This is a genomic window from Aminobacter aganoensis (assembly GCF_014206975.1).
In the GTDB taxonomy this organism is placed as follows: domain Bacteria; phylum Pseudomonadota; class Alphaproteobacteria; order Rhizobiales; family Rhizobiaceae; genus Aminobacter; species Aminobacter aganoensis.
Window position 1 is genome coordinate 339,205 of record NZ_JACHOU010000001.1, and the last position, 110,762, is coordinate 449,966.

General features: G+C 64.1%; 111 protein-coding genes, 1 tRNA gene and 1 pseudogene (2 of these 113 only partly in view). 46 read left to right on the forward strand and 67 right to left on the reverse strand.

The annotated features are described in order from the left end of the window. The 3 genes from clpA to GGR00_RS01635 form a co-directional block, all read right to left on the reverse strand. Window positions 1-2,382, reverse strand: partial view of an ATP-dependent Clp protease ATP-binding subunit ClpA gene (gene clpA, locus GGR00_RS01625; protein WP_055977083.1) — the 5' portion only. The gene continues 90 nt to the left of window position 1, outside the view; 2,382 of the gene's 2,472 nt are visible here — the first part of the coding sequence; its start codon is at window positions 2,380-2,382; the stop codon falls past the left edge of the window. 8 nt (window positions 2,383-2,390) lie between these two features. Further along, window positions 2,391-2,720: an ATP-dependent Clp protease adapter ClpS gene (gene clpS, locus GGR00_RS01630; protein ID WP_055977693.1), complete on the reverse strand. Its 330-nt coding sequence runs from the start codon at window positions 2,718-2,720 to the stop codon at window positions 2,391-2,393. A gap of 275 nt (window positions 2,721-2,995) precedes the next feature. Continuing rightward, window positions 2,996-3,325, reverse strand: coding sequence for a phasin family protein (locus tag GGR00_RS01635; protein WP_055977092.1), 330 nt, complete (start codon window positions 3,323-3,325; stop codon window positions 2,996-2,998). A gap of 269 nt (window positions 3,326-3,594) precedes the next feature. Between GGR00_RS01635 and GGR00_RS01640 the strand changes: the two genes are divergently transcribed. After that, complete coding sequence (locus GGR00_RS01640; protein WP_184697412.1) at window positions 3,595-5,085, forward strand: serine hydrolase; 1,491 nt, start codon at window positions 3,595-3,597, stop codon at window positions 5,083-5,085. 43 nt (window positions 5,086-5,128) lie between these two features. On the opposite strand, the gene GGR00_RS01645 is transcribed toward GGR00_RS01640, so the two are convergent. The 5 genes from GGR00_RS01645 to GGR00_RS28495 all read right to left on the reverse strand — a co-directional run bounded on the left by GGR00_RS01645 (window position 5,129) and on the right by GGR00_RS28495 (window position 8,848). Next, complete coding sequence (locus GGR00_RS01645; RefSeq protein ID WP_184697415.1) at window positions 5,129-5,824, reverse strand: DnaJ domain-containing protein; 696 nt, start codon at window positions 5,822-5,824, stop codon at window positions 5,129-5,131. Next, on the reverse strand, window positions 5,821-6,552 hold the full coding sequence (locus GGR00_RS01650) for a vWA domain-containing protein (RefSeq protein ID WP_184697418.1): 732 nt from the start codon (window positions 6,550-6,552) through the stop codon (window positions 5,821-5,823). Before GGR00_RS01650 ends, GGR00_RS01645 begins: the two co-directional genes overlap by 4 nt. Before the next feature lie 66 nt (window positions 6,553-6,618). Then, complete coding sequence (locus GGR00_RS01655; protein WP_055977101.1) at window positions 6,619-7,056, reverse strand: DUF1489 family protein; 438 nt, start codon at window positions 7,054-7,056, stop codon at window positions 6,619-6,621. A 59-nt stretch (window positions 7,057-7,115) separates the two neighbouring features. Further along, window positions 7,116-8,519 carry an L-serine ammonia-lyase gene (locus GGR00_RS01660; protein WP_055977104.1) on the reverse strand — a complete coding sequence of 468 codons (1,404 nt, stop codon included), beginning with the start codon at window positions 8,517-8,519 and terminating at the stop codon, window positions 7,116-7,118. A 197-nt stretch (window positions 8,520-8,716) separates the two neighbouring features. Further along, the gene (locus tag GGR00_RS28495; protein WP_256371676.1) at window positions 8,717-8,848 is read right to left on the reverse strand and encodes a hypothetical protein; all 132 of its coding nucleotides are present in this window, start codon (window positions 8,846-8,848) and stop codon (window positions 8,717-8,719) included. Window positions 8,849-9,138: 290 nt separating this feature from the next. Here GGR00_RS28495 and GGR00_RS01665 point away from each other — a divergent pair, with 290 nt between their 5' ends. Next, entirely contained in the window at window positions 9,139-9,894 is a 756-nt protein-coding gene (locus tag GGR00_RS01665; RefSeq protein ID WP_055977696.1) for a DUF599 domain-containing protein, read from the forward strand. Here GGR00_RS01665 and GGR00_RS01670 read toward each other — a convergent pair. The 6 genes from GGR00_RS01670 to GGR00_RS01695 form a co-directional block, all read right to left on the reverse strand. Next, on the reverse strand, window positions 9,843-10,640 hold the full coding sequence (locus GGR00_RS01670; RefSeq protein WP_184697421.1) for a YdcF family protein: 798 nt from the start codon (window positions 10,638-10,640) through the stop codon (window positions 9,843-9,845). The genes GGR00_RS01665 and GGR00_RS01670 overlap by 52 nt on opposite strands. Before the next feature lie 42 nt (window positions 10,641-10,682). Next, complete coding sequence (locus GGR00_RS01675; protein WP_184697424.1) at window positions 10,683-11,369, reverse strand: YEATS-associated helix-containing protein; 687 nt, start codon at window positions 11,367-11,369, stop codon at window positions 10,683-10,685. 110 nt (window positions 11,370-11,479) lie between these two features. Then, entirely contained in the window at window positions 11,480-13,045 is a 1,566-nt protein-coding gene (locus GGR00_RS01680) for an amidase (RefSeq protein WP_184697427.1), read from the reverse strand. A 69-nt stretch (window positions 13,046-13,114) separates the two neighbouring features. After that, entirely contained in the window at window positions 13,115-13,402 is a 288-nt protein-coding gene (gene gatC, locus GGR00_RS01685) for an Asp-tRNA(Asn)/Glu-tRNA(Gln) amidotransferase subunit GatC (RefSeq protein ID WP_055977116.1), read from the reverse strand. A gap of 83 nt (window positions 13,403-13,485) precedes the next feature. Next, window positions 13,486-13,905, reverse strand: a complete 420-nt coding sequence (locus tag GGR00_RS01690; protein ID WP_055977119.1) for a hypothetical protein — start codon at window positions 13,903-13,905, stop codon at window positions 13,486-13,488. Window positions 13,906-13,932: 27 nt separating this feature from the next. Next, window positions 13,933-14,640 (reverse strand): metal-dependent hydrolase, encoded by a 708-nt coding sequence (locus tag GGR00_RS01695; RefSeq protein ID WP_184697430.1) that lies wholly within the window; start codon window positions 14,638-14,640, stop codon window positions 13,933-13,935. 132 nt (window positions 14,641-14,772) lie between these two features. Between GGR00_RS01695 and ruvX the strand changes: the two genes are divergently transcribed. After that, a complete protein-coding gene (gene ruvX, locus GGR00_RS01700) occupies window positions 14,773-15,258 on the forward strand; it encodes a Holliday junction resolvase RuvX (RefSeq protein WP_055977126.1) in 486 nt (161 codons plus the stop codon). On the opposite strand, the gene GGR00_RS01705 is transcribed toward ruvX, so the two are convergent. Together GGR00_RS01705 and GGR00_RS01710 are read right to left on the reverse strand one after the other, a co-directional pair. After that, a complete protein-coding gene (locus GGR00_RS01705) occupies window positions 15,225-15,536 on the reverse strand; it encodes a DUF6105 family protein (protein ID WP_055977699.1) in 312 nt (103 codons plus the stop codon). The two genes, ruvX and GGR00_RS01705, sit on opposite strands and share 34 nt — an antisense overlap. A 199-nt stretch (window positions 15,537-15,735) precedes the next feature. Next, window positions 15,736-17,364 (reverse strand): acyl-CoA dehydrogenase family protein, encoded by a 1,629-nt coding sequence (locus GGR00_RS01710; RefSeq protein ID WP_055977702.1) that lies wholly within the window; start codon window positions 17,362-17,364, stop codon window positions 15,736-15,738. A gap of 185 nt (window positions 17,365-17,549) precedes the next feature. Between GGR00_RS01710 and GGR00_RS01715 the strand changes: the two genes are divergently transcribed. The 4 genes from GGR00_RS01715 to dprA are packed head-to-tail and all read left to right on the forward strand — an operon-like array spanning window position 17,550 to window position 21,567. Further along, window positions 17,550-18,515 carry an aspartate carbamoyltransferase catalytic subunit gene (locus tag GGR00_RS01715; RefSeq protein ID WP_055977128.1) on the forward strand — a complete coding sequence of 322 codons (966 nt, stop codon included), beginning with the start codon at window positions 17,550-17,552 and terminating at the stop codon, window positions 18,513-18,515. Continuing rightward, window positions 18,512-19,798, forward strand: a complete 1,287-nt coding sequence (locus GGR00_RS01720) for a dihydroorotase (protein WP_184697433.1) — start codon at window positions 18,512-18,514, stop codon at window positions 19,796-19,798. The genes GGR00_RS01715 and GGR00_RS01720 overlap by 4 nt, the downstream gene beginning before the upstream one ends. 27 nt (window positions 19,799-19,825) lie before the next feature. Then, window positions 19,826-20,437: a glycerol-3-phosphate 1-O-acyltransferase PlsY gene (plsY, locus tag GGR00_RS01725; RefSeq protein WP_184697436.1), complete on the forward strand. Its 612-nt coding sequence runs from the start codon at window positions 19,826-19,828 to the stop codon at window positions 20,435-20,437. Further along, a complete protein-coding gene (gene dprA / locus GGR00_RS01730) occupies window positions 20,434-21,567 on the forward strand; it encodes a DNA-processing protein DprA (protein ID WP_184697439.1) in 1,134 nt (377 codons plus the stop codon). Before plsY ends, dprA begins: the two co-directional genes overlap by 4 nt. On the opposite strand, the gene GGR00_RS28575 is transcribed toward dprA, so the two are convergent. Next, window positions 21,529-21,978, reverse strand: a complete 450-nt coding sequence (locus GGR00_RS28575) for a hypothetical protein (RefSeq protein WP_343065506.1) — start codon at window positions 21,976-21,978, stop codon at window positions 21,529-21,531. The two genes, dprA and GGR00_RS28575, sit on opposite strands and share 39 nt — an antisense overlap. 46 nt (window positions 21,979-22,024) lie before the next feature. Here GGR00_RS28575 and topA point away from each other — a divergent pair, with 46 nt between their 5' ends. From topA to rpmG, 6 genes are all read left to right on the forward strand, one after another. Beyond that, window positions 22,025-24,637, forward strand: a complete 2,613-nt coding sequence (gene topA, locus GGR00_RS01740) for a type I DNA topoisomerase (RefSeq protein WP_184697442.1) — start codon at window positions 22,025-22,027, stop codon at window positions 24,635-24,637. A gap of 6 nt (window positions 24,638-24,643) precedes the next feature. Beyond that, window positions 24,644-26,962: a ribonuclease R gene (rnr, locus tag GGR00_RS01745; RefSeq protein WP_184697445.1), complete on the forward strand. Its 2,319-nt coding sequence runs from the start codon at window positions 24,644-24,646 to the stop codon at window positions 26,960-26,962. Between the two features lie 2 nt (window positions 26,963-26,964). Then, a complete protein-coding gene (locus GGR00_RS01750) occupies window positions 26,965-27,402 on the forward strand; it encodes a DUF983 domain-containing protein (protein WP_184697448.1) in 438 nt (145 codons plus the stop codon). Between the two features lie 73 nt (window positions 27,403-27,475). Then, window positions 27,476-28,216, forward strand: coding sequence for an NUDIX hydrolase (locus GGR00_RS01755; RefSeq protein WP_055977154.1), 741 nt, complete (start codon window positions 27,476-27,478; stop codon window positions 28,214-28,216). Window positions 28,217-28,226: 10 nt separating this feature from the next. Further along, the gene (locus tag GGR00_RS01760) at window positions 28,227-29,420 is read left to right on the forward strand and encodes an MFS transporter (protein WP_055977156.1); all 1,194 of its coding nucleotides are present in this window, start codon (window positions 28,227-28,229) and stop codon (window positions 29,418-29,420) included. A 103-nt stretch (window positions 29,421-29,523) separates the two neighbouring features. Then, window positions 29,524-29,691, forward strand: a complete 168-nt coding sequence (gene rpmG / locus GGR00_RS01765; RefSeq protein ID WP_019173400.1) for a 50S ribosomal protein L33 — start codon at window positions 29,524-29,526, stop codon at window positions 29,689-29,691. Between the two features lie 113 nt (window positions 29,692-29,804). On the opposite strand, the gene GGR00_RS01770 is transcribed toward rpmG, so the two are convergent. From GGR00_RS01770 to GGR00_RS01780, 3 genes are all read right to left on the reverse strand, one after another. Beyond that, window positions 29,805-30,533 carry an esterase/lipase family protein gene (locus GGR00_RS01770; protein ID WP_184697451.1) on the reverse strand — a complete coding sequence of 243 codons (729 nt, stop codon included), beginning with the start codon at window positions 30,531-30,533 and terminating at the stop codon, window positions 29,805-29,807. 367 nt (window positions 30,534-30,900) lie between these two features. Next, entirely contained in the window at window positions 30,901-32,274 is a 1,374-nt protein-coding gene (locus GGR00_RS01775) for a PleD family two-component system response regulator (protein ID WP_055977163.1), read from the reverse strand. A gap of 31 nt (window positions 32,275-32,305) precedes the next feature. Next, on the reverse strand, window positions 32,306-32,677 hold the full coding sequence (locus GGR00_RS01780) for a response regulator (protein WP_055977704.1): 372 nt from the start codon (window positions 32,675-32,677) through the stop codon (window positions 32,306-32,308). 214 nt (window positions 32,678-32,891) lie between these two features. Here GGR00_RS01780 and GGR00_RS01785 point away from each other — a divergent pair, with 214 nt between their 5' ends. Both GGR00_RS01785 and GGR00_RS01790 read left to right on the forward strand, forming a co-directional pair. Next, a complete protein-coding gene (locus tag GGR00_RS01785) occupies window positions 32,892-33,191 on the forward strand; it encodes a DUF3572 domain-containing protein (RefSeq protein WP_055977707.1) in 300 nt (99 codons plus the stop codon). Continuing rightward, window positions 33,188-33,841, forward strand: coding sequence for a hypothetical protein (locus tag GGR00_RS01790; RefSeq protein WP_055977170.1), 654 nt, complete (start codon window positions 33,188-33,190; stop codon window positions 33,839-33,841). The genes GGR00_RS01785 and GGR00_RS01790 overlap by 4 nt, the downstream gene beginning before the upstream one ends. A gap of 9 nt (window positions 33,842-33,850) precedes the next feature. Here the strand turns inward: GGR00_RS01790 and folK are convergent, their stop codons facing one another. The 3 genes from folK to folP are packed head-to-tail and all read right to left on the reverse strand — an operon-like array spanning window position 33,851 to window position 35,572. Continuing rightward, entirely contained in the window at window positions 33,851-34,375 is a 525-nt protein-coding gene (gene folK / locus GGR00_RS01795; protein WP_377864583.1) for a 2-amino-4-hydroxy-6-hydroxymethyldihydropteridine diphosphokinase, read from the reverse strand. Further along, complete coding sequence (gene folB, locus GGR00_RS01800; protein ID WP_055977176.1) at window positions 34,359-34,718, reverse strand: dihydroneopterin aldolase; 360 nt, start codon at window positions 34,716-34,718, stop codon at window positions 34,359-34,361. Before folB ends, folK begins: the two co-directional genes overlap by 17 nt. A 5-nt stretch (window positions 34,719-34,723) precedes the next feature. After that, window positions 34,724-35,572 (reverse strand): dihydropteroate synthase, encoded by an 849-nt coding sequence (gene folP, locus GGR00_RS01805; protein ID WP_055977179.1) that lies wholly within the window; start codon window positions 35,570-35,572, stop codon window positions 34,724-34,726. A 149-nt stretch (window positions 35,573-35,721) separates the two neighbouring features. On the opposite strand from folP, the gene GGR00_RS01810 reads away from it, so the two are divergent. Continuing rightward, a complete protein-coding gene (locus GGR00_RS01810; protein ID WP_055977181.1) occupies window positions 35,722-36,336 on the forward strand; it encodes a DUF922 domain-containing Zn-dependent protease in 615 nt (204 codons plus the stop codon). Between the two features lie 15 nt (window positions 36,337-36,351). On the opposite strand, the gene GGR00_RS01815 is transcribed toward GGR00_RS01810, so the two are convergent. From GGR00_RS01815 to GGR00_RS01825, 3 genes are all read right to left on the reverse strand, one after another. Next, a complete protein-coding gene (locus tag GGR00_RS01815; RefSeq protein ID WP_055977191.1) occupies window positions 36,352-37,380 on the reverse strand; it encodes an NAD(P)/FAD-dependent oxidoreductase in 1,029 nt (342 codons plus the stop codon). Window positions 37,381-37,465: 85 nt separating this feature from the next. Continuing rightward, window positions 37,466-37,786, reverse strand: a complete 321-nt coding sequence (locus GGR00_RS01820) for a 2Fe-2S iron-sulfur cluster-binding protein (RefSeq protein ID WP_055977193.1) — start codon at window positions 37,784-37,786, stop codon at window positions 37,466-37,468. 100 nt (window positions 37,787-37,886) lie between these two features. Then, window positions 37,887-38,261: an Hpt domain-containing protein gene (locus GGR00_RS01825; RefSeq protein ID WP_156381275.1), complete on the reverse strand. Its 375-nt coding sequence runs from the start codon at window positions 38,259-38,261 to the stop codon at window positions 37,887-37,889. Window positions 38,262-38,540: 279 nt separating this feature from the next. On the opposite strand from GGR00_RS01825, the gene GGR00_RS01830 reads away from it, so the two are divergent. After that, a complete protein-coding gene (locus GGR00_RS01830) occupies window positions 38,541-45,092 on the forward strand; it encodes a kinesin (RefSeq protein WP_184697454.1) in 6,552 nt (2,183 codons plus the stop codon). Window positions 45,093-45,330: 238 nt separating this feature from the next. On the opposite strand, the gene GGR00_RS01835 is transcribed toward GGR00_RS01830, so the two are convergent. The 4 genes from GGR00_RS01835 to GGR00_RS01850 form a co-directional block, all read right to left on the reverse strand. Next, window positions 45,331-45,930 carry an ABC-type transport auxiliary lipoprotein family protein gene (locus tag GGR00_RS01835; RefSeq protein ID WP_244487849.1) on the reverse strand — a complete coding sequence of 200 codons (600 nt, stop codon included), beginning with the start codon at window positions 45,928-45,930 and terminating at the stop codon, window positions 45,331-45,333. A gap of 80 nt (window positions 45,931-46,010) precedes the next feature. After that, window positions 46,011-47,384, reverse strand: coding sequence for an MlaD family protein (locus GGR00_RS01840; RefSeq protein WP_055977199.1), 1,374 nt, complete (start codon window positions 47,382-47,384; stop codon window positions 46,011-46,013). 14 nt (window positions 47,385-47,398) lie between these two features. After that, window positions 47,399-48,220: an ABC transporter ATP-binding protein gene (locus GGR00_RS01845; protein WP_184697457.1), complete on the reverse strand. Its 822-nt coding sequence runs from the start codon at window positions 48,218-48,220 to the stop codon at window positions 47,399-47,401. Window position 48,221: 1 nt separating this feature from the next. Beyond that, entirely contained in the window at window positions 48,222-49,409 is a 1,188-nt protein-coding gene (locus tag GGR00_RS01850; protein ID WP_055977205.1) for an MlaE family ABC transporter permease, read from the reverse strand. 77 nt (window positions 49,410-49,486) lie between these two features. On the opposite strand from GGR00_RS01850, the gene dgcA reads away from it, so the two are divergent. Continuing rightward, complete coding sequence (gene dgcA, locus GGR00_RS01855; RefSeq protein ID WP_184697460.1) at window positions 49,487-50,470, forward strand: N-acetyl-D-Glu racemase DgcA; 984 nt, start codon at window positions 49,487-49,489, stop codon at window positions 50,468-50,470. On the opposite strand, the gene GGR00_RS01860 is transcribed toward dgcA, so the two are convergent. Both GGR00_RS01860 and GGR00_RS01865 read right to left on the reverse strand, forming a co-directional pair. Continuing rightward, on the reverse strand, window positions 50,432-51,652 hold the full coding sequence (locus GGR00_RS01860; RefSeq protein ID WP_184697463.1) for an MFS transporter: 1,221 nt from the start codon (window positions 51,650-51,652) through the stop codon (window positions 50,432-50,434). The two genes, dgcA and GGR00_RS01860, sit on opposite strands and share 39 nt — an antisense overlap. Window positions 51,653-51,962: 310 nt before the next feature. Beyond that, window positions 51,963-52,781 (reverse strand): UDP-2,3-diacylglucosamine diphosphatase, encoded by an 819-nt coding sequence (locus GGR00_RS01865; RefSeq protein ID WP_184697466.1) that lies wholly within the window; start codon window positions 52,779-52,781, stop codon window positions 51,963-51,965. Between the two features lie 119 nt (window positions 52,782-52,900). On the opposite strand from GGR00_RS01865, the gene GGR00_RS01870 reads away from it, so the two are divergent. The 3 genes from GGR00_RS01870 to GGR00_RS01880 all read left to right on the forward strand — a co-directional run bounded on the left by GGR00_RS01870 (window position 52,901) and on the right by GGR00_RS01880 (window position 57,308). After that, window positions 52,901-53,680 (forward strand): SDR family oxidoreductase, encoded by a 780-nt coding sequence (locus GGR00_RS01870; protein WP_184697469.1) that lies wholly within the window; start codon window positions 52,901-52,903, stop codon window positions 53,678-53,680. A gap of 167 nt (window positions 53,681-53,847) precedes the next feature. Beyond that, the gene (locus GGR00_RS01875; RefSeq protein WP_184697473.1) at window positions 53,848-56,166 is read left to right on the forward strand and encodes an NADP-dependent malic enzyme; all 2,319 of its coding nucleotides are present in this window, start codon (window positions 53,848-53,850) and stop codon (window positions 56,164-56,166) included. A gap of 101 nt (window positions 56,167-56,267) precedes the next feature. Further along, window positions 56,268-57,308, forward strand: a complete 1,041-nt coding sequence (locus tag GGR00_RS01880; RefSeq protein WP_184697476.1) for a DUF2865 domain-containing protein — start codon at window positions 56,268-56,270, stop codon at window positions 57,306-57,308. Here the strand turns inward: GGR00_RS01880 and gltX are convergent. Together gltX and GGR00_RS01890 are read right to left on the reverse strand one after the other, a co-directional pair. Then, window positions 57,226-58,599 (reverse strand): glutamate--tRNA ligase, encoded by a 1,374-nt coding sequence (gene gltX, locus GGR00_RS01885; protein ID WP_184697479.1) that lies wholly within the window; start codon window positions 58,597-58,599, stop codon window positions 57,226-57,228. The genes GGR00_RS01880 and gltX overlap by 83 nt on opposite strands. 160 nt (window positions 58,600-58,759) lie before the next feature. Then, on the reverse strand, window positions 58,760-60,562 hold the full coding sequence (locus tag GGR00_RS01890; protein WP_055977231.1) for an ABC transporter ATP-binding protein: 1,803 nt from the start codon (window positions 60,560-60,562) through the stop codon (window positions 58,760-58,762). Window positions 60,563-60,904: 342 nt separating this feature from the next. On the opposite strand from GGR00_RS01890, the gene GGR00_RS01895 reads away from it, so the two are divergent. Genes GGR00_RS01895 through GGR00_RS01905 form a run of 3 tightly spaced genes read left to right on the forward strand, consistent with a single transcriptional unit; the run spans window position 60,905 to window position 62,255 of the window. Continuing rightward, a complete protein-coding gene (locus GGR00_RS01895; RefSeq protein WP_055977237.1) occupies window positions 60,905-61,219 on the forward strand; it encodes an ArsR/SmtB family transcription factor in 315 nt (104 codons plus the stop codon). Continuing rightward, window positions 61,216-61,599, forward strand: coding sequence for an SRPBCC family protein (locus GGR00_RS01900; protein ID WP_055977242.1), 384 nt, complete (start codon window positions 61,216-61,218; stop codon window positions 61,597-61,599). Before GGR00_RS01895 ends, GGR00_RS01900 begins: the two co-directional genes overlap by 4 nt. A gap of 35 nt (window positions 61,600-61,634) precedes the next feature. Continuing rightward, window positions 61,635-62,255, forward strand: coding sequence for an ATP-dependent Clp protease proteolytic subunit (locus GGR00_RS01905; protein WP_055977245.1), 621 nt, complete (start codon window positions 61,635-61,637; stop codon window positions 62,253-62,255). A gap of 10 nt (window positions 62,256-62,265) precedes the next feature. On the opposite strand, the gene GGR00_RS01910 is transcribed toward GGR00_RS01905, so the two are convergent. Genes GGR00_RS01910 through GGR00_RS01925 form a run of 4 tightly spaced genes read right to left on the reverse strand, consistent with a single transcriptional unit; the run spans window position 62,266 to window position 66,432 of the window. Beyond that, window positions 62,266-63,501: an MFS transporter gene (locus GGR00_RS01910; RefSeq protein WP_055977248.1), complete on the reverse strand. Its 1,236-nt coding sequence runs from the start codon at window positions 63,499-63,501 to the stop codon at window positions 62,266-62,268. A gap of 9 nt (window positions 63,502-63,510) precedes the next feature. Next, complete coding sequence (locus GGR00_RS01915) at window positions 63,511-63,930, reverse strand: GNAT family N-acetyltransferase (RefSeq protein WP_055977251.1); 420 nt, start codon at window positions 63,928-63,930, stop codon at window positions 63,511-63,513. 55 nt (window positions 63,931-63,985) lie between these two features. Beyond that, complete coding sequence (locus GGR00_RS01920; protein ID WP_055977255.1) at window positions 63,986-65,668, reverse strand: NAD+ synthase; 1,683 nt, start codon at window positions 65,666-65,668, stop codon at window positions 63,986-63,988. A 53-nt stretch (window positions 65,669-65,721) separates the two neighbouring features. Further along, complete coding sequence (locus tag GGR00_RS01925; RefSeq protein ID WP_055977258.1) at window positions 65,722-66,432, reverse strand: DNA-3-methyladenine glycosylase I; 711 nt, start codon at window positions 66,430-66,432, stop codon at window positions 65,722-65,724. A 99-nt stretch (window positions 66,433-66,531) separates the two neighbouring features. Between GGR00_RS01925 and GGR00_RS01930 the strand changes: the two genes are divergently transcribed. Then, window positions 66,532-67,095, forward strand: coding sequence for a DUF1003 domain-containing protein (locus GGR00_RS01930; RefSeq protein WP_184697481.1), 564 nt, complete (start codon window positions 66,532-66,534; stop codon window positions 67,093-67,095). Then, a complete protein-coding gene (locus tag GGR00_RS01935) occupies window positions 67,092-67,673 on the forward strand; it encodes a DedA family protein (RefSeq protein WP_184697484.1) in 582 nt (193 codons plus the stop codon). Before GGR00_RS01930 ends, GGR00_RS01935 begins: the two co-directional genes overlap by 4 nt. Before the next feature lie 2 nt (window positions 67,674-67,675). Here the strand turns inward: GGR00_RS01935 and GGR00_RS01940 are convergent, their stop codons facing one another. The 4 genes from GGR00_RS01940 to GGR00_RS01955 all read right to left on the reverse strand — a co-directional run bounded on the left by GGR00_RS01940 (window position 67,676) and on the right by GGR00_RS01955 (window position 70,035). Beyond that, window positions 67,676-68,263 (reverse strand): hemerythrin domain-containing protein, encoded by a 588-nt coding sequence (locus GGR00_RS01940; RefSeq protein WP_184697486.1) that lies wholly within the window; start codon window positions 68,261-68,263, stop codon window positions 67,676-67,678. 40 nt (window positions 68,264-68,303) lie between these two features. Next, the gene (locus GGR00_RS01945; protein WP_055977268.1) at window positions 68,304-68,663 is read right to left on the reverse strand and encodes a diacylglycerol kinase; all 360 of its coding nucleotides are present in this window, start codon (window positions 68,661-68,663) and stop codon (window positions 68,304-68,306) included. A 50-nt stretch (window positions 68,664-68,713) separates the two neighbouring features. Further along, window positions 68,714-69,511 carry a DODA-type extradiol aromatic ring-opening family dioxygenase gene (locus GGR00_RS01950; protein ID WP_184697489.1) on the reverse strand — a complete coding sequence of 266 codons (798 nt, stop codon included), beginning with the start codon at window positions 69,509-69,511 and terminating at the stop codon, window positions 68,714-68,716. A gap of 104 nt (window positions 69,512-69,615) precedes the next feature. Further along, complete coding sequence (locus GGR00_RS01955) at window positions 69,616-70,035, reverse strand: GFA family protein (protein WP_184697491.1); 420 nt, start codon at window positions 70,033-70,035, stop codon at window positions 69,616-69,618. A gap of 323 nt (window positions 70,036-70,358) precedes the next feature. On the opposite strand from GGR00_RS01955, the gene GGR00_RS01960 reads away from it, so the two are divergent. The 3 genes from GGR00_RS01960 (at window position 70,359) to GGR00_RS01970 (ending at window position 72,618) form a co-directional block, all read left to right on the forward strand. Then, window positions 70,359-71,429 carry a GGDEF domain-containing protein gene (locus GGR00_RS01960; protein ID WP_184697494.1) on the forward strand — a complete coding sequence of 357 codons (1,071 nt, stop codon included), beginning with the start codon at window positions 70,359-70,361 and terminating at the stop codon, window positions 71,427-71,429. Window positions 71,430-71,507: 78 nt separating this feature from the next. Next, window positions 71,508-71,888: an MbcA/ParS/Xre antitoxin family protein gene (locus GGR00_RS01965; RefSeq protein WP_055977717.1), complete on the forward strand. Its 381-nt coding sequence runs from the start codon at window positions 71,508-71,510 to the stop codon at window positions 71,886-71,888. Further along, entirely contained in the window at window positions 71,848-72,618 is a 771-nt protein-coding gene (locus tag GGR00_RS01970) for an RES family NAD+ phosphorylase (protein WP_184697497.1), read from the forward strand. Before GGR00_RS01965 ends, GGR00_RS01970 begins: the two co-directional genes overlap by 41 nt. Before the next feature lie 52 nt (window positions 72,619-72,670). On the opposite strand, the gene GGR00_RS01975 is transcribed toward GGR00_RS01970, so the two are convergent. The 4 genes from GGR00_RS01975 to rpiA all read right to left on the reverse strand — a co-directional run bounded on the left by GGR00_RS01975 (window position 72,671) and on the right by rpiA (window position 77,050). After that, the gene (locus GGR00_RS01975; RefSeq protein ID WP_055977280.1) at window positions 72,671-74,044 is read right to left on the reverse strand and encodes a class II 3-deoxy-7-phosphoheptulonate synthase; all 1,374 of its coding nucleotides are present in this window, start codon (window positions 74,042-74,044) and stop codon (window positions 72,671-72,673) included. Window positions 74,045-74,196: 152 nt separating this feature from the next. Continuing rightward, the gene (gene gor, locus GGR00_RS01980; RefSeq protein ID WP_184697500.1) at window positions 74,197-75,591 is read right to left on the reverse strand and encodes a glutathione-disulfide reductase; all 1,395 of its coding nucleotides are present in this window, start codon (window positions 75,589-75,591) and stop codon (window positions 74,197-74,199) included. A gap of 190 nt (window positions 75,592-75,781) precedes the next feature. Continuing rightward, window positions 75,782-76,333, reverse strand: a complete 552-nt coding sequence (locus tag GGR00_RS01985) for a DUF2059 domain-containing protein (protein ID WP_055977285.1) — start codon at window positions 76,331-76,333, stop codon at window positions 75,782-75,784. 18 nt (window positions 76,334-76,351) lie between these two features. Beyond that, entirely contained in the window at window positions 76,352-77,050 is a 699-nt protein-coding gene (gene rpiA, locus GGR00_RS01990) for a ribose-5-phosphate isomerase RpiA (protein ID WP_184697503.1), read from the reverse strand. A gap of 144 nt (window positions 77,051-77,194) precedes the next feature. Between rpiA and GGR00_RS01995 the strand changes: the two genes are divergently transcribed. Further along, window positions 77,195-77,881 (forward strand): phosphoglycolate phosphatase, encoded by a 687-nt coding sequence (locus GGR00_RS01995; RefSeq protein ID WP_184697508.1) that lies wholly within the window; start codon window positions 77,195-77,197, stop codon window positions 77,879-77,881. 67 nt (window positions 77,882-77,948) lie between these two features. Continuing rightward, window positions 77,949-78,023, forward strand: a tRNA-Val gene (locus GGR00_RS02000). 156 nt (window positions 78,024-78,179) lie between these two features. Here GGR00_RS02000 and GGR00_RS02005 read toward each other — a convergent pair. After that, window positions 78,180-80,045, reverse strand: a complete 1,866-nt coding sequence (locus tag GGR00_RS02005) for a L,D-transpeptidase family protein (RefSeq protein WP_184697511.1) — start codon at window positions 80,043-80,045, stop codon at window positions 78,180-78,182. Between the two features lie 256 nt (window positions 80,046-80,301). Between GGR00_RS02005 and GGR00_RS02010 the strand changes: the two genes are divergently transcribed. Continuing rightward, window positions 80,302-80,697, forward strand: a complete 396-nt coding sequence (locus GGR00_RS02010; RefSeq protein ID WP_184697513.1) for a rhodanese-like domain-containing protein — start codon at window positions 80,302-80,304, stop codon at window positions 80,695-80,697. A 29-nt stretch (window positions 80,698-80,726) separates the two neighbouring features. On the opposite strand, the gene GGR00_RS02015 is transcribed toward GGR00_RS02010, so the two are convergent. Continuing rightward, on the reverse strand, window positions 80,727-81,656 hold the full coding sequence (locus GGR00_RS02015) for an alpha/beta hydrolase (RefSeq protein WP_184697516.1): 930 nt from the start codon (window positions 81,654-81,656) through the stop codon (window positions 80,727-80,729). Window positions 81,657-81,703: 47 nt separating this feature from the next. On the opposite strand from GGR00_RS02015, the gene GGR00_RS02020 reads away from it, so the two are divergent. Next, window positions 81,704-82,153 carry a MarR family winged helix-turn-helix transcriptional regulator gene (locus tag GGR00_RS02020; RefSeq protein ID WP_055977299.1) on the forward strand — a complete coding sequence of 150 codons (450 nt, stop codon included), beginning with the start codon at window positions 81,704-81,706 and terminating at the stop codon, window positions 82,151-82,153. A 5-nt stretch (window positions 82,154-82,158) separates the two neighbouring features. On the opposite strand, the gene GGR00_RS02025 is transcribed toward GGR00_RS02020, so the two are convergent. From GGR00_RS02025 to GGR00_RS02035, 3 genes are all read right to left on the reverse strand, one after another. Continuing rightward, a complete protein-coding gene (locus GGR00_RS02025; protein ID WP_055977302.1) occupies window positions 82,159-83,043 on the reverse strand; it encodes a protein-methionine-sulfoxide reductase heme-binding subunit MsrQ in 885 nt (294 codons plus the stop codon). A 113-nt stretch (window positions 83,044-83,156) separates the two neighbouring features. Continuing rightward, window positions 83,157-83,768 (reverse strand): pyridoxamine 5'-phosphate oxidase family protein, encoded by a 612-nt coding sequence (locus GGR00_RS02030; RefSeq protein ID WP_184697519.1) that lies wholly within the window; start codon window positions 83,766-83,768, stop codon window positions 83,157-83,159. Window positions 83,769-83,827: 59 nt separating this feature from the next. Then, window positions 83,828-84,181, reverse strand: a complete 354-nt coding sequence (locus GGR00_RS02035; protein ID WP_210314936.1) for a gamma-butyrobetaine hydroxylase family protein — start codon at window positions 84,179-84,181, stop codon at window positions 83,828-83,830. 198 nt (window positions 84,182-84,379) lie between these two features. Between GGR00_RS02035 and moaA the strand changes: the two genes are divergently transcribed. The 10 genes from moaA to GGR00_RS02085 all read left to right on the forward strand — a co-directional run bounded on the left by moaA (window position 84,380) and on the right by GGR00_RS02085 (window position 92,341). After that, on the forward strand, window positions 84,380-85,375 hold the full coding sequence (gene moaA / locus GGR00_RS02040; RefSeq protein ID WP_184697522.1) for a GTP 3',8-cyclase MoaA: 996 nt from the start codon (window positions 84,380-84,382) through the stop codon (window positions 85,373-85,375). A 56-nt stretch (window positions 85,376-85,431) separates the two neighbouring features. After that, a complete protein-coding gene (locus GGR00_RS02045) occupies window positions 85,432-85,902 on the forward strand; it encodes a hypothetical protein (protein ID WP_184697525.1) in 471 nt (156 codons plus the stop codon). 91 nt (window positions 85,903-85,993) lie between these two features. Beyond that, complete coding sequence (locus tag GGR00_RS02050) at window positions 85,994-86,914, forward strand: DMT family transporter (protein ID WP_055977311.1); 921 nt, start codon at window positions 85,994-85,996, stop codon at window positions 86,912-86,914. A 4-nt stretch (window positions 86,915-86,918) separates the two neighbouring features. Then, on the forward strand, window positions 86,919-87,536 hold the full coding sequence (mobA, locus tag GGR00_RS02055; protein ID WP_184697528.1) for a molybdenum cofactor guanylyltransferase MobA: 618 nt from the start codon (window positions 86,919-86,921) through the stop codon (window positions 87,534-87,536). Beyond that, a complete protein-coding gene (mobB, locus tag GGR00_RS02060; protein ID WP_184697531.1) occupies window positions 87,536-88,048 on the forward strand; it encodes a molybdopterin-guanine dinucleotide biosynthesis protein B in 513 nt (170 codons plus the stop codon). Before mobA ends, mobB begins: the two co-directional genes overlap by 1 nt. A gap of 161 nt (window positions 88,049-88,209) precedes the next feature. Next, entirely contained in the window at window positions 88,210-88,989 is a 780-nt protein-coding gene (locus tag GGR00_RS02065; RefSeq protein WP_055977320.1) for an ABC transporter substrate-binding protein, read from the forward strand. Window positions 88,990-89,122: 133 nt separating this feature from the next. Then, complete coding sequence (locus GGR00_RS02070; protein ID WP_055977323.1) at window positions 89,123-89,836, forward strand: ABC transporter permease; 714 nt, start codon at window positions 89,123-89,125, stop codon at window positions 89,834-89,836. After that, the gene (locus tag GGR00_RS02075; RefSeq protein ID WP_184697534.1) at window positions 89,833-90,663 is read left to right on the forward strand and encodes an ABC transporter permease; all 831 of its coding nucleotides are present in this window, start codon (window positions 89,833-89,835) and stop codon (window positions 90,661-90,663) included. The genes GGR00_RS02070 and GGR00_RS02075 overlap by 4 nt, the downstream gene beginning before the upstream one ends. Window positions 90,664-90,760: 97 nt before the next feature. Beyond that, on the forward strand, window positions 90,761-91,630 hold the full coding sequence (locus GGR00_RS02080; RefSeq protein WP_184697537.1) for an NAD(P)-dependent oxidoreductase: 870 nt from the start codon (window positions 90,761-90,763) through the stop codon (window positions 91,628-91,630). Window positions 91,631-91,639: 9 nt separating this feature from the next. Further along, window positions 91,640-92,341, forward strand: a complete 702-nt coding sequence (locus GGR00_RS02085) for a DNA alkylation repair protein (RefSeq protein ID WP_184697540.1) — start codon at window positions 91,640-91,642, stop codon at window positions 92,339-92,341. Here the strand turns inward: GGR00_RS02085 and GGR00_RS02090 are convergent, their stop codons facing one another. The 4 genes from GGR00_RS02090 to GGR00_RS02105 all read right to left on the reverse strand — a co-directional run bounded on the left by GGR00_RS02090 (window position 92,342) and on the right by GGR00_RS02105 (window position 94,835). Beyond that, window positions 92,342-92,833: an Lrp/AsnC family transcriptional regulator gene (locus tag GGR00_RS02090; RefSeq protein ID WP_055977336.1), complete on the reverse strand. Its 492-nt coding sequence runs from the start codon at window positions 92,831-92,833 to the stop codon at window positions 92,342-92,344. It abuts the gene before it with no gap. Window positions 92,834-92,932: 99 nt separating this feature from the next. After that, complete coding sequence (locus tag GGR00_RS02095; protein WP_184697543.1) at window positions 92,933-93,559, reverse strand: uracil-DNA glycosylase family protein; 627 nt, start codon at window positions 93,557-93,559, stop codon at window positions 92,933-92,935. A gap of 2 nt (window positions 93,560-93,561) precedes the next feature. Next, window positions 93,562-94,173, reverse strand: coding sequence for a glutathione S-transferase (locus GGR00_RS02100; protein ID WP_184697546.1), 612 nt, complete (start codon window positions 94,171-94,173; stop codon window positions 93,562-93,564). Between the two features lie 44 nt (window positions 94,174-94,217). Continuing rightward, on the reverse strand, window positions 94,218-94,835 hold the full coding sequence (locus GGR00_RS02105; protein ID WP_184697549.1) for a thermonuclease family protein: 618 nt from the start codon (window positions 94,833-94,835) through the stop codon (window positions 94,218-94,220). 76 nt (window positions 94,836-94,911) lie between these two features. On the opposite strand from GGR00_RS02105, the gene GGR00_RS02110 reads away from it, so the two are divergent. After that, a complete protein-coding gene (locus GGR00_RS02110; protein WP_184697552.1) occupies window positions 94,912-96,429 on the forward strand; it encodes a sensor histidine kinase in 1,518 nt (505 codons plus the stop codon). Here the strand turns inward: GGR00_RS02110 and GGR00_RS02115 are convergent, their stop codons facing one another. Then, entirely contained in the window at window positions 96,430-97,425 is a 996-nt protein-coding gene (locus GGR00_RS02115; RefSeq protein WP_055977351.1) for a nicotinate-nucleotide--dimethylbenzimidazole phosphoribosyltransferase, read from the reverse strand. A gap of 230 nt (window positions 97,426-97,655) precedes the next feature. Here GGR00_RS02115 and GGR00_RS02120 point away from each other — a divergent pair, with 230 nt between their 5' ends. Together GGR00_RS02120 and GGR00_RS02125 are read left to right on the forward strand one after the other, a co-directional pair. Further along, window positions 97,656-97,886: a DUF1289 domain-containing protein gene (locus GGR00_RS02120; protein WP_055977355.1), complete on the forward strand. Its 231-nt coding sequence runs from the start codon at window positions 97,656-97,658 to the stop codon at window positions 97,884-97,886. Window positions 97,887-97,902: 16 nt separating this feature from the next. After that, a complete protein-coding gene (locus GGR00_RS02125; protein WP_055977358.1) occupies window positions 97,903-98,604 on the forward strand; it encodes a TIGR02281 family clan AA aspartic protease in 702 nt (233 codons plus the stop codon). A gap of 11 nt (window positions 98,605-98,615) precedes the next feature. Here the strand turns inward: GGR00_RS02125 and dusA are convergent, their stop codons facing one another. The 11 genes and pseudogenes from dusA to GGR00_RS02180 form a co-directional block, all read right to left on the reverse strand. After that, the gene (gene dusA, locus GGR00_RS02130; protein WP_184697553.1) at window positions 98,616-99,620 is read right to left on the reverse strand and encodes a tRNA dihydrouridine(20/20a) synthase DusA; all 1,005 of its coding nucleotides are present in this window, start codon (window positions 99,618-99,620) and stop codon (window positions 98,616-98,618) included. A 142-nt stretch (window positions 99,621-99,762) separates the two neighbouring features. Then, window positions 99,763-100,218 carry a YbaN family protein gene (locus GGR00_RS02135; RefSeq protein ID WP_082496368.1) on the reverse strand — a complete coding sequence of 152 codons (456 nt, stop codon included), beginning with the start codon at window positions 100,216-100,218 and terminating at the stop codon, window positions 99,763-99,765. Window positions 100,219-100,234: 16 nt separating this feature from the next. Beyond that, window positions 100,235-100,834 (reverse strand): biliverdin-producing heme oxygenase, encoded by a 600-nt coding sequence (locus GGR00_RS02140; RefSeq protein WP_184697557.1) that lies wholly within the window; start codon window positions 100,832-100,834, stop codon window positions 100,235-100,237. A gap of 37 nt (window positions 100,835-100,871) precedes the next feature. Then, on the reverse strand, window positions 100,872-103,340 hold the full coding sequence (locus tag GGR00_RS02145; protein ID WP_184697560.1) for a TonB-dependent receptor: 2,469 nt from the start codon (window positions 103,338-103,340) through the stop codon (window positions 100,872-100,874). Window positions 103,341-103,552: 212 nt separating this feature from the next. Beyond that, a complete protein-coding gene (locus GGR00_RS02150; protein WP_184697563.1) occupies window positions 103,553-104,557 on the reverse strand; it encodes a FecR family protein in 1,005 nt (334 codons plus the stop codon). Between the two features lie 84 nt (window positions 104,558-104,641). Next, window positions 104,642-105,127, reverse strand: coding sequence for a sigma-70 family RNA polymerase sigma factor (locus GGR00_RS02155; RefSeq protein WP_210309402.1), 486 nt, complete (start codon window positions 105,125-105,127; stop codon window positions 104,642-104,644). Window positions 105,128-105,317: 190 nt separating this feature from the next. Next, the gene (locus tag GGR00_RS02160) at window positions 105,318-106,460 is read right to left on the reverse strand and encodes an alpha-hydroxy acid oxidase (protein WP_184697569.1); all 1,143 of its coding nucleotides are present in this window, start codon (window positions 106,458-106,460) and stop codon (window positions 105,318-105,320) included. A 118-nt stretch (window positions 106,461-106,578) separates the two neighbouring features. Beyond that, window positions 106,579-106,927, reverse strand: a pseudogene (locus GGR00_RS02165) (VOC family protein). Window positions 106,928-106,995: 68 nt separating this feature from the next. Continuing rightward, the gene (locus tag GGR00_RS02170; protein ID WP_184697572.1) at window positions 106,996-107,793 is read right to left on the reverse strand and encodes an FAD binding domain-containing protein; all 798 of its coding nucleotides are present in this window, start codon (window positions 107,791-107,793) and stop codon (window positions 106,996-106,998) included. 110 nt (window positions 107,794-107,903) lie between these two features. Continuing rightward, the gene (locus tag GGR00_RS02175) at window positions 107,904-110,255 is read right to left on the reverse strand and encodes a xanthine dehydrogenase family protein molybdopterin-binding subunit (RefSeq protein ID WP_184697575.1); all 2,352 of its coding nucleotides are present in this window, start codon (window positions 110,253-110,255) and stop codon (window positions 107,904-107,906) included. Window positions 110,256-110,381: 126 nt separating this feature from the next. Beyond that, on the reverse strand, window positions 110,382-110,762 hold the 3' portion of the coding sequence (locus tag GGR00_RS02180; protein ID WP_184697578.1) for a (2Fe-2S)-binding protein. The gene runs 120 nt beyond the window's last position; only the last 381 of its 501 coding nucleotides appear in the window; the start codon falls outside the window, past its right edge; the stop codon is at window positions 110,382-110,384.

A 110,762-nucleotide genomic window follows, 5' to 3' on the forward strand; every position in this document is an offset into this window, starting at 1 on the left:
CTTGGCGACCGGCTTCTTGGCCGCCGCCTTCTTGAGCTTCGGACGGTCGGCCGGCTCTTCCTTCTTCGGCTTGACCGGCAGTTCGTCGGCCAGGGTCTCGAGCTTCAGGCCGGTCTCGCCGGTTTCCTTCTTCTCGACGGTGACACGCACCGTGCCGCCCTTCCTGAGTTTGCCGAACAGCACCTCGTCGGCCAGCGGCTTCTTGATGTGCTCCTGGATGACGCGGCCGAGCGGACGCGCACCCATGCGCTCGTCGTAGCCCTTCTCGGCCAGCCAGGCGATCGCCTCTTCCGACAGATCGAAGGTGACGCCACGCTCGGAGAGCTGCGTCTCCAGCTGCATGACGAACTTCTGCACGACCTGATGCACCACCGGCACTGGCAGCGAGCCGAACGGAATGATGGCATCGAGACGGTTGCGGAACTCCGGCGAGAACAGCCGGTTGATCGCTTCCATGTCGTCGCCCTCGCGCTTGGACGAGCCGAAGCCGATAGCGGCCCGGGCCATATCGGAGGCGCCCGCATTCGTGGTCATGATCAGGATCACATTGCGGAAGTCGATCTGCTTGCCGTTGTGGTCGGTCAGCTTGCCGTGGTCCATGACCTGCAACAGGATGTTGAACAGATCCGGATGGGCCTTCTCGACCTCGTCGAGCAACAGCACGCAGTGCGGATGCTGGTCGACGCCGTCGGTCAGCAGACCACCCTGGTCGAAGCCGACATAGCCGGGAGGCGCGCCAATCAGGCGGCTGACCGTGTGGCGTTCCATGTACTCCGACATGTCGAAGCGGATCAGTTCGACGCCGAGCGACAAAGCGAGCTGCTTTGCCACTTCGGTCTTGCCGACGCCGGTCGGGCCGGAGAACAGGTACGAGCCGATCGGCTTTTCCGGTTCGCGCAGGCCGGCACGGGCCAGCTTGATCGCCGAGGACAAGGCGGTGATCGCGGTGTCCTGACCATAGACCACGCGCTTGAGCTCGACCTCGAGGCCGGCCAGCACCTTCTCGTCGTCGGCCGAAACCGTCTTCGGCGGGATGCGGGCCATGGTGGCGATCGTCGCCTCGATCTCCTTGATGCCGATGGTCTTCTTGCGCTTGCCTTCCGGCAGGAGCATCTGCGACGCACCGGTCTCGTCGATCACGTCGATCGCCTTGTCGGGCAGCTTGCGGTCGTTGATGTAGCGCGCCGAAAGCTCCACCGCGGCCTTGATCGCCTCGTTGGTGAACTTCACCTTGTGGAAGTCCTCATAATAGGGCTTGAGGCCCTTCATGATCTCGATGGCGTCGTCGACAGTCGGCTCGTTGACGTCGATCTTCTGGAAGCGGCGGACGAGCGCCCTGTCCTTTTCGAAGAACTGGCGGAACTCCTTGTAGGTGGTCGAACCGATGCAGCGGATGGCACCCGACGACAGCGCCGGCTTGAGCAGGTTGGACGCATCCATCGCGCCGCCCGACGTCGCACCCGCACCGATGACGGTGTGTATCTCGTCGATGAACAGGACCGCGCCCGGATACTCCTCAAGCTCCTTGACGACCTGCTTCAGGCGCTCCTCGAAGTCGCCGCGATATCGCGTGCCGGCGAGCAGCGTGCCCATGTCGAGCGCAAAGATGGTGGCATCCTCGAGCACCTCAGGCACGTCACCTTCGACGATGCGCTTGGCAAGGCCCTCGGCGATGGCCGTCTTGCCCACGCCGGGATCGCCGACATAGAGCGGGTTGTTCTTCGAGCGGCGGCACAGCACCTGGATGGTGCGGTTGATTTCGGACTCGCGGCCGATCAGCGGGTCGATCTTGCCGGCGCGTGCCTTGGTGTTGAGATTGACGCAATAGGCCGTCAGGGCGTCCTGCTGCTTCTTGCCCTTGCCGGTCTCCTCGCCTGCCTCGCCGTTCGAGCCGTGCTGCTCCTCGTCCGCACCGCGCGGCGCACGGGTCTCGGTGGCGCCGGGCCGCTTGGCGATACCGTGCGAGATGTAGTTGACCGCGTCGTAACGGGTCATCTGCTGTTCCTGCAGGAAATAGGCGGCGTGGCTTTCGCGCTCGGCGAAGATGGCGACGAGCACGTTGGCGCCCGACACTTCCTCGCGGCCGGACGACTGCACATGGATCACCGCGCGCTGGATGACGCGCTGGAAACCGGCGGTCGGCTTGGAATCCTCGTCGTAACCGGTGACGAGATTGTCCAGTTCGGTATCGATATAGGTCAGTACGGTCTGCTTGAGCTCGTCGAGGTCGACGTTGCAGGCGCGCATGACGGCGGCCGCTTCGGTGTCGTCGATGAGGGCGAGCAGCAGATGCTCGAGCGTTGCATATTCGTGGTGACGCTCATTGGCGAGCGTCAGCGCCTGGTGCAGCGCCTTTTCGAGGCCTTGGGAGAAAGCCGGCATTCAATACCTCACTTCTTCTCCATCACGCATTGCAGCGGATGCTGATTCTGTCTGGCGAAATCCATGACCTGGGACACTTTGGTCTCGGCCACTTCGAAAGTGTAGATCCCGCATTCGCCGACGCCATGGTTATGGACATGCAACATGATGCGGGTAGCGGCCTCCCTGTCCTTCTGGAAGAAGCGTTCGAGCACATGCACGACGAATTCCATCGGGGTATAATCGTCGTTGAGGATAAGTACGCGATAGAGGCTCGGCCGTTTGGTCTTGGTCTTCGTACGGGTGATGACCGCCGTGCCTCGGCCTGGACCGTTGCCGCCCTCGTCACCGTTCTGCATCCGCGCCACGTCGAGCCGTGTGGCCTCCAAGCCGGTCGTCAATCTGGTTCTGCCCTTCATCAATTCCGACACACCTCGTCATGTAGGTGTCATCGGAAGGATTTTAAGCCCTTCTGACGTGCTGACAATATGGCGACCACGGCTAGCGGGCCCGATTTGCCAGAAACGTGAATTAGCGACGCAAAAGAAAAACAAAAAACCCGGCTGCGCGGACGCAACCGGGTCAATTCTGGCGGATCTTTCGACCAGCCTACCTGAAATCAGGTGTCAGCCTGTCACTTCGCCTTGGCGACGAGCGACTCAAACGGCTTGTAGGCGTCCTTGGCCAGTTCGGCATAAAGCTCGCCGAGCTTGGTCGCTTCTGCCACGAAGCCTTCATAGGCCTGCTTGGCATAGTCGGTCTGGATCTCGACGGCCTTCTCGAGCGACTTCACGCCGAGCAGCTTCTCAACGGTGGCTGCACCAGCTTCGAAGCTCTTCTTGGTATAGTCGGTCGTCTCGGTGGCGATCGCCTGCGCGCCCTTGGAGAGCGATGCGAAGCTCTTCAGGCCGGTGTCGACGAATTCCTTGCCGTATTTGCTGAAATCTTCATAGGTCTGGGTCATCGCTGCATCCTTTCGGGTTGGGAGCGCTGCGCTATGTGATTGTGCGATGCAGCCTAGATATTGTGCAACGCACAAAATGTCAACTGACCCAGCGTCATGTGCAGAGCGCGCCGCACAAACCCGATTCCCTAAAACTAGACTAAAGCCCGAGCAAAAGTGTGAACGAGCCGGTTACCATAAACGGATTGGTAACGCTGTAGCCCTACGTTGCATCGATACGGGGCAGGAACCTTTGCCGCCCCATGCAACAATAATTCAAGGGTGTAACAGTGCGTCAAGCGTTGCCGGGCAAAGTTCTGAAGTCGGCCATCTCCATCAAATCATTCATGGTTTTCACCCTCGCAGCAGCCATTGGCCTGTCGTCGGTGGCGCCCTCTTCCGCCGCGAAAGACAGCCGCTCCGCGGCCATCGTCATCGATGCCAACACTGGCGAGACGCTCTACTCGTCGAACGCGGATTCCCGTCGCTATCCGGCATCGCTGACCAAGATGATGACGCTTTACCTGACCTTCGAGGCCCTTTCGAAGGGCCGGATCAAGAAGGACAGCAGGGTCGTCTTCTCGAAGAACGCAGCTGCCGAACCGCCGACCAAGATCGGCGTCAAGGCTGGCGGTTCCATCAGCGTCGAAGCCGCCATCCTGTCGCTGATCACCCGCTCGGCCAATGACGCCTCGACGGCTCTTGGCGAGATGATCGGCGGCTCCGAGGAGAATTTTGCGCGGATGATGACCGCCAAGGCGCGCAGCCTCGGCATGAAGGGCACCGTTTTCCGCAACGCCAACGGCCTGCCGAACACCGCGCAGTTCACCACCGCGCGCGACATGGCCAAGCTCGGCATCGCGCTGCGCGAGCACTATCCGCAGTACTACGGCTACTTCTCGACCCGCAGCTTCGCTTTCGGCCGCCAGCGCATCGCCAATCACAATCGGCTTCTCGGCCGGGTGAAGGGCGTCGACGGCATCAAGACCGGCTACACCCGTGCGTCGGGCTTCAATCTCGTTTCCTCGGTCCAGGACGGCAACCGCAGCCTGGTCGCCGTGGTTCTTGGCGGCACCAGCGGCGCCAGCCGCGACAACAAGATGGCCGGCCTGATCAAGACCTACCTGCCGCAGGCCTCCAGGCGCGGCGGTGGCGACCTGATCGCCAAGACCGACACGCCGATGCCTGAAGTGACACTGGCCAAAGTTGCCCTTCCCAAGCGCGACATCCCGACACCAGATACCCGCCCTGTCGCCGAGACTGTCGAGGTGGCGGAAGCCATCACCGACGACGAAGTGGCCGTCGAGGAAGAAGTCGTCGTTGCAGCCGCGGTGCCGGCCCCCAAGCCGACCATCGGGCTTGCCAGCAAGCCCAAGATCGCCATGGCCTCGGCCGAGCGTTTCGGCGGCAACATCCCCTTCCAGATCCGCAAGCCGAAGGATCGCGCTCCAACCGCGGAAGCCATCGAGCAGGCCTATGCCGAGCCGGCTCCCGCCGTGGCTGCTCTCGACCAGATGAAGACCGCCTCGGTCCCCTCGGGTTGGGCCATCCAGGTCGCGTCCTCGCCGAGCGACGGCGAAGCCCGCGCGATCCTCGACAAGACCGCCAAGCGTGTGCCGCAGGTTCTTGCCGACGCGTCCGCCTACACCGTGCCCTTCGAGAAGGGCGGCGTGACCTATTTCCGTGCCCGTTTTGCCGGGTTCGAATCCAAGGATTCAGCCTGGAACGCCTGCAACGCCCTGAAGAAGAAGAAGATCGCCTGCTACGCCGTCGCGCAGTAGGCGCCCTGCCAACCTCCTGGAAAAGTAGTGTGTCGAAGGAGAGTTAGTGATGATCGGAGAGAAGGACGTCCTTGGCTTCGTTGATCCTCGCCGCGAGGAAAGACGAGCCACCCAGGTCGGGATGCAGGCGCTGAATCAGTCGTCGATGCGCCTTGCGGACATCCGCCGCGGCGGCCCCCGCTTCAAGACCAAGGACCTTGTAGGCCTCCTCCTTAGTCATGGCGCCAGAACCTGGCGGAACACGCAGCCCGTCGTCACCGTCAGGCTTCGGGTCTTCGCGCCAGGCGGGAAACCTGCCGTCAAGGTAGGTCTCAAGTAGCTGGAGGCTTTCCGGGTCGCCGGAAAGCTCCCTGCACAGCGCCTTGAGTTCGACCAGCCCCAGCGAGGCCAGCGATTTGCCTTCCTCGCGCCCGGCCAGCACCACGCCCTGCAAGCCGCCGCTGTCGTGATCCAGCTCCATTTCGAGAGCTGCCGTACGCACGGTCGAGCGTTTCCCCGGCGTCTTGCCGGCTGAACGCCCCCTGCCGCCAGCCGCATACCAGGCCAGTGCCGCCGAGATCAGGCCGCCACCGATGGCCGCGCGTCCGAGCAACAGCAAGACCACGCCGACGAGCCCCAGCACGACCGGCCCGGCCAGCTTCAGCGCCCGTGCGAGCTGACCCGCGTCGGCGCGCAGGAAGGCGGTGGCCACAAGGCCGGAAAAGATCAGGACAGCCGCGATGACGGCAAAAACTGTCATGGCGCCTTGCCGCTCTTCAAATGCTCGATCATCAGCATGTCCTCGGGACGCCCCCTCGCCTGCAGCGCCTTGATTCCACCGGTCGCAAAGACAGCGACGGCCGACAGCAGCTTCGACAAGGTCGCCGCCGCCTTGCTGTCGAAGCGGAACCAGGCCCCCTTGGACAGCCGGGCGATCTCCTTGAAGGCGCGTTCAGCCTCGGCGTCATGCCCCTCCTGGAAGACGAAAGCCGGCACGCCGTGCAGGCCCAGCCGACCGGCCTTCTCGGCCAGTTCGTCGATGTTCTCTTCCATCGCATCGCCGATATAGACCAGCGCATCGACCTTGGCGGTGGAGGTTTCCTTGAGCGCATGGGCCAGCACCTTGCCGACCTGCGTCTGGCCGCTGCGGCACTGGATCGAGGTCATCAGGCTCTTCAGCGAGCCCGTCTCGGCGACGAATTTCGATGCCCGGCATTCGCCAAGCCCGCGGAAATAGACCAGTTGCACGTTGAGCCTGCCGGTCTTGCCGACGGCATCGAACATCTGGCCCTGCAGTTCGCAGGCGAGATCCCAGGTCGGCTGCCGGCTCATCGTCGCATCGAGCGCAAGGATGAGCCGCCCGCCCGCCTTGCCCGGCGCGAGCGCGCGCGCCTGGCGAACAAACGCATCGATGGCTGCTGCGTCCGAACGGCGCTCTGCCGGCGGACGATTTGCGGACGTAACCGGGGGCTTGTTTTCGTCGCTCATCAGCAAAGAAGATGTGGCGGCGCGCGTTTGCTTGCAAGCCCGTCTTTGCGAGATGGCCGGAGCCGCCTAAAGCAGGCCGAGTTCCGCGAGCTCAAGCCGTAGCTTGGGTGGCATCTCGGCGAGTGCGGCATTGCCCTGGCCAAGATCCACCGGCGCCTCGGCGATCTTGAGGTAGCGCCAGCCCTGGAACGCGCGGCGCGGCTGCCAGTCGGTGCGCACGACGGTCGGCTCCAGGATGAGGTGGCAACGGCCGATGCCCTCGGCATCGGTGAAGGGACGGATTTCGAGCAGGCGCTGGCGGCACTGCACATTGCCCTTGATGACCCAATACAGCGACCCGCCATCGGTCAACTCGGCAGCGCGCGTCGGCACCATGCGCGTGGTGTGGAACTGCTCCACCGGCTCGCCGGCGCGGCGGCGCTCGTCGAGGCGGAAGGCGATCCATTCCTCGAGATCCTCGACGCTGTCGCAACCGACGCAGAGCTTGATCAGGTTCAGTGACATGGCCCGAAACTAGTGCCTCGTGCCGGCGCATTCAACGCCGGCAGGAGTTTTGCACAGGCTCAGCACTCGACGACGTTGACCGCGAGGCCGCCCAGGCTGGTTTCCTTGTACTTCTCGCTCATGTCCATGCCTGTCTGGCGCATCGTCTCGATGGCGGCATCGAGCGGCACGAAGTGCTTGCCGTCGCCCTTGATCGCCAGCGACGCCGCGGTGACCGCCTTGACCGCGCCAAGCGCATTGCGTTCGATGCACGGCACCTGGACGAGGCCGCCGACCGGGTCGCAGGTCATGCCGAGATGGTGCTCGAGCGCGATCTCGGCCGCGTTCTCCACCTGCTCGGGTGTCCCGCCCATGACCGCGCACAGCCCGGCAGCCGCCATGGCAGAGGCCGAGCCGACCTCGCCCTGGCAGCCGACCTCGGCGCCTGAGATCGAAGCATTGGTCTTGATGATGCCGCCGACGGCAGCCGCCGTCAGCAGGAAGTCGCGGATGCTGTCCTTGTCGGCCTCGACATGGAAATGCAGCCAGTAGCGCAGCACGGCGGGAAGCGTGCCCGCGGCACCGTTGGTAGGTGCCGTGACGACGCGGCCGCCCGCGGCGTTCTCCTCGTTGACGGCCATGGCATAGATCGACAGCCAGTCGTTGGCGAGCAGCGGGTTCGGCCGGTTCTGGCTCCACTGCTCCTGCAGCTTGTCGTGGAGCTGGCGAGCGCGGCGGCGGACCTTCAGCCCGCCCGGCATGATGCCGTCCTGCGACAGGCCACGGTCGATGCAGCGGCTCATCGCGTCCCAGACCGCATCCAGGCCGGCGTCGAGGTCGGCGCGCGGCATCTGGGTCTCTTCGTTGGCACGCTTCATCTCGGCGATTGAAAGCCCGCTGCGCGACGCCATGGCCAGCATGTCGACGGCATTGGCGAATGGATAAGGCACGCGCTTGCCCGCTGCGGGTGTCGCGCTCTTGGCCTTCATGCGCTGCAGTTCCTCCTCGGAGACGACGAAGCCGCCGCCGATCGAGTAATAGATGCGCTTGAGCAGCAGCCGATCGCCGCCGTCATAGGCATAGAAGGCCATGCCGTTGGCGTGGCCGAGCAGCGGCGTCTTCTTGTCGAGCACGAGGTCGACGGCCGGATCGAAGCGATAGGATGGATGTCCGGGCGGCGAGACGTGCTTGTCTCGACCGATCTGCTCGACGATGGCGTCGGAGGTATCAGGATCGACTGTGACGGGCGTAAGGCCGGTCAGGCCGAGAACGACGGCACGGTCGCTGCCGTGGCCGACGCCTGTATAGGCCAGCGAGCCATGCAGGCTGGCACCGACGCGGTCGACCTTGGCACCCGCCGGGCGCGGCCAGTCGCCGCCCAAGATCTCGTCGAGGAAGCGCGCGGCGGCCGTCATCGGCCCCATCGTGTGGGAACTCGACGGACCAATGCCGATCTTGAACAGGTCGAATACCGAAAGAAACAAATCTCACTCCCTGCGACGGCGGCTTCAGTCGCATATGTATACGATCATTCCGTCGTTTTCACGTCTGTCGCTAAGCGCGATCCGACGCTGTTTGCTCAGCGCGCGACATTTGGAAAAATGCCGAGCTTGCGCAAGGCCATAAACGCAAAAAGCGCGGCCATGCCGCGCTTTTTGTATCCAATCCTGAGGGTAAGGGATCAGCCGCCTGCCACGACTGCCGCCTTTTCGGCGCCACCGCTGACAAGCCAGGCAAGAAGGAGAAAAACCGCAAAGCCAACCACTGCCTTGGCCGTGAGGCCCCAGCAGGATTTCTGAACGCCGTCATCCATGATGTATCGCAAGACCCTTTTCGTTCGGCGAGCAGGCGGTACATCCGCCATTCCAGCTCTTTCCGAGTGGGACTGCTGGATACGACTTTGCCGGCGCGTTCGCAACTGCAAAAAATGGCCAAAGCGTGGCGAAATGCGCATACCAGCCATGCAGCCATCAATCCAATTTTAATCAAATCAGTAACTTATGCCAAATCAGCCATTCACGGATTTTAAACTCCTGTGGCGGCACCACGGCGAACAGGCGCCCTCGAATTCCTGCCTATCGCCATGCTAGCTTGAAGCCGATGATCGGCGATTCCTTCTCCATGACCGGCCCCCTGAGCGGCCTCGACATTGCGGCGCTGGCGTTCTTCCTCGCCGGCTGGATTTTCCATGCACTTGGCGCCGAGGGGCATATCGTCAGGCGCCTGTCGCTGACCCGCGCCATGAATGCCCAGCGAGCCGCCTGGATGGCAACGATGGCCCGGCGCGAGGTCAGGATCGTCGACACGTCGATCATGAACGGCCTGCAGCAAGGCACCGCCTTCTTTGCCTCGAGTTCGCTGATCGCCGTCGGCGGCTGCTTCGCCCTACTTGGCGCCTCCGACCGCGTGCTGGCCATACTGAGCGACGTGCCCCTGGCGGGCGCCACCGCGCGTCCCCTGTTCGAGATCAAGGTCATCGGCCTGATCATCATCCTGGCCTATTCGTTCTTCAAGTTCGGCTGGGCCTACAGGCTGTTCAACTACTGCTCGATCCTGATCGGCGCGGTGCCCCAGCTCGGCTCGCGCAGCGAACCGGACGCCGAGATCGAAACCGCGGTGTTGCGGGCGACGCGCATGAACCAGCTCGCCGGCAAGCATTTCAACGCCGGCCTGCGCGGTGTGTTCTTCTCGATCGGCTATCTCGGCTGGTTCATCGACCCGCGCGTGTTTTTCCTCACCACGGTCATTCTGCTCGGCGTGCTGATCCGACGCCAGTTCTTCTCCGAGGCGCGCAAGGCGGTCCTGGTTCAGGACTCCGGGCCTGGCAACGGGCTGTCGATCCGGCCGGACAGCCAATAGGCCACGAGCCCGATCCACTCGCGCACCGCCATCGTCGTGTTCTGGAGCGAATCGGCAGGGTTGTCGGTGAACAGGCCGACGCCCTCCTCGCCCGACGTGCGGTAGTCGACCGGCCAGGCAACGACGGAGAACTCCGCCTTGGCAAACAGCGCCATCGACCGCGGCATGTGGAATGCAGAGGTGACCAGCAGCCAGGTTTCGCCGGGCCTGGGCGTGACCAGTTCTTTCGAGAACAGTGCATTCTCGTAGGTGTTGCGCGAGCGGTTCTCGAGGATCAGCCGATCGCGTGAAACGCCGAGCGCCTCGAGCAGGCGTGGAGCCGTGTCGGCGTCGCCCTCGCCGTCCAGCATCAGTGCGCCGCTGCCGCCCGACACCACGATCCTGGCCGCGGGATAACGACGGGCCAATATGGCCGTCTCGACGAAGCGGTCGCCGCCGCTGTTGAGTTCGTAGCCGCCGCGCGCAAGGTTGATGGCACCCTCGAAACCACCGCCGAGCACAACGACACCGTCGACCTGTTCGGGAACCGGCGGGCGCGGAAACCGCTCTTCGAGCGGGTTGAGCATGAGTGCGCCAAGCGACGTCCAGGCAGCGGCTGCCAGGAGCAGTGCCGCAAACAGTGTCGCAGCACGAAACAGGCGCCGCCGGCCGAAGTAGCTGACGATCAGCCCGGCCAGCAGCAGAAGGATTGCAAGATTGAGCGGCTGGGCGAAGAACCAGAAGATCTTGGACAGATAGAAAAACAAATCGTATTGCCGCCTGTGCTGTGAGTCTCGACGGCAAATTTATTACATCGCGAGTTCGTAAAGAACGACCCCGGTCCTAGACGACATCAGCTGCGTCACGTGCCCTGCCTGCACCAGGGCGGCAAGAAGTTCCCTTACCCTCTCCTTGCTCATGCCGGTTTCCTTGGAGATTCCGGTGATCGTACGGCGCCGGTAAGCCATGTTGTTCAGCGACGCCACGATCTGCTTTTCGTCGGCCGACATCGGAGGCAGGTCCGCCGGCGGCTTGACTGCCTGGATCTTCGCGCCCGGCATGCCCTGGTCGCCGGCCTCGATCTGCTCGGAAATCAGCTCCAGATTGCTTTCGGCCTTTTCACCGACCTTCTCGATCTTCGATTCATTCTTCTTGGCGAGGTTCAGCGCCTTTTGCGCCAGGCTCTCGATGAAATTCGGGGCCGTCGCCCCGGCCAGGACACAGAAGCCGGCGACGATGAGGATCTTGCCGGCGACAGACGAAAGCGACTGCGCGGTCAGGATGTCGGTCATGATGTTGTTGTTGGCGATCGACAGGAACAGCGGAACCACCAGCGCCGCCGCCGCCCCGAGGACCAGCACCGACCAGACGGTGTTCAGATCCCAGGGCCGCCCGGCGATCTCGGTCTCTTTCGCCGACTCGAAATTGGCGGCGTATCTGGCGCAGCATCCCAGCCAGCCGGACGCGAGCATCGCAATGACCAAACCGAAGAGCATCGCAACCCCTCCCGAAATGCCATTCAGCATATCGGAAGTTGCGTAAAATTCAACAATCTACTTGCAGTTGCAAGACTATGGAGCCTGCCGTTCAGGCGCGGCCCATGCGTCTACCACCACTTCTCCGGCTGGAAGCGGCCAGCAGCCTGCTCGATGACGTTCGCCGTCTGGAACAGCGTTTCCTCGTCGAACGGCCGGCCGATGAGCTGCAAGCCGAGCGGCAGGCCATGACCGTCGAGGCCGGCGGGAACCGCAATGCCCGGCAGGCCGGCCATGTTGACCGTCACCGTGAAGATGTCGTTGAGGTACATCTTGACCGGATCGGCGGCCATGTCCTGGTCGGCGATGCCGAAGGCGGCCGACGGCGTTGCCGGTGTCAGGATAACGTCGACGCCGGCGGCGAAGGCCTGCTCGAAATCGCGCTTGATCAGCGTGCGCACCTTCTGCGCCTGCAGGTAGTAGGCGTCGTAGTAACCGGCCGACAGCACATAGGTGCCGATCATGATGCGGCGCTTGACCTCGCGGCCGAAACCGGCGGCGCGGGTGTTCTCGTACATCTCGATGATGTCCTTGCCCGGCACGCGCAGGCCATAGCGGACACCGTCATAGCGGGCGAGGTTCGACGACGCTTCGGCTGGCGCCACGATGTAATAGGCCGGCAGCGCGTATTTGGTGTGCGGCAGCGAGATGTCGACGATCTCGGCGCCGGCGTCCTTGAGCCAGGCAATGCCCTTCTGCCACAGCGCCTCGATGTCGTCGGGCATGCCGTCGACGCGGTATTCCCTGGGAATGCCGATCTTCATGCCCTTGACCGACTTGCCGATCGCCGCCTCGTAGTCCGGCACCGGCAGGTCGACGGAGGTGGTGTCCTTGGCATCGACCGAAGCCATCGACTTGAGCAGGATGGCGGCGTCGCGCACGTCGCGGGCGATCGGGCCGGCCTGGTCGAGCGACGAGGCGAAGGCAACCGTGCCCCAGCGCGAGACGCGGCCATAGGTCGGCTTGATGCCGACGGTGCCGGTGAAGGCCGCCGGCTGGCGGATCGAGCCGCCGGTGTCGGTGGCGGTGGCACCGGCGCACAGGAAGGCCGAAACCGCGGCAGCCGAGCCGCCGGACGAGCCGCCGGGCACCAGCTGCATGTTGTCGTAGCTGCGGCTTTCCTCGACGCCGCCGGGCTGGACAAATCCGCTGCCGCCATCGTGGAAGGTCGGCTTGACGGTGGTCTGCACGCGCGAACGCCGCCACGGATTGACCACCGGGCCGTAATAGGAGGTCTCGTTGGACGAGCCCATGGCGAACTCGTCCATGTTGAGCTTGCCGAGCATCACCGCGCCATCGGCCCAGAGATTGGCCGTGACGGTCGATTCGTAGCGCGGCTCGAAGCCGTCGAGCACATGGCTGCAGGCCTGGGTGTGCACGCCCTCGGTAGCGAACAGGTCCTTGATGCCGAGCGGGATGCCTTCGAGTGCACCGCCCTCGCCCCTGGCGAGCCTGGTGTCCGATGCCTTGGCCATGTCGCGCGCCTTGTCGGGCGTGGTGGCGACATAGGCATTGAAGGTCGGATTGGCCTGCTCGATGGCCGAGACATAGGCCTCCGTCAGTTCGGAGGCGGTGATCTCCTTGCCGCGCAGCTTCTCGCGCGCTTCGGCAATCGTCAGTCGGGTCAGATCGGTCATGGCGAAATCACTTCGGTGTCAGGCAGCCGAAAGCTGCTTTTGATGGAATGCGGAATGGACGGCCAGGGCCTACTCCACCACTTTCGGCACGAGGAAGAAATTCTCGTCGGTCGCCGGCGCATTGGCGACGATGTCGGCAGCCTTGTTGCCGTCGGTGACGGCGTCGACGCGCTTCTTCATCTCCATCGGCGTGACCGACGTCATCGGCTCGACGCCCGAGACGTCGACCTCGTTGAGTTGCTCGACAAAGCCGAGGATGGCGTTCAATTCGCCGGTCATGCGCTGAGCGTCGTCTTCGCTCACCGCGATGCGGGCGAGATGCGCGACGCGCTTGACGGTCTTGAGATCAACGGACATCGAAAAAACTCCGGAAAGCCGGGAAAATGGTCAGGTCGGGCTATAACGGCGCCGCGCGCGCGGCGCAACATCGATGATCGGGCTCACGGCATGGTGACGCCGTCGCACAGATAATAGGTGCCGGCATTGTTGGTCTGGCCGCCCTCGGCATCGACCGTGCGGACAGAGACGAGATCGAGTTGCGTCGGGCTGAGCTCGAGGATGGAAAGCGTGTCCGGGAACAGGTGGCCGGGCTCCTGGCAGAGCGCCGTCACCGCCCAAGCCGGCGCACGCGTGGCCCGCGTGACATTGAGGAACTCGCAATTGTACTCGACGCTTTCGATGCCTTGCGCAGACAGGATCAGGCCGCCGGCGTCGACCACCGTCTGAACCGAATCCTTCTTGGCCTGGGCGCAGAGTTCTTCGGACTGGAGATACACGCCCTTGATGAAGTCCTCGGCGCTTGCGTCGGAAATGCCGAGCCAGAGCAGGAAAACTGCCGTGGAACCTCGCCAGTGCCTCATGCTTCGTCCCTCCCTCCCGGAGATCGGTCAGATGTCAATCGCCATGCCGATTTTCGGCTGCACCACATCGACGCCCGAACCATCCATGCCGTCGACGAACTGTTGCGCCGTCTGGTCGATGATCGGGAAGGTACCGAAGTGGCACGGCACCACCGTCTCGAACTTGAAGAAGCGCCGGCAGGCGAGAGCCGCCACCGCGCCGCCCATGGTGAAGCGGTCGCCGACGGGCACGAGGCCGATCGCCGGCTGGTGCAGTTCGTTGATCAGCGCCATGTCGGAGAAGATGTCGGTATCGCCCATGTGGTAGAGCGTGCGTTCGCCGGCGAAATGCAGCACCAGCCCTCCGGGATTGCCCAGATAGACATTGGTGCCGCCGGGGCCGCCGGCCGAAGACGAATGTTGCGCGGCAACGAAGGTGGTGGTGAAACCGCCGCAGTCGACGGTACCGCCGATGTTGCCCGGATTGATCACCTTGTCGCTGACGCCCTTGCCGACGAGATACATGCAGATCTCGAAGTTGGCGACGAGCATGGCGCCGGTGTGGTTCAGGATGGCGGCGGCATCGCCAATATGGTCGTCATGGCCATGGGTCAGAAGCACATGGGTGACGCCTTCGGCCGCAGATTCCCACGACTTGCCCCAAGAGGGATTGCCGCTCAGGAACGGGTCGATCAGGATCGTGGCGCCTGCCACTTCGATGCGGAATGCCGAGTGTCCGTACCAGGTCAGTTTCATCGTTTCGGCGTTCCTCGCAATTTCGTTGGCCAAAGGATAGAACGCACCAAGCGCCTTTCAAAGGGCCGATACGCAAATTCAAGGTGTTAGCGCTTCCAGCACACGCTCGCCTCAAGTCAGAAGGAACGCCGCTTGGCCATCGCTACGATTGAACAACTGCCTGAGCTGCTGGCTGGTGGCAAGACGCTGGCCGGTCTTGACCTCGGCGACAAGACGATTGGCGTTGCCGTGTCCGATCGCGGCCTGTCGTTTTCGCATCCCCGCCCGGTGATCATCCGCAAGAAGTTCACGCTCGACATCGCAGCCTTGCTCGCCATGCTGGCCAAGGAAAACACCGGCGCGATCGTGATCGGACTGCCCATCAACATGGACGGCTCCGAGGGGCCCCGCGCCCAGAAATCGCGCGCCTTCGTGCGCAATGCGGCCAATCTGACCGCATTGCCGTTCGTGTTCTGGGACGAGCGGCTGTCGACGGTGGCGGCGGAGCGCGCGCTGATCGAGATGGACGTTTCGCGCAAGAAGCGCGACGGGCGGATCGATTCGGCCGCCGCCGCCTTTATCCTGCAAGGCGTATTGGACAGGCTTCAGACGCTGGGTGCCGATTCCGCCGAAGCATAGCGCGCCCGCAACGTCCTGACCTTTTCCGCGATCTGCTTGCGGCGCCGGAACGCCCAGATCGCCAGGATCAGCAGCGTGTCGATGACGAACGCCTTGGCCATCATCCACGGGATCGTCACCGGATCGACACCGAGGATCTCGCCGTAGAGTTCGAAGATGGCAAGGTTGAAGCGGCGCGACAGCATCCAGTAGCCGAAATGCATGTCGTAGATCGACAGGAAGTACCAGCCCCAGAAGAGCACCAGCGGCGCGGCCCAGAGGGCAAGGATGTAGCGCATCAGGCGTTCCTCCGCGCACATGGCGAGGTCGCGTCAATGTCTGGCAACTGGTTCAACAACACCCGCATCGGGATTCCCACTACTTTGCAAAAGACAGTGGGCTCTTCGATTGCGCGGCGCAACGTAAACCATTTGTTAAGGTTAACAGGCGCGAGGCGGCGCGACCCCGGTGCTGCCGTAAAACCGGCAGCACGGCGGGTCAGCCGACCTGTGGATAGAGCGTATCGATGATCAGCCGCGAATCGTGGCGGGCGTCGAGCATTCCATAAGTGCCGCGCCACTGCCCGGCGAGCCGGGTCTCGATGAAGGCATCGGCGATGCGCCCTGCCCCCATGCGGCGCAACTCGGCGGCCGCAGCCGAAATCGCCAGTTGTTCGGTCAGGATGCGCGCGGAGCCTTCGTCGGAGCTTGCGACCTGCATCGCCGCACGCAACACGCCCAGGATGCTCCGGCCGCCTGCGCCGAGATCGCGCTCGATGCTCGCCAGCACGTCGTCGAACAGTCCCGGCGCCCGGCCCAGCACGCGCAGCACGTCGAGCGCCATGACGTTGCCCGAGCCTTCCCAGATCGCGTTGACCGGCGCTTCGCGATAATAGCGCGCCAGCGGCGCCTCCTCGACATAGCCATTGCCGCCGAGGCATTCCATCGCCTCATAGAGGAGCGGCGGCGCGATCTTGCAGACCCAGTATTTGACGACCGGGGTCATGGCGCGTGCAAAGGCCGCCTCGCCGCGGTCGGAGGCCGCTTCGTCGAACGAGCGCGCGAGGCGGAAAGCAAGTGCCGTCGCCCCGGCGACATCGAGTGCCATGTCGGCCAGCACGCGCTGCATCAGCGGCTGGTCGACGAGATTGGCGCCGAACACCTGGCGGTGGCGGGTATGGTGGACCGCTTCCGCGAGCCCTGCCCGCATGATCGCCGACGACGCGACCGCACAATCGAGGCGCGTCAGCGTCACCATGTCCATGATCGTCTTGACGCCGCCGCCGGGTTCACCGACCAGATCGCCGAGGGCACCCTGGATCTCGACCTCGGACGAGGCATTGGAACGGTTGCCGAGCTTGTCCTTGAGCCGCTGGAACTGCAGCCCGTTGGCCGAACCGTCGCTCAGGATGCGCGGAACCAGAAAGCACGACAGCCCTTCCGGCGCTTGCGCCAGCATCAGGAAGGCGTCCGACATCGGCGCCGACATGAACCACTTGTGGCCGTTGAGACGATAGAAGCTGCCGCCGGCGCGTTCTGCCCTGGTGGTGTTGGCGCGCACGTCGGTACCGCCCTGCCGCTCGGTCATCCCCATGCCCAGCGTCAGCCCGGCCTTCTCGACAGGCGGCTTCTGCGCCTGGTCGTATTTGCGGGTGGTGACGCGCGGTGCCCATTCGCGGAACAGCTTCGGGCTCGCCATCAGCGCTGCCAGCGACGCGTTGGTCATCGTGATCGGGCACAGATGCCCGCATTCGAGTTGCGCGGTCAGGTAGAAGCGCGCGGCCCGAACCTGATGGCGCCGGCCGACTTCCGTGCCACCGTTCTCCCAGACGGACGAATGCAGCCCGCCCGCGACCGAGCGGCGCATCAACGCATGATAGGCCGGATGAAACTCGACCTGGTCGATGCGGCGGCCCTGGCGATCATGTGTCCTGAGCTTCGGCACCTCGCTGTTGGCGAGCCGCGCCAGGTCCTGCGCCTCATGGGTCAGCACGAAGCGGCCGAGGCCGTCGAGGTCGCGCCGGACCGGCTCGGAAAAGCTCTCTGCAATCTGGATCAGCAGCGGGTCGCCGCGCCAGGCATTGCTGCCCGTCAGCGGAGGGGGCTGGTTCGGCACGTCCTGCGTCACGCCTTGTCCTTCATCGGTGTGGGCGACGGGCACGAATCCGCAGCCATTGGCCGGCTTTATAGCCGAAATGCTTATCGATAGCTTATGGCCCAGCTTGCAGACGACGAAAATCCCGTGGGAGAACTTTCATGATCGAAATGCCGGCTTGCGGGCCACTTAAGCACAGCCTATAGCAGCGCCTTGAGATGACAGACCTTTCGTCCCTGCCGCCCTACCCGCACCGCCATCTTCTTGGCATCCGCGACCTTTCTCCATTTGACATCGAATTGCTGCTCGACCGGGCCGATGCCGCGGTGTCGATCTCGCGTCAGCCGGAGAAAAAGACGTCGAGGCTGCGCGGACGCACCCAGATCAACCTGTTCTACGAAGCCTCGACGCGCACGCAGTCGTCGTTCGAGCTCGCCGGCAAGCGCCTCGGCGCCGACGTCATGAACATGTCGGTGGCGAGCTCGTCCGTAAAGAAGGGCGAAACGCTGATCGACACGGCGATGACGCTGAATGCCATGCGGCCCGACATCCTGATCATCCGTCACCAGTCGGCGGGTGCCGCCGCTCTGCTCGCGCAGAAGGTCGGTTGCTCGGTGGTCAATGCCGGCGACGGTGCGCATGAGCACCCCACGCAGGCGCTGCTCGACGCCCTGACGATCCGCCGCGCCAAGGGCAGCATCGCCCGGCTGACGGTGGCGATCTGCGGCGACATCCTGCACTCGCGTGTTGCGCGCTCCAACATCCTGCTGCTCAACGCGCTCGGCGCGCGCGTCCGTGTCGTGGCACCTTCGACCCTGCTTCCCTCGGGCATCGCCCAGATGGGCGTCGAGGTGACGCAGTCGATGGCCGATGGCCTCAAGGATGCCGACGTCGTCATGATGCTGCGCCTGCAGCGCGAGCGCATGGCCGGCGCTTTCGTGCCCTCGGTGCGCGAATATTTCCGCTACTACGGCCTCGATGCCGAAAAGCTGAAGGCGGCCAAGCCCGACGCGCTGGTGATGCATCCCGGCCCGATGAACCGCGGCGTCGAGATCGCCTCGGAGATCGCCGACGGGCCGCAAAGCGTCATCCAGGAACAGGTGGAGATGGGCGTCGCCGTGCGCATGGCGGTGATGGAAGCGCTGCTCGACCCGCGCCGCAACCGCGATGGACAGAACGCATGAGCATCACGGTTTTCCAGCGCGCCCGCATCGTCGACCCCTCGCGCGGCATCGATGAGACCGGCTCGGTCATCGTCGACGGCAAGAAGATCGTCGCTGCCGGTGCCGACGCGCTCAACCAGGGCATTCCCGGCGGCGCCGAAGTCGTCGACTGTGCCGGCCAGACGATCATCCCCGGCCTGATCGACGGCCGTGTCTTCATCGGCGAACCCGGCGGCGAGCATCGCGAAACGATCGCCTCGGCAAGCGTTGCGGCGGCTGCCGGCGGCGTCACCTCGATCGTCATGATGCCCGACACCGATCCGGTGATCGACAACGTCGCCCTTGTCGAATTCGTGCTGCGCACGGCCAAGGAAACCGCATCCGTCAACGTCTTTCCTGCCGCTGCCATCACCAAGGGCCTTGAAGGCCACGAGATGACCGAGTTCGGCCTGCTGCGCGAAGCGGGCGCCGTCGCGTTCACCGACGGCCGCCACACCATCGCCAATTCGCTCATGATGCGCCGGGCGCTCACCTACGCCCGCGATTTCGATGCCGTGATTGCGCATGAGACGCAGGATGCCGATCTCGCCTCGTCCGGGGTGATGAACGAAGGGCTCTACGCCAGCTGGCTGGGATTGTCGGGCATCCCTCGCGAGGCCGAGACCATTCCGCTCGAACGCGACCTGGCGCTCGCACGCCTGACGCGCGGCCGCTACCACGCCGCCAAGATCTCGACCGCCATGGCAGCCAGCGCCGTTTCGCGCGCCAAGGCGGACGGCGCCAGGGTGACGGCGGGCGTTTCGATCAACAGCCTGTCGCTCAACGAAAACGACGTCGGCGAATACCGAACGTTCTTCCGGCTGGCGCCGCCGCTGCGCGCCGAGGAAGATCGCCTCGCCATGGTCGAGGCGCTGAAGGACGGCACCATCGACGTGATCGTGTCGTCGCATGATCCGCAGGACGTCGACACCAAGCGCCTGCCCTTCGCCGACGCCGCCGCCGGCGCCATCGGGCTGGAGACGCTGCTAGCCGTCGCCTTGCGCCTGCATCACAATGACGACGTCCCGCTGCTGCGCATCGTCGATACGCTTTCGACCGCTCCGGCACGGCTGTTCGGCCTGTCCGGTGGCACGCTGAAACCGGGTGCGGTTGCGGACCTGGCGCTCGTCGACCTCGGCGAGCCGTGGGTGGTGCGCGAGGCCGATATCCGCTCGCGTTCCAAGAACACTTGCTTCGAGGGCGCGCGCCTTCAGGGCAAGGTCTTGAAAACCTTGGTCGCCGGACGCACAGTGTTCTCGGCCTGACGGCCACGGGGGAGAAGAAATACCTTGATGCCGGATGACATTTTTCCGACGGCTCTACACGTGCTCGTTGCAGCCGCCGTATTCGGCTATCTCCTGGGCTCGATTCCGTTCGGGCTGTTGCTGACGCGCGCAGCCGGCCTGGGCGACGTGCGCAAGATCGGCTCGGGCAACATCGGCGCCACCAATGTGCTGCGCACGGGCAACAAGAAACTGGCCGCGGCAACCCTGCTGCTCGACGCGCTCAAGGGCACGGTGGCCGTGGTCATCGCCGCGCGCTGGAGCCACGACGCAGCGCTTGCCGCAGGCCTGGGCGCCTTCATCGGGCACCTCTACCCGATCTGGCTCGGCTTCAAGGGCGGCAAGGGCGTTGCCACCTATCTCGGCGTCCTGTTCGGCCTGTCGGGGCTCGGCGCCCTGGCCTTCGCCGTCACCTGGCTGCTTATCGCTTTCGTCAGCCGCTATTCGTCGCTTGCTGCCCTGACGGCAGCGGTTGTGGTGCCGATCGCGCTTTACATGACCGACATGCCCAAGGCGGCAGGCCTGCTGGCGCTGATGAGCGTCATCGTCTTCATCCGCCACCGCGCCAACATCTCGCGCCTGCTCGCCGGCACGGAATCGCGGATCGGATCCAAGGGATGAACCAACCCGCCGCCGGGCCGCATCTCAGCGACCGGCAGCGGCTCCACTGGCTGCGCCTGATCCGCACGCCGAATGTCGGCCCAGCCAGTTTTCGCGACCTGATCAACCGCTTCGGATCGGCCGAAACCGCAATCGAGATGCTGCCCGAGATCATGATGGCGGGCGGCGCCAACCGGCTGGTCAAGATACCTTCCCTCGCCGAGGCGGAAGCCGAAATGGCGTCGGCGCGCCGATGCGGCGCGCGTTTCGTGGCGCTCGGCGAGCCGGACTATCCCCAGATCCTCAAGCGCATAGACCATCCCCCGCCGCTGCTCGCGGTCAAGGGCACTGGCGCAGTGTTCGGCCTGCCGCCGGTGGCGATCGTCGGCGCGCGCAACGCTTCTCTCGCCGGCATCAAGATGGCGCGGACACTGGCAGCGGAACTCGGCCGCAACGGCTATGCGGTGATCTCAGGCCTGGCGCGCGGCATCGACACGGCGGCACATCAGGGCAGCATGGATACCGGAACGGTCGGCGTGCTGGCCGGCGGAATCGACCGCCCCTACCCGGCCGAGAACATCGGTCTTTGCGACGAGATCGCCGAGCGCGGTGCGGTCGTGTCGGAAATGCCGTTCGGCTGGGAACCGCGCGCCCAGGACTTTCCGCGCCGCAACCGCATCGTCGCGGGCCTGGCCCTCGGACTTGTGGTGGTGGAGGCGGCCAAGCGCTCGGGGTCGCTGATCAGCGCACGGCTGGCCGGCGACATGGGACGGCTGGTCTTTGCCGTGCCCGGCTCGCCGCTCGACCCGCGCGCCGCGGGCACCAATGGCCTGCTCAAGGACGGCGCGACGCTGGTGACCGAGGTCGACGACATTCTGCAGGCCCTGGCGCCGCTAATCGGAGGCCAGCCTTACATACATGTCGGCGCGGAGGAGCCGCCTGATTTCGGCGCCACGCCACCGCCAGCAGACGGCGACCGCGCCCAGGTGATCGAAGCGCTGGGTCCGGTGCCGGTCGAAGTCGACGAACTGATCCGCCACACCGGGCTTCACCCGGCACAAATCTTCATGATCCTGCTGGAATTGGACCTTGCCGGCCGGCTCGAACGGCACTCAGGCGGACGTGTTTCGCTTGTTGATCCCGAGGCCTGACGGCCGGTCTACGCGCCTCGCGTCTCCAGCCTCGACATAGGCCATCTCGATCAGGTAGGCGAGCATGCCGCAACGCTCGGCCTCCGCCATGACGCGCAGTTGCCCCAGCATCGACTGGATATAGTCCAGCGTTTCGGCTCGCCTTCGTGTTGGCGGCGGCTTGTGCATATGCTTGGCTTTCCCTTTGTCTTGCCGCCAGTGGCGAGCACAGGATTCGGCGCCGATTTCCATTTGAGAAACAGGCCCGACCGGCAATGGCAGAAGCGTAGCAAATCTACTAACAATTGCAATAGCGCCAATTAATATACCTTTGGTTGTATTGCCGGCGTCAGCCGGCGTTTTTGTCCCCGTCCCCTTGACCAGACTGAAAAGGGCGGCCATGTGACGTGCGAATTGAAAAATCTTCGCCACGCGCCGTAGTCGTTGTTTTGGCGCTTCACTGGATACTCAGCCACATATGGACGTCGTTGTCGTCGAGTCACCGAACAAGGTGAAAAGCATCAACAAGTACCTGGGACGGAACTACAAGGTTCTGGCCTCGTTCGGCCACGTCCGCGATCTGCCGGCCAAGGATGGCTCGGTCAAGCCGGACGACGACTTCGCCATGTCCTGGTCGGTCGATACAGCGTCGGCGAAGCGGCTCACCGAAATCGCCAAGGCGGTCAAGGAAGCCGATGGCCTGATCCTCGCAACCGATCCGGATCGCGAAGGAGAAGCCATAGCCTGGCACGTGCTCGAAGTCCTGAAGCAGAAGCGCGTCCTCAAGGACAAGACGATCAAGCGCGTCGCCTTCAACTCGATCACCAAGCAGGCCGTGCTCGAGGCGATCGCCAATCCGCGCGAGATCGATCCGCCGCTGGTGGACGCCTATCTGGCGCGCCGGGCGCTCGACTATCTCGTCGGCTTCACGCTTTCTCCGGTCCTTTGGCGCAAGCTGCCGGGCGCCCGTTCGGCCGGCCGCGTCCAGTCGGTGGCGCTGCGCTTCGTCTGCGACCGTGAGGCCGAGATCGAGCGTTTCGTGCGCGAGGAATACTGGCAGATCGCAGCCATTCTCGGCACGCCGCGCGCCGAGAATTTCGAGGCCAGGCTCACCGTCTACGACGGCAAGAAGCTGCAGAAGCTCGACATCTCCTCTCAGGCGATGGCCGACGACATCAAGGCGATGCTGGAGGGCGCAAGCTTCAAGGCGCTGTCGGTGGAAGCCAAGCCGACAAGGCGCAATCCTGGCCCGCCCTTCACCACCTCGACCTTGCAGCAGGCGGCATCCTCGAGCCTCGGCTTTTCCGCAAGCCGCACCATGCAGGTGGCCCAGCGCCTCTATGAAGGCATGGAGATCGGCGGCGAGACGGCAGGCCTGATCACCTATATGCGTACTGACGGCGTGCAGATGGCGCCCGAGGCGATCGAGGCGGCACGCGCCGCGATCGGCAAGGAGTTCGGTGCAAGGTACCTGCCCGAGAAGCCGCGCCAGTACACGACCAAGGCCAAGAACGCCCAGGAAGCGCACGAGGCCATCCGGCCAACCGATTTTTCGCGCACGCCGGCCGAAATGCGCAAGTTCCTCGATGCCGACCAGGCCCGTCTCTACGAGATCATCTGGAAGCGGGCGATTGCCAGCCAGATGCAGCCGGCCGAGATCGAGCGCACCACCGTCGAGATCGAGGCACGCAATGGCGCCAGGACCGCCGGCCTGCGCGCGGTTGGTTCGGTCACCCGGTTCGACGGCTTCATCGCCGCCTATACCGAGCAGAAGGACGAGGATTCAGAGGACGAGGAAAGCCGTCGCCTGCCCGAGATCCGTGCCGACGAGGCGCTCAAGCGCGAATCCGTCAACGCCAGCCACCACACCACCGAGCCTCCGCCCCGCTATTCCGAGGCGAGTTTCATCAAGAAGATGGAAGAGCTCGGCATTGGCCGTCCCTCGACCTATGTCGCGACGCTGAAGACGCTCGAAGAGCGCGACTACGTGAAGATCGAGAACAGGAAGCTCATCCCGGAACCGAAGGGTCGGCTCGTCACCGCCTTCATGGAAAGCTTCTTCGAGCACTATGTGGAGTATGACTTCACCGCCTCGCTGGAGGAAAAGCTCGACGAGGTTTCCGACGGCAAGCTCGCCTGGCGCGACGTGCTGCGCGATTTCTGGAAGGACTTTTCCGGCGCCGTCGACGACATCAAGGAACTGCGCGTCACCGAAGTGCTCGATGCGCTGAACGAGGAGCTCGCTCCGCTCGTCTTCCCCGAGCGTGAGGACGGCTCGAACCCGCGCATCTGCCCGAAATGCGGCACCGGCAACCTGTCGCTCAAGCTTGGCAAGTACGGCGCCTTCGTCGGCTGTTCGAACTATCCCGAATGCGGCTTTACCCGCCAGCTCGACGGGCCGAACGGCAATGGCGAGAACGGCGGCCTCGAAGATGGCACCAAGGTGCTGGGCGCCGATCCTTATACCAATGAGGAGATCACACTGCGCAGCGGCCGCTTCGGCCCCTACATCCAGCGCGGCGACGGCAAGGAAGCCAAGCGCTCCAGCCTGCCCAAGGGCTGGCCGGCGGCATCCATAGACCATGAAAAGGCCCTGGCCCTGCTGGCGCTGCCCCGCGATGTCGGCCAGCACCCGGAATCCGGCAAGATGATCTCCGCCGGCCTCGGCCGCTATGGCCCGTTCGTGCTGCACGACGGCACCTACGCCAACCTCGAAAGCATCGAGGACGTGTTCTCGATCGGCCTCAACCGCGCCGTCACCGTGCTTGCGGAGAAGCAGGCCAAGGGCAAGGGCGGACGCGGCAGCACGCCGGCCGCACTCAAGGATCTCGGCGAACATCCCGCCGGCGGCGGCAACATCACCGTGCGCGACGGCAAGTATGGTCCCTATGTCAATTTCGGCAAGGTCAATGCTACCTTGCCGAAGGGCAAGGATCCCGCCACCGTCACCGTCGAGGATGCGCTTGCGCTGATCGCCGAAAAGGAAGCGAAAGGCGGAGGCGGCAAGAAGCCGGCGCGCAGTGCAGCCAAGAAACCTGCCGCCGCCAAGGCCAAGAAGCCGGCCGCCGGCAAGGCCAAGAAGAAGGACTGACCGACTTTGGCGCGAAAGATTTCCGGACGAAATGCCGGCACCAGACGCGCCGCAAGCGACGAGGTCCGCGGCAAGGATGTCTATCGCCCATCGCGGGACGAGATTTTGCGCTACATCGCGGAGAATCCCGACCGCAGCGGAAAGCGCGACATCGCCAAGGCGTTCGCGCTCAAGAACGACGACCGCATCTGGCTGAAGCACCTGCTGCGCGAATTGCAGGATGAGGGCCTGCTGGAAAAGAGCCGCAAGCGAATGAGCCGCGTCGGTGCGCTGCCGCATGTCGCGGTGCTCGACATCTTCGGCCGCGATACCGAAGGCACGCTTCTGGCGCGCGCTTCCGAGCAACCGGACGGTCCCATCGTGGCCGTCAAGACATCGCGCACCGGCAACGGTCCGACGCCCGGCGTCGGCGACCGTGTGCTGGCCAAGACCTTCCCGATCGAGGGACATCTCGGCGACGACAACGAACCCGCCTATACCGCCCGCATCATGAAGGTGTTCGAAAAGCGTAGCGACACCGCGCTCGGCATCTTCCGCGTTCTCAAGGACGGCACCTTCCGCATCGAGCCGGTCGAGCGCCGCCAGCCCGAACTGGTGGTCGACAAGGACTCCCAGAACGGCGCCAAGGACGGCGACCTTGTCGAAGTCGTCCCGGAACGCGCCAGCCGCTACGGCCTGCCGCGCGCCAAGGTGGTCTCGGTGCTGGGCTCACTGACCAATGAGAAGGCGGTCTCGATGATCGCCATCCATGCGCACGAGATTCCGCACATTTTCCCCGCCGAGGTCATCGCCGAGGCCGAGGCAGTCAAGCCGGCGACACTCGACGGCAAGCGCGAGGACTGGCGCGAACTGCCGCTGGTGACCATCGACCCGGCGGACGCCAAGGACCATGACGACGCCGTCTATGCCGAACCGGACACGGATGAAAAGAACCCCGGCGGCTTCATCGCCACCGTCGCTATCGCCGACGTCGCGGCCTATGTCCGCCCGGGCACCGCTCTCGACCACGAGGCGCTGAAGCGCGGCAATTCGGTCTATTTCCCCGACCGCGTCGTGCCGATGCTGCCCGAACGCATCTCCAACGACCTGTGCTCGCTTCGCGAAGGCGTCGACCGGCCGGCACTTGCCGTGCGCATGACGTTTTCAGCCGAAGGCCGCAAGATCAGGCACTCCTTCCACCGCATCATGATGCGGTCGTCGGCCCGCCTCGCCTATCCGCAGGCGCAGGCCGCCATCGACGGCGTGCCCGACGACAAGACCGGGCCGATCCTGGAGACCATACTCAAGCCGCTTTGGGCGGCCTACGACGTGCTCAAGCGTGGCCGCGACAGCCGCCAGCCGCTCGAACTCGACCTCCCCGAACGGAAGATCCTGCTCAAGCCCGATGGCACGGTCGACCGCGTCATCGTCCCCGACCGCCTCGACGCCCACAAGCTGATCGAGGAATTCATGATCCAGGCCAACGTCGCCGCGGCCGAGACCCTGGAGAACAAGAAGCAGAAGCTCGTCTACCGCATCCATGACGGCCCCTCGCTCGCCAAGCAGGAATCGCTGCGCGAGTTCCTGCAGACGATCGGCCTGTCGTTGGCCCGTGGCGCCGAGATGCGGCCTGCCCAGTTCAACGGCATCCTCGAGCGCGTGCGTGGCGAGGACAACGAGCAACTGGTCAACGAGGTGGTGCTGCGCTCGCAGAGCCAGGCCGAATACAATCCCGACAACATCGGGCATTTCGGCCTCAACCTGCGCCGCTACGCGCATTTCACCTCGCCGATCCGCCGCTATGCCGACCTCATCGTCCACCGCGCCCTGATCGGCTCGCTCGGCCTTGGAGCCGGCGGCCTGACGCCGGCGGAAGAAGCACGCCTGGAGGAGATCGCCGGCCTCATTTCCCAGACCGAGCGGCGCGCCATGGCGGCCGAGCGGGAGACCGTGGACCGGCTGGTTGCCGGCTTCCTGTCCGAACGGCTCGACGAGACTTTCGAGGCCCGCATCTCCGGCGTGGTCAAGGCGGGACTATTTGTCCAATTGCCGCAATATGGCGCCGATGGTTTCATCCCCGTGTCATCCTTGGGTGACGATTATTACCACTTCGACGAAGCCGCCCGCGCCCTCTTCGGCGAGCGCAGCGGCAAGGGCTATCAACTCGCCGACCGCGTCGAAGTACGCCTGGTCGAGATCGCCCCGCTGGCCGGCGCCATGCGCTTCGAAATGCTGACCGAACCGAAGCCCCTGCCCGGTTCGAAAAGGTCGTTCCACAAGACCAAGGGGCAAAGAACGCGTGCCCGTGCCTCCCAACCGCGGCGAGGTCCGCGCGGCAGGAGATGACGATGGAAGAACAGGTATTCGGTGGCGACCACCAGCAGGTCGCCCGCGAGGCGCGGCCCGTCTGGCCGGCGATCAAGCGCGGCTTGCTCTGCCGGTGCCCGAACTGCGGCGAAGGCAAGCTGTTTGCTTCCTTCGTCAAGACCGTCGACCGCTGCAGCGTCTGCCGCGAAGAGATTTTCCATCACCGCGCCGACGACCTGCCCGCTTATCTCGTCGTGGTCATCGTCGGCCATATCGTCGTCGGCGCCTTCATGGCCGTCGAGGCCAAGGTCACGCTCGAACTGTGGCAGCATCTCCTGATCTGGGTGCCCCTGACGATCGTATCGGCCCTCGCGCTGCTGCGGCCGATGAAGGGTGGCGTGGTTGGCATGCAATGGGCGCTCTACATGCACGGCTTCGGCGGCGAAGAAGACGCTGCCGACGCGCCTCCAGAGGCCTGACCGGACGCTGGCGCAATGCCAAGTCGCATCCAAGCGCTTCCTTCCACCCCGACATTCCGTTAGGACAGCCGCGATGGATGGCATCAGCAAGACAGAACTCGACAGGCTCGAAGCCAGGGAACTGGTGAAGAACGCCGCCCCCTTGCGTCCGCGCGACGCTGCGACCCTGATCCTGCTCGACCGCAACGGCGACGATGTGCTGGTGCTGATGGGCCGGCGCCACATGAAGCATGCCTTCATGCCGGGAAAATTCGTCTTTCCCGGCGGCCGCACCGACCCGGCCGACAGCCGCATCAAGGTTGCCGACGAACTCCATCCGGACGAAGAGATAAAGCTGCGCGCTGGCACGGGTGGGGTCAGCATCGCCCGTGCCCGCGCCATCGCCCTGTCGGCGGTTCGCGAGACCTACGAGGAAGCAGGCCTGCTGATCGGCCGGCAAGGGACGTTCCAGACCACCAAGGCCGACTGGCAGGGTTTTGCCACGCATGGCGTGGAGCCCAGCCTTGCCTCCCTGCGCTTCATTGCGCGCGCCATAACCCCTCCGGGGCGCGTTCGCCGCTTCGACACGCGCTTCCTCTCGGCCTGGCGCAGCGACGTCGCCGTCGAATTGCCCGATGGCGGACCGACCAACGAGCTCGAGGAACTTGTCTGGCTGCCGCTGGCCGACGCGGTGGAGGCCGACATTCCGGCCATCACGAAATCCGTTCTCGGCGACCTCCGGCAACGGCTGGAAGTCGACCCCACGCTCAAGCCCGGCGGCGACGTGCCGTTCTACCGCATGTTCAACCAACGCTTTCGGCGCGATATCCTTTAGGCCTCAACATATGCACGAGACCATCCAGGAAGCCGAAACCGTCGAACGCGTGCACTGGCGCTCGATTTCAGCTGCGATCGCCTCGATCAGCGTCGTCGGCATTGCCATAGGCCTGGGCATACCGCTGCTCAGCGTCATCCTCGAATCGCGCGGCTATTCCCCCTCGATGATCGGGCTCAACACGGCGGTGGCCGGCATTGCATCGATCTGCGCGGCACCGCTGACGACGCCGATCGCCATGCGTTTCGGCGTCGTCTGGACGATGTTCGCCATGATCGTTGCCGGCGCGCTGGCCTTCGTCGGGTTCTATTTCGCGCCATTCTGGATGTGGTTTCCGCTGCGGGCGGTGCTGCATTTCGCCCTGACGGTTCTGTTCATCCTGTCGGAATTCTGGATCAGCACCTGCGCGCCGCCGCACCGGCGCGGCCTGGTGCTTGGCATCTACGCCACCGTGCTGTCGCTCGGCTTCGCCGCCGGACCGTGGCTGTTCTCCCAGATCGGCAGCACGGGCCTGATGCCGTTCGGCATCACCTTCTGCCTTGTCATGATCGCCGCGATCCCGGTCCTTCTGGCACGCAGCGAGAGCCCCACCATCGTCTCCGAAGGCGGCAAGAGCGGCTTCTTCCGCTATATCTGGATGGTTCCGACCGCGACGGCGGCCGTGCTCGTGTTCGGTGCGGTCGAGACTGGCGGCTTTGCCTTGTTTCCGGTCTATGGCCAGCGGATCGGCTATTCCGAGGCCGACGCAGCACTGCTGCTGACCATGATCGGCCTCGGCAATGTCATGCTCCAGATCCCGTTCGGCATGATCAGCGACCGCATCGGCGACCGGCGCTGGCTGCTGCTGATCTGCGCTGCCACCGGCCTTATAGGCACCCTGGCGATGCCCGTCCTCGCCGGCAACTGGCACGTCATGGCGGGCCTGCTGTTCGTCTGGGGCGGCGTGGTGGCCGCCCTCTACACCATCGGCCTCGCCCATCTCGGCGCGCAGCTTTCGGGCCACGACCTCGCCTCGGCCAACGCCGCCTTCATCTTCTGCTACGGCTTCGGCATGATTCTCGGCCCGCAGGTGATCGGCATCTTCATGGACATCTTCGGGCCAAACGGATTCGGCTGGGCGCTGGCCCTGTTCTTCGGCGGATACATGCTCATCGGCCTGGGCCGAATTGCCGCGAAATCCGGCCTTTCACGCTCCGAGGCTTGACTTTCCAGGCACGATCTTTATGTGTCCCGCCAGGTTTTCCGCGTCCGGGTTGTTTTCCCGTCCTGAGGCGGGTGCAACTCCAGACAATTAACGGACGAGAATCATGGCCAAGGCTGCAAACATCAAGATCAAGCTTCTGTCGACCGCCGACACCGGTTTCTTCTACGTGACGAGCAAGAACAGCCGCACGAAGACGGAGAAACTGTCGTTCCGCAAGTACGACCCGGTTGCCAAGAAGCACGTTGAATTCAAGGAAACCAAGATCAAGTAATCTGGTTTTCGCACGGAATTCCGAAACGCCGCCCAATGGGCGGCGTTTTTCGTTCTGGTAGCCGCTGTCGCCGGCGCCACCTCTGGACGGTCCCACGCACACACCCGCACGGATCAGTTCTTGAAAACCCGCCGCATCAGTTCGCCAAGCGTCAATTGATGATCGAAGCGACCTTCGCGCAGAAAATTCAGCGTCTGGGCGATCACCAGCGGGTTGTTCATCATGAAGGTGTGCGTCGCGGGTAGGACGATGTGGTCCTTCATGCCCTCCAGCCTTGTGCTTTCGACCGAGACCTTGCCATCGTTGGGGCCCTTGAACACGCTGGACAGCAGCGGGTTAAGAGACCGGTCGCCGGCAATGATACCGAGTTCGAACCGGGCAGGCCCGAGTTCATTGGGAACGCTGTCCGGTCCCGTGCCCAGCTGCCCCCCGGCCGGGCCGTTGACCATCTCGAACAGCTTGAGACCGCCCAGCGTGTCCACCAGCTCGGAGCCATGGTTGGGTGGCGCGAGCATGACGACGCGACCGAGGTTGGCTGGCCGGTCCTGCATCAGACAGGCCCGCACCAGGATGCCGCCCATGGAGTGCGTGACGAAGTTGACCCGGCTCGCTTCGCCGCACTTCGCCACCGATGCATCGACATAGGAGATGAGCCGGTCGATCGGTGCATCCGTCGAGGGATAGGCATCATTGACGACGGCATAGTCGAACGAGGCCAAGGTCTCTTCCATCAGCATCAGGGATGCGTCGGTGCGTGCCAGGCCGTGGAGCATCACCACGCATTCCCGCGCGGACGCCGCCGTCGCCAAGGTCATGAACAGAAGAGCCGCAACAATACGCATCGACCACACACCAGTCCGATTGCACGGGACAGCTTAGGCCGGCATGGCTGATAGGAAAACAGAAGCGTTTCCAAAAGGGAGATTAGGGGGCCGGTCGGCTGCTGGCAGCGGTACGAGGAGGCCACTATGTGCCAGTGCCGGCCGGCCGACCCCACGGACCCAGGAGATGCGGCGGACCTGAGCATCATGGGGTATCATTTGGGCTTGCGGCCTGTGCTCCTCGTGCCGACGCCCGTCCTTCTTCTCAACTCCACAGTCGCGCAAGATTACTTGAAAATCAACACTTTCTTAACCACGGCTCGCGAATCGCTTGGGTTAAGGTAAACGGTTGAGCTTAATGCGCTTGACTGCCTGACCCTTGCCGGCATCACGCCGCACGCGCGACCACGCGGTTGCGGCCGCGGGTCTTGGCATCATAGAGAGCAAGGTCTGCGCGTTTCATCAGGCCGGCAACCGTGTCGCCCTTGGCCAGCAGCGAGGACACACCGACGCTGACCGTGACCGACACGCTCTTGCCCGCTCCACTGATGGCAAAAGGCGTCTGCGCCACCTCGGCGCGGATGCGCTCGGCAACCATCTCGGCCAGCGCGCCATCGGTGTCGGGCATCACCACGACGAACTCCTCGCCGCCGAATCGGCAAGCGAGATCAATGCCGCGAACGCTCTTCTTCACGCGTCGCGCGAACTCGCGCAGCACTTCGTCGCCACCATCGTGACCAAAGGTGTCGTTGATCCGCTTGAAGCGGTCGAGGTCGGTGATCATCAGCGAAAGCGGCCTGTGCCGCGCGACCGCACGGTCGAACAGTCGCGGCAGGTGGCTGTCGAGATAGCGGCGGTTGTGCAGGCCTGTCAGCCCGTCCGTCACGGCCATCTCGATGGTCTGGCTGACGCTCTGCCTCAATTCGTCGTTGTAGCGCTTGCGGCGCACCTGCGTGCGCAGCCGTGCAATCAGTTCCTCGCGATCGAGCGGCCGCACCAGATAGTCGTTGATGCCCAGCTCGAGCCCGCGAATGATGCGGTCATCCTCTTCCTTCCGGACCAGGAGCACGATCGGCAGCGACCTGGTGCGGTCGAGCGACCGCAACTGCGAGCACAGGCGCAACGGATCGAAATCAGAAAACCCGGTCGACACGATGACGCATTCATAGCTGCCTTCGGCGGCATTGAAGAGCCCCGACTGCGGGTCGGCGGCGACCTGCACCTCTGCCGCCCCGTCCAGCAGCGCGCAGATATGGGCGGCTGAAGACGTCTGCTCGTCGATCAGCAGCACCTTTGGAATGGTTTCCTGCAGCAGCTCGGATCGCGACAGCAGCTCGTCCAGGCCGATGCTGTGTGTCGTCGAGGCGCGCAAGCGCAACTCGTCGGTCAACACCTTGAGGCGCACCAGGCTCTTCACGCGCGTGACCAACTGCAGGTCGTTGACCGGCTTGGTGAGGAAGTCGTCGGCGCCCACCTCGAGCCCGCGCACGCGATCGGTGACGTGGTCGAGGGCCGTGACCATGACGACGGGGATGTGGGCGGTCGCGGGATTGGCCTTCAGCCGGCGGCAGACCTCGAAGCCGTCCATGCCGGGCATCATGATGTCGAGCAGCACGACATCGACCTTGCCGGCCTCGCAGGCGGCGATGGCATCGGGCCCGTTATAGGCGGTCAGCACTTCGAAATATTCGGCCAGCAGCCTGACTTCGAGCAGCTTCACATTGGCCGGGATGTCGTCGACGACAAGGATGCGCGCGGTCATGCCAGTGCCTCGTGCGAACCCGGCGAGCGCATCAGGCGTCGCCCAGGTAGGATTTGATCGTCTCGATGAAACGCGGCACCGAGATCGGCTTGGAGATGTAGGCTTCGCAGCCACCCTGCCTGATCCGCTCCTCATCGCCCTTCATGGCAAAGGCGGTAACGGCGATGACCGGGATGCTGTGGAGGTCGTCGTCCTCCTTCAGCCACTTGGTGACCTCCAGGCCCGAAACCTCGGGCAGCTGGATATCCATCAGGATCAGGTCCGGCCGATGCTTGCGGGCAAGATCAAGCGCCTCGAGGCCGTTGCGCGTACGCACGGTCTCGTATCCGCTTGCCTCGATGAGGTCGCGAAAGAGCTTCATATTGAGCTCGTTGTCCTCGACGATCATCACCTTCTTAGCCATCGAATTTTCCGCCCCGATTGCGCACCAGATGTCGGCGGCAATCATCATGCGCGCCGGATGCGCACACCAACCCCGAATCCGACGTTAACTCAAGAACATTACGAAACGTAAAACGCCCCTGCCAAGTCACGGACCGGCCGGTACAGCATTAACGGTTGCCGCAAGGCACGCTTGCAGCTACTCCCTTGGCAGGCCGGAACGAGCGGGAATGTCGATGCAGAAGAGCCAAGCAAATCAGGATCACGCCGAGGCGCTGGCAGTCCAGGCGCTGGCTTTCGTCGCATCCGATCCCGAGCTTCTGCCGCGGTTTCTCGCCATTACCGGCATCGAGGCGCAACATGTTCGGCTTGCGGCCCAGGAGCCGGGCTTCCTGGCAGGCGTGCTGCAATTCATCCTCGCCCACGAGCCGACGCTGCTGCGGTTTTCGCAAGAAGCAGGCATAGCGCCAGGCGAAGTCGGCATCGCCGCCCGCGCCCTGCCCTTGGGCAATGACGACCACGAACGTTCGGCATGAGCGAAGATCCTGAGACGGCGCGCCAGATCGCCGAACTTGCCCGCGACACCCGCCCGCTGCTCGTGCTCGACGTCGACGAAGTGCTGCTGGAATTCATGGTCCCCTTCATGCGCTTCCTCGACGCGCAGGGGCTGGTGTTCCTGGCCAAGTCGTTCAAGCTGACCGGCAACATCGTCGACCGGAAAACCCAAATCGCGGTCGACCAGGAAGCGGTATCAGGGCTGCTCGACGGCTTTTTCCTTGCTCAGCGCGAATGGCAGACCGCAGCCCAGGGGGCGGCAGACGCCGTGGCAACCCTCGCCGGCAGCGCCGAAGTGGTCATGCTGACGGCGATGCCACACAGGCATCGCGACGTCAGGCGGCTGCATCTCGACGCGCTCGGCTTTCCCTATCCGCTGCTGACCACCGAAGCGGCAAAGGGACCGGCCCTCAGGCAACTGAGAGGCGAAAGCCCTCGCCCGGTCGCCTTCGTCGACGACATTCCGTACAATCTGGTTTCGGTACGCGACGCCGTCTCCGACGCGCATCTGTTCAACCTGATGTCCTATCGCGAAATGCGCCTGCTGATGCCGCCCATGCCGGACGGCATCGTGGTGGCAGAAGATTGGACCGAAGCCGCGCCGAAGATCGCCGCGGCCCTTGGCCTCTAGCCGGGCCGGCTATTCACCCAGATTGCGCCACCAGTCGCGGCCGGAATCGAGCCTTTCGATACCGGCGCTGTCGAGCGCCGTCGCCCACTCGGCCGACGACTTTCCAGCCAGCACGAGGTCCGGCGCGATTTCCGCGAGCGGCACCATGACGAAGGCCCGGTCGAGCATGCGCGGGTGCGGAATTTCCAGCCCGACGTCGCTGACATTGCTTTCCCCGTGCAAAAGCACGTCGATGTCGATCAGCCGTGGCCCCCACCGCTCGACGCGCACCCGCTTGAGCCTGCGCTCCACCTCCAGACAAAGCTCCAGGAGTTCGAGCGGCGAAAGCGACGTCGCAACCTCGGCGGTGACGTTGAGAAAATCCGGTTGGTCGACCTTGCCCCAGGGCGGCGTGCGGTGGAGCGACGAAACCGTCACGACACGCGTCTGGCCGCTGGCATCCAGCATGTGCAGCGCCGCAGCCATCGATTTCGCCGGGTCGCCAAGATTGCCGCCGAGACTGAGAAACGCCCGCTCCTCAGCCTGGCCAGACAACGGTCACCTCTACATAGTCCAGGACACCAGGCACCGGCGCATTCGGCTTGCGAACGGTGATCTCCGCCTTCTTGATCTGCGGGAAACGCTCGGCCAGCGCCCTGCCGCATTCCTGCGCCAGCGCTTCGATGAGGAAGCGCCGCTCGCCGGTGATGATCGATTCGATGACCTGGAAGGCAACGCCGTAGTCGACGGTGCTCTCCATCGAATCGTCCCCCAACGGACGCGTCGGGTCTACGGTCAATTCGGCATCGACATAGAAGCGCTGGCCAAGCGTCTCTTCTTCGTCGAACAGACCGTGCCGCGCAAAGAAAGCGCAGTTTTTCATTCGGATGAGGTACATCGAAGTCAGTGTCCCGGCAGGTTGGTCTGGCGCGCTAGCATAGCATCCGCGAATGCCAGCGCGTCCACGTTGATTGCGACATTATGGACGCGGAATATCTGCGCGCCCTTCATGCGGAGAATGACGCTCGTCGCCGCCGTGCCCGCATCGCGGTCGGCAGCCTCGCGTCCGATGATATGGCCGACGAAACGCTTGCGCGACGTGCCGGCGAGCAGCGGATAGCCTAGTTCGGAAAGCTCCGAGAAGCGTGCCATCAGCTCAAGGTTCTCGTTTTCGTCCTTTGCAAAGCCGAAGCCGGGATCGAGCATGACCTGCTCGTCGCGAACGCCGGCCGCGCGCGCGATCTCCAGCGAGCGGCGCAGGAAGGCAAACTGATCGTCGATCACGTCGCCCAGCTTGGCGCGGTCGCGGCCGGTATGCATGATGACCAGCCCTGCCCCGGTCTCGGCGGCGACCCTTGCGATGCCGGGCTCGCGCTGCACGCCCCACACGTCGTTGACGATATGGGCACCGGCGGCCACGGCGAGGCGCGCCGTCTCCTCGCGATAGGTATCGACCGAAACCAGCACGTCGCCTGAACGGGCGAGCTGGGAGATGATCGGAAGGACACGGTCCTGTTCTTCCGCTGCCGAAACCGGTGCGGCACCGGGCCGCGTCGATTCACCGCCGACGTCGACGATGGCTGCGCCTTCGGCAACCATCCGCATGGCCTGTTCAAGCGCCAGCTCAGGCGCGTCGAACGCGCCGCCATCGGAAAAACTGTCAGGCGTGACGTTGAGGATGCCCATGACAAGCGCCCTGTCGCCGAGATCGACATGGCGCCCATGCGCCAGTTGCCATCGTTTGCCGGTCATGCCGTCGCCACAAAAGAACTCCAGAGCACAGACCGCGTCACGAAATATCAACGCTTGCAGCATCAACTCGCCGTGCGGCCACTTCTTGCGGCACCGATTTCCGTTGCGCCGCCAACGCCCCTAACGCAAGGTAGGCCAAGAGGCAACTAATGAAGCAACTCTTCCTCGCCGCCCTGCTCACTGGAGGCATTTGCCTACCCGTTCAGGCGGCAACTGTGTCGAAATCCTACAGCTATTTCACCATCACCGGCAAAACGCTCGACGAGATCGAACAGCAGCTGATGACGCGCGGGCCCGAGGTCAAGAGCACCGGTGGCAGGCATCCCGGCGCGACGCAGATGGAGTTCACCAGCCGGATCGGCTACGCCGAGGTCAAGGGCGGCTGCGCCATCGTCTCGGCGCAGGTCAGCGTCAAGGCCAAGGTGATCCTGCCGCGCTGGCGCCAGAACGGCAAGGCGGCACAGGACGTCAAGCTGATCTGGAACACGCTGTCATCCGACATCAAGCGCCACGAAGAAAGCCATGTGGTAATCGCCAAGAACCACGCCCGCGAGTTGGAGCAGGCGCTGAAGGCTATTGGCAGGCAGAAGACCTGCGCCATCGCCGCCGCCAAGGCCAAGGCGACCAGCGATCGTATCCTCGGCGCGCACGACCGCGCGCAGGAAGAGTTCGATCGCATCGAGGGCATCAATTTCGAAAGCCGCATCATCAGGCTGCTGCGTTACCGCCTGGAGCGCATCGACGCCGGCAAGATCAAGGGCTGAGGGCGGACCTCGCCGCTAGTCGGCAACACCGAGTTTCTTGTGCAGGCTCGTCGACGAGGTCGTGTACTGGAACACGATCCGTTCCTTGGGGCTGATGACGTGCTTGGCCGCCTGGGCCATCAGCGCTGCCTCGTGAAACCCCGACAGGATCAGCTTCAGCTTGCCGGGATACCAGTTGATGTCGCCGATGGCGAAGATGCCCGGCACCGAGGTCTCGAACTTCTCGGTGTCGACCGGGATCTGGTTTTCGTGGAGATCGAGGCCCCATTCGGCCACCGGCCCGAGCTTCATCGTCAAGCCGAAGAACGGCAACAGACGCGTGCAGGCAACCTCAACTTCGCTGTCCGGTCCCTTGACTGCGATCGACCTGAGAGCACCGTCCTCGCCCGAAAGCGCCGACACCTGGCCGATCACCAGGTCGAGCGCGCCAGCTTGCTGGAGCGCATGCATCTTGTTGACGTTGTCGGGCGCCGCACGGAATTCCGGCCGACGGTGGACAAGGGTAACCCGCCTTGCGATGGGCTGGAGATTGAGGCTCCAGTCAAGCGCCGAGTCCCCGCCACCTACCACGACGACGTCGTGGCCACGGAACTCTTCCATGCGCCGGACCGAATAGCTGACGCTTGATCCTTCATAGGCTTCGATGCCGGGGATTGGCGGCCGCTTGGGCTGGAACGAACCGCCACCGGCAGCGATCACCACCACCTTGGCTTCGAACACCTCGTTCTCGTCGGTCGTGACGCGAAAGCCACCGCCTTCCAGACGCTCCAGCGCCGTCACCATGCGATTGAAGCTGAAGCCCGGCTTGAACGGGGCGATCTGCTGCAGCAGCTTGTCGACCAGCTCCTGCGCTCCGACGACCGGATAGCCCGGAATGTCGTAGATCGGCTTTTCCGGATAAAGCTCGGCGCATTGCCCGCCCGGCCGGTCGAGGATGTCGATCAGATGGCAGCGCATGTCGAACAGACCGAGCTCGAACACGGCAAACAGGCCGACCGGGCCGGCACCGATGATCAGGACGTCGGTATGGGTAATGTCGCTCAAAGCCACCCTCGCCGCTCACGCACGCACATATAAGGAATGTGCATGAGATGCACGGCCATGCCAAGCGAGGCGCAGATGGGAAGGCTCAGCCCTGGCGCTCGGGCACGGTGACGATCAGGCCATCGAGTTCGTTCCGGACCTTGATCTGGCACGACAGGCGCGAATTCGGCTGCACCTCGTAGGCGAAGTCGAGCATGTCTTCTTCCATCGCTTCGGGCTCGCCGACGAGCGCGGTCCACGCTTCGTCGACATAGACATGACAGGTCGCGCAGGCGCAGGCGCCGCCACATTCGGCCTCGATGCCGGGTACCGCATTGCGGATGGCGTTTTCCATCACCGTCGAGCCGTTTTCGGCCTCGACTTCGAAACGGGTGCCGTCATGGGCGATGTAGGTAAGCTTGGTCATGCTCGTTCCTAAGAAAGGTCACCCGGCAGATAATCACTCCACCGTGCAAGTCAACTGCGGCGCGTACGCGCCGCCTCATGTCGGGATCGAGATGGAAGCCCTAGCGGCTGATGGCGGCGAGGAAGTCGCGCAGTTCGTCGATCAGGCCGGCAAGGCGTTTGAGCAGCCTGGCGTCGTCCGGACGCTCCTCCAGTTCGGCGACACAATCGGCGATCGGAAAAGCGCCGACGCCCCGCGCTGCGCCCTTGAGGGCATGGCACAGCCTGAGGCGTTCGGCCAGGTCAGCCGGTACGATGGCATCGCGGACGGAAAGCGCCTGGTGGACGAACATGTCGAGCACTTCGCGCTCGACATCGCGGTCGCCGATGGTCTGCCGCGACAGGTGTTCGAAGTCGATTGGACGGCCATGCGACGCGCCAGAAGATTCGCCCCCCGGCATGCCGAAGGCCACCGAACCGGTTTCGCGCATTACCATTCAACCCCTGCCTCGCCACTCGCCCATGGGTTGGTAACCTAGGGCGACCATGTGGATAACCCGTTAACCCGGCAACCCCAGCAAGCGCATGGCGTCGGGCCCAATAATCACTCCAGTGTTAACCTTATATTTAAACTTTTACGTATCGGGGCGAATGCATGTTTTCTTTACCCGATTGTGTCACTACGATACGGGCGGTCCATATTGAGCCTCGGACGCGGTCAAAAATAGGACAAAAAGTCCAGAGATTCCGCGTCTTTAGTACAGGGTAGCGAAGGCATGGCGAAGAAATCCACTCCGACAAAAAACCTCGATCTCGACGTAGCCAAGGAGCTCGAGCAGGCGCTCGATCTCGACCTGAGCGGCGCCGATGACGGCGGCCTCGACATGGCCGCATCGATGGACGATCTCGAAGCTCAGATTTCCCAGGCAGCTGAGGAACTGGCGCGCGAAAGCGGCAACAAGAAGCCCGCAGCGCCCAAGCCGGAACCGGCGCCGATGGCACGCGCCGCGGCCGAGCCGCCGACCCAATTGCGCCCCGTCGAAACCCGCCCGCTGCAGCCCGAAGGCTTCAAGCCGGCCAATGACGATCGCCAGAAAGACTACAAGTCGCTGCTTCACAGCCTCAACCGCCGTGCATCCAGCACCATCTACTGGATGGTCGGCCTTGTCTCGGTCGCCTGGGTCGCAGGCGCCTTGGCCCTCGCCGACCGTGTCGTCAGCCCGAGCATCTGGACCATTCGCTCGATCGACGACATCTTCGCGCGTCCGGGCCTGCTGATGCTGCTGGTCGCCACCGTGGTGCCCATCGCTCTGTTCTGGGCCTTCGCCGCGATGATCCGCCGCGCCCAGGAAATGCGCATTGCAGCGCAGTCGATGACCGAAGTGGCCTTCCGCCTCGCCGAACCCGAAAACATGGCACAGGACCGTGTCATGATGGTCGGCCAGGCCGTGCGCCGCGAAGTCGCCGCCATGGGCGAAGGCATCGAGCGCACGCTGGCCCGCGCCGTCGAGCTCGAGACGCTCGTCCACACCGAGGTCAACCAGATCGAGCGCTCCTATTCGGAAAACTCCGCCCGCATCCGTTCGCTGGTCGACGGCCTCGGCAGCGAGCGCGAGGCCGTTGTATCGCACGCCGAGCGCGTACGCGCCTCGATCGCCGGCGCGCATGAGACGCTGCGCGACGAGCTTGGCTCGGCTAGCGACATCATTCGCGACAGCATCCTCAACGCATCGACCAAGCTGTCGATGACGATCACCAATTCCGGCGACACGCTGATCGACCGCATCAACGAAGGCGGCATGGGCCTGTTCGAAGCGATCGACAACCGCATGGATTCGATCAGCGACCGCCTGTCGACCTCGGGCGAGGCCTTCGCCAGCCTGCTCGACACGCGCATCGCCAAGCTGACCCAGAGCACGGACGAAGTTACCCGCTCGCTGACCGACATGCTCGACGACCGTACCTCGGGCATGGTTTCGCTTCTCGGCGGCGCTGCCAAGACCATCAATTCCGAATTCGAGGCGAGCCTGCACGGCATCGAGCGCACCCTGGCCGAACGTGGCCAGGCGCTCATCGGCGAGTTCCAGACGCGCGCCGAAGCACTCGACACCGGCACCGCCAAGCTCAATGCCGCGCTCGAAGCCCGCGCCCGCCAGATCAACGAGACGCTGGTCGAACGTGCCCGCGAGATTGCAACGACCTTCGTCGAGGGCCGCGATTCGCTGTCGGCGATGATCGACCAGGGCAAGACCCAGATCGGCACCGACCTCGCCGACATCATCACCTCGACCTCGACCATGCTCGAAGCCCGCGCGACCGACTTCGCCGGCCGCATGGAGGCTGCCCGTCACCAGGTGTCTCGCGCCTTCGACGGCGACATCCAGCGCCTTTCCGACGCCCGCGTCGGCATCGAGCAGGCGGTCGAAGATCACACCCGCAAGCTGTCGGACGCCCGCGACCGGATGGCAGCGGCACTCAAGGACGATCTCAGCAAGTTCGCCGAAGGCCGCGCCAGCATCGAAGCCGCCGTTGGCTTCCAGGTCCAGAAGCTCGCCGAAGGCCGCAGCCTGATCACGCGCGCCCTCGACGACGACATGCGCAAGCTGGACCAGTCGCGCCAGGCCATCGACGAAACCCTCACCGGCCAGTTCCGCCAGTTGGCCCAGGGCCGCGAACAACTCGCCCAGGCGCTCGTGGAAGACTCCGAGAGACTCGTCCAAGCCCGTACGAACATTGACGAAATGGTCGCCGGTCATGTCGGCAAGCTGGCCGAGGGCCGCTCGATCCTGACGCGTGCACTCGAAGCCGACCTGACCAAGCTGGCCGACAGCCGCAGCAGCATCGACGGCCTGGTCGCCGGTCAGGTCGAAAAGATCGCCGAAGGCCGCGCCATCCTGGCATCTGCCCTGGAACGCGACCTCGATGGCATCAAGGCGCTCGTCGACGGCCACTCCTCGAAGATCGCCACAGACCGTGCCGGCCTTGCCAAGGCACTCGAAACCGATCTCGACGGCATCAAGGCACTGGTCGACGGCCATGCGTCGAAGATTGCGACCGACCGCGCCGAGCTGTCGCGCAGCCTGGAAGCCGACATCTCGAACATCCACGGCCTGATGGAAGGCCATGCCGACAAGCTCGCGGAAGAGCGCACCCTGCTCTCCAAGACGCTGGAATCCGACCTTGCCAAGCTGGCCGACAGCCGCGCCGGCATCGACGGCCTGGTCGCGGGCCAGGTCGAGAAGCTCGCCGAGGGCCGCGACATCCTCAAGCGTGCGCTCGAAACCGATCTCAACGCCATCCGCAGCACCATCGCTGCACAGTCGGAGAAGCTCGCCGAAGACCGTTCGCTGCTGTCCCGCTCGCTCGAGGCCGATCTCGACAACGTCAAGAGCCTGGTCTCCAACCACGCCGAACGACTCGTCGCCGAACGCGGCGCGTTGTCCAAGGCGCTGGAAGACGATCTTGCCAAGCTGGCGGAAAGCCGCTCCGGCATCGACGGCCTGGTTGCGGGCCAGGTCGAGAAGCTCGCCGAAGGCCGCGACATCCTCAAGCGCGCGCTCGAGTCGGATCTGAACACCATCCGCAGCACCGTCGCCTCGCAGTCGGAGAAGCTGGCCGAGGACCGCGCCATGCTGGCCCGCTCGCTCGAAGCCGACCTCGACAGCGTCAAGGGCCTTGTGTCGAGCCATGCCGAGCGCCTGGTCGCCGAACGCGGCACCCTGTCCAAGGCGCTTGAAGACGACCTCGCCAAACTGGCGGAAGGCCGCTCCGGCATCGACGGCCTCGTTGCCGGCCAGGTCGAAAAGCTGGCCGAAGGCCGCGACATCCTGCGCCGCGCCCTGGAAGCCGACCTCGCCAAGATCGACGGCATGATGCTCGGCCAGGTCGACAAGCTGGCTGCCGGCCGCGACGCGCTGACCAAGGCGCTCGAAGCCGACCTTGCCATGCTGAACGACAGCCGCTCCAGCATCGACAGCATCGTCGCCGGCCAGGTCGACAAGCTGGCCGCTGGCCGCGACGCCCTGACCCGGGCGCTCGAAGCCGACCTCGCCTTGCTGAACGACAGCCGTACCAACATCGACGGCATGGTGGTCGGGCACGTCGGCAAGCTCGCCGAAGGCCGCGACACCTTTGTCCGCGCCCTCGATGCGGATCTCGGCAAGCTGGGCGACGCCCGCCGCGAGATCGACCTTGCTATCGCCGGTCATATCGACCAGATCGCCGCACGCCGCGTCGACATTTCCGACGCGATCGCCAGTGATGTCGAAAAGATCGAGGAAGCCTTCCGCCGCCAGACCGGCGTCATCGAAGAGCGCACCGGAACGATGGAACGCGCGCTGTCGCTCGGCGTCGACAACGTCCGCGGCGTGCTCGAAAAGAGTGCCGTCTTTGTCGCCGGCGCCCTGCGCGACAAGGTCATGGAAGTGACATCCGCCCTGCACGAGCAAGCCGGCCAGGCCTTCAGCGACGCCGACCGTGTCATCGCCGAGCGGGCCGAACAGACGTCGAATGCCCTGCTTGCCCGGGCCGAAGACATCGCCCGTGCGTTCGAGGAGGCCGACGGCCGTCTCGCGGCCAGGGCACACGAGACGTCGAACTCGCTGCTGGCCCGCGCCGAAGAAACCGCCGATACGCTGTCGGCCAAGGCGGGCGAGATCGCCCAGACCTTCGACGCAGCCGACCGCTCGCTGATCGCGCGCGCCATCGAGACCGCGGAATCGCTGTCGGCCCGTGCCGGCGACATCCTGCGCAACTTCGACAACGCCGACGAGCGCCTCGGCCTGCGCATCGGTGAATCTGCCGATGCATTGGCTGCCCGTGCCGCCGAACTCGGCCGTATCTTCGACACTGCCGACGAAAAGCTCGCGGCGCGCATTGCCGAAGGCGCCGACTCGCTCGGCGACCGTGCCGGCGAACTCAGCCGCATCTTCGACGCGGCCGACGAGCGCATTGCCGCCCGCGTCGCCGACAGTTCAGCGACGCTCGGCAGCCGCGCCGGCGAAATCGTCCGCAACTTCGAGGAAGCCGACGAGCGTCTTGCGGCGCGCGCCGCGCAGACGGCCGACACCCTGTCCGGTCGCGCCGCCGACATCGGCCGTGCCTTCGAGGAAGCCGACAGCCGGATTGCGGCTCGCGTCGACCAGACGGCGGAATCGCTGCTTGGCCGTGCCGCCGAAATCAGCCGCGCCTTCGACGAAGCCGACGGCAGGATCGCCGCTCGCGTCGATCTCACCTCGCAATCGCTGCTCGGCCGCGCTTCGGAAATCGGCCAGGCCTTCGACGAAGCCGGCCAGCAATTGGCGGCCCGCGTGACCGAGAGTACCTCGGGCATCGGCGAGCATGCGGCATTGATCGCCAACGCCTTCACCGAGACCGAGCAGCGCGTCGTTGCCCGCGCCCAGCGCACGGCGGCGGATCTTGATGCCCGCGCCCGCGCCATCGAGGAAACGCTGGCCAATGTCGACGAGCGCCTGGCCGCTGGCGCCGAAGGCGTCGCGACCCGCATCGGCGAGCACCTGTCGAGCGCGGAAAACCGCCTCGCCCATGGTGCCGAGTCGATGGGCCAGAAGCTCAACGATCAGGTTGCCCAGGCCGAAGCCCAGCTGGTCGCCCGCGCCAACGTGATTGCCGAGACCTTCACCGCCGTCGGCCAGCACATCGGCCAGAGCACCAATGAGGCCGCGCGCACCATCGGCACCAACACGCGTGAACTCAACGCCATGCTGGCCGAACGCTCGAACGAGATCGCCAAGATCCTCGACGAGACGGCGCGTCCCCTGGTCGACCGCTTCGCCGAAAGCGGCAACGACCTGCACCGCTCGATGGAAGAGGCGACCGCCCGCGCCACCGAAAAGCTGCGCAGCGAAAACGCAATCCTCGCCGACGCGCTTGCCAGCCGCACCGCCGAGACGCTGTCTGCCGTCGAGGGCGCACGCTCGACGCTTGCCGACAGCGTGGCCGATCTCATCGGCCGGATGACAACGTCGAGCTCGCAGCTCGGCGAACTGATCGAACGCGCGGCGCAGAACCTCGCCACCGTCGACGATCGCCTCACCGGCAGCACGACGAACTTCTCGGCCACCACCGAGAAGGCAGCGCAGACCTTCGCCAGCGCCGCGCGCCTGGTCGACTCGAACACCAACCGGCTGACCGACCTGTCGTCGAGCACGCTGCGCGAAGTGGCCTCCATCGCCACCAAGTTCGACGAGCACAGCCGCCTGCTGTCGAGCGCGTCCAACCTGCTGTCCTCGGCGCAGAGCAATCTCGAGCACACACTCGAACGCCAGTCGTCGCTGGAGGACCTGGCCGTCGGTCTCGTCAAGAAATCGGAAGACCTCGAGCGCGTCATGCAGTCGTTCGAGCGCCTGGTCGGCCAGACGCTGGAAAGCGCCGAAGGCAAGACCATGGAATCGGCCGAGAAGATCCGCGCCGCTATCTCCGATGTCGTCGAAACCGCGACAAAGCGCTTCGCTGACGCCACCGAGGACATGCGCCGCACGGCCGGCTCGATCAAGACCGAGCTCGAAAGCACTCGCGCCGAGCTCAAGAAGGGCGTGCTCGACATGCCGGAGGAGGCCAAGGAATCGACCACGGCCATCCGTCGCGCCGTCTCCGAGCAGATCAACGCGCTCAAGGAACTGTCGGCGATCGTCGCCAAGTCGGGCCGCACCGTGGACGTCTCCGACGCCTCGCTGCGCAACACGCAGCCGCCGGCGCAGCAGCCGCGCCGCCCGGCCCCGCAGCCCGAGCAGCGTCGCGAGCCGCCGGCAGCACCGTTGGGCGGTAACGCCGGCCTGCGCGGCACGCTCGACATCGAGCGCCCGGCAGCCCAGCCGCAGCCGCCGGTCCGCGAGCCTGCCAGCCGCGGCCAGCAGGGTGGATGGGTGCGCGACCTGTTGACCGGTGCCTCGCGCGAGGAGCAGCCTGCCCGCCAGGCGGCCCAGCCCGAGCCGCGCGCCGTGCCCGCACAGCGTTCGCCGATGCATGTGGTGGAATCGCTCAACTCGCTGTCGGTCGACATCGCCCGCGCCATCGACCACGAAGCCTCGATCGAGCTTTGGGACCGCTATCGCCGCGGCGAGCGCGACGTCTTCACCCGCCGGCTCTACACGCTGAAGGGCCAGCAGACCTTCGACGAGATCCGCCGCAAGTATCAGTCCGACGGCGAATTCCGCACGGCCGTCGACCGCTACTGCGACGACTTCGAGAAGCTGCTCAAGGATGTCTCGCGCAGCGACCGCGACAGCATCATGACCAAGACCTACCTGACCTCGGATACCGGCAAGGTCTACACCATGCTGGCCCACGCGGCGGGACGCCTGAAGTAAGGCTGTCCGAAAGGACGCATGGCACGAATCAAAAGGGCAGCAGGTACCACCTGCTGCCCTTTTTGCCATCCGGGCCTCACGTCTTGGATGACTGGAACGTGCAAGGGGTCCAATTCCGGCCGACAGGCAGACGAAACAGCAATCGCGCAATCGGACCAACGATCGGGGAGAGAAGGTAGGCGGAAACGCGTCAGCCGGGCCCCCGTTGCCCTGCTGGCCTACCCGACTGCCCGAGTTGTCAGATCAGTCCTTCAGTCCACTGGACGATGTCGGACGCAGCCTGGCCGAAGGCAGCGTCGAGGGCAGCGACGTAGGCGTCGTTGCCGGTGCCGGAAACCGGCGCCGTGGCGTTGAACACGCGCGAGGCGCGAACCTGGCCGTTGCGGTCGTTCAGCAACCTGACGAACAGCTCGACCTCGGCCTGGGCGCTGCCGCCGACCTTGATCTCGAAGCTGCGGACCTCCACGATGACCTGGTAGTCGATCGCCAGCCCCTCGCCCGGCTTGCCTATGCCGACATAGCCGCCCGCGCGCTGGAAGGTCTCGGCAAGCCGCGCCTGCAGGATGCGCGGCAGCCGGTCGGACCACTGCGCGCCCTTGAGGAACTGGATCGAGCCGGGCGACGGCTTGATGACGATGCTCTGGCCATCGAGCGACTTCAGCGCCGAAGGTTCAGCGATCAGGATCTGGCGGCGGCTCGAACCGCTGCGGCCAGTCACCGAAGGCGCAGTCAATTCGTAGGTATCGAGTGGCGGCGGCGTGCTGACGAACAGCGAGGTGCAGCCGGACAGCGTCAGCGCCACTGCAGCAAGCAGCAATGTAGATCTAGCAGACTTCACATGCTGTCCCCGGATACGACTCACTCGCACCTTGCGCGAACCACCCTCAAGCAACTTCATGGTGCGGCAGGCAAACGATGTCAACGACGCACCCGCCCGTCGAATTCACGCACGGTGCCCTCGCCGCCGGTGATGATGCGCTGCGGATTGCGCTCCAGGTCGGAGATCGCTTGCTCAATGCGGGTGATCGAGCGGCGGCTGTCCTGGACGAGCGATTCGACGTCGCGCAGGCCCTGCCCCGAAAAGCGTGCCAATCCGTCGGTGATCGTGCCCAGGCGCGCATTCAGCGTGTCGGCGACCTGCTTGAACGCCTTCAGCGTCTCGCTGGCATCGGACATCACGCCTTCCGCCTCGCCCGAGCCCAGCAGCTTGTCGACCTTGGCCAACACGCCGTCGACGCGGACGGAAGCCTGGTTGAGACGCGACGCCAGTTGCTTGGCGTCGGAGACGATCTGGTCGATGTCGTCGGCGCGGTCACCGAACTTCTCGGTCACCTTGGCGACGTCGGCGGCCGCCTTGTTGGCGTTTTCGCTGGCCTTGCGGATGTTGTCGAGGGACTCCTTGACGCTCGCCGCATCCACACCTTCCAGCACACCGTCGACCTTGGTCAGGGTCTGTTGCGTCTTCTGTGCGAAGTCGTTGATCGAGGCGACGGTGGTGTTGACGCCCTTGACGATGTCGTCGATCTGGTCGCTCTGCGCGCTCAGGTTCTTGGTGAAGGTGTCGACACTGGCGACGATGTTCTTCACCTTGTCGCGGTCGACCGATTTGAGCAGCCCTTCCGCCGCCTCGATGGTGCCGTCGAGCTTGCCCGACACGGTGGACAGCTGCTCCGAAAGCGCGCTCACGCTGGCCAGGAACTTGTCCACGCCGTCGGCATTGCGTGCCAGGGATTCCGAGAATTTCTGGGCATTGCCGACGGTTGCCGTCAGCGGGCCGCGGACATCGTTGGTGAAGCCTTCGAGATTGTTCAGCACCGTGTCGGCGCGCTTGAAAATGTCCTGCGCCGTCTGCAGCAGGTTGGTGACTGCGGACGGATTGGCGACGATCTCGGCAACGGTGCCGTCAGCCTCGGCCTTGTCGAGCAGGTTCGGTTCCTTGATGTTGGCACCCTTGAGCTCGATGTTGGCCTGTCCGGTCAGGCCGGCAAGGCCGATGTCGGCCTGCGTCGACTGCGTGATCGGCGTCAGCCTGTCGATCTCCGCGTCGGCGATCGCCACCTGGGGATTGCTGACGTCGAGATAGACGCGACGGACATCGCCGACCTTGACGCCGTTGAACAGCACGAAGCTGCCCCTGGCCAGCCCCGAGGCCGAGCCCGGAATGCGCACGCGCAGCGTCGCTGTTTCGCCTCTCTCGCCGATCGCCGCCGTCCAATAGACGAAAGCAAACGCGGCCAGGATCGCAAACAGCGTGAAGATACCGACGACGACGTAGTTGGCCCTGGTCTCCATCACATCATTCCATTCTATGCCCTTGCGGCAAGATCAAGTTGCCGCGCGCGTTTTCCGCGGAAATACGACCTCACCCATGGTTCTTCGCTCTTCAGCATGTCGGCGATCGTGCCTTCGACCAGCACCTTCTTCTTGCCGAGCACGGCGACCCGGTCGCAGACCGAAAACAGGCTGTCGAGATCGTGCGTCACCATGTAGACGGTCAGGCCCATCGTATCGCGCATCTTGGCGACCAGTTCGTCGAACTCGGCAGCACCGATCGGATCGAGACCGGAAGTCGGCTCGTCGAGAAAGACGATGTCGGGGTCGAGCGCCAGCGCCCGCGCCAGCGCAGCGCGCTTGATCATGCCGCCGGACAGCTCGGACGGATACTTGCCCGCCGCATCCGGCGGCAGGCCGACCAGCTCGATCTTCAGCATCGCAAGCTCGTTCATCAGCTTCCGCGGCAGGTCGAGATATTCGCGCATCGGCACCTGGACGTTCTCAAGCACCGTCAGCGCCGAAAACAGCGCGCCGTGCTGGAACAAGACGCCAAGCCGCATGTCGATCCTGAGCCGCTCTTCCTCGCTTGCGCTCTCCAGATCGACGCCGAACAGCTTGATCGTGCCTGAGCGCTTGCGGATCAGCCCAAGTATGGTGCGCAGCAGCACCGATTTGCCGGAACCGGAGGCGCCGACGAAACCGAGAATCTCGCCGCGCTTGATGTCCAGATCGAGCTTTTCCAGGATGACCTTTTCTTCGAAGGCAACCGTCAGGTCTCGAACCGACAGCAGCACGTCGCCCTTGCCATTCAGGCTCTGGCCTTCCGATTGAATGGTCTTTGTCCCGCTCGCCATGTCAGAAATTGATCGCTGCGTAAAACATGGCAAACAGGCCATCGAGAATGATGACGACGAAGATGGCCTTGACCACCGACGCGGTGACGTGGCGGCCCAGCGATTCCGCGCTGCCGCCGACCTTGAGGCCTTCGACGGACGCGATGGTGCCGATGATGATGGCCATGAACGGCGCCTTGATCAGCCCGGCAAAGATGGTGCTGAGATCGATCGCAACGCGCAGGCGGTCGATGAAAGCCGCCGGCGGAATGTCGGAGTAGAACCAGGCCGTGGCCATGCCGCCGCCAAGGGCGGCGAAATTGGCCAGGATCGAAAGGCAGGGCAGCGCAATGACCAGCGCCACCAGCCGTGGAAACACCAGCACGCCGATCGGGTTGAGGCCGATGACCGTCAGCGCGTCGACCTCCTCGCGCATCTTCATCGAGCCGATTTCCGCGGTGATCGCGCTGCCCGAGCGGCCGGCGATCATGATCGCCGTCATCAGCACGCCGAGTTCGCGCAGCACCAGCACGCCGATCAGGTCGACGACGAAGATGTCGGCCCCGAAATAGCTGAGCTGGAACGCGCCCTGCTGGGCGACGATGGCGCCGACGATGCCGGACATCAACAAGACCACGGGAATCGCGCCGACGCCCATGCGGTCGATCTGGGCGAAGATGGCCGCCGGGTTGACCGCATGGCCGCGCCCGAGCTTCATCTGGGCGCCACGGATGGTCGCGCCCAGAATGTTCATCGAAGACAGGAAGTCGTCGCGCATCTCATAGACACGCCGGCCCACCGCCTCCAGCATACGGATGACGATGTTCGGCTGGACCACGGCAGCCGAATCGCCCTCGCGCCGCACGGCCTCGCCAACGGCACCAAGCAGGACGTTGGCCGCTTCGCTGCGGCCTTCCATCTTGACCTCGACGCCCCTTTTTTCATTGGCGCAGACCAGCCTGTCGATGACCCAGGCGCCGGCAGTGTCCATCTTCTCGATGCCGGACAGGTCGAGCGCCAGTGCCGCAAAGCCCTTGCGGGCTTCGAGCGTGCGCATTTCAGCATCGACGAGGGCTACGGTGCGGGTGGTCCAGATGCCGGTGAAGACGCAGGCAAGCACGCCCCCACGCTCCGCCACAGCAACCTGCGGTCGGTGATCTCGGCCGTCGGCTGCCCCGCCGCTTGCTTCCCGTTTGCCGATGGTCAACATGGCACCCTACTTAACGTGTCGGCTGCTGCCTGTCGATTTTCGCAACCCCGCCAAGCAGTTGAACGGAGAAGATTTTCATGGTGCGTGTCCTTTCGGTCGAAGATGAGCGCTTTCCCATCGCCGGAACGTTCACGATCTCGCGCGGTTCCAAGACCGAAGCCGAGGTCATCACCTGCACGATCACCGAATCAGGCTTCACCGGACGCGGCGAATGCGTGCCCTACAAACGCTACGGCGAGACCATGGCCAGCGTCCGTGAGGCAATCGAGCAGGCGCGGCATGCAGTCGAATATGGCGCCAATCGGACGGACCTGCTCTCTCTCATGCCTGCAGGCGCGGCCCGCAACGCCGTTGACTGCGCCTTGTGGGACCTCGAGGCAAGGACGACCAACACCGCAGTTGCCTCAAGGCTCGGCCTGACCTCGCCTCGCGCGATCGAGACCGCCTACACGCTGTCCCTGGGCGAACCCGAGGCGATGGCAGCACAGGCGCGCGCCAACGCCATGCGTCCGTTGCTCAAGGTCAAGATCGGCGGCGACAACGATATTGCCCGCATCCGCGCGGTGACCGAAGCGGCACCGCACAGCCGCATCATTCTCGACGCCAACGAAGGCTGGACCGACACCAACATCGCCGAAAACCTGGCTGCAGCCGCGGAGCTGCGGATCGCGCTGATCGAACAGCCGCTGCCGGCGGGGGCCGACCAGATCCTGGGGCGCATTCCGCACCCGGTGCCGATCTGTGCCGACGAAAGCGTCCACAGCGCCGCAGATCTTGACGGGCTCAAGGGCCTCTACGACGCCGTCAACATCAAGCTCGACAAGTCGGGCGGCCTGACGGCGGCGCTCGAACTGCGCGACCGCGCCCGAATGCTCGGCTTCCAGGTGATGGTCGGCTGCATGGTCGGCACCTCGCTCGCCATGGCGCCGGCGGTGCTGCTTGCCCAGGATGCCGATTTCGTCGATCTCGATGGCCCCTTGCTCCTGGCGCGCGACCGCTCGCCGGGGCTCATCTACAACGGCTCAATGGTGTCTCCGCCCCTGTCCGCGCTCTGGGGCTGAGCGCGAAGCCAGCACCACGAGGACGATGGCGCAAGCCGCGACACCGGCCATGAAAAAGAAGCCGTTGACGCCGAAGCGCTCGTAGAGCGGGCCCGAAACCAGCGTCACGATCGCCATCGACATGCCGTTGGTGAAATAGGCGGCGCCTTGTGCGGCGCCGGTGCGCTCTTCGGGGATGGACTCGGCAATCAGCTTCTGCACACCGATCAGCACCAGGGCCGTCGACAGCGCGTGCAGGCTTTGCACCGCGAAGAAGCCCGGCACGCCAAGTCCCAGGGGCCAGATCAGCGGATACGCGATCCAACGGACGATCGCACCGGCGCCAGCCAGGACGAGCACCAGCGCCGTCGACCTGGAACCGAACAGCCGGGTGAAAAACATGAACATGACGATTTCCGCCGCCACCCCCCAGCTCCACAGCAGCCCGACAATGGTTTCGTCGATGCCGAGAGATTTCCAGTAGATCGACACGAAACCGTAAAGGAAACCGTGGCTGCCGATGATCACCCCGGTGCCACCGGCCATCAGCAGGAAGTAGCGGTTGAACAGCTTCGGCGCCTGCTGCATGTCGGCCGCCGACAACGGCGAAGCCTGTCTCGGCCTGCCCAGGCGAGGCGTGATGAACGACATCAGGAAGCAGCCCAGAAGCCCGATCGAGATGATGACGGGCACCGCATCCGCGCCTGTCCATGACAGGATGAACCCTGCGCCCAGGCTGCCGGCGAGAAAGGCGATCGAGCCCCAAATGCGCATCGCCGCATAATCGGAACCGTAGCGGCGAACGCCCGACAGAGCCAGCGAATCGGCGATCGGCGAGTGCGGCGTCCAGACCACGGCAAGCGCCAGCGAGACGGCCAGCACGATGAGATAGGCAGGTTCCAGGAAATAGCCGAGCGAAAGCAACAGCGCCGAGGCGGCAAGGAAGATGAAGACGTTGGCGCGGTCCCTGGCGCGGTCGGCCATCGCCGCGATCAACGGCGTGGTGATGACGCGCAGGAACATCGGTGCCGAAAGGATGATGGCGATCTGTTCGGGATCGAACCCCTTGGCTTCGAGCCAGAGCGGGAAATACGGCAGGTGCACGCCCATCGGCACGAACAATGCGGCGAACAGCAGCGATATGCGCAGCTCGAAGCGCTGCGGCTTGACCTGCTGTTCTGGCGTGAGAGGCGGAAGTTTCATGGCAGGTATGCGGTCCGGGTGCAGACCCGATCCTAGCAAGCCTCACCGATTTGCTGTTCCAATACCATGGCTGTCGGGGCGGCGAAAGCGGCCCGGATCGCCAAGCCGCCCAGGGGTTGGGCCACGCCTGCCGGTCCTGGTCGGCCAAGCCGACTTGCCGCTCGGGTCGCCAGGATGGTCATACACGCCGAGGCGCAACGCCCGCTCGTGCACTGGCAGCGTCTTGTCTGGCTCGCCGACGGGCGCATGGCCCGGCCCTTCCCGCCTGTGGCGGGAAGCATGTCTTGAACGGCACATCCGGGTTGTCCGTTCAGGCCGCCTTGTCGACGCGCTGGTCGACGACCATCGGCACGAAGGGCTCGTTCACCAATTGCCCTGCCAGCACATGCGGCCAGCGCAGGATGACGAAGCTACCGTCGAAATTCTCGGCCACGGCCGTGCAGTTTTCCACCCAATCGCCGGTGTTGATGTACTGGATGCCGTCGAAGCTCTCGATCGCCGGATGATGGATGTGGCCGCAGATGACGCCATCGACCTCGGAACGCCTGGCCTCTTCGGTCAAAACGTCCTGGAAGGCGCCGATGAAGTTCACCGCCTTCTTGACCTTGACCTTGGCCCAGGACGAGAACGACCAGTAGGGCATGCCGAAGGTGCGGCGGAAACGCGCCACGATCCGGTTCGTCGCCATCGCCGCGTCGTAGGCGAAGTCGCCGAGATAGGCGAGCCATCGGGCATTTTGCACCACGGCGTCGAACTGATCGCCATGGATGACCAGGAAGCGCTTGCCGTCGGCCGCTTCGTGGATGGCACGGTCGGCGACGACGATGCCGCCGAAATGCACGCCCTGGAACATGCGGGCGAACTCGTCGTGATTGCCGGCGATGTAGGTGATGGAAGTGCCCTTGCGGGCCTGGCGCAGCAGCTTCTGGACGACGTCATTGTGGGTCTGCGGCCAATGCCAGGAGCGGCGCAAGCGCCAGCCATCGATGATGTCGCCGACGAGATAGATAGCCTCCGCCTCGTGATGGCGCAGGAAATCGATCAGAAAGTCGGCCTTGGCACCCTTCGAGCCCAGATGGACATCGGAGATGAAGAGCGTTCGGAAACTGCGTGTGCTGGTGCCGGACATGGCATTTCACCCGTTGCTGTCGCGGTGGCTATGCCCAGATTCATGCAACAGGCGTATGACGATTGCGGCGGCCGCGCCTTGGACCTAGGGTGGGCCATCACCGACAGGAGACGCACATCATGGATCTCGGCATCCGGGGCAAGAAGGCAATCGTCTGCGCGTCAAGCCGCGGACTGGGCAAGGGTTGCGCCATCGCATTGGCCGAAGCGGGATGCGAACTTTTCCTCAACGGCCGCGATGCGGGCGCGCTCAGCCGCACCGCGACGGAAATCCGCCAGCGCTTCGGCGTGGCCGTCACCGAAATCGCCGGCGACGTCTCCGATCCCCAGGTGCAGAAGGCGCTTCTCGCCGCCTGCCCGTCTCCCGATATCCTGGTCAACAACAATGGCGGCCCGCCCTATCGCGATTTTCGCGAGCTCGACCGGGCAAATATCCTCGAAGGCGTGACCAACAACATGGTCACCCCGATCGAACTGATCAAAGCGGTGATCGACGGCATGGCCGAACGCGGCTTTGGCCGCATCGTCAACATCACGTCGCTGTCGGTCTACACGCCGATTCCGGGCCTCGACCTTTCGTCGGGCGCGCGCGCCGGGCTCACGGCATTCCTGGCCGGCGTGGCGCGCACCGTCGCCAACCGCAACGTCACCATCAACAACATGCTGCCGGGCAAGCTCGACACCGACCGCCTTCGCGGTCCCCACGAGCCGGGCAGCATCGAGGACCCGGCCCAGGGAGCGGCCCGACGTGCCCGGTTGAGCGCCGAAGTGCCCGCGGGCAGGCTTGGAACGCCGGAAGAATTCGGCCAGATTTGCGCCTTCCTGTGCTCGGTTCACGCGGGATACATGACCGGGCAGAACGTTCCCGTCGACGGCGGACTGTATGTCAGTTCGTTCTGACCCTCGGAGAGGCTGACTCAGCATCTCAACATCTGGCGCCAAGCCGCTGGAATGATTTCCGTTCCGGCGCTTGAAAGTGCTTCAATGCCGTTTTGGCATTGACACCTCGAAATATGCGGCCGTCGTGCTAAGAACGGCCTTTGATGCGGATTCTAAAGGAGTTAGAGATGGCCGGGGACAACAAGAAGAAGGAAGCGCTCTCCGATCTCGATCAGGCAGCGCTCTTTTTCCACAAACACCCCGTCCCGGGAAAGCTGGAAATCCAGGCGACCAAGCCACTGGGCAACCAGCGCGACCTGGCACTCGCTTATTCGCCCGGCGTCGCCGCCCCCTGCATCGCCATCAAGGAAGACCCCGAAACCGCCGCCGACTACACCGGCCGCGCCAACCTGGTGGCTGTCATCTCCAACGGCACGGCCGTGCTCGGCCTCGGCAATATCGGCCCGCTGGCGTCCAAGCCGGTGATGGAGGGCAAGGCCGTCCTGTTCAAGAAGTTTGCCGGCATCGACGTCTTCGACATCGAGATCGATGCCCCCGAGATCGACCAGATGGTCAACACCATCTCGGCACTCGAGCCGACCTTCGGCGGCATCAACCTCGAGGACATCAAGGCACCCGAGTGCTTCGACGTCGAGGAGCGCCTGAAGGCGAAGATGCGCATTCCCGTCTTCCACGACGACCAGCATGGCACCGCGATCATCGTCGCAGCGGCGGTGCTCAACGGCCTGGAACTCGCCGGCAAGAAGATCGAGGATGTCAAGATCGTCACCTCGGGTGCGGGTGCCGCAGCGCTTGCCTGCCTCAACCTGCTGGTGTCGCTCGGCGCCCTGGTCGAAAACATCTGGGTCACCGACCGCTTCGGCGTCGCCCACAAGGGCCGTACCGAGGAGATGGACCGCTGGAAGGACCCTTACGTCAAGGACACCAATGCCCGCGTGCTGGCCGATGTCATCGGCGGTGCCGACGTGTTTCTCGGCCTGTCCGCCGCCGGCGTGCTGAAGCCGGAACTGCTCAGCCAGATGGCCGAAAAGCCGCTGATCCTCGCGCTCGCCAATCCCAAGCCCGAGATCATGCCCGAGGAAGCACGGGCCGCTCGGCCGGACGCCATGATCTGCACTGGCCGTTCGGACTTCCCGAACCAGGTCAACAACGTGCTGTGCTTCCCCTACATCTTCCGCGGCGCGCTCGACTGCGGCGCCAGCGCGATCAATGAAGAGATGAAGATGGCTGCGGTGCGCGCGATCGCCGCCCTTGCCCGCGAGGAGCCGTCGGATGTCGCCGCCCGCGCCTATTCGGGCGAGACGCCGACCTTCGGTCCCGACTTCCTGATCCCGTCGCCTTTCGACCCCCGGCTGATCCTGCGCATCGCGCCTGCCGTCGCCCAGGCCGCCTGCGAGACCGGCGTCGCCACCCGCCCGATCACCGACTTCACCGCCTATGTCGAAAAGCTCAGCCGCTTCGTCTTCCGTTCCGGCCTGGTGATGAAGCCGATCTTCTCCAATGCCAAGCAGGCGACGGCCAATCGCGTCATCTACGCCGACGGCGAGGACGAGCGCGTGCTCCGCGCCGCCCAGGTGGTGCTGGAGGAAGGCCTTGCCAAGCCGATCCTGATCGGCCGTCCGCATGTCATCGAGGTCCGCCTCAAGCGCTACGGCCTGCGCATTCGTCCCGGCGTCGACTTCGAGGTCATCAATCCCGAGGACGATCCGCGCTATCGCCACTATGTCGACCACCTGATCGATCTCGGTGGCCGCCAGGGCATCACGCCGGAGGCGGCACGCACCATGGTGCGGACCAACAATACGGTCATTGCATCCATTGCGCTGAAGCGTGGCGACGCCGACGCCATGATCTGCGGGCTGGAAGGCCGTTTCGAGCGCCATCTGCGCAATGTCACGCTGATCGTCGGCGCCCGCGACGGCGTCAAGGATCGTGACCTGTCGGCGCTTTCGATGCTGATCTCGCAGCGCGGCGTCCTGTTTTTCACCGACACCTATGTGACGGTCGACCCGAGCGCCGAAGAGATCGCCGAGATGACGATGCTCGCGGCCGACGAGATCCGACGCTTCGGCATCGAGCCGAAGGCCGCCCTGCTGTCGCATTCGAATTTCGGCTCGCGCGATTCGCAAAGCGCGCAGAAGATGCGGCAGGCAGCCGCGATCCTGAAGCGCATAGCGCCCGAGCTCGCCAGCGACGGCGAGATGCACGGCGATTCCGCACTGTCGGAAGTGTTGCGCCAGCGCGTCTATCCGCACTCGACGCTGAAGGGTGAAGCCAACCTTCTGGTCTTCCCCAATCTCGACGCCGCAAACATCGCGTTGACGACGGTCAAGACCATGATGGACGCGCTGCATGTCGGGCCGATCCTGCTCGGCACGGCCCAGCCGGCCCACATCCTGACGCCATCGGTCACGTCGCGCGGCATCGTCAACATGACGGCGCTCGCGGTGGTCGAGGCCTCGCAGCGGGCTCATACCGCCAGCTGAAGGTTCGCCGTTACCAAACAAACGGCTAACCTCGCTGGTACTAGGTTGAGTCGATCCTGCCAGGGAGCGGCATGTTCGGGCGCGGCACAACGACAAGGACGATGAGGTGGCCGGCGCATGCGCTGGCCGCCGTCCTGTCGGTGTTCGTCGCATCAACCGCCCTGGCCGCCTCGCCACAATGCCTTCAACTCGAGGCGGAACTGGCCGGCTTGCCCGCCCAGCCAAGCGGCAGCTTCGTCCAGCCGGACGAATTCACCGCTGCCGCAAACACCCAGCGCGACCAGATCGACCTGGCCCGTATAAGGGCGGCCGACCTCGGCTGCGGCAGGGCCATTGCGCCCGGCATGGTTGCCGCCTGCGCCGACCTAAATGCCCGGATCGCCAGGATGGAGAACAATCTCGGCCATCTGGAAAGCAGGCCGGCGATGCGCCCCAACCGGAATGCCCGCGCCGAACGGATCCGTATCCTCGACGCACTCGAACGGGCTGGTTGCTACGATCAGCCTGAGGAAGAGGACGACGAGTCCGTCAGCGCTGAGCCAGCCGAGAACCAGGCCGGGGTCACGATCATTCGCGGCGGCAGTTCCGAAACCCTCGATGCCGACGAGCGCTACCCGCAGCGCATCGTGATCGGCCGCGACCAGCAACAGGGAACGGGCGAATACCGCACGCTCTGCGTGCGGACCTGCGACGGCTATTTCTTTCCGATGTCGAATGCTGCCGACGTCTCGGATTTCCAGCGCGACGAGAAGAACTGCGAAGCGAGTTGCCCAGGCACCGACATCGAGCTGTTCTATCACCTCAATGGCGGCCAGCCGCAGGAAAGCATGGTTTCCGCCCGCTCCGGCCAACCCTACGGCAACCTGCCGACCGCCTACCGATACAAGCGGGTGGATTTGCCCCGCGTGCCGGCCTGCGGCTGCAACATCGGCCAGAACAGCAACTTTTCAATTGTCGGCGGCGAAGGACGTGCCGTGCCCAAGGCGGCCAGACCGGCCCAGAAGGACGAGGCGCCGATGCCGGTCGCTCCCAAGGCAGCACCCGACCCAGACCGAAAGGTCAGGGCCGTCGGGCCAGCGTTCCTTCCCGACCCACGAGCGGCAACAGATCTGCGAGCTCCGGGCCCGACTCCAGCCCGGTAAGGGCGAGCCGCAGCGGCATGAACAGCGCCTTGCCCTTGCGGCCGGTCGCCTTTTTTACCTTGGCCGTCCAGTCCTTCCAGACATTGCCGTCCCATGGCTCGTCGGGCAGAAGATCGAAGGCCTGGCCGAGGAACTCGCGATCCTCGTCGGCGATCTCGGCCGCCGGCTGCGGCCCCTCGCGCAGGATCTTCCACCACGAAACCGCGTCCGCAAGCCGGTCGAGATTGCCGCGCACGGCCATCCAGAACGCCTCCGCATGCGGGCCACTGACGCCGAGCACCATCAGGCGGTCACGCACTTCGTCGAAGGACGTGTGGTGCAGGAGCGAGCGATTGAGCACGATGAGCTCGTCGGGATCGAATTTCGACGCCGACTTCGAGGTCGCCGCCGGATCGAATTTCTCGGCCAGTTCGGCAAGGCTCGGCACCGCCCTGACATTCTCCGACGTCCCGACAAGCACGGCGAGCGAAGCGACCGACAACGGCTCGATGCCGCTGTCGCGCAGGCTTTCGATCGACAGCGCACCGGTGCGCTTGGAAAGCCCCTCGCCCGACGCCGTGGTCAGCAGGTTGTGGTGGCCGAATGCCGGCGGTTCGGCACCGAGCGCGCGGAAGATCGCAATCTGGACGCCGGTGTTGGTGACGTGATCGTCGCCGCGGATGACGTGGGTGATCCCCATCTCGATATCGTCGACCACCGACGGCAGCGTGTAGAGATAGGTTCCGTCCTCGCGCACAAGAACCGGATCGGACAGGGAGGCCAGATCGACGGTCTCCTCCCCACGCACGACATCGTTCCAGTGGATTTCGGTGCGCTCGGTCTCGAACGGGTCCGACGTGAAATTGGGCAGCAGGAAGCGCCAGTGCGGCTTGCGCCCGTCATGTTCGTAGGACGCGCGTTCGGCATCGGTGAGCTTCAGCGCCTCGCGCCCGTAGACCGGCGGCAGGCCGCGGGTACGGCGCACCTTGCGGCGCAAGTCGAGCTCTTCCGTCGTTTCGTAGCAGGGATAGAGCACACCGGCCGCCTTGAGCCTGTCGACGGCCGCGTCATAGCTGGCAAAGCGGCGCGACTGGTATTCGGTCTGGTCGGGGAAGATGCCGAGCCAGTGCAGGTCGTAGAGGATCGAATCGGCGAATTCCTGGCGCGAGCGCTCGACATCGGTGTCGTCGAAGCGCTGGACGAAACGCCCCTTGTGCTTGAGCGCAAACAGCCAGTTGAACAGGGCCGTGCGCGCATTGCCGATGTGGATGCGTCCGGTGGGTGAAGGTGCGAAGCGAACTGTAACTGTCATGATCGGGGCGTAGCGGAAGGCTTTTGCGTTGACAAGACGGCGCCCCCGCACCTCCTTTCCAGAAATAATGCAAGCTTGCTTCAAATGGAAGCCGACCAATAGGACTACTTCCGCCTATGAGACGAAGTAAGGGCCGCGATCACTCGCGGCCCTTTCAAGATCAGACCAGACCTTTCGTAAGCTCCAGTGCCTGGCGCTCGAACAGCCGGCGGTAAATACCGCCGTCGAGGCGGACCAGTGCCTCGTGCCGGCCCTCTTCGACGATCTCGCCCCGATCGAAGACGAGCAGCCGGTCGAGCGCCCGCACCGTCGACAGCCGGTGCGCGATGACCAGTGTCGTGCGTCCGACCATCAACCGCTCCATGGCCTCCTGGATCAGCACCTCCGATTCCGAATCGAGGCTGGAAGTCGCCTCGTCGAGGATCAGGATCGGCGCATCGGCCAGGAATGCCCGCGCGATGGCCACGCGCTGGCGTTCGCCGCCCGACAGCTTGACGCCGCGTTCACCGACAAGCGTGCCGTAGCCCTTGGGCAGGCGCTGGATGAAATCATGCGCGCTGGCGAGTTTCGCCGCGTGTTCGATCTCGGCCTGCGTCGCGCCCGGGCGGGCATAGGCGATGTTCTCGGCAAGCGACCGGTGGAACAGGATCGGCTCCTGCTGGACGATCGCCACCTGCGAACGCAGCGACGACTGCGTCGTCCTGGCGATATCCTGCCCATCGATGGTGATCCGGCCGCCGCCGACGTCGTACAGCCGCTGGATTAGCTTGACGAATGTCGTCTTGCCCGAACCCGAGTGACCGACAAGGCCGACACGCTCGCCCGGCCTGATCGACACGGAGAAATCCCGGTAGAGCGGCAACGCGTGAGTGCCATAGTGGAAGGTCACATTGTCGAACTCGATGCCGCCATCGCGGATCTGGATCGGCTTGGCGCCCGGCCGGTCGGCGACGCCGAGCGGCTGGCCCTGGATGTCGACCAGTTCCTCCATGTCGTTGACCGAGCGCTGCAGGTTGCGGATGTGCATGCCAACATCGCGCAGATAGCCCTGCAGCAGGAAGAACGACGTCAGCACGAAGGCGATATCGCCCGCGCTCGCCTGTCCGCCCGCCCAGAGCGTCAACGCAAAGCCGATGATCGCGGCGCGCAGCAGAACCAGGGTGACGTTCTGCGACGTGCCGTTGATCGTCCCGCGCATCCAGGTTCTCGCCGTGCGGTGGCGCCACTTGGCGATCACCTTGGCAAGCCGGCCTTCCTCACGCTCTTCGGCGCCGAACGCCTTGACCACGGAGTTGCAGCTGACGGCATCGGCGAGCGAACCACCCAGCCGCGTGTCCCAGCGGTTGGCAAGGCTTGCCGCCGGCGCGACGAAGCCGAGCGACATCACCACCGTCTGCGCGATGAAGATGAGCGAGCCCGCTGCAATGATCAGGCCCATCATCGGCCAGTGCCAGCCCAGCAGGAGTGTCGAGCCCACCAGCATCACGATCGACGGCAACAGCGCCACCAGCAGCGTGTCGTTGAGCAGGTCGAGCGCCCACATGCCGCGCGTCACCTTGCGCACCGTCGAACCGGCGAAGCTGTTGGCATGCCAGTCGGTCGAAAAGCGCTGGACGCGATGGAACGCGTCTTGGGCAATGTCGGACATCATCTTGAGCGTCAGCTCGATGATGCCGGCAAACGCGATGTGACGGAACACCAGCGAACCGGTCGCCAGCGCCAGCAGCGTGAAGAACGCCGCCAGGGCAGCGTTCCACGCCACCTCATCGGTCGCAGCGCCACTGGCGACGGCGTCGATCAGCCGACCCGAGTAGAGCGGCGTCATCACGTCGGCCATGGTCGAGACGAGAACGGCCGCCGAAATGACGACGAGCCGCACCGGCTGGTGCTTCCAGTGCCTGAAAGTGAATCCCAGAACGCTGCGGAAGGCGCCGCCGCGCAGGTCGATACGAAAACGAGCCATGATGTCATCGAGGCGTCGAAACCGACGCCATCCTCAGAGAAAAAAGATGTTCAAGGGCGCGACGAATAATTCTTATGGAATCAGGAAGTCGCGGTACGGCGGCGTCGGGAACAAAAGACACCGAAGGCGGTTCGCGAGGTCAATGGCCTCGGTTCGAACCTCGGGAGGACATGTCATATTCTGGCATTCAGACCTCCCTGTTAGTGGCCGCGAAGGAGTTGCTTATAACCGAGCAACTTTGCTTCGCCAAGTCCCGGTCTGGACCGAAGCCAATTGTGCCAGAACAAGCATGCCGACGAGTACCGCTTGCGCAATAGATAAGTGTATGCTTATCTGAAATCCATGAACGAATCTGACGTATTCCGCGCCCTTTCCGACCCGACGCGACGTGCCGTGTTCGACAGGCTGCTGTCCGGCGGGAAGAACGCGACCGAACTGCGCGAAGGCCTCGAAATCTCGCAGCCCGCCGTCTCGCAGCATATCGCGGTGCTGCGCGGCGCCGGGCTGATCAGTGAAGAACGGGCCGGCCGGCACACCAACTACAGCGTCAACCCCGACGGGCTGAAGCCGCTGTTCGACTGGCTGGCCCGCTATCGTGCCTTCTGGCCGGACCGCGTCGAGCGACTGAAGACCTTGCTCAAGGAGATGGACCAATGACGGACATGGCCGAAACCGACGACCGGAGCGAGGCGATCGTCGTCGAATGCGAACTTGAGGCAGACCCGGAGAAGGTCTGGCGTGCGCTGACCGTGCCTGAACTGATCTCGGCCTGGCTCGACGTGCCCGCAGCGGACGAGGTGTCCGCAGATACGAGCGGACCTGCCTACCGGATCGTCGAGGCCCTGCCCTTTTCACGTGTTCGCTATGCCTGGAACGACGCCTCGGCGAGCGAGCCGGAGAGTTTCGTGACCTTCGACCTCGAAGCGCAGCCGGGCGGCGGCACATGGTTCCGCCTGACCCACAGCGCCGAAAGCGGCCGACGGATCGGTGGCGCGGCCAACTCGAACAGCCCGCCGATCATGGCGCGCGCCGCCTAACCCAAACCACTCCCAACGATGGAAGGAACTCGCGCATGCGCGACACGATGCAACTCGTCCCCATGGTCGTCGAACAGTCGCCCCGCGGCGAACGCTCCTTCGACATCTTCTCGCGGCTGCTGCGCGAGCGGATCGTCTTCCTCAACGGCGAGGTCGACGACAATTCGGCGTCGCTGATCTGCGCGCAGCTGCTGTTCCTCGAGTCGGAAAACCCCAATCGCGAAATCTCGTTCTACATCAACTCGCCCGGCGGCGTGGTGACCAGCGGCTTCGCCATCTACGACACCATGCAGTTCATCCGCTGCCCTGTCTCGACCCTGTGCATGGGCACGGCGGGCTCGATGGGCTCGTTCCTGCTGATGGCCGGCGAGCCTGGCCGGCGCATTGCCCTGCCCAATGCCAGCGTGATCCTGCACCAGCCCTCCGGCGGCTTCCGCGGCCAGGCTTCCGACATCGAGCGCCATGCCGAGGACATCCTCAAGCTCAAGCGCCGCATGACGCGCCTCTATGCCGAGCACTGTGGACGAACCGAAGAGGAGGTTTCACGCGTTCTCGACCGCGACTTCTTCTTCACGGCGGAGGAAGCCAGGAACTGGGGCATCGTCGACCACGTCTACGACCGGCGCGAAACCGTCGAAGGCATTTCCGGAAAGTGACCGGCCTCGCTCAGGCTGCGACAGGCGCAGCCTCGACATGGCTCCGCGCTCGTACCCGGCGCGACGCCAGCAGCAGGATGAATGAAACGGCAAAGCAGTAGAAGCCCATTGCCAAAATCTGGCCGGGATAACTCACGCCGCCATCGATCAGGAACCCGGTCAGGCCCGGTCCGATTGCAGAGGCGAGTACCCCGGCGGCCACGATCAGTGCCCTGATCGAGCCAAGGTGCTTCAAGCCGTAGACTTCGGGCCAGACGGCGCCGAACAGCATCGTCGACAAACCGTTCGAGACGCCGAGCAGCGCCATGAAGCCGAAGGCACTCCACTGCGCGTCGACGAGGCCCAGCAACAGGCAGGCGAGCCCCAGCGGCAGCAACACGAAAGGCAGCAGCGACAAGCCGGAAAAGCGGTCGATGAGTTGGCCGACCACCAGCGTGAAGGCGGCATTGACCAGCGCGGTCACCAGGTAGGACGAGGCGAAGACCTCGAGCGACCAGCCTCGCAACTCCACCAGATAGACCTGGTGGAAAAACAGGGTCGTCACGATCAGGCCCGGCGCCATCACGCCTAGCAGCAAGACATAGAAGATCGGATCGCGGACGACCTCGGCCCGCGTCCAGTCGCGCGCATCGACCCGGCGAGCCGCAGGGTCCGACGGGCGCGGCTTCCGGTCCCTGGCCACCAGAACGGCAATTGCCGGCACCGCGACAAACGCCAGCACGGCTGCCGACAGCAGCCAGCTGTTGCGCCAGCCGACCGCGGCGGAGATCAGCACGAATGCCATCGGCAGGATGCCGTCGCCGGCATTGTGGCCGAGGATGACGGTCGAAAGCGCGCGCCCCCTTTGCGCCGAAAACCAGCGCGCGGTCGCTGTGTAGGCGGCATGCACCATCATGCCCTGGCCGAACAGGCGCAGCAGATAGATCGTCACGAATAACAGCGCGAGGTGCTGCGACAGCGCCATCGAGGCGCTTGCCAGCGCCAGCATCGGCACGATGAACAGCGCCACGTTGCGCACGCTGCGGCGGTCGACGATCTGGCCGAGATACGGCAGGCTCAAGGCGCTGGCCAGTGTCGCAAACATGTAGATCGTGCCGAACTCGCCATGCGACAGACCATAGTCGCGGCGGATGTCGCCGGCCGACAAAGCGACGAACGATGTCATGCCGAAGGTCGAGAAGAAGGTGAGCAGGAACCCGCCGGCAAGCCAGCGCGGATTGTCTCGGACGAAGGCGATGTAAGACACCGGCCCGGTCTATGCGTGAGCGGCTGGCTGCCGCGCCAGGCGCATGTACATGCCGTCGTTCGAAACCTCGAAGCCAAACTTGTTGTAGAGGCCATGCGCGTCGCTGGTGCGCAGGCTCCAGCCGGTCACGCTGGCAAGGTCCGGATGGTCGAGCAGCGCCTGCACGAGGCCCGTGCCGATTCCGAGGCCACGATGTTCGGGCCAGACGATCACATCGCAGACATAGGCGAAGCAGGCATTGTCGGTGACCACCCTGGCGAAACCGACCTGCCGCCGGTCGAGATAGGCGCCCACGCAGAGTGAGTTGTCGAAGGCGCGCCGGTTGATCTCGTCGCTTCGCTCCGCGCCCCAATAGCTCGCCTTGATGACTTCCGACGTCTTGCCGAAATCGATGCGCGACAGGTCAAAGCTGATCTCGACCACAGCCATGGGTCATTCCTTCCGGCGGAAACCCGCCGCATGATATGCTATTGATTTCAGGCTTTTATCCGCGATCCCTGAATCGATTTGTAATCGGGTAGCGCCGGTCGCGGCCAAAGTTTTTCTTGGTGATCTTCACGCCCGGCGCCGCCTGCCGCCGCTTGTATTCGGCGATGTAAAGCAGGTGCTCGATGCGGTGGACGGTGTCGCGGTCATGGCCGCGCGCCACGATCTCGTCGACCCCCATCTCGTTCTCGACCAGGCACTCCAGGATGTCGTCGAGATCAGGATATGGCGGCAACGAATCCTGGTCGGTCTGGTTGGGACGCAGTTCGGCGGAAGGCGCCTTGTCGATGATGTTCTTGGGGATCACCTCGCCCGAGGGGCCGAGTGCGCCGGGCGGTACCTGGGTATTGCGCCAGCGCGACAGCGCATAGACCTGCATCTTGTAGAGGTCCTTGATCGGATTGAAGCCGCCATTCATGTCGCCGTAGAGCGTGGCATAACCGACCGACATCTCGCTCTTGTTGCCCGTCGTCACCACCATCGAGCCGAACTTGTTGGACACGGCCATCAGGATCGTGCCGCGGGCGCGCGACTGCAGGTTTTCCTCGGTGATGCCTTCCTTGGTGCCTTCGAACAGCTGCGTCAACGCATGCGAAAACCCATCGACAGGCTCGTGGATCGGCACGATGTCATAGCGGCAGCCGAGCGCGCGGGCGCAGTCCTCGGCATCTTTCAGCGAGTCGGACGAGGTGTAGCGGTAAGGCATCATGATCGCCCGCAGCCGCTCCTCGCCCAGCGCATCGACGGCGAGCGCCGCGCAGATCGCCGAATCGATGCCGCCCGATAGGCCGAGCACAACGTTCTTGAAGCCATTCTTGTTGACGTAATCGCGCAGGCCCAGCATGCAGGCGCGATAATCGGCCTCTTCCCGCTCGGGTATCTTCGACATCGGCCCCTCGACGCAGGCCCAGCCTTCGTCGCCGCGCCGCCACAGCGTCATCGCCACCGTTTCCTCGAACTGGCTCATCTGGAACGCCAGCGAATGGTCGGCATTGATCGCAAACGAGGCGCCGTCGAACACCAGCTCGTCCTGCCCGCCAAGCTGGTTGGCATAGAGCAGCGGCAGGCCGCTCTCGATCACCTGGCGGATCGCCACCTGGTGGCGCACATCCATCTTGGCGCGATAGTAGGGCGAGCCGTTCGGAACCAGCAGGATTTCGGCACCGCTCTCGGCCAGCGTCTCGCAGACGCCGAGTTCGCCCCAGATATCCTCGCAGATCGGGATGCCGAGGCGCACGCCGCGGAAATTGACCGGCCCGGGCATGTCGGGACCGGCCTGGAAGACGCGCTTCTCGTCGAATTCGCCGTAGTTGGGCAGGTCGACCTTGAAGCGTTCGGCAATGACCTTGCCGCCATCGGCGACGATGATCGCATTGTGCACGCCGCTCTTGCGCTTGAGCGGCACCCCGATGATGACGCCGGGGCCGTTGTCGGCGGTGTCCTTGGCAAAATCCTCTGCTGCCCGTTCGCACGCTGCCAGGAAGGCCGGCTTGAGCACGAGATCTTCCGGCGGATAGCCGGCCAGGAACAGTTCGGTGAACAGCACGAGGTCGGCACCCTGGCGTGCCGCATCCGCCCTTGCCTCACGCGCCTTGGCAAGATTGCCCTGGATGTCACCGACAGTCGGGTTCAACTGGGCGACAGCGACACGGAGGATATCGGGGATGGATTTTTTCGTCATGCCAGCGGTTTAGCCTGCGTCTTTGTGGGGGGCAATGGCGATCGATTGGACCATCATTCGCCCATGTAGGCGCGGAGTTCGTCGGCCGGGTGGTTGACGCCGATCGACATCGACAGGATGCGCGAGATATGCGCTCGCGGCAGCCCGGTCGCCACCGCCCATTCGTTGATCTGTGCCTGCACCTTGGCGAGGTCCTTCTTCGACGTGGCCGCTTCGCCGATGTCGAGCCCGGCATCGCGCAACGCCAGGATCATGTCCTGCGACAGGATGAAGGTGTCCCAGCCGAGCCAGCGCAGCAGGTACTGCCCGGTGTTGCCACCAAGGCGGCTGCCGTGCTTGCCGAGATAGGCGGTGAGCCCGACCTGGTCGTCGGCCGGCCAGTCGGCCAAGAATTTGCCGAAGCCGCCATGCTCCTTCGATACGTGCTCGACGAAGGCGGCATTGTCGCGCACCGACCGGATTTTCTGCGGATTGCGCACGATGCGCTTGTCCGATGCCAAGTCGTGCCAGAAATCGTCGGGCTGGAACAACAGCCGCTTCGGCTCGAACCCCAGAAAGGCTTCCTCGAAGCCCGGCCACTTCTGCTCGATGACCCGCCAGACGAAACCGGCCGCAAAGACCCGCTCGGCCATGGTGGAGAGGATGCGGTCGTCGCTGACCTTGGCAAGTGCTGCATTACCGGACACCGGTCCGAGCAGCGACTTCAGCACCGCCTCGCCGCCCTTGCGGTCGGCAGCCCGCGCCCTGATCTTCGCAAAATCCATCCTGGTCCCTCCTCGCCCGCATTCTGGCGCCGCACGCGAATATCTTCTTATATGGATTTGCCGCTGCCAAGCAGCGCCTTCACCAGTGCGGAGCGGAACATGAACAAGACCGTAGCTGACCTTGCAGGCCGCTGGCTGGCCCGGAAATCCGAGAACCTGAGCGAGGTCGAGCACAAGGTGCTGCAAAGCGCGATCGACAGGAAGGCCGTCTCGCGCAACGTCAACGAAAGCGTGGAACGACACGAAGGCACCGGCGACCGCCTTGCCGATGCAATAGCCCGTATCGGCGGCTCCTGGAGCTTCATCCTTACCTTCCTGGCTTTCCTCGTAGCATGGACCGGGCTCAACGCCTGGATGCTTGGCCGCGAATCTTTCGATCCCTATCCATTCATCTTCCTCAACCTCATCTTGTCGATGCTCGCAGCAGTGCAGGCGCCGATCATCATGATGTCGCAGAACCGGCAGGCCGAGCGCGACCGCATCGATGCCGCACATGACTATGCGGTGAACCTCAAGGCCGAGATCGAGATCATGGCACTGCACGAGAAGCTCGACGAAATCCGCTTCCAGGAGATCATCCTGCTGCGCCAACAGCTCCGCGAGCTCGCCGAGCAAGTCGGCCGCATCGCCCCTCCCGCCGCCGGGCAGTCTCCGGCCCAATGATCGACACGATCCACAGCCTCGTCGAGCGCTTTGGGCTTTTGGCGGTGTTCGTCGGCTGCATGGCCGAAGGCGAAAGCGTGGCTATCCTCGGCGGTTTCTTTGCCCATCAGCAGGTGTTTGCACCCTGGCAGGCCTTTGCCACGGCGGCGTCCGGCGCCTTTCTCGGCGACACGCTGTTCTTCGTGCTGGGCCGCCGGTTTTCGAACCACAAATGGGTGCGCTTGCTGCGTCGCCGGCCGGGATTCAGCCACGCTTATCGGATGGTGCAGTCGCATCCGTATCTGTTCGTTCTGGCCAACCGCTATATCTACGGCATGCGCCTGGCGGGCGGCATCGCCGCCGGGCTGTCGCGCATTCCCGTTCTCGTCTTCCTTGCGTTGAACGCACTGTCCGCACTGGCCTGGGCAGCGCTGTTCGTCAGCCTTGGCTACGTTTTCGGCCTCGGTGCCGAGCACATTATCGGCGACGCGCTGAAAGGACATCAGCGCCTGCTGATCGGGCTCGGCATCGGCGCGGTGGTGGCCGTCGCAGCTTGGCTGCTCGCCCGTCATGTCGTGAAGAAAGAACCGCGCGAGTAGATTCAGCCGATGAGGTCGCGGTCGCCGCGATCCAGGATCAGCGGGATGATCAGGTCTTCCTCGTCGTCGAGATGCCTGGTCAGCATCGCCACCAGCCGCGCGTTCTCGTCGGCATAGGCGTCGGCGGCGAAGCGCTGGCTGTCTTCGCTTTCCTTGAGCGCACGAAGAAAGGCGCTTGCCGTCTCGGCATTGCGTTCCAGCGCCTCATGGATCAGGTGATGGTCGGCATCGAGGATCTCGAAGCCTGGCCTTAGCCGCGTTTCAGCGTTGGCGAAGACAGGAAAGTAGTGGTGGTCCTCGACATTGTGGTGCCCGTCGAGATTGCCGAGGAAGTGGTTGAGGCGCGGCGCAAACCAGCGGGCGAACTGCTGCGCATCCATGCGGCCCTCGCGATAGTCGCCGATGCCCGTGGTGAGCATGGCGCCCAGTTCGCGGAACATGTCATGCCGCTGCAGCCACATCGACGCCATGCCATGAACGTTGTCATGGTCGAACCAGTCCTCGCGCGGGTATTTGTCGACCAGCCAGCGCAGATCCTCGGGCAGGCCTGCCCTGGATTCGAGATGGTGGATATCGGCTTGATCAGCCATGTCGGTCTCCTTTGGTGACCGACATGTAGGTACGGCTCCGTCAGATCGAAAGGCCGAGGAGGCGCTCGGCGATGGCGAAGCCCCAGACGCCGAGCACGATCACGATCGAGATCAGCACGGCAAGCGAGCCGCAGTCCTTGGCGAGTTGGATGTCGATGTTGAACTCACGGCTCACAGCATCGCATGCCGCCTCGATGCCGGTGTTGAGAACTTCGACGGTGACGAGGAAGAGGATCGAGCCGATCAGCAGCGCATAGCCGCTCCAAGTCTCGGCCAGGAACCAGCCGATCGGGAGTGCAGCGACCAGCAGCATGATCTCCTGCTGGAACGCCGCTTCGGTGCGGATCAACCGCGAGAACGCCCGCACCGAATTCTGGAAAGCCTTGACCAGCCGATCCATGAAATGCCCTTTCAGCTCAATCGAAGGGGCATCATTTAGCTGCTCGGCGATCAGTCGAACAGATAGGAATCGTTGGCAAAGAAGCCGTGGTCGACCGAATCGTGCACGCGGCGCCCTTTTGCACCCTCGCCTGCCGCCCCATAGGCAAAGAAGATCGGCATCAGATGCTCGTCAGTCGGGTGGTTCTCCGACGGATACGGTGCCTCATCCTTCCAGTGGAGGATCGCATCGGTGTCACCCGAAACCAGCTTGCCGGCGAACCATTCTGTGAAGGCGTGCACCTTGCCGGCCAGAACCGGATCAGCCTCCGCGCCATGCCTCAACGTCGAGAAATAGGCGCGCAGGTTGTGGGTGACGTGACCCGAACCGATCAAAAGGACGCCTTCGTCGCGCAACGGCGCCAGCGCCTTGCCGATGGCATAGTGCCACGCTGCATCGCGGTTCGGATCGATCGATACCTGCACGATCGGTATGTTGGCATCCGGGAAGGCAAGCTTCATCGGCGTCCAGGTGCCGTGGTCATAGCCGCGCTTCTCATAGGTGTGAGGATTGAGCCCGGCTGCCTCGAGCATGCCGAAAACTTTCGTCGCGAGCGCCGGCTCGCCCGGGGCTGGGTAAACCATCTTGTAGAGTTCCGGGGCAAAGCCGCCGAAGTCATAGATCATGCCAGGCTTGGGATCGGTCACCACCGCCACGCCGTCGGTCTCGAAATGGGCCGAAACGACGACGATCGCCTTCGGTTTAGGCATCAGATCCGCAACGGTTTCGAGATAGTGGCGGGCCGGCGTATCGGCCAGGACGATGTCCGGGCCGCCATGCGAAATGAACAGTGTGGGCAACGAGGTCATTTTCTTTCTCCTTGCCCTGAATATACGCCCTGCAGATGGTTTCGAGCAGACCGCCTCAAAGCGACGAAGCGTTCACCGCACGTGAACGAAGAGCCTGTCGCTGTTCACTCCTCTGCTACGACAAAGTCCGGCGATGACCGTTCATATTGGGGCAAGCCGTCATCGATGTCGTAGTGGCCGGCCTTCTGACCGACAAAGATATGACAGGAGCCGGCAAGCCCGTTGGGATCGTCGAACAGACCGGCCATGATCGAGATGTCCGGCTCGCTATGCGCCTTCCAGAACAGCAGCGAGCCGCAACAGCTGCAAAATCCTCGCCGGGCGAAATCCGAGGCTGCATACCAGGTGATGTGCTCGCTGCCCTCGATCTCCAGTTCGTCGTCGGCGACGCTGGTGGCAGCATAATAATGACCGCTCTGCTTCCGGCATTGCGTACAATGACAATAGACCACGCCGCGCAGCGGCCCCGTCGTAGTGAAGCGCACGCCCCCACACAGGCATGATCCTTTGTTCGGCTTGTCCATTTCCTGTCCTCTACTGGCCGGTCCCAGATTGGTCTTTCGCTAGACGGGATGCGCGTGAGATTGCGACATCCGGCATGTTGACGTTGCCCAGGCAATGTCTGGCGCCGGAAAATACACCCTGTGGTAGAAAAATGAACGCAACATCCCTGCAAATTAAGGAAACCTTAGCCAGCCTAAATTAGAGGTCAATACAAGTGATGAACGCAGAGGGGACCTGCGTCGTTGCAAAGCACTCTCATCTCGCCGCTCGCTCCCGACCGGTCGCCTGCCAGAATTTTGCCGGCATGGAAGCGATCGTTTGGCCAACTGAAAACGGGACATACATGCATTCTGCAGCCGCCCCGACAGACCGAGGCAATGATATTGCGAGCACTGTCGTGGCGACGATGGCCCAGATGGGAGTCATCGGCCTGCCGCGCAACTACGAGATCTTCTATGAGGCGCTGACCGGCACCAACCCGGCGCTCAGCCTCGAAGTCATCGCGCTCGGCAATCGCCCGACCCAGGACCAGCTGGACCTTGTCGGCCAGAAGTTCTTCGCCTTGAACCATGGCCAGGGCATCGTCGAACAGGCACGCGAGATCCTGGCACGCGAGCTCGAGGGCGTTGCCAGCCTGCTGCGCAACGAGCGCAGCCATCTGGAGCGCTACGGCAAGGTGCTCGACGAAACGTCGAGCGGCCTGAACAGCCGCACGGCGATGTCCCAGGAACTGCTGCAGAAGATCGTCGGCGTCATGGCGGTGGCCACGGCCTCGACCATCGATCACGGCAAGCAGGTGGCGAGCACGCTCGGCGACAAGTCGAGCGAACTCGAAAGCGTTAAGTCGAAGCTCGAAGAGTACAAGAAGCTCGCCGACACCGACCCGCTGACCCACATCTGGAATCGGCGCGCCTTCGACCGAAGGATCGCCAGGATCTACAACGACAACAAGGGAATCCTGTTCAGCGCCCTGATCTTGGCCGACATCGACCGGTTCAAGGACATCAATGACCGGCACGGCCATCCCGTCGGCGACAAAATCCTGCGGATCATCGCTGACATCTTCCAGTCGAGCGTCCATCGCGACATGTTCGTCGCCCGCACCGGCGGCGAGGAGTTTGCGCTGATCGTCGAAGGCACCACCGAGGAAGCCACCTTCGAGATCGCCGATCGGGTTCGCCTGCTGGTTGCGCAGACACAACTCAAGGATATCCAGCCCGGCGTGAACTACGGCCAGGTGACGGTTTCAATGGGCGTCTGCATGGCATCCGACGCCGAAAGCCCCGAAGACCTCTACGCCAAGGCGGACCGCGCGCTTTACCGTTCCAAGCTCATCGGCCGCAATCGCGTCACCCGCTATTCGACGATTGCGGAGCGCCAGGGCAAGAACTGGATGCTCTACAAGAAGGACTGATCGGCGACGGCGTTTCGGCAGCACCTCTTTCCATGTGAATTTATATGGACTATATTTTCCATAGAAATGGAAAGACCGATGCGGAACCACCTCGATCCAACACCAGCAGCCAGCCAGGGCACCGTCATCACCAAGGCGACCCTGCGCGCCGCCGACATGCTCGGCATCACCGCCAAGGCCCTCGCCTCCGTCATCGGCGTCTCCGAAGCCACGGTATCCAGGATGCGCAAGCAGGAATTCGCCCTGGAAGCCGGCAGCAAGCCTTTCGAGCTCGCCGTGTTGTTCGTCCGCCTGTTCCGCTCGCTCGACGCCATAGTCGGCGGCGACGAGTCGGTCGCCCGGTCCTGGCTGCGCAACGACAACACAGCGCTCGGCGCCACGCCAATCGAGAAGATCGTCACCATTTCCGGGCTCGTCGATGTCATTGCCTACCTGGACGCCCGCCGCGCTCTCGTCTGAGGCGCGTGCGCTCGAAGGCCGTTGCTGGCGGCTGGTCGAGGCCCAGCATCGCGTGTCCACCCTAAAGCTCGTCGACGACCTCGACGAGCAGGCATTGCTGGAGGAATTGGTCGAGGCAACCAAGCCGGTCGTGCCGGTCGAATGCCGCAAGCTGCACTATCTGCTGGCGACGCCGTTCCGCTACGGCTCGAACTATCCAACCGGTTCGCGCTTCCGCCGCGCCGGCAAATCGCTTGGCGTCTACTACGCCGCCGAGAAAGTGCAGACCGCCGTCGCCGAGATGGCTTTCTACCGGCTGCTGTTCTTTTCCGAATCTCCCGACACGCCCTGGCCCAGCGACGCGGCCGAATACACGGCCTTCGCCGCTGCCTTCAAGACGACCCGCGCCATCGACCTGACCGCGCCGCCATTCTCGGAGGATGCTGCAAGCTGGACGCATCCGACCGACTACGCTGCCTGCCAGCAAGTGACCGACGCCGCGCGCGAGGCCAATTTGCAGGCGATCCGCTATCGCTCGGTGCGCGATCCCCGGAGCGGTGCCAACCTGGCGCTTCTATCCTGCACGGTCTTTGCCAAGCCTGCACCCGTCGAGCGGCAGACCTGGCGTATCCGCCTTGGCCCTTCCGGCGTCCAGGCCATCTGCGAATTCCCCGAGATCCGCATCGGCTTCGACCGCACCAGCTTTGCCGGCGATCCTCGCCTTCAAGACATGCGCTGGATCAGAACATGAAAAAGGCGCCGGTCGAAACCGGCGCCTTTGACTTGAACTTGCCTACTGCGGATCAGGCGTTGACTGCCTTCTTCTCGGCGGCCGGCGCGCTCTTCCTGAGCAGTTCCGACACCAGGAAGGCGAGTTCGATCGCCTGGTCGGCGTTGAGGCGCGGATCGCAATGCGTGTGGTAGCGATCCTGCAGCTCTTCGGCGGTGATGGCGCGGGCGCCACCTGTGCATTCGGTCACGTTGTTGCCTGTCATCTCGACATGAATGCCGCCCGGGTGAGTACCCTCGGAGCGGTGGATGTCGAAGAAGCTCTGCACTTCGCTCAGGATGCGGTCGAACGGACGCGTCTTGTAGCCGGCGGCGGTGATCGTGTTGCCATGCATCGGATCGCATGACCAGACGACCTTGCGGCCTTCCTTCTCGACGGCGCGGATCAGCTTCGGCAGGTGGTCGCCGACCTTGTCGTGGCCGAAGCGCGCGATCAGGGTCAGGCGGCCAGCCTCGTTCTCCGGGTTCAGCACGTCGATCAGCTTGAGCAGGTTGTCAGGCGCGATCGACGGGCCGCACTTGAGCCCGAGCGGGTTCTTCACGCCACGGCAGTATTCGACGTGGGCGTGATCGACCTGGCGCGTGCGGTCACCGATCCAGATCATGTGGCCCGACGTCGCATACCAGTCGCCCGAGGTCGAATCGACGCGGGTCAGCGCCTGCTCGTAACCGAGCAGCAGCGCCTCATGGCTGGTGTAGAAGTCGGTCTCGCGCAGCGCGTAGTTGGTCTCCGACGTGATGCCGACGGCACGCATGAAGTCCATCGTCTCGGTGATGCGATTGGCCAGGGCCTCGTAACGCTCGCCCTGCGGGCTGTTCGACACGAAGCCGAGCATCCAGCGCTGAACATTCTCGAGGCTGGCATAGCCGCCCTGCGCGAAAGCGCGCAGCAGGTTCAGCGTCGCCGCCGACTGACGGTAGGCCATTTCCTGGCGCGCCGGATCGGGCACACGCGACTTTTCGTCGAATGCCGGGCCGTTGATGATGTCGCCGCGGTAGCTCGGCAGCGTCACGTCGCCCTTGGTCTCGTTGTCGGACGAGCGCGGCTTGGCGAACTGGCCGGCAATGCGACCGACCTTCACCACCGGCTGCGCGCCGGCGAAGGTCAGCACGACCGACATCTGCAGGAAGACGCGGAAGAAGTCGCGGATGTTGTCCGCGCCATGTTCGGCGAAGCTCTCGGCGCAATCGCCGCCCTGGAGCAGGAAGGCTTCGCCATTGGCGACGGCGGCGAGCTGCTTCTTCAGTTTTCGCGCTTCACCCGCAAAAACCAAGGGGGGAAAGGTGGCGAGACGAGCTTCCGTTTCCGTGAGCGCCGCAGCATCCGGATAAGCCGGGACCTGCTGGATCGGCATGCTTCTCCAGGAATTCGGTGACCATTTCGTCATGTTCGCACCTAAAAGTTTTGCCAGCGGGCACCTCACCCGCGCTATGACCCGCCAATACGGGAACGCGGCTCCTTACACGATGAGGAGCCGCTATACTACCCCGTATTAGGTGTACGACCGAACCCAGGATTGCACGTCGCCTGAACGCACAATCAACCGTCGATGCGAACACCCTCCTTCACGAGATAGGTAGGCTTGTACATGGTCACAAGTTCTTCCGCCGCGGTCGGATGCACAGCCATGGTGCGGTCGAAATCGTCCTTGGTGAGACCCGCCTTCAGCGTGATGCCGAGCAGCTGCGCCATCTCGCCGGCATCGGGGCCCAGCACGTGGGCGCCCAGCACAAGGCGCGTGTCGCCATCGACGACCAGCTTCATCAGCATCTTTTCCTGCCTGCCAGACAGCGTGTGGCGCATCGGCCGGAAGCTGGTGCGGTAGATTTCGAGGTGCTTGAACCGCTTGGCCGCCTCGTCCTCGGAGAGACCGACGGTGCCGATCTCGGGCTGCGAAAACACCGCCGTTGCCACGCAATCGTGATCAGGCTCGGTCGGGTTGTTCTTGAACGCCGTCTCGATGAAGCACATCGCCTCGTGGATCGCGACAGGCGTAAGCTGGACGCGATTGGTGACGTCGCCGACAGCCCAGACGTTCTGCACGTTGGTGCGCGAGAAACGGTCGACGACGATGGCGCCCTGCCTGTCCATGACGACGCCCGCGGCTTCAAGGCCGAGGTTTTCGGTGTTGGGCGTGCGGCCGATGGCCAGCATGACCTGATCGACGGTCAGCACCTCGCCGGTGTTGAGACGCGCGTCGAGACGCCCGTCGGCCCGCTTGACCACCTCTTCCGAGACCGCCGGGCACAGGATGCGAATGCCCTTGGCAACCATCGTGTCGTGCAACGTGCGCCGCAGGTCCATGTCGAAGCGGCTGAGGATTTCCTTGCCGCGATAGACCAGCGTCGTCTCGACGCCGAGGCCGTGGAAGATGTTGGCGAATTCAACGGCGATGTAGCCGCCGCCCTCGATCAGGATCGCCTTGGGCAATTCTGCAAGATCGAAAACCTCGTTCGAATAGATGCAGTGCTCATGACCGGGAAGCGCCGGATGCGCGGCCGCCCGTCCGCCCGTGGCAATCAGAATCTGATCGGCGGTAACGGTACGATTTTCCGCCTCAATCCTGATAGTATGGCTGTCGACGAGCACGGCGCGCGAATGGATCGTCTCGCCGCCGGAGCCTTCGACATTGCGCTTGTAGATCGCCTCGAGCCGAGAAATCTCACGCTCCTTGTTGGCGACAAGCGCTGCCCAATCGAACTTTGCTTCGCCCACTGTCCAGCCATAACCTGCGGCATCCTCGAAATGCTCGGGAAACTGCGAGGCATAGACATAGAGCTTCTTGGGCACGCAGCCGCGGATGACGCAGGTACCGCCGAAGCGGAACTCCTCGGCCAGCGCGACACGTTTTCCAAGTGCCGCCGCAACCCGTGCTGCACGCACCCCGCCGGAGCCGCCGCCGATGACGAAGAGGTCGTAGTCGTACTGAGCCATGGTGGTCCTTCCAGCGGTCGGAGCGCAGCCGCTCCGATGTCGTTTGAAGCAGCGCATTCCGGTCGCAGCAACCGTTTCCGATTGCCGGCCGGTCGCCGCGATTGGGTGGGTCACAGGTAGTGGCAGCGGCACCAAAAGAAAAGCCCGGCGACTGCCGGGCTTCTGGATCGTGACCGTTGGTCGCGGAAGATTACGGCTTCGGCGTTTCCGGCGCCGCGCCTTCAGCTGCCGGAGCCTTGGTGCCGGCAACGGCCTTGAGCTTTTCGCCAACCTGTTCGGCGAGATCGCGGGCAATGCCGTTCTGCCAGATCTCGGCGGCCTTGACCAATTCGCGCGAGGCGATCGGACCGCTCTCGATCAGCTTCTTGCCGGCCTCGGAATTGTAGAAGGTGGCGATGTCGTTGAGGTTCTGCTCGGAGAAGGCCTTGGCATAGGCAAGCGCCGATTCCTTTTCGAGGTCGGCGCGGCGCGACGCCAGCGCCAGCGTGTTCTCGTCCACCGTCTGGGTGATCAGTTCCTGCATGTCCGGGTTCTGCTGGATCAGCTGCTGCTTCAGCGCTGCGGCCGCCTGCGGCAGGATCGAATCGAAGGAGTCCGTGGCGTGGATCGCCGAAATCGCGGCATGAGCCGCCTTGAGATGGGATTCGCCGATCTCCTGGGCCTGTGCCGAGAACGCGATCGCCGCAAATGCCGAAGCCGCCACCATGACGGAGAAGCCGCGAAGCCGGTTTGTCAAAATCATGATGAATAGAACTCCTGTTTAGCGGGTCGGATGGACGGTCTTGACACCGTCTGTACCGGCGATGACGGCAACGGTGGCCAGGCCGAGAAAGAGGCCATGCTCGACGACGCCGGGGATGGCGTGCAGGGCATCAGAAAGCGCTCTTGTATCGGGAATGCGGCCAAAAGATGCATCGATAATGAAATGTCCACCGTCGGTTACGAAGGTCTCCCCGCCTGTCTTTCGCAGCACCAGCGGGCCGGAAAGGCCGAGTTTTGCCGCTGCCTTGGCGATGGCGATTTCGGTTGCCTTGAGGCCGAACGGATTGACCTCGATCGGCAGCGGGAAGCGCCCAAGCGCCTCGACCAGCTTGGTCTGGTCGGCGATGACCACCATGCGCGCCGAGGCGGCCGCCACGATCTTTTCGCGCAGCAGCGCGCCGCCACCGCCCTTGACCAGCGAAAGAGCCGGGTCGATCTCGTCGGCGCCGTCGATGGTGAGGTCGAGCTCAGGCGTTTCGTCGAGCGTCGACAGCGGCACAGACAATTCGCGGCAAAGGGCAGCAGTGCGCTCGGATGTCGGCACGCCGATCACCTTCATGCCGGCTGCAACCTTTTCGGCGAGCAGCCTGACGAACTCTTCGGCCGTCGAACCCGTACCGATGCCGAGGCGCATTCCGCTCTCGACATAGCCCAAGGCGGCTCGTGCCGCCTCGATCTTCAAAGCCTTGGCATCCATGATTTGTTCGCAAAATCCTCGAATTCAGGCTTGGCTCCTAGCATTTTTGCCCGTTGGGTCAAAGGCTTTATGACCCGTGGCTTGCGTCACGCCGGGCCCGGGGCTATCGGCTCTGGCAACGAAGAAACCCATGAAAGCGGCGCCATGTCCAAACCGATCATTGTTTTCGACCTCGACGGCACGCTCGTCGACACGGCGCCCGACCTGCTCGACAGCCTGAACCATACGCTCGTTGCAGGCGGCCTGTCCCAGGTCGACGACACCGCCTTCCGCCGCTTCGTCGGCCAGGGCGGGCGCGTGATGATCGAGCGGGCCTACACCGCCCAGCGCAAGCAGCAGCTCGCCGCCCTCGAGCACGACCGCCTGCACGATATCTTCCTCGATCACTACACGCTCAACATTCCGGGCCGCTCGCAGCCCTATCCCGGCGTCATTGCCGCCATGGATCGCTTTGCTTCGGCCGGCTACCTGCTCGCGGTCTGCACCAACAAGTATGAGACCCTCGCAACGGGCCTCATTCGGTCGCTGGGCCTGTCGGAGCGCTTCGCGGCGATCACCGGGCCCGAAACCTTCGGCATCCGCAAGCCGGACCCCCGCCACCTGACCGAAACCATCGCCAAGGCAGGCGGCGACGTGACGCGCGCTGTCATGGTCGGCGATTCGGTCACCGACATCGACACCGCCAAGGCAGCCGGCATCCCGGTCGTTGCCGTCGATTTCGGCTATACCGACCGTCACGTTAGCGAATACGAGCCTTCGGTTGTCATCTCGCACTATGACGAACTGACGCTTGGCATGGCTCAGAAGCTGATAGAAGCGGCAAGTCGCTAAAGCCGCCTTGACACCACTCCCGCCCCTCCACTATATCGCCCGGACGTTCGGCCCTCGGGCCTCGGACGGGCGATTAGCTCAGCGGGAGAGCACACCCTTCACACGGGTGGGGTCATAGGTTCAATCCCTATATCGCCCACCATTCCGCTTCACTGAAATTGCTCACATGATCATGCTGCACAGCGTTGCCGTGCGGCCTGCCTGTGCATTTCGGCGCTGCAAATGCATCCCGACAACGAATCCGTCATTCCCAGCCGGCAATCCGCAGGCAGGGAATCAAATGGCCCATTTCCGAAAATCAGATGCTCGGCGCCCTCGCCGCGTCGGTGCGGGTCATCGCGTCCTTGAGCCTGGCGTCGCGGTCGTAGACGTCGCCGAAATATTCAACCTTGCCGTCGAGCGTCGGCCAAGCCGTGAAATAGGCGACATAGACCGGGATCTTGCGCGTCACCTTCTCGAAGGAATGGCCCTGCTTCAGCTTGGCTGCTATATGGTCGACATCGGTGCCGAGCACGGCGGCCGCCATGCCGCGCGGATCCGAAAGCCGGATGCAGCCGTGGCTGAAGGCGCGGTTGTCGCGGTCGAACAGCGCCTTCTGTGGCGTGTCGTGCATGTAGATGGCGTGCTTGTTGGGGAACAGGATCTTGAGTTCGCCCAGCGCATTCGCCTCGCTCGGTGCCTGGCGCACGCTGAACGGCACCTTGGCGCCATACTGGCCCCAGTCGATCGACGACGACGGAATGCGCTTGCCGCGCGAATCGGTGACCTCGTAGCCGGCACGGTCGAGATAGCTCGGGTCGTTGCGCAGGCGCGGCAGCATCTCGTTGACGATGATCGACTGCGGCACGCCCCAATAGGGATTGTAGTCGACCTGCTCGATCTCATCCTGGAAGAAGCTGGTCTGGTTGGTGGTCTTGCCGATCACCGTCCGCATCTTGAGCTTCTCTGTGCCGCCGTCGATGTAGCTTGCGGTATAGGCCGGCTGGTTGATGAAGACGCGCGGGCTGCCGAGGTCGGAAGGCAGCCAGCGCAACTGCTCCAGCGCCACCAATACCTTGTCCAGGCGATCCGCCTTGGACGTGCCTGCGAGCGTCGCCACTGTGCGTGGTCCGACCACGCCGTCGGGCTTCAACCCTGCCCGCTTCTGCACCGCCTCGATCACCGGCACCAGTTCAGGCACGTAGGTCTCGCTCGTGCCCAGCCTGGCAAGCGTCTCGCCGTAATCGCCGCCCATCTCGTCGTCGAGGTCGCGCGCGATCAGGTGCAGCAGCTTGGGCAGTTCCGGGCTGGTCTCGCCCGGCTTGAGCAGCAGCTTGGCATCGACGACGATGTCGTTTTCCTCGCTCGCCCGCAGCGCTTCCAGTTCGACGCGCAGCGCCTGGTATTCCGGGTTCTTCGGATGGTAGCCCTCCAGCAGGGCGCGCGCGTCCTGCGACTGGCTCAGGCTCTTCAGCACGCCGACCATGTCGAGCGGCTTGGCCGCGAAATCGTAGTAGCCGGAGATGCGGTTTGGATCGATGCGGCCGCCCTGCGCGTCATGTACGTAGCGCAGCACGCGGGCCGACATTGCCATTTCGAAACGGATCAGCGCCTTCAACCGGCCCGCGCTGTTGTCTGCAGCGAAGGCGGCTGGCGGCACCGCAACGGAATAGTCCGCCGGCATCAGCCCGTGGTTTGCCGCATCGCTCAAGCTGCGGATCGCGTCTTCGGCGCGGCTGTTGGCCGCCTGGCCGGTAACCCAGATGAATTCGGGATTGGCCGAATAATAGTCGAGCAGCGCCTTGGCGATCTCTTTTTCGGCGACGAGGTTGAAATCGCTCAGGCCGGCAAGCGCTTCACGAAACGCGGTGCCGGCGAGCGAGGGCTCCAGCGAAACCGATTGCGTGGTCGGCACCAGCTTGGCGAAGTCGACCGGCACCATCTGGTCTGTCTTGTAGGTATAATAGGACGGCGCGCTGATCCTGGCCGGCGCTGCCCGCTTCGGCGGCGCCTTGCGCGGCGGTGGCGGAAACTCGCCCTGGGGCTGCCTGTAGTTCCGGTTGTTGCCACCGAACAGGATGTCGAAGAAATTCTGCGCACCGGCCTGCGGCGCACCCATGGCGAGGCTGGCGGCCAAGGCGGCAAGTGGAAGAAAGATCGGCTTTTTCAGGAAAGAAAGCGTCATAAATTACCCATCCCCTGCCGGAATCGCTCTACGCACCGATGGAAGAATTCTTGTCACCCCATGTCGGATGTAAGGCGCTCCTCCATCGATTCATACCGATAACGTTAAGCTTTCATAAATTTCCCGGCAGCTGTTGCCGAACAGTTTCACATCATCGTGAGGCAGGCGGAGGGCTGGCACAATCCGATGCCAATGACAGGCGGCACGTCTTCATGCGAGAACTTCGCACTCCAAGACAAGTTGACGCGGGGTCAAGGTGAAACAGGGTTATCGCGAACTGCTCGACGAGGCCAACGCAGTGGTCGAAGTGGTCTCGCCCGAAGAAGCCGCGACCCTGCTCGACGACCCGGACACCGTGTTCGTCGACCTCCGAGACCCACGCGAGGTTCAGCGCGAAGGCCGGATACCGGGCGCGCAGCACTGTCCGCGCGGTATGCTGGAATTCTGGATCGACCCCGAGAGCCCCTACCACAAACCCTTCTTCTCGAGCGGCAAGAGCTTCGTGTTCTTCTGCGCCGGCGGCTGGCGTTCGGCACTTGCGGCCAAGACCGCGCAAGAGATGGGGCTGGAGCCGGTGCGCCATATCCTGGGCGGCTTCACCGCCTGGCGAAGCGCCGGCCTGCCGACCGAAACAGGCGAGAAAAAGGGCTGATCGCCACCATCGGCAAACAGCCGGGGCGACTAGGCAACGCTCTCGCGCGGCATTGCCAGGGCTTCGAGCAGCAGCGAGTTCCTGACAAAGCCGACGCCCTCCTCGACAACGCGGGCGTCTGACAGGATGCGCCGATGGCCGAGGCCTTCTGCCCAAAACAGCCGGACATGACGCCCGGCTCCGGCCATCGCCCGCGCGTCCTTGGCCGACACCTCCCTGTCGTCGGGAGCATGGATGACCAGAGTCGGAATGGCCAGGCGCATCAGCAGCCTCGAGCTGATGAATTGATGGATCGGCGTTCCGGTCACGCGTTCGACCTGACCCGCGATGGCCTGCTGCGTCCGGGCGCCCAGATTGACGTAGCGGCCGAAATCTTCGAACAGCCGTGGCATCGAATCGGGCGCGGCGATGAGCACCAGCCGGTTTGCCGAAAGCGGCGCAAATCCCTTGACGGTTCCTGCCGCGGCGTTGACTGCGACGGCGCCGCCGAAGGAATGGCCGACGATCGCCTCGAACGGCCCGAACCATTGGCCGGCGAGCGTGGCCGCCTCGACCGCCTTTGCCATGTCGAGCGCGCGGCCGAGCGAGCCGCCATGGCCGGGCAGGTCGAGCGAGACCACGCGATAGCCGGCGCTGCAGTAGCCCTCGATCAGCGCCCGCATGTATTCGGTGCGCGACCGCCAGCCATGGATGACAAGCACGGTTCCAGCCTGCCTTCCCTGGGACGGACGGAATTCATGCATGGCAACGCAGCCCGTCCGTGTCTTGATTCGGTGATGGCGTGCCTCGGCCATGAAGTCGGCAGCCCGGCCAATGGCCCGCCTTTCAGCCTCCGACAGCGACTTTTCGCTTGGCGTGCGCCGGAAAAGCTCGAATGCGGCGCGGCCGGCAAGCCGCGGCGAAACAACCTCGGCAGCCCCGAACAGCCGCCGGATGACCTTCAGCCCGATTGATGCCATAGTGCGCGCCCATCCATAAGTTCAATCATGAACATAATAGTTCAATCATGAACAATAAACAAGATTTGCCGTGGGAAAATCCGCGGTTCCGCAACTGGGTCGCGGTGGCGAAGGCGTGCCATTCGATGGAACGCGCCCTGGCGACCGCCTTGCAGCCCCACGATCTCAAGCCGGCGCAGCTGGATGTGCTGATGAATCTCTACCGGCATCCCGGCATGTCGCAGCACGACCTGGCGCGCAAGCTGCTGGTCGGCCGTTCGAACATCACCATGCTGCTGCCGCAGCTCGAGAAGCGCTCGCTGGTCAGTCGTGAGGCCGACGCCAAGGACAGGCGCATCATGCGTCTAACGCTGACTGCGGACGGCGAAGCTTTGCTGATGCGGGCGCTGAAGGCTTATGGCGCGCTGATCGAAAAGGCGATGAGCGCCTCGACGCCCGAGCAATGCGACCTGATCGGCGCGCATATGCTGCGTGTCGCCGATGCCCTGAAGGACTAGAGGGTTCAGGCGCTAGCCCGGGCCACGCGCCTGCCTCGCGGCGCATCGGCCTTGCCCAACGACCTGACATAACCGAGCACGGCGGCGCCGAGCCCAGTCGCCAGGATCCACCACGCCGGCCGGATCGAATAGGAAAATTGCAAGTTGGCCGAAAGCACGCGGCCGGGCGGCACCCCTGTTGCCAACCCATACCAGGCCGCCTCGACGGCGACGGTCGCGAGCGCTGCGGCCACGGCGATTGCGATCAACACCCACGGCGACGTCAGGCCCAGGCCGCGCCAATGCGCCAGCCGATAGAACATCAGCAGCATGAAGAAACCGGCCATCAGCGTCGGCTCGTAGACATCGGCCTTCGATTGCATGAAGAAATGCAGCGCCGCCAGGATGCCTATGCCGTAGACGATCTTGTGCAGGCGGTTCCAGTTGCGCCCGAGCTTGCTGATCGCCGCATCGGTGGAGGTCGCACCAAGCGCAACGAGGCCAAGCAATGCGACGAAGCCGATCGTCAGGTAGATGCGCAGCGCGATTTCGCTGACAACGCGCGCAACGTTCCAGTTCTGGTCGAAGAAGTAGAGGACGAGGTGGCCAAGCGCGTAGCAGAGCGCGGCGACACCGAGCATCCGGCGGATGAGGATGAGCTTCGGCCATTGGCCGATGCGCCGCAGCGGCGTAACCGCCAGCGACAACAGCAGGAAGCGGATCGCCCAGTCGCCGGTGTGATGGATGGCCGCCGTGAACGGTCGCGGGCCGAGCAGGCCCCCGGTCGGCGCTGCCGACGGGAACCCTGTCGCGGCGTAGTAGGCCAGAAGCAGCGCCGGCACGAGCGTTCCCACGAACGCGGCAGCCTTCAGCGGCGACAGTTTTCCGGCGCGGTCGGTCCAGGGCTTCATGCGACAAGTGGCTCCAGCAGCTTTGCCGGGTATACGTGGCGAAAGCCGCAAAAGTTACCTTAGCACGATCACGTTGTGTTGAGCCGCAAGGCCGCAACTCAAGCCAGCTGGGGCTACCACATCGACTTCTTGGCGCGCTCCGGCCATTCGCGATCATATGTTTCGCCGTCGATGCCGTCCCGGCTGGTGACGGCGAGGATCTGTCCGGGGGTTGGCAGCGTCTTCGGGTCGACGTGCCTTTCCGGATTCCACAAATCGGACCGGACGATCGCGCGGGCGCACTGGAAATAGACCGACTGGACCTCGATGACAGTGACCGAGCGAGCCGGCTTGCCCTCGACGGTGAACGACGCGCAGCGCTTGGCATCGACGGTGACATGGGCACGGCCGTTGACGCGCAGCGTGGTGCCCGAGCCTGGCACGAGAAACAGCAATGCCACGCGGGGGTCGCGGATGATGTTTCTCAGCGAGTCGGCACGGTTGTTGCCGCGCCGATCAGGCATCATCAGCGTGCGTGGGTCGTGGATGCGCACGAAGCCGGCAAGATCGCCGCGCGGCGAGCAATCGAGCCCCTCCGGTCCGCTGGTCGCCAGCGAAACGAAAGGCGAAGCCTCGATGAAGGCGGCATATTCGGGGATGATGTGGTCGAGTTCCTTGACCAGCGACGTTTCGCCGGGAAGCCCGTACAACGCTTCAAGCTGCTCAATCGTCGAGATGACCGACATCACCCTGCCCTCAGTTTCCGCTCCCTTTAGCCAGACCATGTGAAAGGCCGACGACAGGCCTATCGATCGCGGCTCATGCCCTTCTGGGCAAGCTCGTCGAGATATTCCTGCCAGCGCCTGTCCTTCTCGTGGCCGAGCGTGTGGAGGTAGTTCCAGGTGAAGATGCCGGTGTCGTGGAAATCGTCGAAGGTGATGCGCACCGCGTAATTGCCCACCGGCTCGATCTTGAGGATCGCGACGTTCTTCTTGCCGGGCACGGTCACCCGCTGCTCCGGCGAATGGCCCTGCACTTCCGCCGAGGGCGAAAGCACGCGCAGCAATTCGGCCGGCAGTTCGAACGGCCGGTGATCGGGAAAGGTCACCGTCAACAGCTTGCGGTCTTTGGCGACCCGGAGTTCCTTCGGCGCGGTCATGGCAATTCCTGTGTTGGCTGACCTTCCCTACCCCGCTTCGAAGCGCACGAAAAGCCGTAACCGGCGGCTCGCTGGCGTCAGCGGCGGATTCTACCCTGAGGCAATAATGTTGATCTTGATTGACAGCTCGCGCCTCACGACATAGCCCTATTATGGAGGGCGCGCAGAGGCCTTCGAATGGGAACGGAAGCGCAGCGCATGGACATGATCGATCCTTTCGGTCGCTCGATCAGCTACCTTCGCGTGTCGGTTACGGACCGCTGCGATTTCCGTTGCACCTATTGCATGGCCGAAGACATGGCCTTCCTGCCCAAGAAAGACCTGTTGTCGCTCGAGGAAATCGACCGGCTCTGCACCGTATTCATCCAAAAGGGCGTCAAGAAGCTGCGCCTGACCGGCGGCGAACCGCTGGTTCGCAAGAACATCATGTACCTCGTCCGCCAGTTGTCGCGTCACCTCGACAGCGGTGCGCTCGAAGAGTTGACGCTGACCACCAACGGCTCGCAACTGTCGCGCTTCGCCAGGGAACTCGCCGATTGCGGCGTCAAGCGCATCAATGTGTCGCTCGACACGCTCGACGCCGACAAGTTTCACACCATCACGCGATGGGGCAACCTCGCCAAGGTGATGGAAGGCATCGACGCTGCCCAGGCCGCCGGCCTGCACATCAAGCTCAATGCCGTGGCGCTCAAGGGCTTCAACGACCTCGAAATCCCCGAAATGCTGCGTTGGGCCAACGGCCGCGGCATGGACCTGACCGTCATCGAGACCATGCCGATGGGCGAGATCGATGGCGACCGCACCGACCAGTACCTGCCGCTGTCACTGCTCCGGGCCAATCTCGAGCGTCAGTTCACGCTGACCGACATTCCGTTCAAGACCGGCGGCCCAGCGCGTTATGTGCAGGTCGCCGAGACCGGCGGCCGGCTCGGATTCATCACGCCGATGACGCATAATTTCTGCGAGAGCTGCAACCGCGTGCGGCTGACCTGCACCGGTACGCTCTACATGTGCCTAGGCCAGAACGACGACGCCGACCTCAGGGCGCCGTTGCGTGCGTCCGAGGGCAACGAGCTCCTGTCGAACGCCATCGACGAGGCGATCGGCCGCAAGCCCAAGGGTCACGACTTCGTCATTGACCGCCGAACCAACCGACCGGCCGTCTCGCGCCATATGAGCGTGACCGGCGGCTGAGCGGATCGGCATCCACCGCATAGGCAAGACTGGTTTCCTCGAGGGGTACAGTTGGCATGGCTTACCGGCTCGCAACGGCGCTGTCCGCCATCTTGCTCGCATTTCCGTTGGCCTCATCCGCGATGGCCGAGCCGTTCATCTACACCAATGCCCGCTTCGGCACGTCGGTAACGTTCCCGCTCGAGGTCTTCACCAGCCGAGCCGGGGAGCCGGCCAACGGCGACGGCATGACCTTCCTGGCCCCCGATGGCGCGAGCCTTGCCGTCTACGGGTCCAACAATGCCCTCGACCAGACACCCGAACAGCTGGCCGACTTCAGCTCCGAAGGCGTGACGATCACCTATCGCAAGGTCGGCAAGGATTGGGTCGTGCTCTCGGGGCACGACGGGCCTGACATCTTCTATCACCGCCTGGAGTTCGGCCGCGACGGCGTCATCCATGCGTTCCTGCTCAAATACCCTGCCACCACGCGGTCGAAATACGACCCGCTCGTTCGCGCGATCGCCGACAGCCTCGTCGGGCCGTGATGACGTAGCAGCCACTGGTCCATGTGTTTGCCATTGCTGTTTCGCGCACCAATGCTAAAGCCGTAGGCAACAGCAGCAACGGAAAGCCCAAGTGCCACTTTCCTCGAATGTCCGCGGCGCCATGTTCATGGTGGTCGCAATGGCCGCCTTCACCTTCAACGACACGCTGAGCAAGCTCGCCGCCCAGACCATCAATCCGGGCCAGCTCATGCTGGTGCGCGGGCTGTTCGCCACCACGTTGATCAGCCTGCTGGCCTGGCAGCAGGGCGCGCTGAAGGGCGCGGGCCAGTTCTGGCATCCGATGGTGTTCCTGCGCCTTGTCGGCGAGGTTGGCGCAACCGTGTGTTTTCTCGCCACCCTGCCGCATCTGCCGCTGGCAAACATCTCGGCCGTGCTGCAGGCGCTGCCGCTGGCGGTCACCATGGGTGCGGCGCTGTTCCTCGGCGAAGGCGTGGGCTGGCGCCGCTGGCTCGCCATCGTCGCCGGTTTCAGCGGCGTGCTGATCATCGTGCGACCGGGCTTCGACGGCTTCAACGCCTTTTCCCTGCTGGCTCTGCTTTCGGTCGCCTTCTGCGCCGTGCGCGACCTGGCGACGCGCAAGATCCCCGATCACGTCCCGTCCCTGTTCGTCTCCACGGTCACCACCATCGTCATTACCGTCACGGGAGCGCTGACGATCGTGCCTTTCGGCGGCTGGGTGCCGATGACGTCCGAGCTCGTCCTCTACCTCGCCGGCGCCGCAGTCCTGGTCCTGTTCGGCTACCAGTTCGTCATCATGGCCATGCGCGAAGGCGAAATCTCCTTCATCGCACCCTTCCGCTACACGGCGCTGATTTGGGCGATCACGCTCAGCGTCGTCGTCTTCCGCGACATCCCCGACCTTGCCATGATAGCCGGGGCCGCGGTCATCGTCGCATCGGGCCTCTATTCGCTTTACCGCGAGCGCATCGTCGGCAAGGCCCGGCCGGCGGCCGAGAGCACCAGCGCCTCGATGGCGCCCGACGGGATCTGAGAGCATGGCAGGGCAGATCGCAGGCCTCATCCTCGCCGGCGGCCGTTCGAGCCGGATGGGCGGCACCGACAAGACGCTGTTGCCGCTCGGCGGGCGCCCTATGGTGGTCCGTGTGCTCGATCGTCTTCAGCCCCAGGCCGCTCCGATCGCCATCAACACGAACGCCGACGCCGCGCTCTTTGCCAATTTCGGCGCCGACATCGTCGCCGACACGATCGCCGGCCACCAGGGCCCGCTGGCGGGAATTCTCGCCGGGCTGGAATGGGCGGCACAAAAACCCGGCGTCAGCCACCTCCTCAGCGTCGCCGGCGACACACCGTTCTTTCCGGCCGACCTTGCCGTCCAACTGGCATCCAGAGGAGACCACGGCGCCGTTGCCGCTTCGAACGGGCGCATGCACCCCACTTTCGCGCTGTGGCCGCTGTCGCTGCGCGATGGCCTTGCGGCGTTTCTTGAAAGTGGCGATACCCGCCGGGTGATGACGTTCATCGAACAGGCGGGCCTGTACGTGGTGGACTTTCCCACCGTGCCGTTCGGGGCGGGAACCGTCGACCCATTCTTCAACATCAATACGCCCGGGGACCTCGCAGAGGCCGAACGGATTCTGGACGGAGCCAACTGATGGCGCATCGCGTATTCGGCATCACCGGCTGGAAGAACTCCGGCAAGACGACGCTGACCGAGCGTCTGGTCAGCGAACTGGCCGGGCGCGGCTGGAAGGTGTCGACCATCAAGCACGCGCACCATGACTTCGACATCGACAAGCCCGGCGCCGACAGCTTCCGCCACCGCGAGGCCGGCGCGACGGAAGTCGCCATCGTTTCGGGCCGGCGCTGGGCGCTGATGCACGAGCTGCGCGGCGAGGACGAGCCGACGCTGGACGAGGTATTGGCAAGGCTCGGCCCATGCGACCTGGTGTTGATCGAGGGCTACAAGCGCGAAAACCATCTCAAGATCGAGGCGCGGCGGCTGGAGGCGAAAGACCGTTCGCCGCTGACCGCCAAGGACCCCGCAATCGTCGCCATAGCTTCGGATCATCCCGTCGAGGGCGAGCAGGTGCCGGTGTTCGGCATCGACGACATCAAGTCGATCGCCGACTTCGTCGAAGCAAGATCGGGCCTCGGCAAACGCTGACGCAGCGTCACCGGAGATGTTCACAACAGGCGCTGCAACAACCCTTTTTGCCATTGATTTTCAACTGAAAAGAGTGGGAGTATCCGCCCCATCGGCGGAAATTCTCCGCTCAACGGCCGAAGGGACGGAACCGGCCGAAAGCGAAAAAAGAGAGGAACACTATGGGTATTTCCATGCGTATCGCCCTGGCAGCATCGGCTGCACTTGCCCTGACCATCGGCATGGCCCAGGCGCAGGAGAAATCGATCAAGATCGCCACCGAAGGCGCATACCCTCCCTACAACAGCCTGACGTCCGACGGTAAGCTTGTCGGCTTCGACGTCGACATCGCCAATGCGCTCTGCGAGGAGATGAAGGCGAAGTGCGAGATCGTCGCCCAGGAATGGGACGGCATGATCCCCGCCCTGCAGGCCGGCAAGTTCGACGCCATCATCGCCCAGATGTCGATCACCCCGGAACGCAAGGAGAAAATCGACTTCTCCAAGAAGTACATCAACACGCCGGCCGTGATCGCCGCCGCCAAGGACAGCGACATCAAGGGCGTGACCAAGGAAGACCTCGCCGGCAAGACGATCGGCGTCCAGGGATCGACCATTCACTACAACTACGCCGAGAAGGTCTTCACCGACAGCGAGATCAAGTCGTACCCGACCGCCGAAGAATACAAGCTCGACATGGCCAATGGCCGTCTCGATGCGGTCAGCGACGACGCCGTGACCATGGGCAACTGGCTGGAGACGGCTGATGGCGCCTGCTGCAAGATCGTCGGCACGATTCCGAACATGCCCGAAATCCACGGCGATGGCGCCGGCGTCGGCGTCCGCAAGGGCGACACCGCTTTGGCCGATCAGTTCACCGCAGCGATCGCGGCTATTCGCGCTAACGGAAAGTACAAGGAAATCAACGACAAGTACTTCAAGTTCGACGTTTATGGCGATTGAGCCGCCATTGGCTTGAAAACGGATCAGGCGGCGGGACAAGTTCCCGCCGTTTGGCTAACATGGACATAACAACAAGCCGTCATCAAAGGCGGCGGCACTCCGGCCACCGGAGGCCAAAGGGGACAGCCGACCGATGCAAAGCGTCTGGGCGCTTCTGAGTTTCGGACCCGACGGGTGGGGCGACGATCTTGCCTATGGCGTGCTCGTCACCGTTTCGCTCGCGCTGGTCACATTGCCGCTCGGGCTTCTGATCGGTTTCCTGGTGGCGCTCGCCAAGCAATCCGGCGAAGCGTCGATGAGGCTCGCCGGCAACATCTACACGACCATCTTTCGCGGCCTTCCGGAACTGCTGACGCTGTTCCTGGTGTTCTACGGCGCGCAGATCGGCGTCCAGCAGCTGGTGCGGCTGGTGCGGCCCGAAGCGGTCGTCGAGATCAACAGCTTCGTCGCCGGAATGATCGCGCTCGGCGTGGTGTTCTCCTCCTACGCCAGCGAGGTTTTCCTTTCCGCCTTCCGCGCCATCCCCAGGGGCCAGTATGAAGGCGGCTATTCCGTCGGGCTGTCGTCGCGCCAGACCATGCGGCTGGTGATCCTGCCGCAACTGGTCCGCATCGCCCTTCCCGGCCTGTCCAATCTCTGGCTCATCCTGCTCAAGGACACCGCACTCGTCTCGGCCATCGGCCTGACCGACATCGTGCGCCAGAGCAGCATCGCCGCCCGCGTCACCAAGCACGCATTCATGTTTTTCGGCGTCGCCTGCCTCATCTACCTGGCGCTTGCCATCATCTCGTCCTTCGGCATCGGCGCCATCGAACGCTGGGTCGGCAAGCGGGAGGCGCAACGATGAGCGCGTCCAGCGATACGGCCGTCAAGGTCCAGCGCCCACCGTCACCGCCGCGCGGCTGGTCCCGCGAGCGCATCATGGGCTGGGCCCTGGTCGGGCTTTGGTCTGCCCTCGCCCTCAGCCTTGTCGTCTATCTGTTCCGCGCCTGGAACCCCGAACTCTTCGCCAAATACGCGCCGTCTTATCTCTCCGGCCTGCGCGTCACGCTGACGCTCGTCGCGGTGTCGATCGTGCTGGGCGCCATCCTGTCGCTGCCGATCTGCTACGCCCGCATGTCGAAGAACCGGGTGCTGAACGCAATTTCCTACGGCTACGTCTATTTCTTCCGCGGCACGCCGCTGCTCGCCCAGACCTTCCTGATCTATTACGGCTTCGGATCCTTCAGGCCCCAGCTCGAGGCGATCGGCCTGTGGAGCTTCTTCCGCGAGGCCTGGTATTGTGCTGTCTTCGCCTTCGCGCTCAATACCGCGGCCTATCAGGCCGAGATCCTGCGGGGCGCCATCGAAAGCGTCGGAAAAGGCCAGTGGGAGGCGGCTTCCGCCCTTGGTCTGTCGAAACTGCAGACGCTCTACAAGATCGTGCTGCCGCAAGCGCTGATCGTCGCCCTGCGGCCTTACGGCAACGAGGTCATCCTGATGATCAAGGGCTCGGCCATCGTCGCCATCATCACCGTCTACGACCTGATGGGCGAAACCCGCCGGGCATTCTCGCGCACTTTCGATTTCCAGACCTACCTTTGGGCGGCCCTGCTCTACCTGTCGCTGGTCGAGACATTGCGCCACCTTGTCGACTGGATCGAACGGCGCATCACGCGCCACCTGCATCGCTGACCTTGCGGCCGCTGGCCCAACCAGGATCGTCTTGACGAATTCGTCCGATGGCATAGACCACGGGCACCAGAACATTTGCACTTCGAAAGGGTGAGCCATGGCATCGGTCGCGTTCCTTGGTCTTGGAGTCATGGGCTATCCCATGGCGGGCCATCTCAAGAACAAGGGCGGGCACGACGTGACCGTCTACAACCGCACGGCGGCAAAGGCCCAGAAATGGGCCGACCAGCATGGCGGTGCGTTTGCGCCGACGCCGGCGGAAGCGGCCCGCGGCAAGGATTTCGTCTTCGCCTGCGTCGGCAATGATGACGACCTACGCGAAGTCACCATCGGTGCCCACGGTGCGTTCCAGTCGATGAACAAGGGCGCCGTATTCATCGACAACACCACGGCCTCGGCCGAAGTCGCCCGCGAACTCGACGCCGCAGCCCGGGCCGGCGGCTTCCATTTCCTCGACGCGCCGGTATCCGGCGGCCAGGCGGGAGCCGAGAATGGGATACTCACCGTCATGGTCGGCGGCGAACAGGACGCATTCGACCGCGCCAGGCCGATCATCGATTCCTTTGCCCGCATGGTCGGCCTGATGGGGCCGGCGGGTGCCGGTCAGTTGACCAAGATGATCAACCAAATCTGCATCGCGGGCCTCGTCCAGGGACTCGCCGAAGGCATCCATTTCGGCAAGAAGGCCGGTCTCGACATCGAGAAGGTCGTCGACGTCATCTCCAAGGGGGCCGCCGGCTCCTGGCAGATGGAGAACCGCCACAAGACCATGAATGCCGGCAACTACGATTTCGGCTTTGCCGTCGACTGGATGCGCAAGGACCTCGGCATCTGCCTCGACGAGGCCGACCGCAACGGCGCCAGGCTGCCGGTGACCGCCCTCGTCGACCAGTTCTACAAGGACGTGCAGGCCATGGGCGGCAAGCGCTGGGATACCTCGTCGCTGCTCGCCCGCCTCGAGAAATAGCGTCGCGACATGGCGCTGTCGCCGGCATCGACCGCCGAGGAGATAGCAGCGCATCTGCTCACGCTCGCCTCGGAGGAAAAACGGGCCGGAATGGCGCGTTTCGGCATCGCCACCGACCGCGCCCTCGGCATCCCGAATGCCGTACTCAACCCGATCGCGCGACAGCTAAAGCGCGATCATGCCAGGTCGGCGGCCCTATGGACCACTGACCTCCGCGAGGCGCGCCTGCTGGCGATCCTGACCGACGAGCCTTCGCGGGTGACGAGGCCCCAGATCGACGCCATGGCGGCGGAGTTCGACAGCTGGGAGATCGTCGACCATGCCGCGCACCTCATTTGCGAGGCCAAGCTCGCCCACGAGATCATCCCGGCCTACGCCGCCGACCAACGCGAATTCATTCGCCGCACGGCCTTCTCGACCATCGCCACGGCAGCCATGCACCTGAAGAAGGAAACGGACGACACATTCGTCGCCTGGCTCGGACTGGTCGAGGCGCACGCGGGCGACGGCCGGAACTTCGTCAAGAAGGCGGTCAATTGGGCACTCAGGCAGGTCGGCAAGCGCTCACTTGCGCTCCACCCGCCGACACTGGCATTGGCGGAAAAACTGGCGGCATCACCCGACAAGACGGCAAGATGGATTGGCAAGGACGCAGTGCGCGAACTCACCGATCCCAGGACGCTCGAGCGATTGAACGCAAAGAAGCGCTGATCACGCTGCCGACGCGCCGCTTTCCTTGTCGAGAACCATGTAATCGAGCGGCATCTCGGTCGTGTACTTGATCTGCTCCATGGCGAAGGACGACGACACGTCGCGGATCTCGATCTTGGCGATCAGCCGCTTGTAGAAGGCGTCGTAGGCGGCGATGTCGGGCACGACCACGCGCAGCAGGTAATCGACGTCGCCGCTCATGCGGTAGAATTCGATCACCTCGGGGAATTCCTGGATCACTTCGGAGAATCGGCGCAGCCATTCGTGGCTGTGCGAATTGGTGCGGATCGCCACGAAGACGGTGACACGCGCATTGATCTTCTCGGGGTCGAGCAGTGCAACGCGGCGCTTGATGACGCCTTCTTCCTCAAGCTTCTGGATGCGGCGCCAGCACGGCGTGGTGGACAGTCCGACTTTCTTGGCGACGTCGGCGACGGCCAGTGTCGCGTCCTCCTGGAGGAGGCGAAGAATTTTCCTGTCGAGGCGGTCCATATGCGGGCTCCGTTAGAAAAGGTTCGCCATAATCCTTTCATTTACCACATCATACAAGAAAGGAATTCTCCACGCACCTGGCATCTTCGGTATTGATTTCTATTTCGTCGGGCCGAGACGATTTCGGATTTCTGCCTTGAGAAAAGGCAGCAATTCCATTTCGAACCAGGGATTCCGCTTGGCCCAAGCGAAGGTACGCCAGGAGGGATGCGGCAAGGGCAGCAGATGCGGCGATGACGAACGCTCCCAGATGCCGCGCCAGCCAGCCACGGTTTCAGTCAGCGTGCCGGCGCGCGTGTTCCCGAGATGCCATCGCTGCGCATACTGACCGACGGCCAGAACGAGGTCGACCTGCGGCATCAGCGCCATCAGTCGGGCTCGCCACGCCGGCGCGCACTCCCGCCGCGGCGGCAGGTCCCCGCCCTTGGCATCCTGCCCGGGAAAGCAGAAGCCCATCGACACGATGGCAAACTTGGCCGGATCATAGAACTCCTCCGAACTGGCTCCCAGCCAGTCCCGCAGCCTGTCGCCGGAGGCGTCGGTGAAGGGCGCGCCGCTCAGGTGCACCTTGGTGCCGGGTGCCTGTCCGGCGATCAGTATCCGTGCCGTGGCAGACGGCCTCACCACAGGCCTGGGCTCATGCGGCATGGGCTTGCCCACAGGGTGCTCGACGCAGATGCGGCAGGCCATGATCTCGCTGAACAGGCGGTCGAGTTCCAGAGACATGATCAGGCGCCGGCGCTGGGCCGCGCCGCGAGTGCCCGATACCAGCGCCAGACGTTGGAAAGTTCTTCCGGAACGACGATCCGCGCGGGCTTCATGAAATCGATGGCAATCAGGCCGGTGATGTCGGCGATGGAATAGCTGTCGCCGGCTGCGAATTCGCGACCGCCGAGTTCCCTGTCGAGAAGCGCCAGGAATGCAAGAACCTTGGGTTTGTTCGCCTCGCCCCACTCGGGCACCTGCGGCACCTCCCATTCCCTCATGGCCGGATGGATGTGGCGGAACGCAAAACCCACCGGCAGGAACAGGTTGAGCTCGATGCGCCTCTGCCACATCTCGACCAGCGCCTTGCCCACGGCGCCACGACCGAACAGGGCAGGCTCGGTATGGAATTCCTCGAAGTAGCGGCAGATCGCGATCGATTCGGTGAGGATCGTGCCGTCGTCCAGTTCGAGCACAGGCAGGCGCTGTAGCGGATTGCGCGAGGAAACGTCTTCCTTCCTGTGCTCCATCGCGCCCATGTCGACGCGGACCATGGGCACTTCGATGCCTTTCTCCGCAAGGAACACACGGACACGCCTGGGGTTCGGCGCACGCCCTCCGTCAAACAGCTTCATCGGCTCCTCCCCGTGATTGCACTGCCCGGACTATAAGCCCCAAGCTACGAGAACCGAAAGATTTCCCGCAGCCAGTTGAGGATACGTCCGTAGCTGCCATGTTCGGCCTCGGCCATCGTTCCATGCATGGTGCGCCAGTCGCGCGGGCGGTCGAACTTACCAGCCCAAAGCCCTCTGCGACCGCGCCGCGCCGCCGCCTCTTCAGCCTCGTAGCCGCCATAGGCGACGGCCCAGCCGGCATCCACCTGGGCACGATTGAGATCGGTGCTGCCGACACTGCATTCTCCAAGCAACCGTCCGTACTTGTCGCGCTCCCAACCGGTGCAGGTCACCTGGCGTCCGGCGACAAGCCTGGACAACGCCTCGCGCGAGCGCTTGCCGCACGGGTACTCGGCCCCGTCCTTCCTGCAGACCTGGCCGAATTCCGGCGCATCGATACCGCGCAGGCGGATACGCTCGCTGCCAAGCGTGATCGAATCGCCATCGTTGATGACCGCCGCACCCTGGGTGCTGCGCGTTTCGAACCGGTCCAGCCGCGCCGAAACAAGGAGCAGCAACCCCATCACCGCTGCTGCCAGCAAATAGTCGGCAAGCTTGCGCCAGCGGCTGCGCGGGCGCCTGAAATACCGCTGCCGCGGCCTGCCCGGCCACGAACGGCTCATATGGCAAACAATCCCTTAATCATTCGGACGTAGCGTGCAGGTGTAATTGAGGCGCGCGCGTAAATCGAAATATCACATGCCGTTGCAACGCTCTAACACGGCGGACAAGATCATTGTGGACCGCAGGAAACGCCATCGCAACAGCGATGTCGCGCGTGCTGTGCGCAAGACACGCGATCGCCTGTCGCAACAGCCCGGCGGGCTGGTCTTCGACCGCGAGCTGCTGAAACTCCACGCCAATTCGATCGTCGCCAACTCGGCAACGCTTCCACTGCTGATCGTCATCTTCGCCGGCATCGGACTGATGCTTGGCGCCGACGGCGACATCCTGGCCTGGGCGCTGATCGCCATCCTGGCCTATGTCGGCCTGGCCATCCTCGCGCGCCGCGCCGACGAGGCGGCAGCCGCCGTCATGCCGCCGTCGGCGATACGTCGCAATTTCCTCGTCGGCCACTTCGTCACCGGCCTGTCCTGGGCCTATCTGGCGGCGATGACGTGCGCGGCATGCGGACCCGACGTGCTGGCGATCGCCAAGGGCGTCTTCCTGCTCGTCGCCATGGCCGCGACCGCTATCGTGGCATCCTCGCTGCGCGGCGCGCTGGCCGTGACCTTCGCCGTGCCTGTCGCCGCCTATGCCGCTTTTGGTGCCAGGTTGACCGAGCCGCTGGGCATGCTCTTGGTGGCGTTACTGGTGGTGGCCCTGCCCTTCTTCTCCTATGTCGCCAAGACCATGAACCGCTCGGCGCTGATGCTGATGTCGTTTCGCTCCGAAATGGACGCGCTCATCGCCGAGCTTGAAACGGCAAAGGCCATGTCCGACGAGGCGCGCCGTCGCGCCGAAGACGCCAACCTCGCCAAGTCGCGCTTTCTCGCCACGATGAGCCACGAACTGCGCACGCCGCTCAACGCCATCCTCGGTTTCTCCGAGGTCATGGCCGGCGAGGTGCTGGGCCCGATCAACAGCCCGACCTACCGCGAATACTCCCGCGACATCCACGATTCCGGCCAGCATTTGCTCGATCTCATCAACGAGATCCTCGACCTGTCGCGCATCGAGGCCGGGCGCTACCAGCTCAATGAAGAACCCCAGCAGCTGCTTTCGATCGTCGAGGACTGCTGTCACATGATGGAGCTGAAGGCGCGCAACAAGGATTTGCGTATCATCGAGCAATTCGAGCCGGCGTTGCCGCGCATGCTTGGCGACGAGCGCGCCATCCGCCAGATCACGCTCAACCTGTTGTCCAACGCCATCAAGTTCTCCCCGACCGGCGGCGACATCCGCGTGCGGGTGGGCTGGACCGCCGGCGGCGGCCAGTACATCTCGGTCAAGGACAACGGACCAGGCATCCCCGCCGAGGAGATCCCGGTCGTGCTGTCGGCATTCGGCCAGGGCTCGATCGCCATCAAGAGCGCGGAACAGGGCACCGGCCTTGGCCTGCCCATCGTGCAAGGCCTGCTCGCGCTGCATGGCGGCGAGTTCGACCTTCGGTCGAAGCTGCGCGAGGGCACCGAAGCGATCGCCATCTTCCCGGCTGCGCGGGTGATCGACGGGTTGCCCAACATGCAGCCGCGCAGCGCGACGGGCAGCCGCTAGCTATTTGACGGCCGCGGCCATTCCGGAGCTGATCTGTGCCGCCGTCTTGACCAGGCCGGCGGCAAGGCCCGCCCCAACCGCTTCGCCATGGTCGATGCCGAGGCCCAGCAAGGGCCGGGCACCGAGCTTCGCCAGCAGCCGCGCATGGCCCGGCTCGGTCGACACATGCGAAAACATGCAATGGTCGAGCGCGGCAGGATTGGCCGAGTAGAGCACGGCGGCAGCGGCCGACGTCGCAAATCCATCGAGCAGCACCGGGATCTTTTCCATGCGCGCGGCAAGGATGGCACCGGCGATCGCCGCGAATTCGCGCCCGCCGAGGCGGCGCAGCACCTCGAACGGATCGTGGAGATGATCGCCATGCAGCGCCAGCGCGCGGTCGACGACCTCGGCCTTGCGTGCCTGCATCGCGGCATCGGCCCCGGAGCCGGGCCCAACCCAGTCCGCCCCCTTGCCACCGAACAGCGCCGCGGAAAGTGCCGCCGCAATCGTCGTGTTGGCGACGCCGAGGTCGCCGATGCAGAACAGGTCGGTGCCGCCGGCGATCGCTTCCATGCCGAACGCCATCGTGGCGGCACAACCGCGTTCATCGAGCGCCGGTTCCACGGTGATGTCTGCCGTAGGCAGGTGCAGCGCCAGATCGAACACCTTGAGCCCGAGATCGTGGGCGACGCAGATCTGGTTGATCGCCGCCCCGCCGGCAGCGCACAGTTCGACGCGTTGGGCCGTCGCTTCCATGGGCCGTGGCGAAACGCCCTGGGCAACCACGCCATGGTTGCCGGCAAAGATGGCGACAAGCGGCTTGAGCACTGTGGGCGGCGCGCGACCGGTCCAGCGTGCCAGCCAGGCAGCGATGTCTTCGATACGGCCGAGCGACCCCTTCGGCTTGTCGGCCTTGGCAAACAGCGACCATACCTTGCCGGCTTGAGCCACGTCGCCTTCAGGCAGGTGGGCAAACAGGTTGCGGAAATCGTCAAAAGGAGAAGCGCTGGTCATGATCGCGGGGCCTGCCGTTCAAAATGGTCGCCTGCGCAATAGCCCCCTCGCGGAACGAAAACAATCGCGGCATGGCGTCCGGTCGCCTGCGCCGTGGAAACTATGCGGCACGACACCGGGCGTCGGACTTGCATTCCCTTACCGGTTGCACCATGTGGGAGCGGCAGCCTGCATGTTGCGGCGGCGTGCGGCACCCTGCATAATCTGCACCAGCGCCACCGGATTCCACGATGACGGCCATCGAATCGCCCTGCATCCTCGTCTGCTCCATCGACATGGTCACCGGCTATTGCTTCGGTTGCGGGCGCACGCGTGAAGAGATCGGCGCCTGGCTCACAATGACGCCGGAAACGCGCCGCGCCGTGATGGCCGCGCTTCCGGCGCGACTCGAAACCGTAGAGCGCAAGCCGCGCCGCGAAACCCGTCGCACGCGCATGGCCCGCGAACGCGGCGCCGTCTGAGGATCTGCACAAAGAGATGAGCCGGCTTTACTGGATTGCCATAGCGGTGCTCGGCGGTGGACTGCTGCTCTTGCTGTTCAACGACACATCCGGCCAGACCCTTGGCCTCGACAATGACAGCTTCGGCCAGTTGATCTATCTCGGCGTGCTCGTCATGGTCATCGGGGCCGGCGTCCTGGCTCGGGGAACGCGGCTGGGCGACACGCTGAGAAGCCTGGCGATGTGGGTACTGATCGTGCTCGTGCTGGTCGCCGGCTATCAGTATCGCTACGAATTGCAGGATATCGCCAGCCGCGTGACCGCAGGCCTGGTGCCGGGCAGTCCGATATCGGCGCTGGACGGCGACGGCCGCGCCACCGTAACGCTCGACAAGCTGCCGAACGGGCATTTCGGCGCACGCCTGCAGATCAATGGCGCGACCATCCAGGCGATGGTCGACACCGGCGCCACAAGCACCGTGCTGACCGTGGCCGATGCCCGCCGCGCGGGTTTCGATCCCGAGAGCCTGAATTTCTCGGTTCCCGTGTCGACCGCCAACGGCATTGCCCATGCGGCGCGCATTACCGCAGGCAGCGTCCAGCTCGGCACCATCGAGCGCAAGAACCTGCCCATGCTCGTCGCCGACCAGGGCCTCGAGCAGAGCTTGCTGGGCATGAATTTCATCGGCTCGCTGTCGGGTTTCGACGTGCGCGGCGACCGGATGATCCTCCGCGACTGAGCCTTGATGCGTTACGCCGCTTCGCTTGCGCGGTTGAGCTCGACCGCGGCAAACGCCTGTCGCAACACCTCGGCACCGGCACCCGGCCTGGTCGCGCCCGTCGAGAGGATCTGGCGGAAGCGCCGGGCGCCGGCAAGGCCGTGGAACAATCCGACCATATGCCGCGTGACATGCCCGAGCCTGCCGCCGGCAGCGATGTGGCGAGCGGCATAGTCGGACATCGTGTCGACAAGGCCAGCGAAATCAAGATTTTCGGATGCCTCGCCGCGCAGCATCGCATCGACACCGGAAAGGATGCTCGGCGTGTGGTAGGCGGCGCGGCCAAGCATGACGCCGTCGACATGGCCAAGATGTGCCCGGGCTTCATCGAGCGTCTGAATACCACCGTTTATGCCTATGAACCGGTGGGGCATTCTGGCCTTAAGCCGATAGACGCGGCCATAGTTCAGCGGCGGGATATCGCGGTTTTCCTTGGGGCTGAGGCCTTCGAGCCACGCCTTGCGCGCATGCACCCAGAGCGCATCCGCACCGGCCGCGAAGACATCGTCGGCGAGCGTGTCCAGGGCCGGTTCGGGGTCCTGGTCGTCAACGCCGATGCGGCACTTCACCGTCACCGGGATTTTCACCGCGCCCTTCATGGCCGCAACACCTTCGGCTACCAGCCCCGGCGTTTTCATCAGGCAGGCGCCAAAGGTACCTGACTGCACCCGGTCGGACGGGCAGCCGACATTGAGGTTGATCTCGTCATAGCCGAAGTCTTCGCCGATGCGCGCCGCTTCGGCCAACTTCGCCGGATCGGAACCGCCGAGTTGCAGCGCCACGGGATGCTCGCAGTCGTCGAAACCCAAAAGCCGTTCGCGCGCGCCGTGGATCACGGCGTCAGCGACCACCATTTCGGTGTACAGCAGGGAATCGCGGGTCATCTGCCGGTGAAAATAGCGGCAGCAGCGATCGGTCCAGTCCATCATGGGTGCAACGGCGACGATCTTCGCGCCGTCGGCATAGAGTTTCGTCATGGCTTCTTCGATGTGCGTGAGGCAACGGTCGCCTTCAGATAAGGCCGCTCCCTATCACAACAAGGAGGCGGAGGCCAAATCGCCTTGCCTGCGCCAGGGCCGCTCTCGTCCGCCCAGCCGTCAGAAAGCCTCCGACTGAACTTCAGCGCTCATCCCCGCGAAGCGTCGCATCTCCAGGCCTGGGCTTCGGATCCGGCCGTGTCGCCACATAGAGGGCGCCGGCGGCGACAAAAACCGCGACGGCCGCGGCAACCAGTATATCGGGCTTGCCAAGCAGGAACACTCCATAGCCGAGAGCCATGCCCGTCCAGGCCATGATCTTGCCCCGGCGCGGAATGGCGCCTTCCTCGCGCCAGGCGCGCAAGGGCGGACCGAATCTCGGGTGGTCAAGCAACCATGCTTCGAACCGGGGCGACGAGCGGCCGAAACACCAGGCAGCGGCAATGAGGAAGATCGTCGTCGGCATGACCGGCAGGAATGCGCCGATGATGCCGAGGGCGAGCATCAGCATGCCCAGCGCAGTCAGGCCCGCCCGTCTCGCATTGAAGGCCGCGCCGTTGGCGGCGCGGCGAAACAGCGACGTCATCCTGCCTGACATGCCCTTGCGATGGCCTTCATCCAAAAGTCTCCCTTACCAGCCCATGCACGCAGCGGAATGCCGCCTCCGCCCCGGCGACGACGCGGTCTTCCTCTTCCTTGCTCAGTTCCAGAGCATCGAGTGCGGCCGTGAACGTGCGCCAGTGCAGACCGCGCCCTTCAGGCGCCGGCGCAAGATGCCTTGCGCCGAACGCTTCGGAAAGCCCAAGCTTGGCCGCCTCCTTCAAAAGGAAGGCCGCGCCGAGATTCGACCCTTCTGCAACATAGAGCCAGCCGAGCGCCGTCGGAAGATCGGCGTCGCCGTCAAAGACGGGAGCTTCGGCGACATCGGGCACTGCGATGCCCAGGTCGACAATGTCCTGGCCAATCAGGTCCAGGCGTCGCCGGCCGTCGAGATCCGGCAACAGCCCCTCTAGCACGGCACTCGAATACAGCGCATCGATATCGCGATGGAAGCTGTGCTGGACGGTCAGGAAGAGACCGTACCGCCGCCGATCCTCGAACGGTCGCCCGGCCATGATCGACGCGTCGAGACGCTCGTGAGTGGTGTTGGTCCGCGCCTTCAGGCGCTTGGCGCGGCTGGCCTCGACCGGCTTTTCGATGTCGATGGTCGTCATGGTCTTCTCTCACGAAACGAGCGGGAATACGCCGAAATCAGAACTTGGCCGTCAGGCCGGCGCGGAACGTCCGCCCCGGCGACGGCACGATGCTCGTCGACATCGGATCCAGGTAGTACCGATCGCCGACATTTTCGACGCTGAAATCGAGCGCCATGTCCTTGGTGAACTTGTAGCTGCCGAAGAGATCGACGATGACATTGCTGTAGTAAAACACCGGAGGATTGACGGACCCTGGCACCAGACCATAGCCGCCATAGCGCTGACCGAAGAAATAAGCGCGCGCACCGACAGTCAACTTTTCTTCGAACAGGCGCATGCCTGCGGTGACATTGCCGGAATATTTCGGTGGAATTCCCATCGCGCCATAGTCGGTGCCGATCTGGCCGATGCCGCAGCGCTGCACAGAACCACCCGGTGGTGTGTTGCAGAACTGCATGTCGTCATAGACGGTCAATCCACCTTCGACGAAGACTGTCCCCGTGTCGTAGGCAGCCGAGAATTCGTAGCCCGAGAACCGTGCGTCATCGATGTTGAGCCACGTGTAGAGACCCGCCGGACGCGCCCGAACCACATAGTCCTCATAGCTGTTGTCGAAGCGCGCGACCTTGAACCTGAGCGAGTCGCCAGAGACCAGCACATCGTCACGCATGAGGTTGATGCCGAACTCGAAGTTCTTCGACAGCTCCGGCTTCAGATCGGGATTGGGTACCAGATAATCTTGCTGGAATGCCGATGTCTCCCGCAGGCTCGGCGGCCGCCAGCCTTCGGTGTAGGTGCCGAACAGTTGCAGCCCGGTCAGGGGCGTGATCGTCACGCCGAGCGCCGGATTGAGCCGGCCATCAGACTTCTTCGCGAACCGGCTGGGGCCGACACCTTCGCTTTCGTAGTGGTCGTAGCGCAGGCTTCCCGACAGGGCTAGCCAATCGGTGACGTCCAGCTTGCTCTGGCTGAACACGCTCGCCAGCATCCGGTTCCCGTTCGGATTTGCACCGGCATAGCCCCAGTTGAAGGTGGCACCCTGCTCCCGGGCCTGTTCGTAGACGAACTCTGCTCCGGTTTTCAGGCTTAGCTCGCCGATGGCCGTATCCAGCTTGGACATGTTGGAAACATCGCCGCCGACGGTCCTGGCATGCGCCAGACCTTTGCCGCCACTCGACAGGCTGTTGACCCAGCTCTCGGTGTTGACGTCGGTGAACCAGAGGTTCGACTGGAAGTCGACGGTGTCGCTGCCTTCCGGCTGGTAGGCATAGCCCGCTTTGACCGTATGGGTCTTGGTGGTCGCCAGTTCCGCCTGCTCGAGCGGGAGATTGATGACGGACCCTGGCAGCGAGAAAGCCAAGGACGACTCATCGATATCGCCATAGTGGTTCTGGTAGTAGGTATAGCCGAGCGACAACGAGTGGCCATCTCCCCATCTGGCCTTGCCTTTGCTCAGGAACGACGTCACGTCCTGGGAAGTATTGAACACTTCTTGTCCTGGCCGATACGACGACAGTAGCGCCTCGCGCGGTGGCAGCCACGGCACCCTGGTGTCGCGATAGGTCGACTTGCCCTCGGAACCCGAGAAATAGTTGCCGGCGCGACGGCGCGAAACACCGACCACGAACTCATAATTGTCTTCCAGCATCGCTGCGGCGACGCTTCCGGACCATGCGTCGCCGTTGAAGAATTCGGAATCCGCCCGGCGCATCTGCCTGGCGCCCACGGCGGGCGGGTCGATGGTATTGCTGCCAAGGCTGCCCTTGACCCTGACACCACGGTTCTCGCCTTCCTTGACGATGTCGCGCGCCTCGATGGTGCGCATGTTGACCACGCCACCCATCGCTCCGACGCCGCCGGCACCGGCAAATGGTCCCTTGGAAATGTCGATGCCGCCTAGGAAATCAGGATCGACGTAGGTTTCGTTACGGCTTCCGCGATAGCCGCGGTAGGAATTGTTCGTCTGCCGCGTACCGTCGACCATGACGTTGACGCGGTTTTGCCCCTGCAGTCCGCGAATGTTGACGTCGACGGAGGCGCCGACGCGGTTGCCGGAAGCGACCACGCCGGGCGTCGAGCGGAACATGTCGCCAACCGAGGTCGGCGGCGTCCGCGAAATCTGCTCGGCGGAAATGTGGTTTACCGAGCCCGCCGTCTCGAATGGCGCATCGGCGGCGCCGCGCCCGCCCGTCACATCGATCACATCGAGCACCAGCGAGCCATCGGCAGCCGGCACAGCGTGCGCATTGGACACACGGTCGGAGATGACCACGGTTCGGCCCTCGATACGGTAGGACAGCCCGCTGCCGGCAAGCAGTCGCGCCGCTGCATCCGAAATCGTCAGCGACCCCGACACGCCCGGCGAGGTGAGCCCCCGCACCGCCGCCGCGTCGACCGAGACCTGCATGCCGGACTGCTGGCCAAGCTGGGTCAACGCGATCGCGAGCGGCTGCGCCGCAATCTGGAAGGTCCTTTGCTGAGCCGCGCTTGCCTGCTGCGCCGAAGCGAGATTGGTCCCACCCATGCCCGTCAATGCCGTTCCCACCATCAACGCAGCAAAAAATGCCCCGCCAAATCGTTCACTCTTCGTCTTGCACATGTCCTGCCGCACCCTGTTGTCCCAAGCGTGAGGGCTCGGCAAACGGCCGAACTCCCCTCTCATCACAAGGACGAAGCAGCCTTACGGATTTTCAGACAAAATCACTCATGTTTTCGAAAGAGCGGTTCGAGCAGCGGCTACCAGCTCGACACGACCGCCAGCCAGGGACTTATCTGGTGCACGTAGGCGCCATGTGCGACGGCGACGGCCGTGAGTGCGCCTATCGGTTCATTGAGGTTGTAGACACCGGTTACCCGTTGGCCGGCAATGGCGGCATCCGCCAGGACGATCCTGCCCCGGTAATACCTGCCCAAGGCCTCCGCCACCTCTCCGACCGAGCGGTCTTTCACGACAAGCATGCCGCTGCGCCATCCACCGGCGAGATCGGGCACGTCCCTGCCGCGCTCGACCTTGCCGGCGTGGCTGACGCGAACCCAGTCGCCGGCTTCGAGCGGCGCACCCGACACTTCCGCCGCGGTGGAAGAAGCAACAGCCACGCGCCCTCGATTGACGGCGATGGCGGTACCTTCGGCCATCATCCGCACATCGAAAGCCGTGCCCAGCACCGTCGTGTCGACGTCGCCCGCGTCGACACGAAACGGCCGCGCAGCGTCCGGCTCGACTTCGAAATAGGCCTCTCCCGTCAACAGCCGGATGTTGCGGGATGCCTGGTCGAAAGCCACCTCGATGGCACTGTCCGCCCCGAGATGGATCGTGCTGCCGTCTTCAAGCCGGATCTCGCGCGTCTGGGCAACGCCGGTCGAGTAATCGGCCTGCAGCCAGATGCGGATATCCTGTAGAAACACGGCTGCGACGCAGATCGTGGCGACAGCCAGAATCGACGCGGTGAAGTAGCCTCTGCGGCGAGTGCCGCGCGCCATGGGGGTTTTCGATGAAGACCGGCGCATGTGATCGCGGCGGCCAGCCATTTCGCGCGCTTCATGTGCCGCGCCCAGCACTTTCCACACATGGCGCGCCTCGGCCCAGGCCTTCACATGGTCCTCGCTGCTCGCAAGCCATGCCTCGAAGGCCGTTGCCACTTCTGCATCATCGGGCTTGTCTTCAAGCGCGATCATCCAGTGAAGCGCCGCTTCGGTCGACTGCGCCGTGTCCTGTCGCGGTTTAATCAGACTGTCTCCCAAGGAATTTCCGCCGATGATTGGCCTTCAACGAGGCCTCTAGGAATGGACGTTTGACGGGGCCGGATTTTCAACAGGCGGCAACGATCAGGCTTCATCGGCTAGTCGCTTCCGGCAATGCTCGAGCCCCTGATAGACAAGCGCATGCGCAAGCCCGACCGAAATGCCGAGATGCGCTGCGATGTCCTTCAGCTTAAAGCCCTCGAACCGGTGCATTTCGAGTGCAATGCGCGTGCGCTCCGGCAGCTCCGCCATGGCTTCCATGACGACACGCAGTTCGTCGCGGTAGGCAAGCACGTCCTCCTGCGATGGCCGATCCTCCGCGACTGCCTCGACATCCGCACTATCGGCGACATGCCTGCCCTCGACGGATCGGCGTCGTATCCAGTCGATCGCGAGATTGCGGATGATGCGGCGGAGATAGCCGACCGGCTCGTCCAGCGTGCGGCCGGCGCTAGCGGCATCAAGACGGAGAAACGCCTCCTGGACGACGTCTTCGCCGCGTGCGCGATCGCCGACGATCGCCGTTGCATAATCGACGAGTTCGACGCGGTGGGCGCGGTAGATGCTCAAGCTGTTGTCCGAATAGCCCACTCGAATGACCCTGCCGGCAGCACATCGGTGCCGGTTTGGAATTTTCAGATTCATGCGTGAGATGGCTTCGGGCTACTCAGCCGAGATCCATATTGGAATTGTCGGCGCGGCTCAAGTGCAGGCCTCGAGCCGCCGTTCTGCAAGCGGAATGGTGCCTCGTGCTCCGCGCTCAGCGCCGCGCGATGATGCGGCCGTCGACGTCCTTGATGTCGCGCAGGCCGCAGAAGGCCATGGTGATGTCGAGTTCCTTGCGGATGATGTCGAGACAGGTGGTCACCCCCGCCTCGCCGCCGGCGCCAAGGCCGTAGAGGAACGAACGGCCGATGAACACGCCCTTGGCGCCCAGGGCCACGGCCTTGATCACGTCCTGGCCGGAGCGGATGCCGCCATCCATCAGGACCTCAATGCGGTCGCCGACGGCGTCGACGATCGCCGGCAGCGCCGAGATCGAGGATATCGCGCCGTCGAGCTGGCGGCCGCCATGGTTGGACACGATCAGCGCGTCCGCTCCGCTCGCCGCTGCCTTCTCCGCGTCTTCGGGATCGAGAATGCCCTTGAGGATGAGCTTGCCGCCCCATTGGTCCTTGATCCACTTGACGTCGTCCCAGCTCAGCGCCGGGTCGAACTGTTCGGCCGTCCACGACGACAGCGAGCGCAGGTCGGTGACACCCTTGGCATGGCCGGCAATGTTTCGGAACGTGCGGCGGTTGGTGCGCAGCATGTTCAGGCACCAGCGTGGCTTGGTCGCCAGGTTGATGATGTTCGGAATCGTCATGCGCGGCGGCGTCGACAGGCCGTTGACGACATCCTTGTGGCGCTGCCCGAGGATCTGCAGATCGAGCGTCAGCACCAGCGCCGAGCATTTGGCTGCCTTGGCGCGGCGGATGAGGTTCATGACGAAGTCGCGATCCCGCATCACATAGAGCTGGAACCAGAACGGCTTGCTTGTGTTCTCGGCGACGTCCTCGATCGAGCAGATGCTCATCGTCGACAGCGTGAACGGAATGCCCGCCTTCTCGGCAGCCCGCGCGGCATGGATCTCGCCGTCGGCGTGCTGCATGCCGGTGAGCCCGGTCGGTGCGATCGCCACCGGCATCGATACCGTTTCGCCGACCATCGTCGTTTCGAGCGTGCGGTTGCGCATGTCGACGGCGACGCGCTGGCGCAGCTTGATCGGCACGAAGTCGCTCTCGTTCTCACGATAGGTGCTTTCGGTCCAGGCGCCGGAATCGCAATAGTCGTAGAACATGCGGGGCACGCGGCGCTTGGCGATTGCGCGAAGATCGGCGATCGAAGTTATCGGACGCGCCATTCCACTATGCTCCAGGATGCTGATGAGTTGCGACAGGCCGCGGCATGTAAGCCGCCTTCGCGACCGATGCCAAGGGCCGACCGGCAAGATGTTCGTCCGGATGTCGCAGACTTTCGTTCTATGCCGCGTGATCGAGGATATTGATGATGTTGCCGAGCGGGTCGCGGACGAAAAATCGCCTCACGCCCCAGGGCTCGTCGGCAAGATCGTAGACGATCTCATGCCCCGCAGCCTTCACCCGTCGATAGAGCTCGTCGACATCGTCGACCTCGATCGAAAGCACCGGCACCGGCGCGCCCGACCTCGCTGGCAACGCCGAGTTGCGGCATCATCGTACCACCGGTACCGAAGGTCAGGATCCAGCCGTGATCCATAAGGACATCGAGCCCGAGCAATTCGCCGTAGAACGTCTGTGCCGCCCTCGGGTCGGCTGCGTGGAGATTGGCGACGATGCGACGAACGGTTATGGCATGAGCCCTTTCTGAAATCAAAAGGGGCCCGATGGCCCCTTCTGGCACTTCGTGATTGTTCGCAATCAGGCGTTGGCCGCCATGACCGCGCGCTTGGCCATCACCACCACCAGGTTGGCGCGGTATTCGGGCGAAGCGTGCATATCGGCCATCAGGTTCTTCGACGGCACCGAAACGCCCTCGAGTGCCGACGCCTCGAACTTCTTGGCCAGCGCCGCCTCGATCTCCCTGGAGCGGAACACGCCGTCGTCGCCTGCCCCGGTCACTGCGGCCCGCACGCCTTCCTTGCCCTTGGTCACGAAGACGCCGGTCATGGCGTAGCGCGACGCGGGGTTGGGGAATTTCGCGTATCCGGCCTTGGCAGGTGCGGTGAAGGTGATGGCGGTGACGACCTCGTCGTCCTTGAGCGCGGTTTCGAACAGGCCCTTGAAGAACTTGTCGGCCGCGATCTGCCGCTTGTTGGTGACCACCGTCGCCCCCAGCGCCAGCAGCGCCGAGGGATAATCGGCGGCCGGATCGTTGTTGGCGACGGAGCCGCCGATCGTGCCGCGGTGCCTGACCGCCGGGTCGCCGATATGGCTGGCGAGAGCGGACAACGCCGGGCAGACCTTCTTCAGTTTCTCGTCCTTGGCAACGTCGAAATGCGTCGTTGCCGCACCGATGGTAACAGTCTTGCCCGATACCTTGATGCCCTTGAGGTCGGCAATATGGTTCAGGTCGACCAGGTCCGACGGTGCCGCGAGCCGGGTCTTCATCGCCGGGATCAGCGTCATGCCGCCAGAAAGGTACTTGGCGTCACCGGTCTTGATCTTCTTGACGGCATCCGCGACCGAGGTGGCGCGATGATAGTTGACGGAATACATGTGTCTTTCTCCCTTGGGGGAAAGAGCGAACAGGGCATAGCGAATAGCGAGCAGTTCGCATCCGCTTTCTACTTCCCTATTCACTACTCCCTATTCCCTATTCGCTTCTCTCAGTGCTTCGTGCCGGCGCGCAGTGCCGCCCAGACCTTGCTCGGGGTCGCCGGCATGGTCAGGTTTTCGTGGCCGAGCGCGTCGGTGATGGCGTTGATGACCGCCGGCGGCGAACCGATGGCGCCGGCCTCGCCACAACCCTTGATGCCGAGCGGATTGCCAGGACAAGGCGTGTTCGACGTCGAAATCTGGAACGACGGCAGGTCGTCGGCGCGCGGCATGGTGTAGTCCATGTAGCTTGCCGTCAGAAGCTGCCCGCTGCCGTCATAGACAGCCCCTTCCAGCAGCGCCTGGCCGACGCCCTGCGCGATACCGCCATGTACCTGCCCTTCGACGATCATCGGATTGATGATGTTGCCGAAATCGTCGGCGGCGACGAACTGCACGATGTCGGTCTTGCCCGTTTCGGGATCGATCTCGACCTCGCAGATGTAGCAGCCCGCCGGGAAGGTGAAGTTCGACGGGTCGTAGAACGCCGTCTCCTTCAGTCCGGGCTCCATGCCTGCCGGCAGATTGTGCGCGGTGTAGGCGGCAAGCGCCATCTGGAACCACGGCACGTTCTTGTCGGTGCCGGCAACCTTCAGCGCACCGTTCTCGATGACGATGTCGCCCTCGTCGGCCTCGAGCAGGTGTGCCGCGATCTTCTTGGCCTTGGCCTCGACCTTGTCGAGCGCTTTGACGATCGCCGACATGCCGACGGCGCCAGAACGCGAGCCATAGGTGCCCATGCCCATCTGCACCTTGTCGGTGTCGCCGTGAACGATCGACACCGAGTCGAGCGGCACGCCGAAACGCGAATTGACGAGCTGGGCGAACGTCGTCTCGTGGCCCTGGCCATGGCTGTGCGAGCCGGTCAGGACCTCGATGGTGCCGACTGCGTTGACGCGCACCTCGGCGGACTCCCACAAGCCCACACCCGCTCCAAGACTGCCCACCGCAGCCGACGGCGCAATGCCGCAGGCCTCGATGTAGCAGCTCATGCCGATGCCACGCACCTTGCCCTTCTTGGCTGCCGCCGACTTGCGCTTGGCAAAGCCGGCATAGTCGGCCTGCTTCATCGCCGCATCGAGCGAGGCGCCGTAGTCGCCGGCGTCATAGCACATGATGACTGGCGTCTGGTGGGGGAACTGCGTGACGAAGTTGCTGCGCCTGAGCTCGGCCGGCGACACGCCCAGTTCGCGCGCGGCGATCTCCATCGTGCGCTCGACCACGTAGGTTGCCTCGGGTCGCCCTGCCCCGCGATAGGCATCCACTGGTGCGGTATTGGTGTAGACCGTGCGCACATTGCCGTAGATCGCAGGGATGTTGTACTGGCCCGACAGCAGCGTCGCGTAGAGATAGGTCGGCGTCGCCGAGGAAAACAGCGACATGTAGGCGCCGAGATTGGCGATCGTGTCGACCTTCAGCCCGACGATCTTGTTGTTCTTGTCGAAGCCCATCTCGACGGTGGTGTGGTGGTCGCGGCCATGCGCGTCGGTCAGGAAGCTCTCGGTCCGATCGGCCACCCACTTGACCGGCACGCCGGTACGCTTCGAGGCCCACAGGCAGACGATCTCTTCAGGATAGATATAGATCTTGGAGCCGAAGCCGCCGCCGACGTCCGGCGCGATGACGCGCAGCTTGTTCTCCGGCGCGACATTGTAGAACGCGCTCATCACCAGGCGGGCAACATGCGGATTCTGCGACGTCGTCCAGCAGGTGTAGTGATCCTCGGCCTTGTCGTAGTGTCCGAGGGCAGCCCGCGGTTCCATCGCATTGGGAACCAGGCGATTGTTGACGATCTCGACGCGCGTGACATGGGCGGCCGACTTGAGCGCCGCATCGGCCGCTGCGGCATCGCCGATGCCCCAGTCGAATATCAGGTTGCCATCCGCCTCGGGATGGAGCTGCGGCGCGCCCTTGCCCAGCGCCTCGACGGCATCCGACACCGACTTGCGCTCCTTGTAGGTGATCTCGACGGCTTCCGCGGCATCGCGCGCCTGGCCCTTGGTCTCGGCCACCACGATGACGACGGCGTCACCGACATAGCGCACCCGGTCGACCGCCAGCGGCGACCATGCGCCCATCTTCATCGGCGATCCGTCCTTGGAATGGATCATCCAGCCGCAGATCAGGTTGCCGATGCCGTCAGCCTTGAGCTGCTTGCCGGTGAGCACGCCGATCACGCCCGGCATGGCTTCCGCCGCCTTGACGTCGATCTTCTTGATGTCGGCATGGGCGTGCGGGCTGCGCACGAATGCCGCGTGCTTCATGCCGGGCACGACCATGTCGTCGACATAGCGCCCCGCGCCGGTGATGAACCTTTTGTCTTCCTTGCGCGCCACCCGCGCGCCGATACCTTCGATTCCCATTTCAATTCCTCCCGAACCTGAAAAAGCGAATAGCGAATAGTGAGTAGCGAATGGTGGGAAGTGGTGACGGCAGCGGTGGGGCAAAACCCCTACTCGCTACTCGCTACTCCCTAGTCCCTCATCTTCTCACGCCGCCTTCTTCGCCTTGCTCCTGGACGCCTTCGACATCGTCTTCGAAGCGGCGAGGATCGCCTTGACGATGTTGTGGTAGCCGGTGCAGCGGCAGATGTTGCCTTCGAGTTCCGCGCGCACGGTGGCGTCGTCGAGCCCTTCGGGATGCCGGCGGATCATGTCGGTCGCGGTCATGATCATGCCCGGCGTACAGAAACCGCATTGCAGGCCATGATGCTCCTTGAACGCGGCCTGGACCGGATGCAGGTCGGCGCCGTTGGCGAGCCCCTCGATGGTGGTGATGGTCGACCCGGAGGCCTGCGCTGCAAGCATGGTGCAGGATTTCATCGCCTTGCCGTCGACATGGACGACGCAGGCGCCGCATTGTGACGTGTC

Excerpts from the sequence above, each read along its gene's own strand:
- GGR00_RS02105 (WP_184697549.1), bottom strand. The coding sequence starts at position 94,835 with ATGAGCCGTTCGTGGCCGGGCAGGCCGCGGCAGCGGTATTTCAGGCGC.
- GGR00_RS01930 (WP_184697481.1), top strand. The coding sequence starts at position 66,532 with ATGAACAAGACCGTAGCTGACCTTGCAGGCCGCTGGCTGGCCCGGAAA.
- GGR00_RS01960 (WP_184697494.1), top strand. The coding sequence starts at position 70,359 with ATGCATTCTGCAGCCGCCCCGACAGACCGAGGCAATGATATTGCGAGC.
- clpS (WP_055977693.1), bottom strand. The coding sequence starts at position 2,720 with ATGCAGAACGGTGACGAGGGCGGCAACGGTCCAGGCCGAGGCACGGCG.
- GGR00_RS02110 (WP_184697552.1), top strand. The coding sequence starts at position 94,912 with ATGCCGTTGCAACGCTCTAACACGGCGGACAAGATCATTGTGGACCGC.
- folP (WP_055977179.1), bottom strand. The coding sequence starts at position 35,572 with ATGACCGGCAAACGATGGCAACTGGCGCATGGGCGCCATGTCGATCTC.
- GGR00_RS01905 (WP_055977245.1), top strand. The coding sequence starts at position 61,635 with ATGCGCGACACGATGCAACTCGTCCCCATGGTCGTCGAACAGTCGCCC.
- GGR00_RS01900 (WP_055977242.1), top strand. The coding sequence starts at position 61,216 with ATGACGGACATGGCCGAAACCGACGACCGGAGCGAGGCGATCGTCGTC.
- GGR00_RS02170 (WP_184697572.1), bottom strand. The coding sequence starts at position 107,793 with ATGTATTCCGTCAACTATCATCGCGCCACCTCGGTCGCGGATGCCGTC.
- GGR00_RS01995 (WP_184697508.1), top strand. The coding sequence starts at position 77,195 with ATGTCCAAACCGATCATTGTTTTCGACCTCGACGGCACGCTCGTCGAC.
- GGR00_RS02125 (WP_055977358.1), top strand. The coding sequence starts at position 97,903 with ATGAGCCGGCTTTACTGGATTGCCATAGCGGTGCTCGGCGGTGGACTG.
- GGR00_RS01875 (WP_184697473.1), top strand. The coding sequence starts at position 53,848 with ATGGCCGGGGACAACAAGAAGAAGGAAGCGCTCTCCGATCTCGATCAG.
- GGR00_RS02095 (WP_184697543.1), bottom strand. The coding sequence starts at position 93,559 with ATGTCTCTGGAACTCGACCGCCTGTTCAGCGAGATCATGGCCTGCCGC.
- GGR00_RS01850 (WP_055977205.1), bottom strand. The coding sequence starts at position 49,409 with ATGTTGACCATCGGCAAACGGGAAGCAAGCGGCGGGGCAGCCGACGGC.
- GGR00_RS02045 (WP_184697525.1), top strand. The coding sequence starts at position 85,432 with ATGGCTTACCGGCTCGCAACGGCGCTGTCCGCCATCTTGCTCGCATTT.
- GGR00_RS01880 (WP_184697476.1), top strand. The coding sequence starts at position 56,268 with ATGAGGTGGCCGGCGCATGCGCTGGCCGCCGTCCTGTCGGTGTTCGTC.
- GGR00_RS01870 (WP_184697469.1), top strand. The coding sequence starts at position 52,901 with ATGGATCTCGGCATCCGGGGCAAGAAGGCAATCGTCTGCGCGTCAAGC.
- GGR00_RS02145 (WP_184697560.1), bottom strand. The coding sequence starts at position 103,340 with ATGGGTGGGACCAATCTCGCTTCGGCGCAGCAGGCAAGCGCGGCTCAG.
- GGR00_RS02015 (WP_184697516.1), bottom strand. The coding sequence starts at position 81,656 with ATGGCATCAATCGGGCTGAAGGTCATCCGGCGGCTGTTCGGGGCTGCC.
- GGR00_RS01825 (WP_156381275.1), bottom strand. The coding sequence starts at position 38,261 with ATGGTAATGCGCGAAACCGGTTCGGTGGCCTTCGGCATGCCGGGGGGC.
- GGR00_RS01790 (WP_055977170.1), top strand. The coding sequence starts at position 33,188 with ATGAGCGAAGATCCTGAGACGGCGCGCCAGATCGCCGAACTTGCCCGC.
- dprA (WP_184697439.1), top strand. The coding sequence starts at position 20,434 with ATGAACCAACCCGCCGCCGGGCCGCATCTCAGCGACCGGCAGCGGCTC.
- GGR00_RS02030 (WP_184697519.1), bottom strand. The coding sequence starts at position 83,768 with ATGTCGGTCATCTCGACGATTGAGCAGCTTGAAGCGTTGTACGGGCTT.
- GGR00_RS01635 (WP_055977092.1), bottom strand. The coding sequence starts at position 3,325 with ATGACCCAGACCTATGAAGATTTCAGCAAATACGGCAAGGAATTCGTC.
- GGR00_RS01935 (WP_184697484.1), top strand. The coding sequence starts at position 67,092 with ATGATCGACACGATCCACAGCCTCGTCGAGCGCTTTGGGCTTTTGGCG.
- GGR00_RS01650 (WP_184697418.1), bottom strand. The coding sequence starts at position 6,552 with ATGAGCGACGAAAACAAGCCCCCGGTTACGTCCGCAAATCGTCCGCCG.
- GGR00_RS01760 (WP_055977156.1), top strand. The coding sequence starts at position 28,227 with ATGCACGAGACCATCCAGGAAGCCGAAACCGTCGAACGCGTGCACTGG.
- GGR00_RS02020 (WP_055977299.1), top strand. The coding sequence starts at position 81,704 with ATGAACAATAAACAAGATTTGCCGTGGGAAAATCCGCGGTTCCGCAAC.
- GGR00_RS02070 (WP_055977323.1), top strand. The coding sequence starts at position 89,123 with ATGCAAAGCGTCTGGGCGCTTCTGAGTTTCGGACCCGACGGGTGGGGC.
- GGR00_RS02175 (WP_184697575.1), bottom strand. The coding sequence starts at position 110,255 with ATGGGAATCGAAGGTATCGGCGCGCGGGTGGCGCGCAAGGAAGACAAA.
- GGR00_RS01920 (WP_055977255.1), bottom strand. The coding sequence starts at position 65,668 with ATGACGAAAAAATCCATCCCCGATATCCTCCGTGTCGCTGTCGCCCAG.
- GGR00_RS02090 (WP_055977336.1), bottom strand. The coding sequence starts at position 92,833 with ATGGACCGCCTCGACAGGAAAATTCTTCGCCTCCTCCAGGAGGACGCG.
- GGR00_RS01810 (WP_055977181.1), top strand. The coding sequence starts at position 35,722 with ATGAAGCAACTCTTCCTCGCCGCCCTGCTCACTGGAGGCATTTGCCTA.
- GGR00_RS01890 (WP_055977231.1), bottom strand. The coding sequence starts at position 60,562 with ATGGCTCGTTTTCGTATCGACCTGCGCGGCGGCGCCTTCCGCAGCGTT.
- GGR00_RS01755 (WP_055977154.1), top strand. The coding sequence starts at position 27,476 with ATGGATGGCATCAGCAAGACAGAACTCGACAGGCTCGAAGCCAGGGAA.
- GGR00_RS01985 (WP_055977285.1), bottom strand. The coding sequence starts at position 76,333 with ATGATTTTGACAAACCGGCTTCGCGGCTTCTCCGTCATGGTGGCGGCT.
- GGR00_RS01830 (WP_184697454.1), top strand. The coding sequence starts at position 38,541 with ATGGCGAAGAAATCCACTCCGACAAAAAACCTCGATCTCGACGTAGCC.
- mobB (WP_184697531.1), top strand. The coding sequence starts at position 87,536 with ATGGCGCATCGCGTATTCGGCATCACCGGCTGGAAGAACTCCGGCAAG.
- GGR00_RS01680 (WP_184697427.1), bottom strand. The coding sequence starts at position 13,045 with ATGACCGATCTGACCCGACTGACGATTGCCGAAGCGCGCGAGAAGCTG.
- GGR00_RS01950 (WP_184697489.1), bottom strand. The coding sequence starts at position 69,511 with ATGACCTCGTTGCCCACACTGTTCATTTCGCATGGCGGCCCGGACATC.
- GGR00_RS01965 (WP_055977717.1), top strand. The coding sequence starts at position 71,508 with ATGCGGAACCACCTCGATCCAACACCAGCAGCCAGCCAGGGCACCGTC.
- GGR00_RS01720 (WP_184697433.1), top strand. The coding sequence starts at position 18,512 with ATGAGCATCACGGTTTTCCAGCGCGCCCGCATCGTCGACCCCTCGCGC.
- GGR00_RS02025 (WP_055977302.1), bottom strand. The coding sequence starts at position 83,043 with ATGAAGCCCTGGACCGACCGCGCCGGAAAACTGTCGCCGCTGAAGGCT.
- GGR00_RS01925 (WP_055977258.1), bottom strand. The coding sequence starts at position 66,432 with ATGGATTTTGCGAAGATCAGGGCGCGGGCTGCCGACCGCAAGGGCGGC.
- GGR00_RS01775 (WP_055977163.1), bottom strand. The coding sequence starts at position 32,274 with ATGACCGCGCGCATCCTTGTCGTCGACGACATCCCGGCCAATGTGAAG.
- GGR00_RS01705 (WP_055977699.1), bottom strand. The coding sequence starts at position 15,536 with ATGCGCTACATCCTTGCCCTCTGGGCCGCGCCGCTGGTGCTCTTCTGG.
- gor (WP_184697500.1), bottom strand. The coding sequence starts at position 75,591 with ATGGCTCAGTACGACTACGACCTCTTCGTCATCGGCGGCGGCTCCGGC.
- GGR00_RS02085 (WP_184697540.1), top strand. The coding sequence starts at position 91,640 with ATGGCGCTGTCGCCGGCATCGACCGCCGAGGAGATAGCAGCGCATCTG.
- GGR00_RS01945 (WP_055977268.1), bottom strand. The coding sequence starts at position 68,663 with ATGGATCGGCTGGTCAAGGCTTTCCAGAATTCGGTGCGGGCGTTCTCG.
- GGR00_RS01785 (WP_055977707.1), top strand. The coding sequence starts at position 32,892 with ATGCAGAAGAGCCAAGCAAATCAGGATCACGCCGAGGCGCTGGCAGTC.
- GGR00_RS01845 (WP_184697457.1), bottom strand. The coding sequence starts at position 48,220 with ATGGCGAGCGGGACAAAGACCATTCAATCGGAAGGCCAGAGCCTGAAT.
- GGR00_RS02035 (WP_210314936.1), bottom strand. The coding sequence starts at position 84,181 with ATGACCGCGCCGAAGGAACTCCGGGTCGCCAAAGACCGCAAGCTGTTG.
- GGR00_RS02135 (WP_082496368.1), bottom strand. The coding sequence starts at position 100,218 with ATGTCAGGCAGGATGACGTCGCTGTTTCGCCGCGCCGCCAACGGCGCG.
- GGR00_RS02005 (WP_184697511.1), bottom strand. The coding sequence starts at position 80,045 with ATGACGCTTTCTTTCCTGAAAAAGCCGATCTTTCTTCCACTTGCCGCC.
- GGR00_RS01695 (WP_184697430.1), bottom strand. The coding sequence starts at position 14,640 with ATGAAACTGACCTGGTACGGACACTCGGCATTCCGCATCGAAGTGGCA.
- GGR00_RS02160 (WP_184697569.1), bottom strand. The coding sequence starts at position 106,460 with ATGGCGCGTCCGATAACTTCGATCGCCGATCTTCGCGCAATCGCCAAG.
- GGR00_RS28495 (WP_256371676.1), bottom strand. The coding sequence starts at position 8,848 with ATGGATGACGGCGTTCAGAAATCCTGCTGGGGCCTCACGGCCAAGGCA.
- GGR00_RS02100 (WP_184697546.1), bottom strand. The coding sequence starts at position 94,173 with ATGAAGCTGTTTGACGGAGGGCGTGCGCCGAACCCCAGGCGTGTCCGT.
- rpmG (WP_019173400.1), top strand. The coding sequence starts at position 29,524 with ATGGCCAAGGCTGCAAACATCAAGATCAAGCTTCTGTCGACCGCCGAC.
- GGR00_RS02080 (WP_184697537.1), top strand. The coding sequence starts at position 90,761 with ATGGCATCGGTCGCGTTCCTTGGTCTTGGAGTCATGGGCTATCCCATG.
- plsY (WP_184697436.1), top strand. The coding sequence starts at position 19,826 with ATGCCGGATGACATTTTTCCGACGGCTCTACACGTGCTCGTTGCAGCC.
- dusA (WP_184697553.1), bottom strand. The coding sequence starts at position 99,620 with ATGACGAAACTCTATGCCGACGGCGCGAAGATCGTCGCCGTTGCACCC.
- GGR00_RS01940 (WP_184697486.1), bottom strand. The coding sequence starts at position 68,263 with ATGGCTGATCAAGCCGATATCCACCATCTCGAATCCAGGGCAGGCCTG.
- GGR00_RS01895 (WP_055977237.1), top strand. The coding sequence starts at position 60,905 with ATGAACGAATCTGACGTATTCCGCGCCCTTTCCGACCCGACGCGACGT.
- topA (WP_184697442.1), top strand. The coding sequence starts at position 22,025 with ATGGACGTCGTTGTCGTCGAGTCACCGAACAAGGTGAAAAGCATCAAC.
- GGR00_RS01655 (WP_055977101.1), bottom strand. The coding sequence starts at position 7,056 with ATGTCACTGAACCTGATCAAGCTCTGCGTCGGTTGCGACAGCGTCGAG.
- dgcA (WP_184697460.1), top strand. The coding sequence starts at position 49,487 with ATGGTGCGTGTCCTTTCGGTCGAAGATGAGCGCTTTCCCATCGCCGGA.
- GGR00_RS01750 (WP_184697448.1), top strand. The coding sequence starts at position 26,965 with ATGGAAGAACAGGTATTCGGTGGCGACCACCAGCAGGTCGCCCGCGAG.
- GGR00_RS01970 (WP_184697497.1), top strand. The coding sequence starts at position 71,848 with ATGTCATTGCCTACCTGGACGCCCGCCGCGCTCTCGTCTGAGGCGCGT.
- GGR00_RS01675 (WP_184697424.1), bottom strand. The coding sequence starts at position 11,369 with ATGCTCTTCGGTTTGGTCATTGCGATGCTCGCGTCCGGCTGGCTGGGA.
- GGR00_RS01975 (WP_055977280.1), bottom strand. The coding sequence starts at position 74,044 with ATGACGAAATGGTCACCGAATTCCTGGAGAAGCATGCCGATCCAGCAG.
- GGR00_RS02065 (WP_055977320.1), top strand. The coding sequence starts at position 88,210 with ATGGGTATTTCCATGCGTATCGCCCTGGCAGCATCGGCTGCACTTGCC.
- rpiA (WP_184697503.1), bottom strand. The coding sequence starts at position 77,050 with ATGGATGCCAAGGCTTTGAAGATCGAGGCGGCACGAGCCGCCTTGGGC.
- GGR00_RS01715 (WP_055977128.1), top strand. The coding sequence starts at position 17,550 with ATGACAGACCTTTCGTCCCTGCCGCCCTACCCGCACCGCCATCTTCTT.
- GGR00_RS02120 (WP_055977355.1), top strand. The coding sequence starts at position 97,656 with ATGACGGCCATCGAATCGCCCTGCATCCTCGTCTGCTCCATCGACATG.
- GGR00_RS01780 (WP_055977704.1), bottom strand. The coding sequence starts at position 32,677 with ATGGCTAAGAAGGTGATGATCGTCGAGGACAACGAGCTCAATATGAAG.
- GGR00_RS01690 (WP_055977119.1), bottom strand. The coding sequence starts at position 13,905 with ATGAGGCACTGGCGAGGTTCCACGGCAGTTTTCCTGCTCTGGCTCGGC.
- GGR00_RS02115 (WP_055977351.1), bottom strand. The coding sequence starts at position 97,425 with ATGACCAGCGCTTCTCCTTTTGACGATTTCCGCAACCTGTTTGCCCAC.
- moaA (WP_184697522.1), top strand. The coding sequence starts at position 84,380 with ATGGACATGATCGATCCTTTCGGTCGCTCGATCAGCTACCTTCGCGTG.
- GGR00_RS01955 (WP_184697491.1), bottom strand. The coding sequence starts at position 70,035 with ATGGACAAGCCGAACAAAGGATCATGCCTGTGTGGGGGCGTGCGCTTC.
- GGR00_RS01645 (WP_184697415.1), bottom strand. The coding sequence starts at position 5,824 with ATGACAGTTTTTGCCGTCATCGCGGCTGTCCTGATCTTTTCCGGCCTT.
- GGR00_RS01865 (WP_184697466.1), bottom strand. The coding sequence starts at position 52,781 with ATGTCCGGCACCAGCACACGCAGTTTCCGAACGCTCTTCATCTCCGAT.
- gltX (WP_184697479.1), bottom strand. The coding sequence starts at position 58,599 with ATGACAGTTACAGTTCGCTTCGCACCTTCACCCACCGGACGCATCCAC.
- mobA (WP_184697528.1), top strand. The coding sequence starts at position 86,919 with ATGGCAGGGCAGATCGCAGGCCTCATCCTCGCCGGCGGCCGTTCGAGC.
- GGR00_RS01860 (WP_184697463.1), bottom strand. The coding sequence starts at position 51,652 with ATGAAACTTCCGCCTCTCACGCCAGAACAGCAGGTCAAGCCGCAGCGC.
- GGR00_RS02075 (WP_184697534.1), top strand. The coding sequence starts at position 89,833 with ATGAGCGCGTCCAGCGATACGGCCGTCAAGGTCCAGCGCCCACCGTCA.
- gatC (WP_055977116.1), bottom strand. The coding sequence starts at position 13,402 with ATGTCCGTTGATCTCAAGACCGTCAAGCGCGTCGCGCATCTCGCCCGC.
- GGR00_RS01915 (WP_055977251.1), bottom strand. The coding sequence starts at position 63,930 with ATGGCTGTGGTCGAGATCAGCTTTGACCTGTCGCGCATCGATTTCGGC.
- GGR00_RS01770 (WP_184697451.1), bottom strand. The coding sequence starts at position 30,533 with ATGCGTATTGTTGCGGCTCTTCTGTTCATGACCTTGGCGACGGCGGCG.
- GGR00_RS01820 (WP_055977193.1), bottom strand. The coding sequence starts at position 37,786 with ATGACCAAGCTTACCTACATCGCCCATGACGGCACCCGTTTCGAAGTC.
- GGR00_RS02140 (WP_184697557.1), bottom strand. The coding sequence starts at position 100,834 with ATGACGACCATCGACATCGAAAAGCCGGTCGAGGCCAGCCGCGCCAAG.
- GGR00_RS01840 (WP_055977199.1), bottom strand. The coding sequence starts at position 47,384 with ATGGAGACCAGGGCCAACTACGTCGTCGTCGGTATCTTCACGCTGTTT.
- folB (WP_055977176.1), bottom strand. The coding sequence starts at position 34,718 with ATGTACCTCATCCGAATGAAAAACTGCGCTTTCTTTGCGCGGCACGGT.